The following is an 82634-nucleotide window of genomic DNA, read 5'->3' on the forward strand; positions in this document are numbered from 1 at the left end:
GCGCGACTGCCCCCTGCCCAGGGCAACTCAAAGATCATTTACGGGACAACCCTTAGAGTCCCAGGTCAGGAACTCTGCTCCCCGCACGCGCGGGGATGATCCCGTGACCGGCCTCGGCGATCCGTTCGCCGTCCGCTGCTCCCCGCACCCGTGGGGATGACCCCGGCGTGTGGCTGGAAGACTTCGCCCACGAATTCTGCTGCCCGCGCGCGGGCATGAACCCGTCCCAGGCACCGTCGAGGTCATCAGGGGCCGCCCAGCAGCCGGCGAGCGCCGGACGACAGCAACGCGAGGTGGTCCAAGCCTTTCTGGCCGCGGCCCGCGACGGTCGGTTCGAGCAGCTGCTGCAGGTTCTCCACACCGAAGTGAAGTTCACCGTCCACGCCCCGGACGGCCCGTTCGACGGCACCCCACTCTCCCCCTCCTCGCCTTCACCGTCGCCGACGGCCGCATCACCGAGATCACCGCTGTGATCGATCCGGCCCAACTCGCGCTCATGGACCTGCCGGACCCGGTGTGACTCCCTACCGGCGATGGCCGCTCGTCCTCCCGCCCTGTCGACATGGTCTCTGTACGCGGCCGGGCCGGTGCCATCAGGCGAGTGCTGCCGGCTGCGGAAATCACGTTGTTCCCCGAGGAAGCCACCTGGATCATTCGGTCATGAGGCAACGTCCAAGCACAGAGAGCAGCACGGGAGCGCCGCCCGTGGCGGCGGGCGTTCGCCTGGAGTGGCGGGCCGTCCCCCGCGAGGTGCAGCGACTGGTCGAGGCGCGCCTGGGATCCCCCGTGGAGAGCGCGGTGACCCAGCCCGGGGGCTTCTCGCCCGGGGTTGCTGCCCGCGTACGCCTTGCCGATGGTCGGCGGGTCTTCCTCAAGGCAGTGGGACCCGAACCCAATCCCGACACTCCTGACCTGCACCGGGCCGAGGCGCGCATCACGGCGGCCTTGCCGGCCGGGGCTCCCGTGCCGCCGCTGCTGATGGCCTTGGACGCCCAGGGATGGGTGGTTCTGGCCTTCGAGGACGTGGACGGACGGATGCCGACGCAGCCGTGGCAGCCCGACGAGCTCCTTCGCGTACTCGCGGCGGCGAGCGACCTGTCGGTGTCGCTGAACCCGTCGCCGATAGAGGCACCAACCGTCGGTGACCGCTTCAGCAAGAAATTCCAGGGCTGGCGCCGACTGTCGGCCGCGGCGGAGGAAGGCATCGATGGCCTGACTTGGCTCGATCCCTGGGCGCGACGCAACCTGGGCCGCCTTGCCGAGCGGGAGGACGGCTGGGTAGCGGCCGCAGCCGGTGACGCCTTGATCCATGGGGATCTGCGGGCGGACAACATCCTGCTGACCGAGGACAAAGTCATGGTCGTCGACTGGCCTTGGGCAGCTTTGGGAGTTCCGTGGTTCGACGTGGTCGCCATGGGTCCGAGTGTGATCATGCAGAGCGGCGGCCCCGACACGATGGGCCTTCTTGATGACCACCTTGACGCTCAGGGCGCTCATCCGGAGGACGTGACCACCGTCCTGATAGCCATCGCCGGCTACTTCATCCACCAGTCCGTCCAGGCTGCGCCACCGGGGCTGTCGACTCTGCGCGAGTTTCAGGGGGCCCAGGGCGAAGCCGCACTCCTTTGGCTGCGGCAACGGTCGAACTGGAGCTAGCAATCTGCCTGCCGGCGGGCGGTAATGGATACGTGGCGGGGCGTGTCCCAAGGGCTCCCCGGGGAGGTGTCGCATCGACAACCGAGAAATGCCATGGACCTCACGATCCAGGCACTGAACGGCCTTGGGGCCAGGAAGGTTCCGAAGGCTTCCGTGGCCGCACTCATGCCCCGCTGGGGGCCGGATGCCTTCGCTCCCGCCTGTGGCCAGCCTGGCGAGGGCTGTGCCCCTACAGCGATACAGCGCATTCAGCCAAGGCTCAGCCAAGGCTCAGCCAAGGCTCAGCCAAAGAGGATCCACCCCCGCGATAGGGCTTTCCCGGAGGTCGGGAGCCACCCGGACCACAGGCGGCACGCGCCCCTGAGTCGCTTGGCCCCAGCCTGACGACTCCCAGACCGCTGCCGTACCCGGCGCCCGCGGGACCCACGGCGACTGCTGGAGCGAAGCGCACGACGCAGTCAACGCGTGTACCGGGCCAGCGCGGGATGGGGCACCCTGCAGCCAGCCGGCGGCCGTGACCTGAAGCAAGAGTGGTGTCCTACGCCGAAACTGGGCGAGGGTGTGCGGCACTGGATCGGAGGAGTTTGAACGCGCAGGGCGTATTCGGCAGAAATGTCGGCTTCGGTGAAAGTGCTTCAGAACAGCCCTCTACCCACCTAAAATGGCAGGTCAGCAAGTCTGCTCCCCGCGCCCGCGGCGATGGACCCAAGGTCAGCTTCGCGGAGGTCGGCGACGCCATATGCTCCCCGCCCCGGGGATGAACCCGCTTTCAGCTCGTCGGACGCGTCGGCGTAGGCGTGCTCCCCGCGCTCCGCAGGGATGAACCCGGCAAGATTCAGTCACAGCTCGGCTCGACTCGCTGCGCCCCACCCGCGGGGATGAACCCGTGCCAGCCGTACTCGTGACGGCGCACGTCTACTGCTCCCCGCGCCCGCGGGGGCGCCCCGTGGTGCATGCCGTTCTGCCGGGCGGCCTCAGGAGATGATCGTGTTGAAGAACAGGACTCCCGCCGCGAACGCCCCGCCGCCCGCGAGGAGGCCGGCGGCCAGGGTGCCGCCCGCCAGCACGGTGAGTACGACGGCGGCCGCGGCGGTCAGGACGCCGAGCAGCAGGATCACGGCCGAACGCTGCGGCAACAGGGACGGCGGCGGGGTGTTCTGAGGCAACGTCGGCTCCAGGTGCAGTGAGCGGGGGCATCCACGCCTTCCGTGGATGCTCGGGTGCTGGAGGTTTAGCTCGCGGAAGTCCCGCTTCCCCCGTCGAAGGGGTTGTGAACTGAATCACACGGAGAGGGGCGGGGGGATGTTTGGCACCCGGATCTAAGACGTAGGGCGTGAGGCGATGCAGAGGGACCGTCAAGGGCGCCTGGACGCAAGGGAGCGGATGTGCCGACTGAGCTCGAGGGCGAGGGAATCGCCGTTCGCGACTCGCTCCGTGTGACGCAGTCCGGGTCCGACCGCGAGGGCGGTCTCGGAGACGGCCTCGACGACGGTCTCGACCCGGCCGCGCAAGAGGACGCCGCACAGCGGGCACGGCGTGTACAGAACGACGCGAAGATCGTCGAGATCCTTCGGAAGGACGGGTTCGAAGGCCCCCGCTACAACAAGGTCGTCGAGCGCCTCACCGGCTACGCATGGCCCACCATGGTCAAGTGGTGCGGCACCGGCGAGATCTTCCGTCGGACCGTCATCGTCGGCCGTCCGTTGCCCAGGCACCTGATCGTCTCCGACTGGTCGTCCGACGACCGCTTGGAGATCGCCACGGACAGCGTCATCAACGGGATGGCGGTCTTCCGCGCGTACGGCCTGATCGAAGGCCGGTGGCACGCCGCCGGCGGGGCGAGCCTGACCACCTACTACATGGGCGCCGTGATCCGCGCCTTCATCCCCGTGTACAAGGCCTGGTACGACAGCCGGAGAATCGGGCAGGCCGAACTCCGCCGCTCAGGCACGGACGAGGACGGCGATCCGATGGCCGCGATCCCCGACCAGCGCGCCGTGGACCCCTACCAGGTCGCCGCGACCAACGACGAGATCCGCCGGATCCTGCCGATGGTGAAGGACGACAAGACCCTTGAGAGCCTCGCCTGGTACGCCGTCGGGTGTACGCAGGAACAGGCCGCGCAACGCGTGGGGCTGACCCGCAAGGCCTTGGAACGGCGTACCCATCGATTGAGGAATGCGATCAACGAAAGCGGAGCAGGCCGGCTCGAGCCGGGGGAGGGGGAAGCACGATGAGCCTTCGACGTGAGGGGTCCCGCAATGACCTCGCGAAGACGGACGCCTTCGACGACTGCGACTTCGACTGCGACTTCGACTCTCTGCTTGAGGCCTCCAGCCTGGGGGCGCCCCAGGTGACTGCCGTGCTGCGATCCGGATCCGTACCGGAAGCCGTACGTCGGCGTATCGAAGAGGCGGCCCGCCCGTCCCGCGATACGCGTTCGGCTCCTACGCCTGTGGCTGTGGCCGTGGTGAGGGAGACGCGTGCGACGGGGGGAGTTGAGCGGCCCGAGACGGACGTACGCGACGAGACGGTCCGTCAGGCGCAAGCCTCCCTTGTGACAGCCGCTGACGATCAGGCCATGCTGCTGAGCGGAATGCACCGGGGCATCCTCGTGCTGACCGGACCACCCGGGGTGGGGAGGTCGCCGGCGATGGCCGCCATCGTCCGCGATCTCCTCAGTCGTACAGGGGAGGATGAGGCGAAGCGTGTGCTGCTGATCAGTAGCTCGAAGGGCTGGTCCGGGGACGGCTTGACGGCGGTTCAGTCGTCGCCCGCCGCCCTTACCGGTGAGCGGGATGTCATGGGTGAGTTGCTGCTGCGGCGCGGTGTCGACCGGCCGGCGCTCACCGGCTCGAGTTCCGTTGCTCTTCCGGGTGCCGTAGAGGAGTTTCGGGGACGGGAGGACGACGACTTGTACGGCCTCGTCCAAGGAGTCGTCCAAGGAGTCCTCGCCCGGCTTCGTCCCAGCCTCGAACCCGGTGCGGAAACGCTGGGTAGATTCGGGCTCTGTCTGCGTACGGCGATGCTTGCCGAACGCAGTGACGCGGCGGCGGCGGTGCGCTGGGGGGAGCCCCCGGAGCGGCCGGAAGACCTTGCAGGCGTCTCATGGCTTTGGGCGCGTGCTGTTGCATCGCTTCTGTCCGACCTGCCGGATCGGCGGGTGAGGGAGCTCCGTGCGGGCTTCCGCGTGCATCCGCCACTCCGGCCTTCCGGTACGGGGGAGTCCGGATACCCCTCGGCGCGGCTGTTCACCACCCGGGAGGCGCTGGTGAGGTGGGGCGTACTGGACGCCATCAGGTCGCGACTGGAGGACGTCGAGGCGACGGGGCCGGCCTCGCACTGCTTGGAAAGGGTATGGCGGGCGCGTATCTCCGCGGAATTGTCGGTCCGTTACGAGCTCGACCGTCCGGGGCAAGGGGAAGAACGTCGGTCGGGACGGATCTTCGCCGTGCCGGTGAGGCGGGCCAAGCCCGTCGCCGAGCTCGAGGCTGCCTCCGGACCGAGGGCCGCCGGGCCGGCTCTGCTGAAGAGCCGGCGGGAACGTGACGGAGCCGAGGAAGTGCTACGAGGAGAGATTCTCGTGCACCTGTGCGGAGAGGCGGGGGACGATTCCGAGTGGCAGTTCAGTGCTCGGCTGACGTACAGGCCGTCGGACCCCTATGCGGTGGAAGTGGTGTTCAAAGTCCCCGGGCACGGCGACGGAATCGCCTGGATGCTGGCGCGAGAGCTGCTGTTGGAAGGGCTCCGGGGTATGTCGGGCGCGGGAGACGTACAGGTGTGGAGCGAGGAGGAGGCGGACCCGCCGGACCATGCACAGGGTGGGCAGCGCACGTACGTCCGGCTGATTTCTCCGGAAGCAACGGCCGTTCTCTTCATGCGGTCGGATCATGTGGCGGAGTTTCTGGAGCTGTCCCAGGACATGGTCGCTCTCGGCACCGAACACGAGCACCTCTCCGGCGGCCTGGCGGAGCTCGAGCAGCATCTGCACGAGCTGGCGGCCTCGCCCGGTTCCGCGGACTGATCTCTGCTCCCCGCGCCCGCGGGGAGGAACCCGGGCGGGACTTTGCAAGCCGACGCCAACGAGCCCGCCCAGGGTCCCGCCCCGGTCCCGCGCAGCGACCACCCCGCCGTCACCAAGGCCGCCCGTACGAACGTCAGTTCGTCAGCACGGGGCGGCCCGAGACGCACGTCCGGGTGGTACTTGCCTGCGCGGGCGCATTCTGGCCCTTCGGCCCCGGGTGGGCGGCAAGAGTTGGGTCATGATCATGGATCCCGACGCCAACTCCGGAACCCCTGAAGTTCCCGGAGCCCCCGGCGAGCCCGCACCGGCGCCCTCCCGCGGACCCTCCCGCCAGCCCTCCCGCCGTACCGTCATCGCCGGAGCGGCCGCCGTCGCCGGAGCCGGCGGGCTGGCGGTCGCCGTCACCTCCGCCGAGACCTCGCAGGCCGTCCCCGGCGCCGCGGTCACCGACTGGGGCACCTGCCTGACGATCGCCCGGGCCATCCTCGTACGGGACGACGAGGACCAGCCGCTCGTACCGCGCTACTCCGACATCCTCCTGAAGAACGGCCTGCCCCGCTCGCGCCGCCCCGGCAAGAAGGTGCTGATCGTCGGCGCCGGGCCGGCCGGCCTCACCGCCGCCCACCTGCTGCGCGAGGCCGGCCACCAGGTCACCGTCATCGAGGCCAACGCCAACCGGGTGGGCGGCCGGATCAAGACCTTCCGCACCGGCGGCCACGAAAACGCCCCCCAGCCCTTCGCCGACCCGAAGCAGTACGCCGAGGCCGGCGCGATGCGCATCCCCGACAGCCACCCGCTGGTCACCGGACTGATGGACAGCCTCGGCCTCAAGCGCCGGCGCTTCCACCTCGTCGACGTGGACGGAGCCGGCCGCCCCGCCTACCGGACGTGGATCTACGTCAACGGCATCCGCGTCCGCCGCGCCGACTACGCGCGCGCCCCGCAGGTGCTCAACCGTTCCTTCGGAGTCCCGAAGGCGTACGAGGCCGTCCCCGCCTCGCAGATCGTCCGCGACGCCTTCGCTCCCGTACGCAAGGAGATCGAGGGCAAGAAGGACAAGGACCTCGTCGAGGGCTGGGCGCGCGTCATCCAGCGCTACGGCCACATGTCGATGTATCGCTTCCTGACGGAGGAGGCGAAGCTCGACGAGCGGACCATCGACCTGATCGGAACCGTCGAGAACCTCACCTCCCGCCTGCACCTCGCCTTCGTGCACAGCTTCATCGGCGCCTCGCTGATCAGCCCCGACACCGCCTTCTACGAACTGCCCGACGGCACCGCCACCCTGGCCGACGCCCTGTACGCGCGCGTCAAGGACCTCGTACGGCTCGACCGCCGCGCCACCCGCATCACCCACGGCGAGGGCAAGGTCACCGTCGAAACCGTCTCCGAGGGCCGCGGCGGCAGCCCCGTGCGGCGCGAGACCTTCACCGCAGACACCGCGATCATCACCGTCCCCTTCTCCGGACTGCGCCACATCCCCATCGCCCCCGCGCTCTCCTACGGCAAGCGGCGCGCGGTCACCGAGCTGCACTACGACGCCGCCACCAAGGTGCTGCTCGAATTCAGCCGCCGCTGGTGGGAGTTCGACGAGGCCGACTGGAAGCGCGAGCTCGAGGCCGTGCAGCCCGGCCTGTACCGGAAGTACCAGACCGGGCAGACCCCGTCGGACGGAACCCTGATGGGCGCCCACGACTCCGTACCCGAGGGCCACATCTCCACGGGCCAGCGCTCCCACTACGCCGCCAGCCGCGTGGTCTCCCGCGACCAGCCCGAGGCGGCCGGCGTCATCGGCGGCGGCTCGGCCACCGACAACCCCAACCGCTTCATGTTCCAGCCCTCCTACCCCGTCGAAGGCAGCGCCGGCGGCGTCATCCTCGCCTCCTACAGCTGGTCGGACGACGCCCTGAAGTGGGACTCACTGGACGACGAGGAGCGCTACCCGCGCGCCCTCGCCGGGGTCCAGGAAGTGTTCGGGCAGCGCATCGAGGTGTTCTACACCGGCGTCGGCCGCACCCAGTCCTGGATGCGCGACCCGTACGCCTACGGGGAGGCGTCCGTACTGCTGCCCGGCCAGCACACCGAGCTCTTCCCCCACGTCCGCAAGGCCGAGGGCAACCTGCACTTCGCCGGCTGCCACACCTCCATCAAGCCCGCATGGATCGAGGGAGCCCTGGAATCGGCGGTGCGGACCGCCCTGGAAGTACACACGGCTTGACTTCCGCTCCCCGGGCCAAGCCCGGGGACTCCTACCACGGCCGTCTGACCGTCTCGGCGGGTTTTTGCTTCACCGCGCTGGGCCGGGATGAGTCCCGGTCCAGGACGGTCCCGCACGCCCCGCATTCCCACACGCGGATGTGGAGAGGCTTGGGACCGTCCTTGCATCGTCACACGCCGATGGCCGCCTCCTTGACCGGTTCACAGCCGATGCGCCCACCGCGCTCCGAACGCCAAGCCCGGGGTGAGCCGGGGAAACCGCAGATGGATCTCGTCGGCCCGATCCACTGGCTGTTGCTCACCGTGAAACGCCGGATCGGGCACGGCACGCTGAAATGTGCCGTGCAAGATCCACACGCGCGCCGCGCAGCACGCGACGCCGAAGGTGTAGGGGGTTCCCTCATGCTTCGGCCGGTCCGACACGGAACGCTGATCACGGCAATTGGCTGCCGTGGCGGCGAACCGAACAGAAGGACACCCATGAGACGTCTCTCCGTAATCCGCAACGCAGTGCTCGCGTCGGGAATCGTCGCGGCGCTGCTGGCGGGCAGCGTCGCGCATGCCGCGGATGCCGAACCGAAGCCGGCAGGCACTGCACCGATCAGCAACGCCGCCAGCGGGCCGTCGATCTCCGCCGACGGCCGCTACGTGGCTTTCGCTTCGCTGGCAAGGGATCTGGTGGCCGGCGACACCAACCGAGCGGACGACGTGTTCGTGCGCGACCGGCAGACCGGCGTCATCACCAGGGTCAGCGTCGACTCCGCGGGCAACCAGGCCAACAACGTGAGCCGGAATCCGTCGATCTCCGCCGACGGCCGCTACGTCGCGTTCGAGTCCTTCGCGACGAACCTGGTGGCCGGTGACACCAACCGCTACCGCGACATTTTCGTGCACGACCTGCAGACCGGTGAGACAACCAGGGTCAGCGTCGCAAGCCACGGCGAGCAGAGCGACAGTGAGAGTTTCCATTCGTCGATCTCCGCCGACGGCCGGTTCGTCGCGTTCGACTCTCCCGCGTCGAACCTGGTGTTCGGCGACACCAACGACATCCACGACGTCTTCGTGCGCGACCGGCAGACCGGTGAGACCACCAGGGTCAGCGTCGATTCGAACGGTCGCCAGGGCGACGACATCAGCCAACTGCCGTCGATTTCGGCAGACGGGCGCTACGTCGCCTTCTCCTCCGGGGCGAAGACACTGTCCCTGTTCCCCGACAACAACCACGCGGACGACGTGTTCGTGCACGATCAGCTGACCGGGTACACCGACCGGATCAGCGTCGGTGTCGACGGCAACGAAGGCAATTCCGCCAGTCGCACGGCGACCATCTCGGCCGACGGCCGCTTCGTCGCGTTCGAATCCACGGCGTCGAATCTGGTGGCGGGCGACACCGGCGGTCCGATCGACACCGACATCTTCCTGTACGACCGGGTCACCCGGACGACGACGCAGGTGAACCTTGGCCCCGATGGCCTGAGCGACAGCAAAACCCCCGGCCAGGAGCGGACGACGCTCTCCGCCGACGGCCGCTACATCGCGTTCGTGTCCGGCGAGGACAAGCTGGTGACCGGCGACACCAACTCAAGCTGGGACGTGTACGTACGAGACCGGGTGACCGCCACCACGACCAGGGTCAGCGTCGCCAATGACGGCTCGCAGAGCGATGGGTACAGCTACAGCCCCTCGATTTCGGCCGACGGCCACCACGTCGCTTTCACGACCAGCGCGACGAACCTGGGCGGTGACGGCACCAGCCGGAAGTTCAACCTGTACGTACGCGGTCTCGGCGACTGAGTTGTCGGCTGCCGCGGCGTCCTCAATCACGCGCCGCGGCGGCCCACACGCCGGCCAGAGCAGCACGACCGGAGACGCCGACCTTCGCGTAGGCCCGGCCCAGGTGGACTTCGACGGTCTTGGGACTCAGATGCAGCCGGAGGCCGATGTCCCGGTTGGTCAGGCCGTCCGAGACCAGGTTGACGATCTCGACCTCACGGGCGGTCAAGTCGAACCGCTCGGCGCCGCTTTCGGGCCGGGGGCCGCGCGCGTTCAGGCGCCGCTCCTCGCGCGCGACCTGAGGCAGGAACAGTTGCGCGTCACACCGGGTGAACAACGCGCGGGCGGACACCAGGTGCGCACGGGCCTGGTCGATCGCCCCGCTGCCGCCGAACGCCGTCGCGGCGAGCAAGTGCGCCCGCCCGGCCTCCACGGCCGCCCCGATCCGGCCGAACGTGCCGGCAGCGGCGACAGCGAGCGGTGCGGCTGCCGCCGGATCCGTTGGCAGCGTGGCGATCGCGCGGGCCTGCTGTGCCATGGCGGTGCGCAGCGGAAGCTCGAGCTGCCCGGCGGCGTCCTCCGCTCGGTCGGCCCATGCCGCGGCCGCGGCAACCCGGCCGGCCGCGACCTCCGCCTCCGTGAGCATCAAGTACACCAACGGCCTGGTACGGAGGCCCACCGCCGGCAGCTCGGTCCCACCGCCACTGGTGAGCAGCAGCTCGATGCAAGCGTGCGGATCACCCGAGTGCAACATCGCCTGCGCCAGCATCGCCTCGGCCTGGCCACTGCGCCAGGAACTCGTGGCCGTCGCCAGGTCGTCGACGACGATGGCCTCCTTACCCAGGCGGATCGCCTCGGCCAGGTCGCCGCGCCAGGTGGTGATCCAGCACCCGAAGGTCAACGCCATGACGCGCAGCTCCTCGCTGCCGGTCAGTTCCGCCGACTCCAGGCTGTCGTCGAAGCAGGTCGCCGCCGCCGCCAGCTCGCCGAGGTAGGCATGCACCATGCCGCGGATCGCGGTCAGCAGCGCGATCTTGTGGGACTGCCTGCTTGCGCGAGCCAGTTGCAGGCCACGGCTCATGTGCCGGCTCGCCGCCATGAGCCGGTCGGCGGAGATTTCCGACCAGCTCAGCCAGAACGCCGCATCGATGTCGCGGACCAGGTCGCTGTCGGGCAGCGCGTCCAGGAGTGCGGCCGCCTCGTCCAGCCGGTCCGCCCGCCGGTCGATGAGCGTTGCGGCCGACAACGCCGTCGCCAGCAGCATCGGATCCCCGACTTCCCGCGCGGCGGCGATCGCCTCGGCCACCCGGTCCTGTCCGTGCTCGCGCTCGACACTTTCACCGGCAACGAGCGCGACGAGCAGGACGGCCGCCGAGTGGGCGTCAACACCTTCGACGCGTTTCCACTCGCTGTGCAGCATCGCCCTGGCCTCGGTGTAGCGCCCGAGAATTTGCTCCACCGTCGCACAGGCTCGCGCTGTCTGTGCCCGGATCTGGGTGAGTTCGGCAGGCAGGAGCCGCAGCACCTCGTGCATGGTTTCCCTGGCCTGCCGCAGGTCGCCCGTGGCTCCGAGTGCGTGTGCCAGCCGGCCGAGCAGGATCAGGCGCTGCGGGGTGGCCGACTCCGAGTCGGGGAGCAACCGGATGGCCGCCCGCAGGAAGTGCCCGGCGGTCGCCGGCGTGGTGTGCATCGTCGCCTCGGCCGCCGCGGTGAGCGCCGCGACCGCCTCGAGGTCACCGCGGACGGCGGATCGCTCCACGTGCCGGGCGAACTCGGCCGGCGGCGCACCCCGGCTCCGGAGTGCCGACGCGGCCCGGCCGTGTGCCTGAAGCCGCCAGCCGGGACCGGCATCCTGGTAGGCGACGCTGCGCACCAGCGGATGCCGGTAGCGGAACCGGCCGGTCGCGCCGTCCAGCCGCACCAGGTCACGCTCGGCGAGCCGGTCGAGCGCGGCGAGCACGGACCCGGTGTCCGTTGCCGCCGTTTCGGCGAGCGAGTCAGCCTCGAAGTCGTCACCCACGACCGCGGCGGCGTGCGCGACGACCCGCTCTTGCGGGGTCAGCGCGGCCAACTCGGCGGCGAGCACCGCGTGGACCGCCACCGGGATCGCCCCGTCGGGGTGGAGCGCCGTATCACCGACAGCGATACCCCGCTCGCCGGCCCGCACCAGGGCTTCCAGGTAGAACGGGTTTCCGCCACTGGCCTGGTAAAGCTCTTCCCGCCGGGAACGGCCCAGACCTTCCGGCATGACGTGGCCGGCATCGGCTTGGCTCAGTGGCGCGAGTTCCAGCAGTTCGGCCCCTCCGTCGGTCGCGGCGCGGGACAGCGCGTGCCACAGCCGCAGCGACGTCTGCCGGGGCCTGCCCGCCAATGCCAAGACCAGCCGCGCCTGGGGCGGGTGGCGCAAAAGGTGGTCGAGCAGCTCGACCGAACCCTCGTCCGCCCAGTGCAGATCGTCGAAGACGAGCACCAGCCCGGACGGCTCGGCGACCAGCTCCAGCAACGCCCGAACCGCCCGGTGCAGCCGGTACCGCTCCGCGTCGACCAGGTCGGCGGGGCCGGCGGCGGGAATCGCCGGGAACACGGTCGCGAGAAGTGCGAGCTGCTGTTGCCCGAGGGCGGCGAGACGCTCCGGGCCCAGCTCGGCGAGCTGGTCGTCGAGCGCGTTGACGAACACACCGAACGGGATGTGGGACTCGAACTCCGCCGCGCGTGCGCTGCGGACCGTCCATCCTGCTGTGTCCGCGAGCTTCCCCAGCTCCGTCAGCAGCCGGCTCTTGCCGATCCCCGGTTCGCCGGTGACCGCGACGCACCAGGTGCCACCTTCGCCCGCCAGCACCGCGCGCAGGATCGCGACTTCTCGCGCCCGGCCGGGCAATCCGCCGACGGGCCGCCCTCTCACTTCGTCAGTCATGCTGGCGTCGACTCACTTTCCGTCCGCGACCAGGCGATGGTATCGACGCCCACGCGCCCTCGGCCGGCGGCCTACCCGATCACAGGCCGAGTCGCAGCAGCTCGCCGCCGAAGGGCTGCAAGACCTGTACTTCCGTGACGGCGGCACCCGGACGGACGGGCTCCTGGTGGAGCTGAGCTTGTTGTTTATCGTCCAGCTTCGGTGGATGGGCGGGCAGCGTAGGGCCTTCAGATCCAGTTGCCCCAGCCGAACGTTGCGATATGGGCCCGCCGGGCGGCGTCCCAGCTACGGCCGCTGCCGATGTGAATCACTGCCAGCGCAAGAAGGAACCAAGCCGTGGAAGCGCCAGCAACGATCAAGGTCCATCGAAGGCCGGAGGAACTTGCGACCACGATCAAGGCGGTGACGGTCACACCCAAGCCCTCGCGGGTGTACCGAGAAGCCGAGCCTTCGCCGTTCTCCCGTGATCACGCCCCATCATCGATCGTCCGCCGGGGCTTCGTCCCCTTCTTGTGGTGTGCGGGTCGGGTGTAGGACTCGCCGGTGGCGAGGACCCGCCCGACGTCGTAGCGGGTGGCGGGCCGCCGGGTTTCGAGCCGAGCGGGCGGCCGGGGCCGGGGCGGGTGGGGCCGGGGCGGGTGGGTTTTGTGCACCGGCTGGCGTGCCCGTCTTCGCGTGCAGGTTCCTGAACCCCCGCCCGAGTCCGTCGCAAGTCGGCCCAGTGTGTGGCCTGTCTCGGCCCCGGGGACCAATCGAACCGCGGTTGGCGCTGAGATTGATCATGGTCGTCTAGCAGAGCTCCGGGATGCGGCGTCAGGTTTCTCTGGAAGCCCGATGGGCCCGGATGGCGGGTGGCTACCTTCCGCCGGATGCCAGTGGAATTTCTGACTGATGAGCAGGCCGTTATCTGGACCTTTCTGGCTCGTCAATCCTCTGAACTGTTTGCCCGTCCCCTTCGGAGCATCGCTGTGGGCCAATATGATGATCGTGCCGCGCGCCACCACCGCACGCGCCGCCCGGTGCCGAATCATGCCGAACGAGCCCTCAAGGGCACAGAATCCCTGCGTTCGGTTCGACGAGGAGCCACACCTATGAGTCCTGAAAAAAGGACACCACTGCGGCTCGGCCCGCTTCCACTGCGGGCCGGATGGCTGGCGGGCAGCGCGGTCGCATCGCTGGCGGCCCTGATGATCAGCTTCACCAGCCCCGCACTGGCGGCCGCCGAGCCGCCCACCGCGGCTGGTTCGGCCCCAGCCGCATCGCCGCTGAACCCCGACAAGTGCCGGGGTGGCAAGGAGCACCACGACTACGACTCCGATGACGAATACGACCCCGGCGAGGAGTACGCCTCCGACGACGAGGACGAAGAGCTCGGCGTCCGGGGCGGCGTGAACCGGCGCGACCGCGACAAGTGCAGAGGCGCCAGGGGCCCGGCCGGCCCTCCCGGACCGCCCGGGCCGCCCGGAGCCGCGGGCCCGTGCGTCGACATCTCCACCTCGTGGGACGAGGCAGAGGTCAAGTACAAGGCCGTTCTCGCCCCCAACGGCACCGCCTGGGCGGGAGTGTACGACTTCAACGCGCCCAACCCCATGGTGCCGGCCTTCACCTGGTACGACCTCACCACCGGAGCCACCAACTACCCGGCCAGCCCGTGCGGCATCACCATCGCCGAGACCTCCAACAGGGTCATCGTCGAGGTGGTCACCACCGGCGGGCAGGTGTTCGAGACCACGTGCCCCGTGACCCGCGGCGAGCCGGACCGGCTCGCGTGCCCCAACCCCGTCGTCTGGACCCCCGCGAACCCGCAACCGCCCGGGACGACCCCCACCCTCACTCGCGACAAGGGGCTCTCCAAGGGCGGACGGGTCCACTCCCCTACCCGATGAGGCATATGCGTAGTGGTGCCTGAAATGGATAGGGGTGCCAGCAGCTTCTTATCGCCCACGCGGAAGGCGTGGAGGTGACAGGAATGGGCGCTGGCAAGAAGGTCAAGAACGTCGCTGAGACGACGAAGGGCAAGATGAAGGAAACCACGGGTAAGGCCGTGGGGAACGAGAGTCTCGAGGCCGAGGGACGGGGTGAGCAGGCGCTGGGTGACGCCAAGCAAGCTGCTCAGAAGGCCAAGGACGCGCTCAAGCACTGACTCGGGCGAGATGTCGGTGGGGCGAGGGCCGGCGGGAGACAGTCCGCCGGCCCTCGTTCATGTCCGTCCCACCGCCCACGCCGCGTGGGGCGCGGTCAGCGACATCACCGAGGAGATCCGGCCCAAACGCCGGGACCTCCTTCAGCCGCCTGGCCTTTCCGCGCGTCTCCAGAGCAGCGGCGGTGGACCGGTTTCCCACGGCGTGCGGCGCTTTCCGGCGCGGCCGACCACCTGTTCCTCCGTAGCCTTGATCTTCTCGCTGGTACTCATCGCTCGCGCACCTCGTACCACTTCAAACGGAACATCACCTGGCTCAACGCCGTGAACGACCAGGTAGCGGGCATCGGGCAGACGGTCGTGCCGCGACCTGGCGACCAGAGGTTCTGGCGGGCGGAGCTGCTGGGGGTGGAGACCGGCGGGTACGGCCCGTTGGAGCCGCTGGCCTGCCACAAGGTGAATCTGAACAAGGTGATCACGCACTGGCCAGACATGCTCCGGGTGGTCGGCTCCCTGGTCACCGGGGGCAGGTGCGGGCGTACGACCTGCTGCGGATGTTCGGCAACGAGGGGCGTCCCACCTCGCTGGGCACCGCGTTCGCCGAGTACGGGCGGATCGCCAAGACCCTGCACCTGCTACGGGTGGTCGACCCGGTCGATGACACCTACCGGCGGCAGATGAACCGGCAGCTCACCGTGCAGGAGTCCCGCCACAAGCTCGCCCGGGACATCTGCCACGGCAAGCGCGGGCAGATCATGCAGGCACAAGACGGGCCAAGAGAACCAGGTCCTGGAGCGATTGGACCGGTCGGCCCTCGAACTGGACCGCGCCGACCCCGGTGGCGCCGACCAGGTCCGTACCCGGCTGGAAGCATCCTGACAGGCCCGGTGCGAGGACCTACTGGAGAGTCTGGGCGAGGCGGACCGCGAGGAAGCCGCCGGGCAACTGCGCGAACCGTCAAGATCCTGCTGGAGATGGACCGGCCCAAGAGTCGCCTCATCTGGCTGCGCAACCCCAACGTCGTCCGACTTTTCGAGGGCCTGGCCACGGGCAGTATCCCGCTCTCCCATGACGGGCTGCACCAGGAGGCCCCCTGGCGAACCGTCACTCACCTGCGTGACCTGCTGATGGACAGCGGTGTCCTCCCGCAGGTCGACCGGCAGCTCTTGCTCTACCAGCGCTGGCTGACCGAACGGCTCGCCAACATCGAAGACCCCGGACACCGGCAGCTTCTCCGCCACTTCGCCACCTGGCGCCAGATGCGGCGCCTGCGGACGAAGGCGGAGAAGGGACCGCTGGGACGCTCCCAGACCAACCACACCAAGCAGGAAGTCACCCAGGCCAGCGCCTTCCTCACATGGCTCGCCAGCCGAGGACGTGCAATCGGGCAGTGCCAGCAGGCCGACATCGACGCCTGGCACACCGAGAGCCTGGCCACCCGCCGTCCGTCCCAGTCCTTCCTGCGGTGGTGCATGAAGACCGGCCGGATGCCCCGCCTCATACTGCCGCCGGCGGTCATCACCCAGGATTCGGAACCGCTGCACCAGCACCGCTGGCTCGCGATCCTCCGCCGGGTCCTCAACGACGACGCCTTGCCCCTGCGGGCCCGGGTCGCCGCCGCGCTCGTTCTCCTCTACGCGCAACCCGTCAGCCGTATCGTCCGCCTCACCACCGACGACGTCACCGACGACGAGACCACCGTCACCGTCCGGCTGGGAGACCCGCCGTCCCCGCTGCCGGAGCCCGTCGCCGACCTGATACGGGCCTACATCCAGTCCCGGCAACACCTGCCCTACGCCAGCAGCAGGAGCTCAAAGTGGCTCTTCCCCGGCCGCCAGCCGGGACAGCCCATGAACCCGGTCAGCCTCCAAGTCCACCTGCGTGATATCGGCGTCCCTCCGCAGCGCGGCAGGGCCTCCGCGATTCGTCAACTCGTCCTCCAAGCCCCAGCCCCCGTCATCGCGAAGGCACTCGGCTATCACGACAAGACCGCCACCCCCGCCTGGTCACCGAAGCCGGCGGGACCTGGAGCCGATACGCCCCAGGCGACCACCAGCGGTGAAGTGCGGCTGCTTACGCTGGGGCCGCTGAATCTCGCTTGTCCTCAACGTGGACGACGTGAAGCTCGGTGCCGTCGCGGTGGCGCTTGGAACGTCCGAACAGCCCGACAGTGATCTGCGACTGATCCTGAGGCTCATCGGAGCCGACATAGGTAAGGACGTCGTTGTGATGCCCCGTGACGACCCATCCCTCGACATCCTTGACGTCGATCACCCCGAAGTCTCCCGCCGAAGATCCAGCATGCGCCGGGCCGAACTTCTTCAGGAGGTCGGTTGCCTGTTCAGCAAGCTCCCCGTCCGGAGCGGTCAGCACGACACAAGTGCCATGCTCGAACAGCACCCACGACTTGCGAGGGTCGGCGAGAAGCCGCTGCCAGACGTCGATCAGTATCTCGGTGTCCATGCCGATCATCATGCCGCAGAGCACCGACACAGGGTGACGATCGGCCGACAGCTACGGCGAATACGCGACCCCTGAACATGCGGGCCTACCAGTCCCGGCGCCGTGTCTGGCGCGACGTCGGTGTGTTCGGCGCGCTGATGGAGGGAATGGTCGCCCTCACCCCGGGGCCGCGGTAGCGGCGCCCGGCTGGGAAGCCGGACGCCGCTACCGCTCACGTCAGACCAGCGAGGTGGCTGCCTGGCCGAAGTGCCGGGCGAAGAACCGGACCGCGCTGTCAGCCTCGAATCTGGGCAGCTCGCCCTGCTTGCCCGCGTTGGCGTGCAAGGTCTTCTCCTTCGAGGCGAAGGCGTCGAACAGTGCGAGGCTGGCCTCGCGCGGGTTGTGCTCGTCGTCCCACTGCATGGCGAACTCGATCGGGATGGTGATCTCCTTCGCCGTCTCGACCAGGGCGTCGGACCAGTGCAGACCGAAGACCGCAGCCGTGATCCTGGGCTCGATCGCCACGAGCGGCACTCCGATCGCGGTGCCCATCCTGACGCCGAAGTAGCCGACCGGCCCGCCGGTGCCGATCTCCGGAAGCTCCTGGAGTGCGTCCAGGGTCGCCCGCCACTCGGGCAGGACGAGCTCCGCCACATGCGCGTTGTAGCGCACGACGATCGGGCTTACCGGCTCGCCCGCCGCCCACGCCGCGGACAGCGCGGCCCGCTCTTGCTCGTCGTGCGCGGTGCGCGGTCGGTCGCCGTGACCGGGCGCGTCGATGACGGCGACATGGAAGCCGCCGTTGTTCACGAGAAGGTGGGCGCGGCCCGTCATCGCCGGGTGCTTCTTGTGCTTGGCGCCGTCGTGGCCGATCAGGATCAGGGGCGCGCGATCGGCAGCGGAGGCCGGCGACCAGAGAACTCCGGGGATGTCGCCCACGGTGAAGTCACGTTCGACCATGCCGTTCGACGACGACTCGGCGGTGAACTGCAGAGAGTGAGAGTGCATAGGTGTTGCCTTTCGGGAGTGCCTTGTTGTCGAGGCGCTCCCGGCGACACCTACGTCAATCGCCGGCCGTGACGGCAAGGGGGAGCACCCACATCGATACAGCGTTCATGGGTCTCACCTCCTCGGGCGGCGTCACGGTCAGCTGCAAACTACAAGCCCGAGCATCATCCCGTCCAACCCTTTTCCCACCACTGATCACAACTCCAGACAGGCCCTGGTTCCGGTAGCGGCCGCCCCGGCGGCGCCCGTCAGCTCTCGGCGAGCACGATCAGCCAGTCCCCCTCGGAGAACCGGACCTTCTGCCGCTTGTCAGGGTTGATCCGGAGCCCGTAGTCGGGGCCCGTGGCGCTCCGCGCGCGCAGCCGGTATCCGACCGCGCATTCCCGGCGCCGCCGCGCCGACTCGACGGCGGTGGCGAACGAGACCTCCTGACCGGCCCGGACGTAGTCCGTGGCCGGCTTGAGGTGGAACTCGTGGCCCTCCGCCTTGAACAGCTCCTCGAAGACCTCGGCGAGGTACGGGCTCTCCGAGATCTGGGTCATCAGAAGGCTGATCAGCCTGCCGCTCACGATGAAGTCGGCGCCTTCCCGGGCGGGTGCGAGGAGCCGGTTGCCGTCGTCGGACATCTCGGTGGTGAGGGCGAGTTCCCGCTGCGCGGCGGCCCCGATGGCCCGCAGGTGCAACAAGGCGACCAGAGTCCTGTCGTCAGCCCGCGCCTCCGGATCCGTCACCACCGGAGCGAGGGAGGCGACGGGCGACGCGTTTGAGGCGGAGGCTGAGACCGAGGCTGAGGCCGAGGCCGAGGCTGAGACCCAGGGCTCCGTCTCACCGATCACGATCACACTGTGGTACGAGGTCACGTCGAGCTTGGCCAGGGTGCGCGGGTCGGTGATGTCCCCCTCGCGGAAGGAGACTTCGAGGCGGGACAGCGTTTCCGTGACGGCGCGGGCGCCGGGCGTGGCCGCGTACTCGCCGAGCGCCACGACATCCAGGCTGGTTCCCGGGCTCACGTACTGGTCGAGCTGCTCGATGACGAGCGGGGCGCGGCGGTTCCAGCCGAGCAGGAGGAGGCGTTCGGCCTGGGCGAGACCGGGCCCGGCCGTCACGATCGCGTCCTCGTCGACATGGGCGGCCACGTCCGCCCGTACGGCCGTGTCGTCGTCCTGGGAGATGACGATGATCCGGTCGGCGGGGCCGATCTCCGCCCCCGGGTCCGGATTGAGGGTGACGCTCCCGTCGGCGTGCAGCAGGCCGACCGCCGAGGACGTGGCGAACGCCAGCAGAGCCTCGCCGAACGCATGCCCCACGAGGCCCCCGGCGGCGACCGGGTAGAACTCGTCGCCCTCGAAATCCAGCAACTCCGAGTAGACGAGGGAGAGGCCGGGCTGCCGGGCGGTCTGAACGAGGAGCCGGGCCACGATGTCATCGACGCACAGGACGTGCCCCGTGGGCCCGGCGGCCAGCCTGGCGGTCAAGTGGCTGCGGGAGTCACGGACGGCGGCGACCACCACCGCTTCCCCCTCACCCGCGCCGGGGCCGGCCGCGTCGAGGGCGAGCAGGGTCTTCACCACCTGGACGTCACCGGTGTCCCCGGTGGGAGGCAGCACCAGCACCGCCTTGGCCGTTCGCGGACTCACCCGGCACAGCTCGGAGGGATCGGTGGTGCTCCCGTTGCGGCAGATGATGCGCGTCCGGCCGATGTCGCCGACGCGGGTGGTGATCTCGTCCTCCATCCACACCTTGTCCTGCGGGGCGAGCACGGCGATGGCGGAGCGGCGCTGGTTCGCGTTGGCGGCCACCAGCTCCCCGATGACGGGAAAGACCTGGTCCGACCATCCCAAGACGACGGTGTGCCGCGTCTCCACCACGGTGGAGTGCCCGAGGCGCAGCGACAAGATGCGCTGGTTGATGCCCGTGGTGATCAAACTGACCAGGGTCGACACGAAGAGCAGCGCCACCAGCGCGAGCGAAACGGAGGCCAGCACGTAGAGCGGGGAGCCGACCGCACCCCCGATCTTCAGCGTCTGGCCGGCGCTGACCCACACGGCCGTGAGCCGGCCGGCGAGCGTGGCCGGTGCGGCCCGGTCGGACCAGACGAGGACCATGCTCGCCGGGATGACGACGGCGAGGCAGGCCAGGGCGAGCCAGCCGATGAGCGCGGTCGTTCCCCCCGAGACGAGATGGTCGAACCGGTACCGGAGGCGGAGCCGGAGTGACGTCGTGTGCTGCTGCGCCACACAAGCTCCCGTACATGAGTCGACATGCCGATCGGAGCGACTGCCCGCCACTCCAGGAGACACCCTAGGCAGTTCTCGGCATCCGCCCCCCTCGGACTCCACCGGCCTCACCCAGAGGTATGAACGCACCCACCACGGACCGGACCTGGCCCGGGGGCGACGCGGTCGGCCCCGCGTGGCGCTCGACCGGCGAGGCACGGTCGTACCCGCAGGCTGATGCGGTCGCAAGTGTTGAGGCGGGGGAGTCGACCGCCATCAGCGCCGATTCGGTATCCGCGTGGATGGGCATGAACGGCTGCTTCACGCCTCGTCGTTCGGCGCCGAGGCAGTCGCATACGCCGAGCACCGTGCTCTTCGCTGCCCCGTCGTCGAGGATCTACACCCTCAGACCAGCGGTCGAACCCCCGCTATGAGGGGCGGAGAACGGGATCGATCTCTGCCAGGCTCTCGTGCAGCCGACGGGCCCCCCGGGCAACACGATCGTCGGTGTCGCCCGACATCTCCTCGCAGAGCCGTAGCGCCTCGTCCAGGTCGTCCGAGAAGATGCTGAAGACATCGAAGATTGCGGTGTGGATCCAATCGGCGTGGTTGTCGTTGGCGACTGCCAGTGCGGACGCGACGATCGTCAGTCCGACCCTGTCCTTTCGCCGAAGCAAGCCCTCCGCGGTCCGCCGGGTGACGAAGGTGTCACCACGGTCGAGCACGAGCCCCAGCAGCGGCTCTACGGCCTCCGGCATCTCGGCGAACCCTGCCAGGCCGTGACCGGCATCCGCCCGGTCACGCCAGTCATCGCTTCGCCCGAGTTCGCCGAGCGTCACGACGACCGCACGCCGCAGGTCACTGTCCACTCTTACTCGCCCGCCCCTCCCACGATTCCGGTCAAAATATTATCGAGGCGCCCTACCGGATGATGTCCCCAAGGCCGAAGCAGACCTCACCAGTGATCAGACCGGGTCCTCGTCAGTCAGCGAAGGCATTGCGTGTGGACGCAGGACCATGAGCGAGTCTTCCAAGGTCGCCACCATGGCGAAGGGGAACCGGTCGACCTCAAGACAGAGCGCAACGTCATCAGGATGGGCTCCTTGACGCACCCCCTCCGCCAGTTCGGCGGCGGCGCGCGACTCGGCAGCGCGGCGGAGGAACTCAGCAACATCCACCCCGGCCTCGGTGACGCTCCGAGCGATGTATTGAGCACACGCCAGATCTTCTTCGGCCTGCCCATCGTCGCCAGTGACCACGAACGTGACACTGTCACTCTTGAGCGTCCGCAAGAGCCGAGCCGTTGCCTCCGCCACCACGAAGCTGGCGCACAGCACCAGCGGCGCCTCCTTGACCGCAAGGGCACCGACTGTCCCTGCCGTGGTTTTCTGCACAACGGTCCGTCCGCCAAGGTCAACAGACCGGAGCAGGCCCGGCGAGTTGACCATGTCGAACCCGGGGGCGGGCGGCCCGTCTTTGAGCGCCACCCAATCCGGGTGACGAGCCTTGAGCGCCAGGGCTTGGTCCAGCGACCCGGCAAGAACGATCTTTTCCGCTCCCTGGGCAAAGGCCCAGGCAGCCACGGTGAAAGCACGCATGACGTCGACTACGACCGCCACGGACGGGGGTTCGACCAGATCAGTGATACCAAGGAATCGAGCCATTCCGGTCATGATCGCGCATGGTCCGACCCGAGGCACCCAGAGAGTGATACGCATCACACCGACGGTCCCGGGGGTTGTGGCCGGAAACAACGTCTATGGATCGGCGGCAAGGTAGAGGTTCACGGCCGGCCACCGCTTCCCGGCCTGGCCTCTCCGCAGATGGCCGCGTTACCGATTGGTAGGTTGGCATCCGCAACTAGGCAGTCTGGGGGAACTGGTGGAGAGACGAAGCGGGCGCCGGGGTGCCGGGATGCTGTGGGCACGGGGTGCGGCCGGCCTGGCGGTCCTGGGCGGAGTGAGCTGGCTGCTGGCACGCGGCGTGGCCCCGCCGGAGGGGTCCATGGAGGCGTTGACAGGGCGGGGGCCTGGGAGTCTCGCCGCTTCGGTGCTGGGCGCGGTTGCTGTCGGGGCCTGGATGGCCGCGTCCGGTGCGCTCGGGATTGCGTTGATGATCGGGGCGGTGGATACGGTGCGGGGCTGGTGGTGTGCTGGTCGCCGGTCGGGCATGAGTGCCGCGGCTCTGCTGGCAGTGGGCGTGGCCGGTGCGGCGGTCCTGGCGTGGGTGCACGGGCTGCTGGCGGATACCGTCCCGGAAGGCTCCATCGAGGTGCGGTCACACCCGGGCGCCGTGGGGTTCATGGGAGTTTCCTACGGGCCCAATCTGGTCGCGATCGTGCTGATGGTTGTGGCGGTGGCGGCGGGTCTTGTCCGGGGCCGCCGACATGCTGGTCGTCCGCCGAAGGGCCAAGAGCCAGACGCCCACGCGTAAACCGGCGCACGATGCCGGCCGCGCCGGGGCGCCCTCCCGGACGCGGAGGCAGGCACGAGCATGGCGCTACGCGCTCAGCGATCACCCTGCTGCCGACGCGGGGAGAGTTCGCGGCGACCCATCCGCTGGGATGCCACGGCCGTCGGATCCCGGACCGGGTGATCTTCGAGCACATCGTGCAGGCTCTGGTGCACGGTTCCGGGTACCAATGGATCTCCAGTCCCGGCTGCTCGGACCACACGATTCGGCGCCGCATCAAATCCTGGGCCCAGATAGGGATGTCGTGTCGGAGCAGGTCTTCGCGCTGGCGCTGGAAGCGCACGACCGCACGATCGGCCTCGGACTGGCCGAGATCGCCGTGGACGGCTGCATCACCAAGGCACCCTCGAGTGGCCAGCAGGCCGGCCGCTCACCAGTCGACCGGGGCAAACGGGGCCTGAGCGATCGGTGTCCCCGGATGAGGCCGGGGCGCCGCTGGGCATCGTCTCCGCCGGCGCCAACCGATGAAAGCCCAAGTCGAGCCCCTGCCTACAGAGGTGAACGTGAACCTTGACCGCGGATACGACAGTGACAAGACCCGTTCCCTGCTGGACGAGTTCGGCTTCACTGGCGAGATCGCCCGGAAAGGGCCCCAGCCCCGGCTCCGGCTCCGGGCAGAAGGTCCTCGCGGTGGCCGCCCCGAAGCACGCGCATCAAAGCCCGCCCTACCGCAGGGCTTCACCACGTCGAGAACTGGGTTCCCGAACTCGCCCGCTCCCGACAGCAGGCAGCCATCCGTTTCCAACCAAACCCATTGCTCGGTCATCAATTGCAAATTTGACTAAATTGTCAACCTGTTGCCGACAACCGCAACCAGTCGTACGGTCAAAGGGGAAGGGCGCGCGCGGCCTCGAAACCATAATTCCCTTCCAGCGGCTTCCAATCCCGCCACGAGGCCGCGAAAGTCGAGGCTGTAGCAGAAATCGCGAGCGGGGCCAAGCGCGGGGAATTCATACCGCCACGACGGCCCCAGGTGCCTGTGGTTGCCAGCTGACCCCGGAAGGCTGCGATACTCATGAGCTATCTAGCCAGTTCTCGCACCGAGAAGCGCAACTCTAAACTGGGCCTTAGTCGCCGTACCGTCGGAATCATCACCCCGCTAGCCGTTGGTGCACTGATCATGGGAACGGCCAGCACCTGTTCGGACTCAGGAACGCCCGGATCAGACTCAACCCCACCCAAGATCTACATCCTGAAGTGGAATGGGAGCCCGGCGACGGGGCGAGGATCACAAGCGACAATCAACAGCGGCGGGCAATTCACCATAGATTCCAACTGGCTTGGCGAAAGCAAGGCCGATATCCGTGTGTACGCGGATGATGACCAAGGCTCCAAATGGGCCAAGGTCACCGGGAACGTCGCTGGCGCCAAATGTTCCAGCTTGCCCGACTCGCACAGCGTTACCTACCAGGCGCCTGGCCTTCTGTCAGGAAACTTCAACCCCCAGCCTCCGCAACAGGACGCGCCATCCGGTTCGGTGAGACAATCCTTCTCCTTCCACCTTGACGATCTCATCGAAAAAAAGACCTCTTGCGGAGAGCACAAATACGCAAACATGACGGAGAAGCGCGAATTCTTCGCATCCTCAGGCACGTGGACGATTACCGCAGAGGCAGAGAACTGCTGCGGAGGACGAAGCACCGCTACCTTTACAATCATCGTGCCGAGTCAATGACCATGGCCGGCCGTGCCGAAAGGATGCCCCGCCTAACGGCGGGTATCGGTACCGCCCTTATCGCGGCGTCGCTCCAGGCACTTTAGGGACGGTCGGACGCGCTACTCCAGCAGCGATGTCGCAGCGCGCGTGGTGGCAGCATGCCACGTCAGCGTGGCCACACGACGGGGGACGGTATCGCGCTACAGCACCATGGCATTCATGCACGGCACATCTCCGTGTCACTGCCCCCGCCGATGCAGGTCGTCACACGATCACCCGATCCGGCCGATGCGCTACGACTCATCACGCGATTGTCTCCGGGCCAGCCTGACGATCTCGGCCAGGATCCTCATCCGTGCTCCTGCCCGCGACATCGCTGGGGACGGCGAATGGCTTTGACCGGAGGTGGCTTTCCCGTCCTCGTTCACCAGTCCCGGCCGGCGGTCAGCTCCTCCGCATCCGCGTTCGTGAACCCGTACGCCGACGCGACGAAACAAAACTCGTCACAGATCCACTCACGCGCAGCCGTCTCGATCCCGCTCCCGGCCGCCACGAACTTCCTGTCCAGCAGGTTGAACTCCGCCGTCGCAGCCTGGGTGAGCGCATACAAGGTCGCCGGATCCGACGGCTGCTCGGCCTCAATTCGTTCGCACAGCCGCAGCAGGATCGCCTTCCCCTGGTCGACTACGCGATCAGGGAAGTATGAGTCGTCGTACATCTGCCGCAGGAACGCGTGTCCCGTTACCTGCTGGTTTGTGATCGGCATGGCGCTTTCCTGTCTCCGTGAAGAGCTGACGCGTCGATCATGCACAGCACCACTGACAACGACGCCCCCTATGTACGCCAGACCCCACGCGAGCAGGACTTTCACACCCAGGCTCTATGGGGGAAGGGTCTACCGGACTGCTGGCGGGGTCCTCAAGCGGGCGGTGTGAAGTTGCCGTACAGCGGGACCGCGTCCATCGGGTCGATGGTGTCGGTGTTGTCCGGGCGGTCGTATGTGGTGTCCGCCCGGCGGGAGTCCTTGGCCCAGCCGCCTGCCCGGTTGCGGAGTTTGAGGGGGACGCCCGCCTTGCTCATGTCGGTGTTCGAGCCCGCGCGCCAGGAGTGGGCGGTGACCTTGAGGCCGGCGATGTACGGGAGGCCGGCTGCGGCTGCGCGCTTTTTGGCCATCTCGTTCACGGCTCGGCCGGACAGGTGGTTGCCGCGGTCGGTGGCGAGGGTGCGGTTGGCGAGGTTGCCCTTGACGGTCAGGGCGCGGAAGAGCGGGGAGCGGGGCTGGTCGGCTCCGAGTTCGTGCAGGTCACGGAGCCAGGAGCGGAGTCGGGTAACGAGTTGGAGGTCGGCGCGGTAGCTGATGCGGCGCCAGGAGCCCTTGACCTTCTGGTCGGTCTTCGATTTGACGGTGTAGACCCAGACTTCGGAGTCCGAGATGCGGACGTGCTCGACGAGGAGGTCCGCCGCTTCGATGCGGCGGGAGAGCTTGCCGTACACGAGGGCGAGCATGGCCGCGTCGCGGCGGTCGATGCGGGTGGTCTCGTCGATGGCGTCCAGGACCCTGACCAGGTACGAGATCTGCATGGCGGCCGACTGCTCGGTGCGGCCCTCGGCCGCCGGGGCCCATTCCTCTGCGCGGTAGGTCGCGATCATCTCGCGGGCGAGGGAGTCGTCGGGGCGTTCGCCCTTCGGGTACCAGGTGACGATGCGCGATACGTACTGCAGCAGGTGTCGGGCTTGTAGCGGTCGGTGTCGATGAGGTGGCCGACGTACTCGGTGAGGTTCGCGGTGGTCGTGGTGGGTCGGGCGATCCGGCCGTGGTCCGCGCACCAGCGTTCGTACGCGGTGCGGGAGGAGTCCCGGTTGAGGCGGGTGTTCTTGGCGCCGCGCCGTTCGAACCGGTCCTTGACGGCGGCCGAGACGCTGAGGTCCCTCTCGGTGAAGGCGGGTTGCACGTCGAGAGGTGGCGGCAGCTCGCCCTCGGCGAGGACAGTGTCGCGGGTGAGTGCGTAGCGCGGGGGAGGGGCGGGGGCGCGCGTCGCCGGCAGGGGCGCGGTGTGGTCCGGGTGTTCGTCCTCGACGAGTTCCGCGTCGAACACTTCTTCAGTGTCGGTCGCTTCAGTCGCTTCAGTCGCTTCAGTCGCTGAGGGGGAGGAGGGGGGAATCCGCAGAAGGCCCGCTGACGGCCTCGGGTGGGGGTGGCGATCCCATCACGCCGGGACGTTGGAGTTCGGGCGTTCCAGGGGCCGTTCTGTGGGTCGATTTTCCGGCGGTCCGCGCGAAATTTGCAGATCTAGCTGCCGGGGAGGGGGGCTGCCTGGCGCGCATCCTCCGCGGCGGTACGAGTGACCAGTGCGGGCGGGGTGCTGCAGGGGGCAGCGCCGCGAAGCCGCACCCCTGCAACGGGCGCTCATTTCTGTCGAGTAACCCGCCGCATTTCGTGGCTGAATGGCTTGGCAGCACCCAGGATTTCACTCGGCCTGCACCCCCGAAGGTGTGTCAGCTCAACTGATCTGACGGACTCGTAGGGAATTCTCGCCTCGTAAATTCGACTGCAAGTGCATCCAGGGCGGGCCATTCGATCCGTGGCTTGCATCCTCCCAAAATGACCGCGTGGTCAGTTCTCCAGGGGTGACCTGGGGCCCGCTGGTGGTCACCGAAGCCGGCGTGCGGAAGTTCGGCGCGGACTTCTGGACGGACTTCCTCGCCACCCCCCCCGCTGGAGACACTGCGATGCCGCGCTTGAAGACCGCCCGCATATCCAGGTGGGCCGCCCCAGACCGTCGTCAGAACGGGGGCCGGGCCGCCGGTCGTTGCCCGATGGTCACTCGCCGGGTCAGGGGGTTTGGCCGGGAGCCTGCAGGGAGTCGAGCCAGTGCAGGAGTCGGGCGCCCTGGCGGGACATGATGTCCGGGTCGCGCAGGGCGTTGGCCAGGAGCGACATGCCCTGGTAGCCGGAGATGAGGGTGAGGGCGAGGTCGTCCGGGTCGGGTAGGCCCAGGGCGCGGAACTGGTCGCCGGCCCAGTCGAGCAGGCGCCGGATCAGGGTGCCGGCCTCTGTGTCGAGGGTCCCGTCCGCGCGTTTGCCGAGTTCGACGGCCAGGGTGCCGGTGGGGCAGCCGTAGCGGGCGGTGACCTCGCGCTGGTCGACCCAGGCCTCGATCAGGGTCTTGAGGCGGGCGCGCGGGTCGGGCAACTGGTCCAGACGGCTGATGAGTTCGTCCAGGTGTCCGCTGTGCTCGGAGAGCGCGGCCAGGACCAGCTCGTCCTTGGTCTTGAAGTAGTAGTAGACGTTCCCCACGGGAACGTCGGCCGCGTGCGCGATGTCCGCGAGGGTGGTGCGCTCGACGCCCTGCTCGTGCAGGACCCGGGCCGCCTCGGTCGTGAGTCGTCGGCGCTTGTCGGCTGCCCGCGCCCGGGGTTTCGCTGAGTCAGTCACCCAACTAACTATAGACAATCCCCGGTATGGTCGTGTTAGTGTCGTGTAAGTCAGTCAACTAACTTACGCGGGGGAATCGCAGTGATCGTTGTGACAGGCGCGACCGGCAACATCGGACGGACCTTGGTGCCCCTGCTGGCCGAGGCAGGCGAAGACGTCGTGGCCGTCTCGCGACGTCCGCTGCCCGAAGGGCTCCCGGCCGGGAGCCGGCACGCCCGAGCCGACGTCGGCAACGGTGCGAGCATGCGGCCCGTCCTCGAAGGCGCCGACGCCTTCTTCCTCCTGCTGGGCGGCGAGCTCAACGGCCACGGCGAAAGCCCGGACGCCCTTCTCGACGCAGCCCTGGACGCCGGGGTCAAGCGGATCGTCCTGCTCTCCTCGCAGATCAACTCCACTCGCCCGGAGGCCCTCTCACACACCCGCCTGCGCGACTTCGAGGCCGCCGTGCGCGCGTCCGGAACGGACTTCACGATCCTGCGCCCGAGCGGATTCGCCTCCAACGCCTTCGCCTGGGCCGAGTCGGTCCGCACCAAGCGCACCGTTTTCGCCCCCTTCGGCGATGCGGCCCTGCCCCTCGTCGACCCGGCCGACATCGCTGCGGTCGCTGCAGCCGCACTGCGCGAAGAGGGGCACACGGGCCGTACGTACGAACTGACCGGACCCGAGGTCATCAGCCCGCGCCAACAAGCCGCAGCGATCTCCCGGGCCCTGGGCGAGGAAGTCGCCTTCAACGAGCTGTCCCGGGAGGAGGCCCGCGCCCACATGGCGCAGTTCATGCCCGAGGAGGTCATCGACGGCACCCTGGAGATTCTCGGGGTCCCGCTGCCGGCCGAGCAGATGACCAGCCCTGACGTGGAGAACGTCCTGCGCCGTCCGGCAAGGCCCTTCGGCGAGTGGGTCGCGCGCAATCTGCCGGCCTTCCGGTAGCCCCCGTCCCGGGGCGCGCGGAAGGCGACGTACCGGCCGGGCAGCAAGTCGGCACGACCAGAGCGCGCACCGGCAGCGCGCGCCCCGGCCCTGGCCCTGGCCTTGGTCCTGGTGCCAGGGGTACGGCTTTGCGACACCGGCAATCGTCCGAGTTGCGTCTTGGCCCGTCCGGATGGCGGTGAAAGCCTGGACACCACGTCCGCCCCGACGACTACGGAGCGATCATGCGCAAACGTGCCCGGCGTATGACCCGAGGGGCCGTCCTCGCCCTGGCATCCCTGGCGGCCCCGGTGGTGGCACCACCGGCCCACGCCGACGTGAGGAGCATCAGCAACGGCTTCGAAGCCGCCGACATCGGAACCTGGGACCGCCTCGCGGGCGGCGACGGCCAAGCCGGCTTCGAGATCGGCACCGGCAGCGCTCGTTACGGGCAGGGCAACGGCTGGCTGTCCGCCACCCGCGGTTGGGCCCGGGTGGGCGCCTGGGCATCGTGCGGCCGGGGCTTCCGCTATTGCACCGCGCGGATCTACGTCAAGCCCGTCCAGGACCTCCAGTTCGAACTCAGGGTCTGGACACCCCAGGGCAGGCAGCTCATCAGCACCGCGCCCTGGCTCACCGCCAACGGCACCTACCATCTAGTCCAGGTCGAATGGACGGCCGAGGAGGACAGCAACAACTTCGTCGAGTCCATCATCGGCGCGAACGGGACACCAAGGGCCGTGCGACTCGACGACCTGAGCGTCGTCTGCGCCAACTGACCCTGCCGAAGCGGGACTACGTGCCCCAGAGTCGCCAGGGCGTCCGAGCAGCTCACGGCCTACGAAAGTCGACACCCGCGTCCGTCACGGAGTATCGAACGTGACCTCCGCCCACTCGGCGGTAGGAGACTGACGGATGTGGATCGCGGTCACGCGCACCCCCTCGTGCGCGGCCGACCCTTGCTGACGAGCGGCCGCTATCGCCTCTGCACGGGATCCGCGTTGGCTTTCGTACGTGCGTCCGGGGTGCGACACCTCGGGGTCGGTGATCGTCCAGGTGTAGCGAATGGCCCACCGTGAAGGCTCGTAGTTGCGCTGCCGCGTGTTGTTCCGGGCTGCTGTGCCTTGCCGCGACAAGGGCACTGTTGGGGCCATGCAGGGTGCGGGCACGTTGCGTGCCGACATCGCCCTGCGTGGTGCTGATTGGAGCTCAGGGGGAAGTGGGGAGCCGGGCAGGGGGAGACCGGGCGGAGCCGTGGGTTCCTGCCTGGTGGGGGAAGCGCGCACGGAGGTCGGGACCGGTGTGGGCTGGGTGCGGCCGGCGAGAAGGTCGGTCTGGCGGATGAGGAATTCGTTCATGCCGTGTGCGCCGTGCTCCACCAGACGCAGTAGGGACATGGGCTCTCCGGGCCGTCCCGGGGTTCCGACCTCCCTTGCCAGCAAGGCCCTCCGCAGGTCGCTCGTCGCACGGGTCAGGGGTGAGTTCATCTGCGCCGGCGATTCGGCAAAGGTGATGCCGGGGATCGCGGCGAGACGGAAGAGGGCCCCGGTCACCTCGCCGAGGAGTGCTCTCACCTCGCTGTCGAAGGCGGCCAGGTCCAGGGACCGTCCGGCTTCGAGGTCCTGGATCGCCAGCTCCATGAACAGAGCCCAGGCCCTGATGGCGATGCGGGCCGTGGAGGTGGTTTCCAGGGCGAGTTCACTCGTCCGCCCCGCCTTCTCCGCGTCCGCAGTCGCCGTGGTGCTCTTGTGTGCGTTGCGCTGCAAGCGCGCGGCGCTCCAGGCGCCGATCGTCGCGCCTCCGAGCACGCCCAGCACGCCGTATACAGCTTCCAGTGAGGCCACCGGGGCATTGTGGCCGGGCGCGGCTGTGGTGCACAGAAGTTCAAGTGAGATACGAAATGGTTTGGCTTGAGCCTGAGGTTTGGTGGCGTAAAAGGGCTGCTACTTGGCTCACAGGGCGTCACCGGGCACCATTCGCCCGGACATGGACGAGCTGCGCGACCTGGCGCCGGCCCGATGCGATGCCCCGCAGTGCCGACAGCGATCCTGATGCCCTTCGAGTCCGCCGCCCTATGGTTGGCTGATGCGCGCACACCGTATTGACCGTCCAGTCGATCTTGACGTGGTCCGTGAGTCCTATGACCGGGTGGCTGACAACTACGCCCACATGGTGGTGACGACGGGATTCGGTGACATCCGTAGCCATCCATGGCTCAAGGCGTCCATCGATGCTTTCGCCGACACGGTGAGCGGGCTCGGACCTGTCCTCGACGTCGGCTGCGGGCCCGGTACGGTGACGGCCTACCTCGCCGAACGCGGGCTCGACGTGTCCGGTGTCGATCTCTCACCCCGCATGATCGAAAATGCCCGCCGTCTTCATCCGCAATGCCGCTTCAGTGCCGCCTCTGCCACCGACCTTGACCTTGGAGAAGCGTCCCTTGGCGGCGTGCTCGGCTGGTGGTCGCTGTTCAACCTCCCTCGCGACGTCCTTCCTCAGGTCCTCGCCATGTTCGCGCGCGCCCTGAAGCCGGGCGGCCACTTCATCACCGCAACACACGTGGGCGACGAAGACGCGGTGCGCACCGAGGCGTACGGAGGTGTGCCCGTTCGCTGGACGACGCACAAATGGCGGCCGGAACAGCTCGTGGACCTGATCGAGCAGGCCGGACTGCGCCCGGTCGCCGAGCTTCGGCTCCCCGCCGATGAGCAAAGTGGGCCGGGCGTGGTCGTCATGGCCAAGCGCCCCGCCTGAGGGCCAGATGCCGGAAGCGGTACAGGGCTCCGAACGCATGTGACGGTTCGAGTCGGCAGCCTGAACAAGGCCAGAGCCCGGGGCAAGCCCGGGGCGGCCTTGACAGTCAAATGATTAGGCGCCATATTACTTACATGACGAGGGACGGTATCGACGGCGAAGTGCCCACTCTGGACCAGGCCAGGCAGCAGGTCGAGCACTACGGCCTGGAGGTCGATCCGCAGGCGGTCCTGGTCGCGGTACGGCTGATCTCGGCGGGCGCGAGGGTCGGCCGGGCGGCCGAGGCGCACTTTGCCAGGTTCGGCCTGTCGACGGGGCGCTACCGCCTGCTCGCCGACCTCGAGGACCACGGCGGGGAGAAATCCCCCTCGCGCCTCGCAGGCGACCTCGACGTCTCCAGGGCCACGGTCACCGGCCTGCTGGACGGCCTTGAGCGCGAGGGTCTGATCGCCCGCCGCCCGTCCACGGAGGACGGCCGGGGCACTGTGGCCGTCCTGACCGCGCGCGGGGCGCAGCGCCTGCGCGACATGGCGGCCGAGCATTTCGGGCGGCTGGAGGCGATGGTGGGCGGGCTTTCCGTCGAGGAGCGCGCGGTGTTCCTGGATCTGCTCGCCCGCGTCGTGCGCGGCAGTGCGGCCCTGGCCGCTGACTGACCGGCTCTCAACTGTTTGGCCCCGCCTTCCCGGGCAGGGCCCTTTTTACGAGGCGGTAATTAGCCCGCTAATTACTTACGAGGCGGCCAGGTGCCCCCGCCTGCCGCAACCCTTCGCTTCCCTCACACGAACGAGAAAGAGGTCGGCATGCCCGCAACGAAAGACAGAACCAGCAGAAACCGCACAGCCTCCCGGCCATCCCGGCCGTTCACCCTGTGGCGCGAGGTGCTGACCGCCTACGCCGCCCCCGCGCTGATGGCCGGCAGCGCCGGAGTCGTCACCGGGCAGCGAGACCTGGCCGTGGCCGCCTGCACCTCCATAGCCGGCACCTCCGCCGTGGTGGCGTTCCTGGTCGGCATCTGGCTGCGGCACGGCGGGCAGCCCCGACGGTGGACCACCACCGCGCCGCTCGTCGCCCTGACCGCCGCACTCGTCATCACCGCCGCCGGCGCGGCGGCCCTGCTGGGGTGGTTCGCCGCCCAATGGCTACCCGCCCACACCCCGATCCCCGCCGCCCCATGGCTGGAGCGCCTGCGCATCGACCTGCCCGTCTCCGCAGCCCTCGCCACCACCATCGTCACCCTGCGCTGGCGCAGCACCACCACCGCACCCCTGACATAGCCCGCCCCCGACATAACCCGCCCCGGCAGCACCCGTCGCCGGTAAGTCACCAAGGAATGAGCACACGATGATCGCTGTCATGGGAGCGACCGGAGCAACCGGAAACGCCCTGCTCCACAGCCTCCTCGCACTCGGCGCACCCGTCCGCGCGCTGACCCGTACCCCGCACAGGCCGATCCCCGGCACAACCGGCGCGCACCGACCGCCCGTCGAGGTCCAGTACGCCGACGCCACCGACCCCCACTCCCTGCGCACCGCCTTCAAGGGCGCCGGCCAGCTCTTCCTCGCCATGGCCAACAGCCCCGCCCAGGTCGAACTCGAAACCCGCGTCATCGACATCGCCGCCCACACCGGCATCGGACACATCGTCAAGATCTCCGCGCCCGCCGCCGAACCCGACTCCCCGGTCGCCATCTCCCGCGGACACCACGCCGTCGAGGAACACCTGCGCGCCAGCGGACTCACCCACACCATCCTGCGCCCCTACGCGTTCATGCAGAACCTCCTGCGCCTGGCCCCCACCGTCGCCCAGGGCGTCATCCGCGCCACGACGGGCGACGCGCCCATCAACCACGTCGACTGCCGCGACATCGGCGACGTCGCCGCCGCCGTCCTCACCAGACCCGGCATCGCCGGCGCCACCTACACCCTGACCGGACCCGAAGCCGTCTCCTACCCCGAACTCGCCTCACGACTGACCGCCCTGACCGGCGATCCGATCCGCTACGTCAACCTCACCCCGGACGAACTGCGCGACGACCTCATCCACAACGCCCACATGCCCACCTGGCTCGCCGACCACGTGACGGAGATCCAGCAACTCGCCATCGCCCGACCCGAAACCCCGACCACCACCGTCAGCGACATCCTCGGCCGCCCGCCCCGCACCCTCGACGCCTTCCTGCACGAACACCACGGCCACTTCCGCCGATAGGTCGCCGGCTCAAGCCTGGCCCCGAGACTGCGAACCCTCCCGGCGCACAAGGCAGATGACCAGTCATCGGCTCGGCGGTAGGCGAAGCGGGTGAGTCTCCGCCCGGCAGGGCGTAGGTCCGTCCCGCTCCGCCCCCGTTCCCTCCCCGCGGGGTGGCCAGGGCTGACGCGACACAAATGGTACGAATAGTCACAGTTGGCGACATTATGTGTCCTGCTCCCTAGTCTCTCGTCCGGCACGCACCGAGCGAATGGACTTGCACATGAGACGACCGCTTTCGGCGATCACCGCGGCCTGTGCGGCCGCGTTCCTCGCGCTGAGCTGTGGCACCGCTGCCACCGCGAGCACGAACCCGGACGGCGGCAAGGGAGCCGGGGGCCTGTGCGCCCCGGGCGCACCGATCGGCCCGGAGGGCGAGAAGTTCTACGACCCGCCGTCGCCGCTGCCCGAGGGTGACCACGGCGACCTGATCTGGGCCCGCCGCGTCGACGCCCCCAACGGTGCGCGCGCCTGCCGGATCCTGTACCTCTCGACCCTCCAGAGCGGTACCCCCGTCGCGGTCTCGGGCATCGTGGCCTGGCCCGACGCGCCCGCGCCGCGCAGCGGCCGCAACGTCGTGGCCTGGGCGCACGGGACCGTGGGCGGGCCGCGCATGTGCGCACCCTCCGCGGCGCCGCGGCCGGCCGTCGACCTGGTGGACTACTTCACCTACGACAGCCCCTTCGGCATCGACGTCGGCGTGCCGGCGCTGACGCAGTTCCTCGACTCCGGTGACGTCGTGGTCGGCACCGACTACCAGGGTCTGGGCACTCCGGGCGTGCACCAGTACACGGTCGCCGTCACGGAGACGAACAACGTCCTGGACTCGGTCCGGGCGGCCCGCCAGATCACCGCCACCCACTCGAACCGCAAGACGGCGATCCTGGGCTGGTCGCAGGGCGGCGGCGCGGCGCTGTTCGCCGGCCAGAACTACACCTCGTACACCCCCGAGACCCAGCTCGTCGGCGTCGCGGGGCTGGCGCCCGCGGCCAACCTGGGACCGGACTTCGAGGGCCTGGTGCTGCCCGGCCCGACCGATGCCACCTCCGCCGCCCACAACGCGGCGCTGCGGATCAACGTCTACCGGGGCTTCCTCGCGGCCTACCCCGAGCTGAAGGCCACGGACGTGCTGAAGCCGGCCGGCCTGGAGGCGCTCAGGGGTGACGGGGTGGCGTGCATCGAGCACTTCTCCGACGTGATCCAGAACAACGTGGGGAACAACGGGCAGCTCGACACGCTGTTCAAGCCGCTGTCGGAGGTACCGGAGATCTGGCACCAGCGCTTCCGCGAGAACACCGCGGGCCTGGTCACCTCGCTGGTGCCGGTGCTCGTGATGCAGGGGACGGCGGACACCGTCATCAACCCGAACTCGACCGACGAGTACGTGAAGCGGGCCTGCCGCTTCGACGAGCCGATCGAGTACACGAAGTACGAGGGCGCGACGCACCAGACGATCCCCGACGTCGCGGAGCCGGAGTACCTGGGCTGGATCGCGGACCGCTTCGCGGGCCGTCCCGCCCCCTCCAACTGCGACTGACCCGAGGCGACGTACGTACGAAGGCTCCCGGCCGGTGGACCACACCGGCCGGGAGCCTTCGTCGGGTTGTGCCGGCGTACGCGCGCCCGGGGCTATCGGGGGACGGCGCCGGGGTCGACGCCCGTCAGGTCACGGCTGGCGTCCCACAACCGCGCCGCGACGGAGGTGTCGGCGAGGTGGTTCCACACCGGTTCACGGCGGGGCTCGCCGCGCAGGCCGAAGACGCGCGGTCCCCACAGCTGGCCCCCACGCACGGCCGGGCCGAGCACCGCTCGCACCGCGGGCCATGCGCCGGCGTGCTTGCCCTGGACGAGGAGGGCCGCAGGTGCCGCGCTCAGCCGTGCGCCGGTGGTGCGCACATGGACCGGTGGCCGTGACGGGGTGAGGGAGTCCAGCGCGCCGCCGGGATGGACCACCACGCTCGCCACCGTGCTGCCGGCAGCGCGCAGGCGGCGGTCGAGTTCGACGCCGAAGTACATCTGCGCCAACTTGGAGCGTCCGTAGGTGCGCTCGGGCCGGTAGTCCGCCCGGGACTGCAGGTCGTCCAGGTCGAGCCGCTCGGACTTGGCCGCGAAGCTGCCCATGGTCACGACGCGGGCCGCCGGCGCGGCCGACAGCAGCGGCATCAGCCACCGGGTCAGGGCGAAGTGCCCGAGGTGGTTCGTGCCGAACATCAGCTCGTGACCGTCCCCGGTCTCCTTGCGCGGCGGGTCGTCAAGCGCGACGCCGGCGTTGTGGACCACCGCGTCAAGGCGCTCCACCTCCAGCGATTCCACCGCTGTTTCGAGCGACGGGAGGTCGGCGAGGTCCATCCGTACGGCCCGCACCCGCGCGCCGCGGACACGCGCCCGGATCGAGGCCGTGGCGACCTCGGCCTTGGCGGGATTCCGGCTGCCGAGTACGACGGTGGCTCCGGTCGCCGACAACTGCTCCGCGACGAAGTACCCGATGCCGGCGTTGCCGCCGGTGACCAGGAAGACGCGGCCATCGGCACCGGGCAGCCGTTGGACATTCCAGGGCGGGGTGGGGGCTGTGGACGACATGCGATGGGGGTCCCTTGCTGGTGAAGACAACTGGGGTTGCTCTCTTGGGCAACTCGGCACCCACGGTTCCGGCGGCCACCGACACACCGCCCATGGATCACCGACAGTCCCGCCGGACGGCCGACACCCCGCCGACACGGTGCCGGCCCGTCGCCGCCCCGTGCCGGTACGCGTCACATTGGCCAACCGGAGCACCCCCGCGTCCCCGGTCCGCAGGCATGGCCGGACTTCGCCCTCCCTGATCTGCGCTTTTCACGTTTCCTGCGCCGATTTGCTCTAAGAGACGTACGCGGAGCACCCGCCCCGCCAAGGTGGAGGAGCACGTATGGATCCGGCGAGCGTGGTCGTGGCAGGGGGGACGGTGGGGATGGGTTGCCTGGTGCGCATCGCGTACTGCGCGATCAAGGAGCGATCCGATGTTCGGCGTGCGGAGGTCGCGCAGCAGGGACTCTCCGAGCGGGTCCGGTCCCTTCCCCCCGGAAGCCGCCTGACGGAGAGGACCGCTGACCGCGAGGTCGAGATCGTCGTCGGGGTTCCTGCCGGCGGCGCCGGAGAGAGGTGACGTGACCGAACTTCCGGCGCGTGCCGGGCACGGAGGGCCGCAGCGCGAGCGGCGGCCCGTTGTGCTGCCCCAGGCCGATCCCTTCGCCGACTTCGACGGGCTCTACCGCTCGCAGATGGGCCCGCTCACGGTCTTCCTGATGCGCATGGGCGCCAGCGCGTACGAGGCGGCGGACGCCGCGCACGAGGCCTTCGTCTCGACCCTGCCCGACACATGGCGGTCCTTGGCGTACCCGAAGGCATACCTTCGAACCACGGCCTACCGGTGTTACCTCCGGCAGGCCACCAGCATGGACCGTCCCACGGATCCGGTACCGGACCGTCCCGGGGGGACCTGCCCGTTGCAGCTCTTGGAACTGACGGCCGAGCAGGAAAGGGTGGCGGATGCCCTGCTCCAGCTCCCCTTCGCACAGCGGGAGGCGATGGCCTGGGTCCTGGACGGATTCAGCTACGCCGAGATCGCGCAGCACCTCGGCAAGACTCCCGCGACCGTCCGGCAGAACTACCGCCACGCCCGGATCCGGCTGGTGGAGATCCTGGGCCTGAAGGGCAAGGAGGAGCGATGACCGACTACACCCCCCATAGGGATGACCGCGGGGAAGAGGCACTCGACGCCCTCCTTGCACGCGACCAGGCGAGCCTCCTGGTCGCGGTGCGCGCCGTACTCGACGTCGAGGGTGGACTGGAACGCCTTGGCTCGGCCAAGGGCGGCGTCGCTCGCCCCTACGTGACTGTTCAGAACACCGGGAGCGAGGTCGCGGGGGATCGGAGCGACTGGCAAAGCTTCGAGGTCGAAGCAGTCCTCGACGGGCCCGCTCTCCAGGGAGCCCTGGGGATGATCGACGATTTGGCTGGCGAGATGTGCGACGCTGCGGACGATCTCCGAGAGGAAATGTACGCGGAGCACTTGGACCCCTCCCGGCCAACGCCGTACGACCTTCTCGAATTGACGATGGAAGCGTTGCTTGAGGTGTCGGATCGCCTCTCCGCGCGTGACCTCACCGAGCTCGAGCTCACGAGGGAGTTCGAGCCCATGCAGCGTGTGTTCAAGGACGAGGCTGAGTACTGGAGGCAGCCCGATCGGGACTTCGTGGAGCCTGGGCGGGCGGATGTCTGCTTCTCACGCGCGCTCAGGTTCAGCCGCTTCCACGCGAAGCTGGTCACGCTGCACGCCCAGCTTCGCTGGCTCTTCGAGAAGGCGAAGGACCCCAGCTTGCTGGCGCCGTGACGCGCCGATCCAGATCGGGATCCCGTCGTGCGCAGAGCCGGCCGAATGCCGGTGGTTGCGGTGGCTTCGCCGTACCGAGGCGGTGGAGATTTCGTGAAACGTCGGGTATTGGGTCCATGAGGGGCGGAGCGTACCGAGCACGGCCTGGACGAACGGGAACCGGGTCGACGTGCATCTGACCATCAGGAGATGCGGATGAAGTGGTTGATGAAGCGGTTACGCAAGCCACAGCTGTTGGGCGTCGGCGTCATGACGCTGCTGCTCGGTCTGATTGTTTCCCCCACCGCCCAGGCGGCGCCGGCCGCGGCCCCCGCGGCCGCGCAGTGCACCGGCAGCTGGGACGGCATCACGTACTGGGCCAAGAGTCCGGCGGGGCGCAACGGGGGCGGCTACGCGCGTACCTATTGGAACAGTTCGACCAGGCAGAACTGCGTGAAGTTCTGGTCCAGCCCCTACGACGGCCTCGCCTCGCACATCAACCTGGCGATCTTCGACGAGAGCGGCGACTACTCCGTCGACCCGCCGCAGGAGCATCCGGCCAACTACCACTACTACGCCGGGCCGCTGTACACCTGGTTCGACTCGACGGGGCAATGCATCAGCGTGGGCGGCTCGCTGGTGCGGGGTGGAGTCACCTACCGCCTCAACACCGGACCGATCCGGTGCGGCTGATCCGCCGCCGCCGCCTCCTCCGAACGTAGGGGCTGGCAGCACGTCCGTCCGGGCGCCGGCGCGGTGCGCGCGGCCGGGCCCGGCACGTCGGGCAGCTCGTCGATCAGCCTTGCCGGTCGACGAGACCCGGCCGGCCGCCCCGGCGGATGATGTCAGCGACGAGCCCTCCCCATCACGACACGTCGCTGTGCCACTTCTGTGGCGAGCATGCCGGAGCCGCGTCCGCGGAGACCAGGCATGGGCAGATCTGCCGGATGGCGCGAGCGGACGCCGGCCGGCTCGGGGCCCCTGACGTGGTCCGAGGGGCCGTGCAGGTGTGCGCGAGGACCAGGTCCATGGCGGGGACGGGACCGAAGACGCCGGCGTGGTCCACACTGGTGGTAGGCGATGAGGAGGTGAAGGGACATGAGCATTGCCAGCCTTGCCCAGCACCACGGGCCCTGGACCGTCGAAGCGGTCCTGGCTCTGGCAGAAGACCGTTCGCACCGCTACGAACTTGTTGGTGAGTCGCTCGTGATGTCCCCCGCTCCCGGCCTGCGTCACCAGCGGGCCAGCTTCCGTCTCCACGTCGCGCTCGACGCGGCGGCCCAGGCCGCCGGCGCCGCGGTGGAGGTGCTGGAGGCGATCAACGTGATCCTGCCGTCCGGGCTGGTCGTGCCGGACATCGTCGTCGCCGACGCGGGCGCGACCGCCGAGGACGGCGTCAGCATCGACGCCGAAGCGGTCCAGCTGATCGTCGAGCTGGTCTCGCCCGGCAACAAGACCATGGACCGCAAGTTCAAGCCGATGCTCTACGCCGAGGCCGGCATCGAGCACTACTGGCGCCTCGAATTCGACCCGGCGCCGCGCCTGATCGTCAGCGAGCTCGCCGGCGGCCGGTACACGGAGAAGACCATCGCCCTCCCCGGTGTGACCACCCGGGTCGAGGCGCCGTTCCCCTTCGAGATCGACCCGGCCGGGCTCACCCAGCCCAAGCGGCGAGGCTGAGACGCAGGGCCGCAACGGCGAGGCGGCCGCCAGTCTTCGCCAGCGTCTTCGAGCGGAGCGTCCGCAACCAGTAGGGTTACCCGGATGGACATCTCCTCTCTCCCTCAGTCCTTCCGGCTGCTCGTGACGGGCGGAGGGACCGGCGGTCACACGTACCCGGCCCTGACGGCGATCCGTACCTTGCAGGGCCGACTCGCGGCCGCGGGCAGCACGCTGGACGTCCTGTGGATCGGGACCGCGGACGGCCTTGAGGCGCGTGTCGCTCCCGCAGAGGGAATCGCGTTCAAGACGGTGGCCACGGGGAAGATCCGCCGCTCGGCGAACCCGCTCAAGATGCTCTCGGCAGCGAACGTCAAGGACATGGCCCGGGTCCCCCTCGGCGTCGCCCAGGCGCGGGCGATCGTGTCCGATTTCCAGCCGGACGTCGTCCTCGCGACCGGCGGGTACGTCGCGGTTCCGGCCGGGCTGGCCGCGCGGCTGTGCCGGCGCCCGCTGGTGCTGCACGAGCAGACGGTCCGCCTGGGCCTGGCCAACCGGAAGCTCGCGAGTTCCGCGACGCGGATCGCGGTGTCCTCGGAATCCTCGCTGTCACTGCTGCCCGCCGAGGTACGAGAGCGTGCGGTCGTCACCGGGAACCCGGTGCGGCCGGAGGTGTTGACCGGCCACCCGGACAAAGCCGTCGAGGCTCTGGCCTTGCACGGCTTCGACCGCCGGCTGCCGACGGTCTACGTCACGGGCGGGGCGCAGGGAGCCCAGCAGATCAACGGCGTCGTCCGGGATGTGCTGCCCTGGCTGCTGAGCCACGCGAACGTGATCCACCAGTGCGGTCCGGCCAACGTCGACGAGCTGGGGCGCCACGCCGCGGGCCTGGACCCGGCCCTCGCACGGCGGTATCACCTCACCGGGTTCGTGGGGCCGGAGCTCCCCGACGTCCTGGCACTCGCCGATGTCGTCGTATCCCGGAGCGGGGCGGGCACGCTGGCCGAGCTGACCGCGCTCGGCAAGCCCGCCGTGTTCGTGCCGCTCGCCACCTCGGCCGGGAACGAGCAGGCGCACAACGCCCGGCACCTGGCCGACGCGGGAGCGGCGGTCGCCCTGCTCGGCGACATCACACAGGAGGCCTTGCAGAACGCAGTGGGCCCGCTCCTCACCGACCCCGCCCGACGGACGGCGATGGCGGAACGGGCCCGGTCGTACGGGAGGCCGGACGCCGCGGACAGGCTCGTGGACGTGCTCCTGTCCGCAGCGGCCCGCTGACCCGTCCCCCGCAGGGGCTGTCGGAGGCGTGCGGCGGCTGCGTACAGTCCCCCCTCGACGCACTGGGGCTGCGCCGGGTGATCGGCCGCTGCCACGCGGACAACGCCGCTTCCGTCGGACTCCTCGAACGACTGGGCATGCGCCGGGAGGCCCGTTTCATCGGAACAGAGTTCTTCAAGGGGGCATGGCGCGACGACCTGGTGTACGCCATGCTCCGGGACGAGTGGGCCCGCGGCGACGACGGGTGACCCCGCTTTTACGATGGGCCGATGACGTCGATCAAGAAGTTCCAAGTCACCTTCGACTGCGCCGAACCTGAGCGCGTCGCTCGATTCTGGTGCGAGGTGTTGGGGTACGTCGTACCGCCGCCACCGGAGGGGTTCGCCACCTGGGACGATTTCAATCGCTCGCTGCCGCCTGAGCGCCAGGGTTCAGGGTTCGTCTGTATGGATCCCTCAGGTGTGGGCCCGCGCATGTACTTCCAGCGCGTTCCCGAAGGCAAGGTCGTCAAGAATCGGGTGCATCTCGACGTGAGGGTCGGCACCGGGCTCGTGGGTGAAGAGCGCCTGGCCGCGCTCGAGGCCGAATGCGCACGACTGATCCCGCTCGGCGCGGTGCGCGGGCGACTGCTGCTCGCCGATGACGACAACGAGTCGTGCCTCCTGATGCAGGACATCGAGGGCAACGAGTTCTGCCTCGACTGAGTGGCCGCGAACGGGGCACCCAGGTGCTCGTGCACCGAGGTGAAGCCGATGCTGCTCGGCGCCATGCACCCGGGTGGGCCGCTGGTGGAGCGGGCGGCCCGCGGGGACGCGCCCGGCGTCAGCCGGGCGCGTCGTGCGACTCGGTGGTGCGGGGCCCGTGAGCCCGTCTCAGTTGCCGATGCCGGAGCTGCCGATGCCTGAGTTGCCGATGCCGTGGCTGCCGATGCCCGTGTTGCCGAGGCCCGCGTTGCCGATGCCGCCGTTGAAGGCGCCCGCGTTGCCGACGCCCGAGTTGGCGATGCCCGCGTTGCCGATGCCGTCGTTGAAGGCGCCCGCGTTGCCGACGCCCGAGTTACCGATGCCTGAGTTGCCCACGCCGTCGGCGCTGGCCGCACCGGCGCCGCAAATAGCCAGCACTGCCGCGGCACCCAGCGCGGCCGTCACACGGAGAAGAGTTGTGCGCATCGTCGCGTACCTCCTGTTTCGGGGATCTTTACTCGCTATCCCTAACACGCGGCCATGCCAGATACGGGCATAAATGTCCGAAGCTGCCGTGTCGTCCAGCGGTCTCGTCCGACGGTGTGAGGGTCACAGCCCAGAAGACCCCCGCTCCGGCGAGTCGGCCGTGCCCGGGGCGCCAGCCACTCATCATCAATTTCGCCCAGACCGTCGGCACGACATTCCGGCGGTGGGAGGTGCCTCCCGCCGTCATGGACAACGGCTCGGCGCCAACGGCCAGGGTGGTTGGACCGGGGCAAACCTGCACGACAGCACCGCATCGCCCGCAGGGGCAGCGAGCCCTAAAGGGCACCCTCCTGAACGGGATCCCGGGATTCCGGGTGATCTGAATCATCGGCCGGGGCGGCGGCACGCAGCGCCGCCTCGACCCGGCGGTTGCTCGTCATGGTCGCGGTGATGGCGGTCATGGTGAGCAGGAGGCCGGCGGCGGTGTAGAGCGGGGTGCGTATGTCGTAGGTGGTGGCCAGCCAGCCGCCGAGGAAGGCGCCGAACGGGGCGGCGCACATGGCGAGCATGCGGGAGGTGGAGGCGACCCGGCCCATCAGGTGGGCGGGGACGATCGCCTGTCGGAGGGAGGGGCCGAGCACCATCGTGGCGCCCATCCCCGCTCCGCAGACGGCGAGCGCGAGGCCGGCGATGTACGGGTTCGGGGCGGCGGCAAGGCCCAGGATGGCGAGTCCCTCGACTGCGGCCGTGCAGGTCAGCGCGGTGCCGGTGCCGAGTCGTCGGCCGAGGAAGGAGGCGATGCCCGCGCCGAGCAGACCGCCGGCGGCCTCCGCCGTGAGGAGCAGGCCGAAGCCGAAGGTGCCGATGCCGAGACGGTCGTGCGCGAAGAGGGCGAGTACGGTCTCCACGGCGAGGAAGGCGACGTTCCCGACCGCCGGACGGAGCGCGAGCCCGAGCAGCAACCGATCCCGGAATACGTACGAGGCGCCGGCCCGCGCCTGCCGAAGCAGCGACTCGCGGGCCTGCGGTACGGGCCGGGGCGCGGCGGGAAGCGACCGTACGAGCAGTGCGGAGAGTGCGAACGACACCGCGTCGGCGAGCAGCGGAACCGCCCGCCCGAGCGCGAGCAGGGCACTGCCCGCAGGCGGCCCCGCGAAGCCGGACGCGGCGGTCTGGGCGCTGCGCAGGCGGGAGTTGGCGCGCTCCAGGAGTGCGGGGTCGCGGCCGAGCAGATCCGGCAGATAGGCCGTGGCGGCCGTGTCGAAGAAGAGTCCGCCGAGGCCGAGGAGGAAGGCGACGGCCGCGAGCAGTGCAATGTTCAGCACGTCGAGCGCGGCCGCTGCCGCCGGTATCGCCAGCAGCACCGCACGCACCGCGTCCGCGACCCACATCGTGCGCCGGCGGTCCCAGCGGTCCACCAGTGCACCGCCGAGCACCCCGAAGAGCAGCCACGGCAGCGTTCCGGCGGCCGTGACGACGGCGAGCGCCATCGGATCCCGCGTCAACGTCAGCGCGAGCAGCGGCAGCGCGGCATGCGACACCCCGTCACCGAGCGAGGACACCGTCTGCGCGGTCCACAGCCGTCCGAACCCGGGCGGCAGCTTCCGAACGTCTGAAGTCACTTGGCGTTCCTTTCGGCCTGCTGGCGCGGTGCCGGGTGGAACAGTGCGAAGACGAGTGACGCGTCCGGCAGCGACGGATCGGACAGCTCCCGGTACTCGTCCGCCAGTGCCTGCAGCCGCGCCCCCAGCTCCGCGAACTGCTCCTCGGTGAGCCGCAGATGCGCCATCCGTACGTGCCGCTCGCCATCCGCCGGCGCTGCCTCCAGGTCCGCCACCGCGTGCCGCATCAGCACGTCCGGCCCTCCCTCGCCCGGATCCGGCAGCACGATCGCCCGCGCGGCCATTGCGTAGTACCGCTCGGTGACCCCCCGGACCTTGCGCGTTCGTACCACCTTCACCAGGCCGGCCCGCTCCAGCAGCCGTACGTGGTAGCTGGAACTTCCCTTCGCAAGGCCCACGCGCTCGGCGATCTGCGTGATCGTCGCGGGCTCGAAGCGGAGCACGGCCATGATTCGGTGGCGCGTGAGGTTGGAAACGGCGCGTAGCTGCTCGTCAGTGGTGACGTGGAACGTCTCGGGAAGATCATCGCTAGGCATGCCCCCAATGGTCAACGCTTCTTGACCATTGGGCAAGGGGTTTTGTTTTGTTCCGGCTTCCGGAATCGGCTGTCCAGCACGTGAGGCCGACCAGCGTGCAGAAGCTGGAGCGGCAGCTCGACGCGGGCGACACACTCGTGGTCCCCTCGCTCGACCGCTACGGTCGCAGCCTTCAAGACCTCATCAACACGGTCGCCGAGCTACGCGACCGAGGGGATCAGCTTCACCTCGCTGCACGAGAACCTGGACACCACCACCCCCGGCGGCCGGCTCGTCTTCCACGTCTTCGCCGCGTTCGCCGAGTTCATCCGCGAACTCATCGGCATCGGCATCGGCACCAACGAGGGCCTGGCCGCCGCTCGCGAGCGCGACCGAGTCGGCGGGCGCCCGAGCGTCGCCACCGAGGAAGTCATCCGCGCCGCCAGCGATTCGTTCCCAGGCAGTGATGCGCCGGATCGGCACGACCCGGGACCCGGCCGACGACTTCGAGGATCCGAGCGTGCCCGACGGCCCACGGCGGCGGTGCGTGCTGTACCGGACCCTCGGCAGCCCGCAGGCGGGGAGGTCCAGCGTCAGGCCGGAGCGATGACGCAGAACTCGTTGCCCTCCGGATCGGCGAGGACGATCCACGAGACGTCGCCCTGGCCGACATCGGCGAGCGTCGCGCCGAGGGCCTGCAGCCGGGCCACCTCCGCCGCTTGATCGTCACCGCGGTACGGCAGCAGGTCGAGATGGACGCGGTTCCACACGGTCGTGACGCCGGGCGTGCGGAGGAACTCCAGATACGGGCCGACGCCCTTGGCAGAGCGCAGCACCGCCTGATCGTCGGTCACCTCGTGCAGGGTCCAGTCCATCGCCTCGCCCCAGAACCGGGCCATGGCCCGCGGATCGGCGCAGTCGACCACGATCGCGGCGATCGGCCCGGTGTCCCGGTAGATCTCCCGAGGCTCCAGTACGCAGAACACGTTGCCCTCCGGGTCGGCCAGAACCGTCCACGGGACGTCGCCCTGGCCCACGTCGGCGGGCGTGGCTCCGAGCTCCTTCAGGCGCGCGACCAAATCCGTCTGATGGGCCGCAGAGGTGGTGGCGAGATCGATGTGCACGCGGTACTTCACCGTTTCGGGGTCCGGGACGGTGACGACATCGACGCAGACGGCGGCGGGGTCCGGCCACACGAAGCCCACAGGCTCGACGTTGGTCACGCCAGGTCCCTCGCTGGAGACACCCCAGCCGAGCGCCTCCGCCCAGAACCGGCCCAGCGCCGGGTCATCCCGAGCTTTGAAATTCACCTGGACGAGTCTCAGTGCCATGCCGCCGATCCTATGCCGAGGGGGATCTGCACCGGGTGCGGTGTGAGGTGGGCGGTCCAGGTTTCCGCGCCTGTGGCACAGGGCTGGTCGGGGTGGGTGTCGGGCGGGCCGTGGAAGGTGGCTTCGATGCCCGCCACAGCCGTCCGATCTTCTTGGGGTCGGCGGGGGCCGGGAGCCGCGAAGAGCCCGAGGAAACGCCCGGCGATGACGCGACGCCGGGGAAGCCCTTGCAGAAGGAAACTCCGCCAACTCCCGTGAACCCCTGTGAACTTGACGAACCCGTCAGTAGCATCCGACCGGCCAGTAACACGCCCGCCCAAACAGCCGTCCCCGAAAGGGTCTCCTGCATGCGCTTGACCTTCCGCGTCGCCCCCGCCGCCCTCGCCGTGGCCGCCCTCCTGCTCGGCGCCCTCCCCGCGCAGGCCCAGGCCCACACCGACCGCGCCCCCGACCGGGTCACGGTCGGTGACCGCACCTTCATCGCCGACGGCCAAGGCCGCGCGCTCCAGTGGCGCGGCTTCAACCTCGCCGACAAGAACAGCCGAGGCACCAACGCGTTCGCCGACATCCACGAGAGCGACCTCAAAGACATGGCCGCCCGGGGCTTCAACCTCGCGCGCCTCGCGTTCTTCTGGGACGACCTCGAACCCACCCCCGGGCACTACGACCGCGGCTACCTCACCAAGATGCGCCGCATCCTCGACTGGGCCGACCGCTACCACATCAAGGTCATCCTCGACGCCCACCAGGACGTATACGGCCCCCACTTCGGCTCCCGCGGCATCCCCGACTGGGCCACCCGCGACGAGGGGTTACCGTTCTGGCAGATACCCGACGACTGGTTCTCCGAGTACTTCGAGCCGTCCGTCCAGACCGCCTTTGACCACCTGTACAAGGACGCCGACTTCCGCGCCGCGCACGCTCGCATGTGGATGACGGTCGCCTCCGCCCTGGGCAGGCACCCGGCGCTGCTCGGCTACGACCTGATGAATGAGCCGTTCGCGAAGTTCCTCGAAGGCGAAGACCTCCCGGCCGCCGCGGCCCGCTTCGAGGCCACCGAGCTCACCGAGCTGTGGAACCGCCTTGCCCGGGCGATCCGCCTGGTCGACCACAGGTCGTGGGTATTCGTCGAACCCACCGTCATCGTCGGTGTCGGCGTCCCGACCCAGATGGGCCACATCGACGACCCGCATGCCGGCTACGCGCCGCACTTCTACGAGAGCGCGATGGAAACCGGCGCCGACTACGACCCCAACGGCACCTTCATCCCCGCCTACGAGGCCGCGATCAGCGACTACCCGACCCGTAACCGCATGCCGGTGATCGTGGGGGAGTGGGGCGGCAACCCCTACGTTCCGCACGCAAGCCAGTTCGTCACCGACATGACGGCCTCGCTGGACCGCTTCTCCAGTGGCTGGACGTGGTGGCAGTGGTGCCGGGGCGGCGGCTACTGCTTCCTCGACCAGGCGGGCGCCGCGAAGCCCAACGCCCAGCTGCTCGTCCAGCCGTACGCGCAGGCCGTCGCGGGCGACCCGCTCACGTTCGCGTACGACCCGGCTACACGCACCTACACGCTCACCTTCCGCACCCGCGACAACGCGGAGGGGCCGACCCGGATCACCGTGCCCAGGGACACCTACCCAGGCGGCTACCGCGTCGACATCCAAGGCGGCAAGGCCAGCTGGGACGACCACGGCCAGACCGTCACCGTGAGCACCCACGGCAGGTCCGGAGCCACCTACAGGGTCACCATCAGCCCGAGGTAGCCCACCCGACGCGCTCGGGGGCGGACCAGCTGCCGATTGAGCCCGGCGCCGGCCGCCCGCTGACGGTCGTGGCCGCGCCGTTCCGTTCCTGGAGCGCAGACTCGCCCTGCGCCGCCCACGGGCCGGGACAAGGCCGCGCGGGCCGAGAGGGACGTCACGATCCACTCAACCTGCGCGGCCGTCGTCATGTCACGGCCGGTCCCCGCGCTACCGCGTATCGAGTCGTTAGGCTCGGACACATGACTATTCAGCGGATGGACAACGTCGCCATCGTCGTCGACGATCTGGACGCGGCTGTCGCCTTCTTCACCGAGCTCGGCATGGAGCTGGAGGGCAAGGCGCAGATCGAGGGCCTTTATGCGGACCGCACCGTGGGACTGGACGGCGTCCGGAGCGAGATCGCGATGATGCGGACCCCGGACGGCCACAGCAAGCTGGAGCTGACCAAATACCACACCCCCGCGGTATCCGACGCCGAGCCGCGGAACCCTCCGCCCAACACGCTGGGCCTGCATCGCGTCATGTTCGCCGTCGACGACATCGACGACACCATCGCCCGCCTGCACGCCCACGGCGCCGAACTCCTCGGCGAGGTGGCCCAGTACGAGAACATCTTCCGGCTCTGCAACCTCCGCGGCCCCGCAGGCATCATCGTCGCCCTGGCCGAACAGATTGGCTGACGCGGGCCTGCCGCTCGGAGCCTGTCGACGGTCAGCACCGCTATGACGCATCCGCGATAGGTGGCGGTGCAGGCCGCCGTAGCGGCTACGCGGCAAACGGATCGGCGTGGTCGGTTGGTCGGTTGAGCGGGGCTGCCGCCCTGCGCGGGTGCGCCGGCAGGGCGGCGCGGTCGCGAACATCGATGATGAGGCGGATTTCGCCGCGCTCATTTATGTGCTGGTCAGCGGCATCTGGTCGCACGCCGGAGTCTGGGGCCGGCTGCACCAGAAGGTTCAGCAGCTACGAACTCGATTCCGATGCGGACTGCCTCCCAGTAGTGGCGTCTTCACCGACGCTCCGCGGCACCCTGAGATTCGTCACGATGAGCTGAGTGCCGTGGCGTCACAGGCTGTGGGCGATGGGGTGCAGGGGTTCGTACAGCGGGAGTTCGGCGCCACTGGGGAGCCGGATCGCAGTCAGTTTGCCCCAGCGCTGTTCGCTGACCGGGCGGGTGATCTCAACGCCCTGCGCGCGGAGCTCGGCGAGCTGAGCGTCAAGGTCGTCGCACATCAGGAAGAACTCGTGCTGGGGCGGGCCGTCGGTCGGGTGCACGGCCATCTCGGCCGGGGGCAGCTTGAAGATGAGCCAGCCGCCGCCCGCGTCGACGCCGGGAAAGCCGAGGACGTCACGGAGGAAGGCGCGGTCCGCCTCCGCGTTCTGGCTGTAGAGGATGACATGTGCACCGCTGATCATGGCCGGCTCCTGCCCCGTCGACGTGCTGGCGGTCGTGTCCCGGCATCCTGGCACGCGCAGTGCCTGTTTCCACGTACAGAGAACGTGCCGTCGGCCAGGCGCGTCCTCGGGGCCGGACCCGCCAAATGGTTGGGCGATCATTTGACTGCATGGAGTATCCCGTACCCGTCAGCAGTTTCGAACTGAGGTTCGTCGTACCGCAGCGCCCCCACGCGATCGAGCAGTGGGCGGAGGTGCGTCCGTTGGTCGACGGCCGGGGTGAGCCAGGCGGGAGCCGTTGTTGCCGAAGGGCAAGAAGCCTGGCCGGCCGCCGATATGGCCGACGTGGCAGTTGATCGCCGGCATACGGTGGCGAACCCGGACCCCGACCGGGACGCCGTGGCGGGATGTGCCCGAGCGGTACGGGCCGTGGGATCGGGTCTACGACCTGTTCCGGCGCCGCCAGCGCGACGGCACGTGGAAGCGAGTCTTCACCGAACCGCAGGCCCAGGCGGACGCGAAGGATCTTCAGAAGGAGCCGCCCGGCGGCGTTGAGGTCGAGCCGGACGACCACGGTCTCGGGCGCTCGCGGTGCCACAGCAGGGTCTGGGGCGCCCACGCAAGCGGCTCTCGCGGGGGTCGGCCGCCGACGTTCGACAAAGCCGACTACCGCGAGAGGCACGTGGTCGAATGCGGGATCAATCGCCTCAATCGCCACCGGGCCGTAGCCACGAGGTACGACAAACTCGCCGTCCGCTACGAAGCAACCGTGCTGGTCGCGGCCATCAATGAGTGGTTGTGACACCACGGCCGCACCAGCCTTCAGTTAACCCTTTGCCGAGGAGCCGATGGGCCAGCTATGTTCTCCCAGCCGTTGTTGATCCGGACCGGCGCTGTCGACGAGGAGGTGTGGAGCACATGCGCAGGAGTGCCCAGCAGTTGAGCCCGCGTACTGACCTTTGCCACCTCCTCACGACGGAGACACCTTGTCGCTCCGCATCACCCCACTGACCGACCCCGCTCACGGGGCACACAGCCGACGCCTTGCATGGCTGGCGTCCGACGCCGACTCCATCCCCGTCGGGACGGCCTTTCTGCGCCTGTTCGACGGCGGACAAGAGCACCTGGCCGAACTGACCCTCCACGTCCACCCCGTGGAGCGCCGCACGGGCGTCGGCTCCCGGCTCCTCGACACGGCCGTGGCCGCCGCCCGGGACAACGCCCGACGCTGCGTCATGGCGCAGGCCCAGGCCGGATCGCCCGGCGACCACTTCCTGCCGGCCCGCGGCTTCCGCAAGGTGCTCACCCTGAGGTTCGCCCGCTTGCCACTGGCCGACGTGGACGCCATCGCCCTCGCCGAGGTCATCGAGCGTCCGCATCCCGGCTACCGGCTGGCGTCCTGGCAGGGAACCGTCCCCGACGACCTCGCCCAGACCTTTGCCGCCTCACGCCGGGCCATGGACGACATGCCCATGGACGACACCGACCACGGCACCGTGGCCTGGGACGTGGACCGGGTCCGGGCTGCGGCGAAGGCCGTCGAAGAGCGCGGCGATCAGTTGCACACGGTCGTCGCCATCGACACCTGCGACGACTCGATCGCCGGATTCACCGAACTCGTCGTCCCCGGCAATGGCACGGGTGATGGCCAGCACTACGGCACCGGCGTCCTGCCCGAGCACCGCGGACACGGCCTCGGCCGATGGATGAAGGCCGAGTCGATCCGACGAGCCCGCGGGCGCTATCCAGACCTCGGCGGCCTCCTGACCGACACCGCCGACAGCAACACGCACATGAGACACATCAGCGACAGCCTCGGTTACGTGCCCACGCACACGACACTGCAGTACCAGCTCGACCTGTAGAGGCGAGCGGACGGGCCGGACCTGGGTATCACCTCGTCCGGCCCGTCGGCAATTTCACAACAGGCTCCAGCTGTCAGTAAACCCTGTCATCGGCCGTCATCGAATCTGATGGGATCGGCGCCGCCGCCGGGCCCCGGAAAGCCCGGGTTCATTGGACGCCGGCCCCGCCCGACGGCGGCGTGGTGCTGCGGCCCTGAGATGGAGCCGTCGGCACGGGTCGGGCAGTGGTGGGCGGTCGAGGGCTTAACCCATTCTGTGCTCGTCTCCTCGGTCGCCTCGCCGGAACTTCCCCCTTTTCCCGAGGGCGGCAAAACACCGTCGGCATGCAAGGGGGCTCGCCATAAGGCAGGCGGGCATCGGGAGCGCAATTAGCGATATACGGAACGGCGGAATACACGACACGCCATACGGTCAGCCGTCATGGATTCAGTCGTAAGGCCATGGCTTACCAAGTAAGTCAAGGCTTATCTTTAGGGAACTTTGACCGTATGGTGTGGCTCGAATCGAAGGAGCCCCCTGTTGTCGAAAATGAACGATCCCGCTTTGCGTGCGGTTGCATCGGAGCGGGATTATGTGTCCTCCTTGTATGAGTTGCTCACCGAGCGACTTTCCGAGGCGCGAGCACACCGAGCGAGTGTGCTGAAGACCCCGGCGGAAAGCGCCGGTGAGGCGTACGAGAGAGAAATCGCCGCCGAGCGTCTGGTCAAGGAAATCGGCCGGCTGGAGGGCGCCGAAAAGGGGCTGGTCTTCGGGCGCATCGACTGGACGGATGGCACGGCCCTGCGCATCGGGCGGATCGGACTGCACACGGAGGAGGATGACCTGCCTCTGCTCGTGGACTGGCGCGCGAACGCGGCGCGGCCCTTCTACGAGGCGACACCGGTCCACCCGATGGACCTGCGGCGGCGCCGGCACCTGCGCCTCGAGGAGCGCACGGTCATCTCGGTGAGCGACGAACTGCTGGACGGGACCGCCCCGACCGACGAGGACGTCGTGGGGGACGGCCCGTTGACCGAGGCTCTGTCGGCACGGCGTACGGGCAGGATGCACGCGGCCGTCGCGACGCTGCAGGCCGAGCAGGATGAGATCGTCCGCTCCGCCCACCGCGGGGTGACCGTGGTGCAGGGCGGCCCCGGCACCGGCAAGACGGTGGTCGCCCTGCACCGGGCGGCCTATGTCCTGTACGCGTTCCCGCGCGCCGCGGAGGAGGGTGTCCTGGTGGTGGGCCCGAACGCCCGGTTCCTCGACTACATCTCCCAGGTCCTTCCCTCGCTCGGAGAGAACGACGTCGTTCTGGCGACCTGCCGGGAACTGGCCGGACTGTCCACGGACACGGTGGACCCGTGCGATACGGCGCGTCTCAAGGGCAGCTCCGACCTCGCCGACGCCTTGGCCGGCCTGCTGCGCGTCCACCAAGCCCCCGCCGGTGACTTCACCGTGCGGGTCGGACAGGAACTGGTTCACCTGTCCGGCGAGGAAGTCACCACGGCCCGCGACGCCGCCGTGGCAGCCGCACCGGGACACAACCCCGCGCGCCAGGTGTTCAGGGAGCTCTTGGTCGACGCCGTCACCGACGCGATGCTACGAGACATGGGCGACGTCCTGGAGCAGATCGACGCCGATGCCGCCAGGATGACGGGCATGGACCTCGACCGGTTCACGGGAGCCGCCCAGCGCCGTGCCGAAGGTGCGGCCGACTCGGGTCCGGTCCACGAGCTGGACCTGGACGCCATCCGAGCCGATCTCCTCGACGACGCCGGCGTCGACCGAGCGGTCGAGGTGTTGTGGCCGCGGCTGGTACCCGGTGACCTCGTGAAGGCGCTCCTGACGAACGCCGGCGCTCTCGCCGAGCGCCTGCCCCGCCTGACCGCGCAGGAGCGGTCCCTTCTGCTGCGCGGTCCGGACGACCCGTGGACCGATGCCGATGTGCCGTTGCTGGACGAGGCGGCGAGCCTGGTCGACGGCCCCCCCGAGCGGACGTACGGGCACGTCGTCGTCGACGAGGCGCAGGAACTGACCGCCATGCAGTGGCGGATGATCGTCCGCCGCTGCCCGGCAAAGGCGATGACGCTGGTGGGTGACTTCGCCCAGGCAGGCCCGGTCGCGACAGCACGCGACTGGAAGGAAGCACTGAGCCCCCACGTCGGACCGCGGTTCAAACTGCACAACCTGACCGTCAGCTACCGCACCACGCAGGAGATCCTGGAGAGCGTCCGGGACCTGCTCACGCGGATCGCTCCGGACCAGAAGCCCACACGGTCACTGCGAAGCGGTGAGAGCCCTCGCACCGTGACCACACCTCCGGACGGGTTGGTCACCGCCGTCGTTCAGGAACTCCGCGCCCAGAGCACCGCGCACCCGGGCGAGCTTCTGGGAGTGATCTGCGCGGACACCAGGGTGAGCGAGCTGACGGCCCAGGGCATCGCTCACCACGCACGCATCGTGCCGGCGTCCGAAACACGCGGCCTGGAATTCGACGGGGTCGTCGTCATGAACCCCGAGGAAATCATCACGGCCCGCCCCGGTGGGGAAAGGGACTTGTACGTAGCCCTGACCCGGGCCACCAAGCGCCTCTGCACCATCACCGTCCAGCCCGCCTGACGACTCGGCGCCCTCGTCGCCGCCGCGGGCGCACCGGCGCGGTACAGACACCGGCCCGCGCGCACGGGGCTGCTCGCCGCCTCACCGCTCGTGGCCGCAACCGGCACCACACGGCCTGGTCCAAGCCGACGACGTTGGGCCAGAGAACGATGTCACCAGCCGCAAACGGCAGTGGCCTTGTGCCGGTGCCACCCGTGTGGGTGAGTCCTGGGCCGTACGGCTGCGGTGAGTGAGGCCCTGCGAGGACGCCGGGGAGCCGGGGAGGCCGAGCGGGCCGGTCGGGCCGGCTTTTACAGCAGGCCGTGGCGCATGGCCGTGGTCACCGCCGCCGTGCGGTCCGTGACCTTCAGCTTGCCGAAGATCCGCAGCAGGTGCGTTTTGACCGTGGACTCGGCCACGAACAGCCTGCGGCCGATCTCCGCGTTCGTCGCGCCCTCCGCCACCAGGCGCAGGACCGACACCTCACGCTCCGACAGGCGGGGCCGTTGCGGGCGGGTGCGCAGCCGGTCGACGAGGCGGCCTGCCACCGTCGGGGCGAGGACCGTCTCGCCGCGGACGGCCGCGCGGACGGCTCTGGCCAGTTCGGCTCGGGTCATGTCCTTGAGTAGGTAGCCGGCCGCGCCCGCCTCTACCGCGCGCAGGATGTCCCGGTCGTCCTCGTAGGTGGTCAGGACCACCACCGGCACCGGTAGTCCGGCTGCGCTGATGCGGGCGATCGAGTCGACGCCGTCGCCGCCAGGCATCCGCAGGTCCATCAGGATCAGGTCCAGGCCGGCGGCGCCCAGGTTCGCGGCGAGCGCCTCCGCCTGGGGGCCGTTGGACGCCTCCGCCACCACGTCCAGGTCCGGTTCGGCGCTGAGCATGCCGCGCAGGCCTTCGCGTACCACCGGGTGGTCGTCGGCGAGCAGGATGCGGATCATGTCTTACGGCTCCTCAGTCGAGCGGGAGGGTGACGGTGACCGTGGTGCCGGCGGCCGGCGCGCTGTCGACGGCCGCGGAGCCGCCCACCTCCCGGGCCCGGGCCCGCAGGCCCCGCAGGCCGTAGCCCAGCGGTACGGACCCCGGGTCGAAGCCGCGGCCCGTGTCCCGTACCGACACGGTGAGGGCCGAGGCCGTGTAGGCCAGGTCCAGGGTGGTGGGGGCGCCGGGGCCAGCGTGCCGGGCCGCGTTCGAGAGGGATTCCTGGCAGGTGCGCAGGGCCACGACTTCCAGGGCCGGGGCCAGCGGGCGGACGTCTCCCGTCACCGAGACGGCCGCCGGCGGGTCGTGCCGGGCCGCGAGGCGGCGTACGGCGTCCGGCAGCGAGCCGGCGTCGAGGTCGGCAGGTGCGCCGCCATTGACCAGGGCGCGGGCCTCCGCCAGGTTCTGCCGGGCGGTGACGGCCATCAGGTCCAGGTGGCGGCGAGCCTGCGCCGGGTCGGTGTCCAGCTCCGACTGCACGGCCTGGACCAGCATCAGGAGACTGGTGAAGCCCTGCGCGAGCGTGTCGTGGATCTCCCGGGACATGCGTTCCCTCTCAGTGTGGGCGCCGTGTTCGGCGGAGAGCCTGGCCACCTCCTCCCGGCTGGCGTCGAGTTCGGCGATCAGGGAAGCCCGGTTGTGGCTCTGCTCGATGATGCGGATGATCCAGGCACCGAAGAAGGCGGAGAAGGCGAAGGTGACGACGGAGTCGAGGACGCCCGCGAACACATCGTTCCCGGGCGGCCGCCACAGCAGTGCCCAGCCGGCCACGGGCAGCAGGGCCACCAACCCCACAGCGGCCACCGCCCGGCGCAGTGGCAGCAGCATGAAGCAGGGCGGGGCGAGCGCAAAGGTGATCACGCGGGCCTCGCCAGCCAGGGCGGCGGCCGGCACGAACAGTGCCAGGTTCCCCGCCAGGTAGCGCACCGACTGTCCGTACCGGGGGCCGAGTTCCAGCAGGAGCAGCGGGCGCCCGGCCCACACGTACCACGGGACGAGCAGCGCGAGCAGGGTCACGGCGGCCAGCCGGTAGGCGAGCGGCGGAAAGCCGACGCCCAGGACGAAGACCGCGGTGACGGCCCACACCAGCCCGAAGTAGAAGTCCCACGGCCCGAAGGCGCGGTCCCAGACGTGGGACTCGCGCGCTCCGGGGTACCGGGCGGGACCGTTCAGCCATCGCGGCGGTTCTTCCACTTGAAAGACACCAGACACAGGAGCAGACCCCCCACAACCCAGGCGCCCAGGACCAGGGCGACCTTTCCATACTCCCAGCCGCCGGACTGTTCGAGAACGGCTGCCGACTCCGGCAGGAACACCCCGCGCAGCCCCTGGCACATCCACTTGAGCGGGAACAGCGCGCCGATGTTCAACAGCCAGTCCGGGATCTGGTGGACCGGGATGAAGACCCCGGAGATGAACTGAAGGATCAGGAACGGCAGGACCACGACCGAGCTGGCGCTCTTGCCGGACTTGGGCAGGCTGCTGATGGCGATGCCGAGCAAGGCGCAGCCGGCCAGCCCGAGGGTGAAGATCCAGGTGAAAGTCAGCCACTTCGCGGCGGACGCCGGCAGATCGAGGTCGAACAGGGTGGAGCCGACCAGCAGCAGGATCGCAGTCTCGGCGAGTCCGGTGACCAGCACCAGCCAGACCTTGCCGAGGAAGTACGCGGTCGGCGGCATCGGTGTGCCGCGCAGCCGGCGCAGCACCTTCTCGTCGCGCTCGACGGCGATCGAGATGCCGAGGGACTGGAAGCTGGTGGACATGACGCCGGCCGCGATCATGCCGGCCGCGTACATCTGCGAAGGGGTGGCCCCGGCGTTCTCCGTGCCGTCGCGGAAGATCGAGGCGAAGAGCGCGAGGAGGACGATGGGGAAGGCAAAGGTGAAGATCACCGCGTCGCGCTGGCGGGAGAACTGTCTGATCTCCAGCGTGCCCCGCCTCAGGCCCAGCGACCAGGCGCCGGGCAGGGATGTGGGGCGGCCGCCGCGCCCGCTCGTACCGGTCACCGTGCTCATCGGGATCCCTCCTGCCGTGTCGGGTTGGGGTCGAGCTGGCCCGTGAGGCGCAGGTACACGTCCTCCAGGGTGGGGCGGGTGATCCTCAGATCCGTGATCTCGCCGTCGAAGCGGGCCGCCAGTTCGGCGACCGTACGGGTGGGAGTGTCGGTGCGGATGCTGCGCGGGCCGCCGTCGCGGTCGGTCCAGGAGACGGTGGCCCGGTCCCCAGACGGGCACGCAGGTCGGCCGGTTCGCCCTCAGCGACGACCTTGCCGCGGGCGACGACCGCGAGCCGGTCGACGAGCGCCTCGGCCTCCTCCAGGTAGTGGGTGGTGAGCACAATGGTGGTACCGGCGTCGGACAGCAGCCGGATCAGGTCCCAGAACTGGCGCCGGGCCGCCGGATCGAAGCCGGTGGTCGGCTCGTCCAGGAGCAGCAGCTCCGGGTCGCCGATGACGCCGAGCGCGACGTCGAGGCGGCGCCGCTGGCCGCCGGAGAGACTCTTCACCCGATGGCCTTGCTCGGCCTCCAGGCCGACGAGGGCGATGACGTCGGCCGGATCGCGGGGCGACGGGTAGTAGTGGGCGAAGTGCTCGACCGTCTCCCGCACGGTCAGTTCGGCTGGCGCCGACTCGTCCTGCCAGACGATGCCGACGCGCGAGCGCCAGGCCCGGCCGCCGGTGGCGGGGTCCGCGCCGAGGACGGACACCTCGCCGCCGTCCCGCTCCCGGTGCCCCTGCAGTATTTCCACGGTCGTGCTCTTGCCGGCGCCGTTGGGCCCGAGGAGGCCGAAGACCTCGCCCGGCCGGATCGTCAGGTCCAGTCCGTCCACCGCGGCGACATCGCCGTACTGCTTGCGAAGCCCACGCACTTCCACCGCGTTTCGCGTCATGGCCAAATCGTCTGTCTGAAGCAAGTCCACCGGTCCCCCCATGCGTACCTCCTCCTGTCCATCGAACGATGGACAGCCGACCGCCGCGTACGACACAAGGGCTGGCGCTTGGGCGTGCAGACTTGATCTCCACCAGCCGTGCCTACTGCCGATTTTGACGGCCCATCGAAAGAGCTGTCGCCCGGATCAAAACCTGGCGAATCGTCCGCAAGGCCCGGACCAGCCCCAACAACCTCACGTCAATCGCCAGAGCCATCCTGCCTCTGGAGACTCACCGCTGAAAACGCGGTGGCGGAGCAGGGTGAAGCCTGCTCGTCCGTGCATCTGGCGGGCGAGCCGCTTGGTCTTGGTGTTGATTCCCTCGGTGGGGCCGTTGCTGCAGGGGAGTGTGACCGCGGCGATCACAGCGTCGCGGTCTCGCTCGAGGCCGCGGGTGAAGGCGTGCAGGTGTGGCAGGTCGGCTGCGCGGACCTGGGTGATCCAGCGATCGAGTGCGTCGGCGTTCTCGGGCTGAGGCTTCAGAAGCTGCGTGAAGGTCCGGACCGCGGGGGCGTGGATGCGCGTCTCCAGCAGCGAGCTGCCGACGAGGGGAACAGGCTCGACCCCGGCCCGGTCGCCTTCGGGGCGGTCTAGAAATCGGCCGGCCCCTGCAACTGTGCCATCAAGGCGGTGAGCCGTTCGGCGATCTCGGGTTCGTCGCGGTGCTCGCAGGGGCCTTCGTTCCTCGCTTCATTCACCTGAGTCCCCTTCCCCCTGTCGTTGCTGTTTCCGCTTCCTTCCCCGGACCACGGCGCCTCGCAGCGAGCCGCCCCCCGACCGGCCGTGAGGCCGGGCAGAGGGCGGCGAAAAGCCAGACGGTGGCTCCCGGTAGGGCGGGGTCGGCCGTCAGTCCCTGGCGATGGCCATGCCGAGGAAGATCCCCACCAGCAGCGAGACGCTGCCGGTGACCATCACGGACCACGTGCCCGCGTGCGTCGCAGTGAACGTCGAGGTCATTCCCGCCTGCGTCGCCGCCTGCGTGGCCTGCGCCCCGGCCGTGGTCGCCTCCTGGACGGCCAGAGCCGTCTCCAGCTCCTGAACCTTGCTCTCCAGCTCAGACTGCTCCATCGTGCGGTTCCTCTCTCACGGTGTGCCGAGATGCTCCCGGCATATCACCGCCCATGGCTTCCCCGTCACTCGGCCAAGGCCGCGCCGACTGCCTGCGGTGCACTCGTTTGCCGACGACGGGCACCCTGCCGGGGGCCGGCGATCGCGCGGTGGGCTGGGGCTGGGGTGTCGTCGTCGGCGCTTCACCACAAATGCCCCGTGTCGAGCGCACTGATCGCAGGGCGGGGGTGGTGGTTTTGACTTGTTGTCGGCCAGAGGTCGACGGTAACTGGCCTGTGGGGCCTATGTACGGGCATCTGAGCCGTCCATGACAGGTAGTGGTTTTCGGGTCTCGGGGTCTGCCTCGAGGCGAGGTGTCGGGCCAGTGCTCTTGGAGGCTTTCGGGTTGAATTGCCCCCGGCTGTCGCCGTGGATTCCCCGAGCAAGGATGGGCGCATGCGATACGCAGGAACGACGATCATGGTGGACGACGTCAACGCGGCGGTGAAGTTCTATAAGGAGGCGTTCGGGCTCAGCGAAGCCTTCGCGGATCCCGATGGCACGTTCACTGTGCTGGGTAACGGCTCTGAGGGCTCCCTGGAGACGGGTGTGCTGCTGGCGGTCGAGCACTGGAGCAAGATCGAAGACTTCACTTCTCCGGCCCCGGCAGGCGGCTTCCGTATCGGCTTGGAGGTCGATGACGCGGAAGCGGCATACCGCAAGGCTGTCAAGGCGGGCGCGACCAGCGCGAAGGAGCCGCTCGTCAGGCCCTGGGGCCAGAAGGTGGCCATCGTGTTCGATCCGAATGGCGTCATCTTCGAACTGGCGGAGCCGACCGAGTACAAGTAGGCGACCGACGCCGGTGGGCGAGGGCTCTCGTCGTTCAGGCGGCCTGCATGAGGGCTGGCGGGGCGAGAGCCGGCCGGGTGCGGGCCTTCTTTTTCTCCCAGCGGAGCCTGACGACGAATCCGGTGGAAGTTCTGTGCGAGCGACTCCGTCCGGATGTGGAGCTCACTGTGGAGAGCCGGTCAGCGACGCGGCCGCGCACCGTCTCCTCGTGGCCGATCGGAGCGGCCGCCCAGTCCAAAACGTCCAGTGAGGAACAACTTCGGCTGGTTTCCCTTTACCCGGAGCACGAACTCGACTCCACGGCAATGCAGTTCAACCGCAGGCTTGCGCCGTGTGTACAGAGCGTCGGTCAGGGCGAGCATCGGCATGCAGGCCGGTAGGCCGAGGGCGAACTGACCAGAGGCACTTTGCGTTCTCCTGACCATCCGTCTGGCAGCCCGCTTCACGAAAGCGAGAGGTGAGGCGGTACACGGTGTGAAGTGCGTCACGATGAAGGGAATTGTGTACGGGTTGTGTCCGTCTTGGTCTGATCTCAGGTTCAAACCGTGCAGGTCACGCACTAGTTTTGCTGACCTCGCATCAAGATCGCTTGATGCTCATGGAAAGACCGAGGAAGTATGGCTACTCGTTTGGCCACGGCATTCCGCCGGGGAAGACGGACCTCGCATTGGATAGCGGGAGGGACGGCACTCGTCTTCGCCGCCACTCTGCTGCAGGGTACTGACAAAGCAGTTGCGACATCCGCCCCGAGCTCCGCGAACACGTCAGGCGGAGTGACCGAAGAGGTCAATATCGCGCGCGCCCGCGTGGCCGCACGGACCGCCGGGCACCGCGTCGAGGCCGTCTCTGAGCGGTCCGAGACCGCCACCACCTGGGTGAACCCGAACGGCACGCTCACCACCGAAGTTGCCGCCGGACCGATCCGCTTCTACGACCAGCAGGCGCACAGCTGGCGCAGCGTCGATGTGACCCTGGGCCGAGGCGCGGACGGTTCCGTGGCGTCCAAGGCTCATCCGCACGGTCTGAAACTCGGCGGGGGCACCGCCGCGCGTACGGCGAGGTCCGGGCCGGCGGCCGCTCCTGCGGCGGGTGGTTCCGATACCACTGATCTGGTCACCCTGGGCGAGGGCGAGCAGCAGATCACGCTCAAGTGGAAGGGCATCCTTCCGGCTCCAAAACTCGACGGAGCCCGTGCCGAGTACACGAACGCTGTGCCTGGTGGCGATGTCGTGATCGAGGCGACTCGTGGCGGATTCGAGCAGTTCGTCGAGCTGAAGCAGCGTCCGGCGAGCGAGGGCTACGCGTACACGCTGCCGCTGACGGCCAAGGCTCTGAAGGTGGAGCAGCAGGTTGACGGCAGCGTGCAGTTCACCGACCGCAAGAGCCGCAAGACCGCGGTCATGCCGGCGCCGGTGATGTGGGACGCCACGGTCGACCCGGTCTCCGGTGAGCACACTCGCAGGGTGCCGGTCGCCATGAAGGTGGTCCAGGGGAAGGGCACGGTCGACCTGGTCGTCACCCCCGACGCGAAGTTCCTCGCGGACCCGGCCACGAAGTACCCCGTGACCATCGACCCCTCCACCTCGGCCCTGGCGAGCGTCTTCGACACGTACGTCCAGCAGGGCGAGACCGTCGACTGGTCGAACGACACCGAACTCGACTTCGGCAACCCTGGCACCAAGAACGCGGACGGCACGTTCCGCACCGCGCGTTCCTTCATTACGTGGAACACGGCCCCCATCGCGGATGCGCTGGTCTCCAGTGCGAGCCTGAGCCTGTGGGACTTCCACTCCGGCAACGTCGACTGCACGGCGCAGCCGTGGGAGGTCTGGGGCGCCGACACCCCGACCACCGCGTCGCGCTGGACGAACCAGCCGGCCATGGGCACCAAGTACGCCACCTCCACCGAGACCCGTGGCAATCCCGGCTGCAGCGCGGCGCCGGATGGCTGGATCAACACCGACGTGACCACCCTCGTGCAGACGTGGGCGTCCCAGAAGTCGGCCCTGTCCAGTATGGGTCTGAGGGCTTCCTCGGAGTCGGTCGTCGGGCAGTGGAAGCGCGTGAACTCGGCTAACGCCACTGCCAATCCGCCCAAGCTGACCGTGAACTACAACTACCGTCCGCAGACCGGCACCAAGCAGGAGGCCGGCCCTCCGTTCATCCAGGACAAGACCCCTGCCTGGCGCGTCGACACCACGACGCCGACGTTGCGCGACACTTTCGCCGACCAGGACGGTGACCGCGTCGACGGCACCTTCCAGATCTTCGATGCGGCCACGAACGCTCAGGTCGGGAACACTCTGGTGTCGCCGTTCGTGCCTGCCGGCACCCCTGCCTCGGTCGTCGTACCGGCGGGCGTGCTCCAGCACGGGCACACCTATCGGTTCCGCACCTCTCCCTACGACGGGACGAACTACAGCACCGGCTGGTCCGCCTGGTCCAACTGGTCCACCTTCACTGTCAGCCCGCTGCCCGACGCCCCGACCGACATACAGGCCGGTGGCCAGCAGACCCTGACGCCCATCCTGTCCGCGATCGTCACGACCCCGGCACAGGGTCGGGTGAGCGCCGAGTTCTCGCTGAAGGACGCGGCCGGAAATGCGATCCCCAACCTGCCCCTGCCTCCCGTCTGGGTGGAGAGCGGCAGCCGGGCTGCCCTGCAGATCTCGGAGGGCAAACTGACGGACGGCGCCGTCTACCGCTGGTCCGTTCGCGCCTGTGACGGCGTCGGATGCTCTCCGTGGTCGGCCGAACAGAACCTGACGGTTCGCCTCCAGCCGCTGCCCCCCATGCCCACCACCCAGTCCTTGGTGATCACCGGCGCTGCACTCACGGGTGTGTCGGCCGCCACCGACTGTGATGTGCCCAACTGCGTGACAGCGGCGAACGGCCTGCTCCAGATCGGTACGGCCGACGGCCACATGTGGGCCACCCACCTGAAGGCAGACCTCGCCGCCCTGCCGAAGGGCGCGCGCGTCACCTCCGCCAAGCTGTCGCTGAACAGGTCCGACTGCACCACGCAATGCGTGGCGCAGAAGCCGGACGTGTACGAGTTGTCCACCCCGTGGACCTCGGCGCAGAGCGGGAAGGACCTCCTCACGGCCGCGGGCAACGAGAAGTACACCTCTGACACCGCGCTGGCCGATATCGATTTCGGCGCGCTGGTGCAGTCCTGGACTGATCGCGGCGGTAACGAGGGCGTGGTTCTCACCGTCCCCGCCGCGGCGGCCGGAGCGGCGTACCTCTCGGGTGCGGCGGCGGACGTCGCCCAGCGTCCCAAGCTGACCATCGAGTACCTGCCGCCGACCGCCCCGGGCGCGGTCGGCGACCTCGTCCCCACCGCGGGCGACACCGGCCTGCTGGCCGCGTGGAACGCCCCACTCGACGTCGGTGTGATCGGTGACATCACGTACGAGGCGAAGGCGGAGAAGAGCGACGGCACGGTGGTCGGCACCTGGAAGGGCGCAGCGCAGCGTGCCGTCTTCTCCGGGCTGGACAACGCCCTCTCGTACCGGGTCGCGGTGACGGCGATGAATGGCGTCGGCAGTGGCCCCGTGACACGGTCCGCCCTGGTTCAAGGCACCTCTCTGGCGGGGGGAGCCACGCGCTACCAGGACTACGTCCAGGCCTACCTGAGCGCCCGCAACAAGGTCGTCACGGGGGTCAGTCCCACCACCGCCGACGCGGCGGCCGAGTCCCCGTACGGAGCGGTCTTCGGCGGGGTCCTCGATGTGCAGGAGGCTGCTCTCGTAGGGGGCCGTGAGGCCCTGGGAACCCAGGGCCAGTCGTATGTCGGCGCCTCTTCGGCTCTGACGGACGCGACCGTTGCCAATGACGCGACCGGGCATGTGCTCGTACGGACCACGGTCATCCAGACGGTAACCCTACGAATCGATGGCATAGACCAGGTGTCGGAGGACCGAAGGTCCAAGCGGTTCGTGTTCAACGTCGCCGGCGGCACCGCGAAGCTGGAGAGCGAGTCCGACGACAGCGAAGCGGGGCAGACCCTTTCCTCCACGGTCGCGGCGGGAACTCAGGTCGCCGCCGTAGTGGCCGACAACGCGAGCGTTCCGGGCGGTGCCTCGAACACCCTCGCGCTCGGCGAGGACGGCTTCCCCGTGGCGGCGGCCCCCGTGGCCGGCGCTGTCACCGCCTCGTCCGTCAACGGGTCGGGCACCGGGAGCTGGGCCTACAACAACACCGACGTCCCGAGGGAGTACGGCTCCAACGACTGCACCAATTTCGTGTCGAAGGCCCTCTACTACGGTGGGGGCATGAAGATGCGTACCGGTCTCTGGTGGTCCTCCAGCGTCTGGTGGAGGAACACCGCGTGGTACTCGTACAAGAAGAACAGCAACACGTGGTCCGGAGCCAACAATCTGTTCACGCATCTGTTCAACTACCGCCAGCCGGGCTACGTGAACCGGACCTACAACCTCCGTCCTGGAGACATCCTGTTCTTCAAGTGGAAGCAGGACAGTGTGTACAACCATGCGGCGGTCGTGACGGGCGTCAATCAAGGCGTCGTCCGCATCGCCCAGCACGGGTATGCAGCTCACAGCACGCTGTCCGAGGTCATGGCCAGGAACAGGACGGGTAACAATCCCATCGTGGAAGTCGCCGCCCTTCGGCCGGTCTCCCGGTGAAGCCGAGACCGGCGCTCGTGGCCGCCCTCGTCTGCGCCCTGGCTCTCGGCGCGCTGACCGCGTGCTCGGCGGGCGACACCTACGATGTCGGTGACGCTCGCTACGCCACGGACTACGGAAACCACGAACCGCTTGCCGTCGTGGGGTATCCGTCCGTTGGATCGTTGGGGATCACCCAGCAGGTGGTGTGGCGGATCGCCGACGGGAAGGCCGATGAGTTGGCATCTCTGGCAGCCGAGAAAGGGGACAAGGATGTTTCCGAAAAGACTGCCGGGAACTGGATCACCGCGTTCGGTTTGGGAGCCCGGGGGAAAGTCACCGCAGAGTTCTACGACGAAGGCTCCGTCCGGCAGGAAGTCGTGCTCTACTTCCACGACACCGGCCAGATCAAGCAGATCCAGGTCCGGGGTACAGGCAGCGACGGCAAGGACAGCTGGCGCGTGACCCTGGCCGAGCCGGACCCGAAGGAAGCCACCACCGTCCTCCCATGGGTACCGAAGACGCCGGGCCAGCTCGGTTCGAAGACACCACACTGACCTGACCCGGTCGCGACATGTCAAAGGGCGTTACCCACATGGGAAACCATGTGGGTAACGCCTTCGCGTCGCACGGACCAAAGCCCCCGCCCACCGCCCATCACCCACTACCGAGGACAGGACGGTCGGACGGGAGCTGCCGCTTTCCATCGTGGGCCGTTTCAAGATCGGCCCGGCAGTCCGAGGATGCTGAACGGCTGGCCAGCGGGTGGCTTCGGTGATGCCGGTGCGGTCGGCAAGGCGGTGTGCGCCGATGGCGCCGTAGAGAGGCCATGACGCGCGGGCCGGAGCCGGTGCGCACCCGGGAGTCATCCTCGCGGTAGAACGTGTCCCGGACGAAGTACCGGGGCCTCGATGCCCCATTGACCCGAGCACAGCCGTGCGAGCCCACCGGCGTCGGCCCGCTCGGCGGACACGCGCTGGTCACACCCAGAACCGCGACGGCGCTCACCGGCGTGCCCCACAGGTCCCTGGCTGGGGACTTCGGCGGTTCTGACCGCACTTCCGTGAAGGCCGGCCGGCGCCAGCCTTCAGCGCCCTCGGCGACAGATTCCCGCGCTGCTCAGTCGGTTGCGTGCTCGTACGGAAGTTTCCACACCGGCGACTCCTACATCGTCCTGAACACCTACAGGCCAAAGCCTGATTCAGACGCCCTGGTAAACGATGTTCATTTCTTGCTTGGGTCGTTTCCCGCCCAGGCCGGGGCGGGCACTGCGGCCTACAAGATGGTGAAACTGGATGACTACCTGGCAGGGCGTCCGTGGATCAGGTCTTCGGTTCAGCGGTGGTCGACTTCGACAAGAGCGACAGCGCCCCCGAGGAGAGAAGGCCCGCTGAGCCATCACGGGACCAGAGTGCCCCACCAGGGACCTCTCAGAGCCCGTGCCGAGTCGCCGTTGACGAGCGGCGAGCCAGGTGACAAGTAACCGGCAGACCTGGACCGGCCGCTGGTGCCTGGTAACGGCGAAGGGTTCCCAGCCGCGCTGGTGATCAGCTCGACCATGTCGCGGCCGAGCCGGTCGAGCATGGTGACGGTGAGGGTGTCGGCCGGGCGCAGGTCGCCGAGGGCGGCGTTGTAGCGGGCCGGAACTTCTCCCGGGTGCCGATCTGCTCGACGTAGATGCGGGCGCACTCGGCTTCCTTGAGGGCGCGGACCTGGCCGGCGAGGTCCCGGCCCTTGCTGCAGACGCGGGCGTAGCTGATCCGGTCGGATGACTCCGCGCCCGGACGGCTCCGAGCGCCCTTGGGCTGGCGGACAGGACGGCCCGTCCGAAGGCGCTGGGTCAACGCGCGATCGATGGCCGCTCGGCGTCGCGGGTCGTACAGCGCCAGGTAGATCGCCTCGTGGGAGACCTGCATGGCCATATCGCCCGGGAATTGACGCCGCAGCCCTCCGGATACCTGTTCAGGCGGAGCTTCTCCTCGACGATGGCTCTCAGCGCCGGCAGCTGGGCAAGCTTGGTCGCCTTCGGACGCCGCGCTCGCTGGTATGCCTCAACTTCCGCGGGAGCCGCGCGGTAACTTTCCGGCCGCCGTTGCGGGCGATCTCCCGGGAGACCGTCGACGCCGCCCGGCCGAGGCGCGTCGCCATCTGACGAGCGGAGTCACCGACGGCGAGACCGCGGGACATCTCCTTTCGGTCGGCAGGCGTCAGGTGACCCGGACCGCCTCTGCGGAGCAGGCGGGAACTCCGCCTGTCTGGGCGAGGAAAGCACGGATCCGGTGCATCGGGACACTCAGGGCCCGGCCCATCGAGTTGAACGACTCGCCGTCCCTCCAACGTCGCCAGATCTCGTCCTGCTGGACCGCTGAGAACCCGTAATCACGCACCTGTGCCTCCACGACGACATGATCATCCATGCGGTGGTGCATCGATCCATTGAGGTCGCCACCGATTCCGGGACGCACCGCCGGCCGCCGCCCGGTCCCGCTCCACCACTAGCCCGGCCGCCGCCCCGGGCTCGGCGGGCGCGGCCCCGGCCGAGCCGGCCGTGCCCGCGGACCGTCAGCCGGCGGCGCCTGCGCGGAAGTCGGGCCGCGGCAGGTAGCTGTTCCGGCCACCTGGCGTCGGGTGCCCGCTCGCGGGCCGCGACGATCAACGGGGGAGGAGGGCGCGTACGGTCTTGCCGCCCTCGGGCAGGGGCGTGATGACGGTGGCGCGGGCGAGGTCGTTGACCATGTGCCAGCCGAATCCGCCGGTCCCGTCGACGAGGTCGGGGGTCCGCATCCGCGGCAGGTCGGAGCTGGGGTCCTCGACGGCGACCTCGATGACGCCCGGGTGGGCGGCCAGGCGGAGCGTGTAGGAGCCGCCGCCGTGACGCAGGGCGTTGGTGACCAGCTCGGAGACGACCAGGATCACGCTGTCCGCGTGCTCCGGGTCGATCGCCGTCGGCCCGAGGGATTCAAGGAAGGACCGGGCGCTCTGGCGTGCCCCGGCTACGGCGGTCAGGGTGCGGAGGGCTGTGCGCTCGCTGCTCATCGTGGTCATCGCGCGCTCCGGGTCCGTTGCTGGTGTCGGGCCTTGCCTGCCCAGTCGTTGTCCCCGCGCCCGTAGCGGTTGAACCCGATCGCACCCGATTACCTCAGAGTCGGGCACCTGAAAATCTGTGATGGCTGGAGTAGACATTGGGCGGTGGTGTGGTTATGGTTTCTCTCGTAGCCCAGAGAGACCGCAGGGCTTGGCAGAGACGAACTGCCGGGCAGCAGTGCATGCAGTACTTGTAGTTGCAGTGCGTAGGACGGGGCGGTGGTGGAGTGTCGAAGCCAGAGTGGTTGCAGGACGGCGACGGGGCTGACGACCGGACCGGGTGGCCCGCAGTGATCAGGGGCCGCCGTGAGCAGTACCGCAGTTAACGCAGTGGCAGTACCCGTAGTTCGCAGTACCCAGCAGTGAAGTCAGTAAGTGGTACCTCGGTGAACGCGTCGAAGTGTGGGCGCGTACACCGGGAAGTTCGGCAGTGGGGTTCTAAGCCAGAGCAGACGCAGGATGGGCGACGGGGCTGGCTGCCGGAAGCGTGACGCTGGGTCAGGTCACGCAGCAGTTCGCATCACCAGCAGTACACGCAGTTGAGCAGTACCAGCAGTACGCAGTCCCCCGCAGGTAAGTAGTTGCTCACCAGAGGGAAGAACGGAGGAGCTCAGCGCCATCAGGATCGCCCGGACGCCACGCGAGTCCGGGTACCGCAGGACATCGTTAGTGAGGTGGTCTCCGGTCAAGCAACCGCGATCCCCGCGCCTTTGGCAGCGGTCAGGCCAGGCACGCGGAAACAGAAGGCCGGCGCAGTACCAGGGCCGGCAGATGGTGTAGCAGTTCCTTCGGGGCCCTGGTGCCATAGGCACCAGGGCCCCTCCGTACGTTCCAGAAAGAGGTGCGATGACCGCAGACGACTCCTTCGGCCGTCTCGACGATGACGATTACCCGGCCTACACGATGGGCCGGGCCGCCGAGATGCTCGGCACCACCCACGGTTTCCTCCGCGCCATCGGCGAGGCGCACCTGATCACCCCGCTCCGCTCGGCGGGTGGTCACCGGCGCTACTCCCGCTACCAGCTGCGGATCGCCGCCCGCGCCCGTGAACTCGTCGACCAGGGCACCCCGATCGAGGCCGCCTGCCGCATCGTCATCCTCGAGGACCAGCTGCAGGAAGCCCAGCGCATCAACGCCGGATACCGCCATGCCGCTGCTTCGGCGCATTGGACCAGACCGTCCGGGGGGCGAGTGGCCTAGAGTCGCGCCTGTGAACATACCCGTGGCGGTCCGTGGGGCTCTGCTCGTCTGCGCCAGCGTGAACCTCTTCTTCGCGATGAAGGCGCTGTACCGCATGCGCCGAGCTGGTCCGGGCCACCGAACCGGCCCCGGTCTCGATGCCCTCGACCATGCGCTCGGTACGGTGCTGATCGGCACTCTCGCCGCAGGCGGCGACCACCCGGCCATCGTCTTCGCCGCTCTGACCCTGCTCGGCCCGGTGATTCTCTGGAAGGCTGTCCGCGACGCCCGTGCCCGCCGCGAGGCGAAGGGCCGCACCCCCGCCGAGGCCGGCTGAACCCGGCTAGCCATGCATCAACGGCAGCGCAGCCAGCCGGGGACAAAAGCGCTGGCTACGGAGCCAGGTGACCCGTGGTGCGGCTCAGCCGTTGGCACCGCGCTGCCTGACGCTCGCGTACGGGCGGCTGGCCGGCGATCGGGAGCCCGCACTCGAGCTGCTGCTTCCGCAACTGGGCGAGCCCTACGGCCAGGACAACCCCGCAACCCTGCCGGGGTAGCTGGGTCCAGCGGGCGCCCCGTACGTTGCGCGGCTGCGCGAACTCCTCCCCGTGCACAAGGAGGGCTGGCTTCCGCTCCGTGTCGGTGAGGCACTTTGGCGGATCACCGGACAAGCCGACGAGGTCGTCCCTGTCCTTGTACGGGCGATCGCGCCGTTCGCCGAGCGGGGCGGTGCCTACCGGGCGGTCATTGAGACGGTGAAGCTGCTGGCCGAGATCGGCGCGGACGCCGCCCCGGCGGAGCGCGCCCTGAGAGCGTTTCTGGACACCGACGAGAGGCCCGTCAGGCACGGGACCTGGGGTTCTGTCCCGGAGGACGACGAACTCTGCGATGCCGCGCGCGCCGCACTACTTGCCGTCTCCGCACCCGGCAGCGCTACTGGAGGCCGAGCCGCGGTTGTTGCGACAACTGTCGTCGGTCAGTGAAACTGAACAGTCGTCACCTTATCGCTGGGCATTGAACCTGCGTAGTAGTCACGTTCCTGACCTGGGGGTTGTGCAGGTTGGTTGAGCACTGCGCAGTTTCAGTGATCCTCGGCATGACAGGTCGTTGTGCGTTCCCAGTGAACTCAGTCCTCGTCTCACCCGATCCAGTCGCCCAGTTGCGAAAGACAAGCCGCAGGTGCGCGATGAAACATGTCATGGGCCTGATGAACTGCACTGGTTCGGCGGTGGGCAGCCCGGTAGTGTGGCCGCAGTGGATGTTCCTACGGAACAGGACTCGCCCGGGGTCGGTACGCGCGGCCACGATGGTGTTCTGTAGGGTCGGCTGCCTTACTGATCACGGGGGTAGTCGATGTTCCTTTCCACAGTGCGCGGTGCGGCGGTACTGCTCGGCATAGCGGCATTCGCCGTCTCCTGCGACGCGAACCCGGCCTCCGCGCCGGCCGCCGACGTGTCCGCCTCGTCTGCGGCGTCGCCGTCGTCTCAGGGAGCCACGAGCAAGACGCCCACTGCTCCCGGTAACGGGCCCGCCCCCAGCGCGCTGCCCACGGAGAAGGTCCGAGACGCCTTCGCCGGGCTCCAGGCCACGCTGAACGACTCGTGCACGCCGGGCAACTGTGCCTACTTTCTCGGGCGGGTCTACGACGAGCTCCATCGCATGGACCGCGCGATGAAGGCGGACCCGAAGGGGCCCGGACACTTCCCCGAGCCGATCTCTCTCATCGCGAAGCTCGACACGGAACTCGATGGCGACCACGCCTTCGACAACCTGAAGAAGCACCAGCCCCTGTTGATCGACACCCGGGATAAGATCAACCTCTGGATGCAGGGCCACCCTGACGACTACCGCTGACCGGGCGTGAATAGGGCCGCTCCTACTCTGGCCAGGACCCCAAGCTGAGGTGCCGCCGGTCTTCGCCCACCAGCGCCGGCCCACCCCAGCCTTCCGGTACCCCCAGTCCGCTCGCCCGCACGGCTGGGTTCACTGAGACGGAAGGTCAACCGACTGGGTTCACTGAGTAGACGCCTCCATTTGATGAGAGCGGTCATCACCGGTCTCACTGAAGATTGACGACCGGCCTGTTCGTCTCATCGAAGTTTCACCAGGCGGCCTCAGCGAGCCGGGCTTGGCCGATGACGGCAACGTGCGACCAACGGGTCCGGGTGGCCCGGGGCAGCTCCGGTGCACGTGGTCGCCAGGCTCGCGCCATGCCTAACGATCTCGGTTTCACTTGCTCATGCTGCGGGGACCACCACGCAGAGCTACCCATGAGCTACTCGACCATGGGCCCCGATGTCTGGGATCCAGCTTCGAGAGCGATCCGGTCAGCATGCTGTCGTCCGACCAGTGCGTGATCAAGGGCCAGCACTTCTTCGTCAGGGGGCTGATCGAGATACCTGTGAGCGGCAGCGAGGACGTCTTCTCGTGGGGCGTTTGGGTCTCTCTGAGTAGGGACAACTTCTCCCGCGCCCTTGAGATGTGGAACACGGAGAGCCGCGAGGCGGAGGAGCCGTACTTCGGCTGGCTCAGCACCGAGCTCGCGCTCTACTCCGAGAGCACCATCAATCTGAAGACCCACGCCCACACGCGGCCGGTCGGCAAGAGGCCTTCATCGAGCTGGAGCCCACCGACCACCCGCTCGCCGTCGAACAGCGCACCGGGATCACGCAGGACCGCGTGCGTGAGTTCGCCATGGCTGTGCTGCATCCGGCCTGAGTCACCGCAGGTCAAGGCCTGGCGAGGGCGCGCGGCGGCGGAGGCATTCTGACGGTCTCCTCCGGGACGAAGACGTCGTAGAGCTTGTAGCCGTAGACGTCCATGAACTTGTCGTGCAGCAGGTGGGCCTCGACCCATTTGACGATCGGGTCGGCCTCCTTGGGCCAGTAGCCCACCAATATGTCGCGGCGCGTGACCTCTTTGGCCAGCCAACCAACATGTCCGGACCGTATGGCTCTCCGGACCCACTCCGCGTTGGCCAGAAGCCCGGTAAGGGTGACGATCTAGGGGTGAAAGCGGATGCCGAGGGTCGTGGATGGCGGGGCTGGCTGGCCACGAACGTCACGTGGATGGAGCTGTGCCTCGGCGATCCGCAGCGGCCTGCCGTATGCACGGCTCCCTGGATCTCCTGGGCCTTCACATGCGTTCAACCAGACCTTCAAGCGGTTTCCGTTCCTGCTCACCCCGACCGAACCGAACGCCTGCGCCACATCCTGTGAAGCGTCCCCCTGCCCGTCAACGCAGCATGACTAAGCCTTGATTGGTACGGCCGACCTGGCGGCCTGTTCGATCTTCGCGCAGTAGGCTGCACGGGCTTCCTCGTCGATCTGCTTCTCGTGTTCGGGGCGCACCCCGGTCCGGCCGTCGAGGCCCTCGCGCAGGATATCGGCGTGCCCGGCATGCCGGTTGGACTCGCCCAGGACATGGACCATGATGGCGAACAGGTTCGTGTTGGGATAAGGCTCCGGCCACCACGGCACGTGGCCGGGGGCGTCGAGGGGAAGCTCGTTGATCGTCGCGTCCGAGTGTTCCCACGTGCGCCGGTAGAACCCGAGGATCTGATCGCGGGTCTCGTCCTCCGTCGCCCACAGATCGCTGCCGTTGGAGTCCTGCCACCGGGGCAGCGCTTCCGGGGAAGGGCGGTCGAAGACCTCGCCGAAGTACCTGGCCTCGACGCTGGCCACGTGTTTGACCAGGCCGAGGAGGTTGGTCCCGGTCGCTGTCAAAGGTCGGCGGGCGTCGTATTCGGACAAGCCGTCGAGTTTCCAGAGCAGCGCCTTGCGGTCCCGCCGCAGTCTCCCGTGCAGGTTGTCTTTCGCGAATTCATCGATCATGCGGCATGAGCCTGCCATGGGCTGCTCGTGGCCTCAAGATCCCGTACGTGGTGCGCAACGACCGGCAGAGCCGAGGCCTGGCCATGGCCGCCGCCCTGACCTGCGACAAGAAGCTCGCGAAACTAGCCACGTGAGACAACCTCTAAAAGGGACATGGAGGTGAGACAGAACGACCGTGTTCCGCAACTGAGACGCCCGCAAAAGGCCAGCTCAGCACGTCGGAACGGGACATTCCGAATGCGGGCCTACAGGGGGAGGAACTGGTGTCAGGACCGGATGCCGGCGCACATCGTGGCGGCCGGCACCCTGTACTCCCCCTACTTCATGGAGGAGGTCTCGGCCCGGCTCGGGTGGGCGTGGGAGCCGCGCGAGGTGACCGAGGGCAAGAGGCCGGTCATGGAGATCGCCGGGATCGACCGGCGGCTGATCGGCCGGCAGTCGACCCGGCGTCAGCAGATCGCGGATGCGCTGCCCGCCCTCGTCGCCGACTACGAAGAGAGGCAAGGGCACCCGCCGGGGGAGCGGGCCGCGTACACGCTCAACCGGCAGGCCGCCGACCGGACCCGCCCGCCGAAGCGCAAGGACCCGCGATCCCTGACCGAGCTGCGCGACCTCTGGCGGAAGTCGGCGATCCAGGCGTACGACGCCGACGTCATCGACCGGCTGGCCGAGCGGGCCGGGGCCGCGGCCGCAGCCGTGTGGGCGCGCTTCGCTGCACCAGACCATCGCTGGCGTGCAGAACTCGCCGGACCGCTGCTTCGCGTTCGGCTCTTGCTGCCGTGAGTGAAGTTCTTGACCCTCACGTGGCGTCAGGCTGCATAGTCGGTGCGTGGAAGATCACTGGACCGTGGGACGCGTGGCCGAGCTGGCCGGCGTGAGCGTCCGCACGCTGCATCACTATGACGAGATCGGGCTCGTGCGTCCGTCGGCGAGGACCGCGGCCGGGTACCGGGCCTACTCGGCGGGCGACGTGGAGCGGCTCAGGGAGGTGCTGGCCTACCGGCGGCTGGGCTTTGGGCTGCGGGAGGTCGCGGACCTGGTCGGCGACTCGTCCACCGACGCGGTCGCGCACCTGCGCCGACTGCGCGGCCTGCTACTGGAGCGGCGTGATCGCGCTGACGCCATGGTGGCGGCCATCAATAGGGAACTTGAGGCACGGGCGAAGGGACTGAAGGTGACACCGGAGGAGCAACTGGAGATGCTCGGTGCACGGCTGTACGACGCGATCGGCGGCGCTTACACCGCGACGCGGCGTACCGAGCCGCGGATCGCCGCCCAGATCTTGGACGCGCTCGGGGACGCGCAGACGGTGCTGAACGTCGGGGCCGGCACCGGCTCCTACGAGCCTGCTGATCGCGACGTGACCGCGGTGGAGCCATCGGGGGTGATGCGGGGGCAGCGGCCTGCCGGCTCGGCGCCGTGCGTGGCCGCCGCCGCGGAGAGCCTTCCGTTCGAGGACCACTCCTTCGACGTCGCGATGGCCGTTTCCACCGTTCACCACTGGGGTGACCCGATAGCGGGGCTGCGCGAGATGCGGCGCGTGGCCCGCCGCGTGGTGGTGCTCACGTTCGACACCGACGAGCCCGGATGGCAGAACCGGTTCTGGCTTACCCGCGACTACTTGCCCGAGTTCGCCGCCGTCCTCGCAGAGTTTCCCTCGCTTGCTGGGATGGCCGACGCGATCGGCGCGCGCACTGAGCCGGTGCCCGTCCCGTGGGACTGCGCTGACGGCCTGTTCGAGGCGTACTGGCGCCGACCGGAGGCCTATCTGGAGGATCACGTACGCCGTGCGATGTCGGTATGGACGAAGGTCGGGCCGGAGGCCGAGCAGCGGGCGGTACGAAGCCTCAGCGACGACCTCGAGTCCGGCCGGTGGGTCGAGCGCAACAGCGACCTCGCCGACCTCGACGCGGCAGACCTCGGCCTCCGCCTGCTCATCGCTTGAACCGCGTCGCAGCGTCAGCGCGATGGCGGCACGTCACGGTAGAGCCCCCGCAAGACAGACCTCCTGCCACTCGATTCGCTCGCCTAACAAGTCGAAGAACGTGCAGTTAACACGCCAGCCGTGTGCGCGGACCCGTCTGGGAAGGAGCCCAGGTCACAGGCGTAGGCCGCGGCGGGGCGGCGGGTGTGTCCATGGGGATCCGTCCTGGTGGGAGGCCTGCCCTCCGATAGAATAGAACATACGTCCGAGCTTCCTCCTGACCTGCCGCGCCTGCGCACCGTGGTCACCTACCTGCGCGCCGAGCTCGACCGGGCCGAGCGGGCCTTGAGCAGCGCGGAGGAGCGTGAGGCCCTCGCCGCGCGCCGAGCGCTGGCCGAGCAAGTACCCGCCTGCCCGCACTGCCGGCCCGACGTGGCCCTCGGAGTGCTGGAGTGAGCGGGTACCGGCAGGGTGGAGTGATGAGCCCAGGCCTGCGCGTGATCGTCTACCCACCCGACGCCCAGGGCGGCCGCCGTGTCCGCTGCGACGGCGAAATCCTCGGCCGCGCCCTGGGCCCCGGGGATCTTCTGGAGTTCCTGCGGCGGGCCGGCCTAGACCAGGATGACGTCCGCTTGGACGACGTGGGCCTGATCGAGTGGCGCGGCGGCGGACCGGCCGTCTGGATCCCGGCCACCGGCGAGGAGTGAGAGCAGCAGCGGGACAAAGCCCTCGGCGTACCTGAGGCTCCAGCAGCATTGCCAGGGCCTCAGCCCTCTCTGTCAGTCACTGCAATCTTTGCGGTGCCATCGGGCCCACAGTCGGGTGACGAGCCAGATGATGGCGGCGACGATGACGCCAGCAACGATGGGCCCGGGGTGCATCCCTTATCTGGGGGCAGTAGGTTCGGCCGTACGGGGTGCGGCCTTGGCCATTCAGGGCCGCGACGGAGGCCGCGCCCCGACACACGGCCCCACGGAATGTGAGAGAACCGGCAATCGGCGCCCCGGCGCCCACGCCGCAGGCAGCGCCGACCTGGTCAGACCGCTTGCGTCGCGCGTGTCGGCGATCTGCCCGGCATCGAGGTCCCGTGCGGCAACGAGCCGCCCTGCCAGCGCCTGCGCCGCGCCGGCTCTGGAGTAGCAGCCGCCCCCAGGGCGGCGGGGCGTAGCAGGCCAGGGTGAACATTTCGTTGAGCTTCCGGCCGCCTGTCTCATTGTCAGTTCCGTCGATGAGCCTGGCCGAGAACCTGTTTCCCGGGGCGGCAGCGACGCCCCCAGCCCCGACCAGTGCGTCCCCGGCTGCGGCAACACCGTCCGCACCGACCAGCACGCCACCTGGCTCCGCTGGCGCGCCGACGACCTCGACCGCAAAGCCGCCCACGTCCCCGGCCCCCTGGCCGAACGCCGACATGCCACCGCCACCGCCACCGCCACCGCCACACGCCTGCGCGAGCTGGCCGACGAACACGACCGCACCCGCTTCACCCTCCAGGAGAACCTCGCGTGAGCCCCGCCCCCAACGAACGCGACCGTGTCCGCGCAGCCATGGACCGCATCCTCGCCGGCACCCCCGAACGCTCCAACGGAGCGCTGACCATCGTCGCTCACGAGTTCTACGGACACGCCAAAGCCCGCTCGCGGACGCGGTCGTGGACGGTCGAAGTACGCGTCAGCTGACCCGAAGACCGACCGCCAGCGTCAGTTCAAGGACCCGGTTTGGCGATGCGAGATCCGGAAACAGCTCCCGTAGCTGCGACATCCGGTACCGGACCGTCTGGGGATGGACGAACAACGCCGCCGCCACCTCGTCCCGCCTGCCCTGGTGCAGCAGCCACGCTCGCAACGTCTCCTCCAGCCGCCGTGCCGTCGCGACAGGCAAGGTCCGCAACGGTGCGAGGGCTCGGGCACGCAGGTCTGCGAACGCGTCCACGTCGGCGCTCAGCACCAGCTCGGGCAGGTGGTCCTCGGTGTCGCGAATATCAGAGGAGAGGGAGCGCGCGCGTACGGCTCGTGCGTACGAGGCGGACGCACGAGTCCATGGCCGGGCCGGGCCGACCACGGCGGTGCGGTCGGTCAGCTGCCGCAAGAGATGTGATCGGTCGGCATCGGGGACGAGCAGCACACCGGTGGCGTCCGGCAGATCGTCGAGGACGAGGGTGCTCGGGTCGAGCGCGCGGTAGGCGGGCCGGGCCTGGGCGGCGGGCAGCAGGACCGCGGTCAGCGAAACCGGAGGCTGCCACCCGGCCCGTTGAACAGAGGCCAGCAGCACGTCCGGGCTCGCGCCGGCGAGGAGGTCGCGGGCCAGGTGTTCCAGGTGGCGCTCGTGGGCCCTGCCCCGGGCGGCCAGTTCGTCGGCGTGGCCCGCGGCGCTCGCGGCAGAGAGCTCGTCGATGTAGGCGAAGGTCAGCTCGGCGAACTTGGCGACCTCGGCGGCGGGCAGACCTACGGGTACGGCACCCGCTGCCAGGCATCGCCAGGCCACGCGGGCGCCGACGCGGTAGGCGCTGAGTAGGGCGTCCATCGAACGGCCGTCGCGCACCTCGCCGCGGCCCAGCTCGTAGGCTGCGTCACCGGCGTCGCCGCCTGTGGCCTTCCCGCTCGCGAGGTCCAGGTAGTGCCCCAGGGCGGTACGGACGGCTCGGCGGATGGTGGCGCCCATGCGGCCCGAAAGGGCGTTGGCGTAGGGAGGGACCTCGTCGATGATCGCCTGGACGACCTCGTCGGCGGTGGTCTTCAGCGCGGCCCGAAGTGCGATGACCGTCGTCTCGTCCAGGGCCAGTTCGCTGGCCCTCCGGATTGCATGGCTCACGTTTTTGTTCCCTACGAACAATTCAGCCGACCAGATTTACGTCCTGCGGTCAGGACTTTACGCCTTGAGGCGCAGCAAGCTGGAGCCATGACGAGTACAGCCCTCCGCAGCAGGGCGTGGAAACTGCTGGAGATGGTCACGACGCCGCTGCTGCCGTCGGACTACCTCGATCTGGTCAGTCCGCTGCGTGCGGGCGCTGACCTGCGTGGGCGCATCGAGGCCGTGCACCCCGAGACGGGTGACGCCGCGACCATCGTGATCAGGCCGGGACGGGGCTGGCGCGGCCACACAGCCGGTCAGTACGTGCGGATCGGGCTCGACGTCGACGGGGTGCGCCTGTGGCGTGCCTACTCCATCACCTCGCCCACAAACCGCCAGGACGGCCGCGTCACGATCACCGTGAAGGCGATCCCGGACGGCAAGGTCAGCAACCACCTGGTCCGCAGGGCGAAACCGGGCACGCTGGTCCAGCTCGACCAGCCGACCGGTGACTTCGTGCTGCCGCAGGCCAAGCCCGCCAAGGTGCTCTACCTGACGGCCGGCAGCGGCATCACGCCCGTGATGGGCATGCTGCGCGACATCGAGTTCGACGACGTCGTCATGGTCCACTGCGCGCCACAGCCGCAAGACGTCATCTTCCGCAACGAACTGCACGACCTGGTCGCGGACAAGAAGCTGCGGCTCACCGAGGTGCACACCGACACAGACGGCATGCTCGACATCGCCCGTCTCGACGAACTCGTGCCCGACTGGGCCGAGCGCGAGACCTGGGCTTGCGGGCCCGCGGGCCTGCTCGACGCCGCCGAAGAGCACTGGACCGAGCACGGCGTACAAGAGCGCCTGCATACCGAACGCTTCCGCCCCAGCATCGTCGTCGCCGGCGACGGCGGCGAGGTCACGTTCAGCGCCACCGGCAAGACCGTCGACGCGGACGGCGCCACGCCGTTGCTGGACATCGGCGAGGAGGCCGGCGTGCTCATGCCCTCCGGGTGCCGCATGGGCATCTGCTTCGGCTGCATCACGCCGCTCAAGGCGGGCGCCGTCCGCGACCTGCGCACCGGCGAGATCACCGAGGCCGAGCCGGGCGTCCTCATCCAGACCTGCGTGTCCGCCGCGGCGGGCCCCTGCGACATCGAACGGTAGGAGCACCTTGACCGCCATCGACCCCACCGCCCACCTGACCGCGGAGCAGATCGAGGAGCTTGGCCGCGAGCTGGACGCGATCCGCGACGAGGTGATCGCCAGCCGCGGCGAGAAAGACGCCGCCTACATCCGTAAGGTCATCTCGGCGCAGCGCAAGCTCGAGCTGGTCAGCAGGGGCGTGCTGCTGTTCTCGATCTTCCCGCCCGCGTGGCTGCTCGGCACCGCCGGTCTGTCCGTGGCGAAGATCATGGACAACATGGAGATCGGCCACAACGTCCTGCACGGCCAGTGGGACTGGATGCGAGACCCGAAGATTCACTCCACCACCTGGGAGTGGGATCACGTCTCGCCGTCCGAGCAGTGGAAGCACTCGCACAACGAGCTGCACCACACGTACACCAACGTGATCGGCAAGGACAACGACCTCGGCTACGGCATCATGCGCGTCGACGAGGACCAGAAGTGGCACCCGTTCCACCTCGGCCAGCCGCTGTGGAACTTCATCAACGCCTGTTTCTTCGAGTACGGCATCGCAGCCTACGACCTGGAGCTCGCCAAGAACCTGCACAAGCGCCGCCGCAAGAACCCGGAGTTCCGCGCGCGGGCCAAGGCCGTGGGCCGCAAGATCCGCAAGCAGGTGCTCAAGGACTACGTGATCCACCCGCTGCTGTCGGGCCCGTCGTTCCTCACCACGCTCGCCGCCACGTTCACCGCGAACCTGGTCCGCAACATCTGGTCCCATTCGGTGATCATGTGCGGGCACTTCCCCGAGGGCGTACAGGTCTTCGAGCGCCGGTCGATCAAGGGCGAGACGCGCGGCCAGTGGTACCTGCGCCAGATGATGGGCTCGGCGAACATCAGCGGCAGCAGGGCCATGCACTTCATGACCGGCAACCTGTCGCACCAGATCGAGCACCACCTGTTCCCGGACCTGCCGAGCAACCGGTACGCCGAGGTCGCGGTGAAGGTGCGCGCGCTGTTCGAGAAGTATGAGCTGGAGTACGTCACCGGGCCGCTGCCCAAGCAGGTGTTCTCCGCGTGGCACAAGGTCTTCCGGCTCTCGCTGCCGAACAAGAAGCCCAAGGTCAAAACGCCGGACCGCGAGCAGGAGCTCGTCGCGGCCTGATTCCCGGTACTGGTTCAGATCTTTCGGCCGTACCGGCGGCACCGCCGGTTTCGGTGAGATCCGTTGCGGACGGTGGGCGGCCGCGCCATCAGACCGTACGGCACGGGATCCGGGCAACCCGGTGTCCGGCTGCGCCGCCTGGACGTGCGCCAGGAGCTCAGCGCACAGCCCCGGCGGTTTGCCGGACGGGCGGGCGGGCTGGGTGGAAGGCATGGGCTGTGACGCGGACTCTGCCGGAACCGATGCTCGCCGCCCCTGTGTCCGACCCTGCGCTGCTGCCGGGGCGGGCGGGTAAGCCGAAGTGGGACGGGTTTAGGGCTCTCGTCTCCGTCGCCGCGGGCCGGGTGGTGCTGCGCTCCAGGCGCGGCACCGAGATGGCGGCGGCGTTTGCCGAGATCGTGGCTGGGGCCGCTCCGCGGTCGGCGGCGGGTTCGCCGCGGCCGGCCCTGGAGCGCGGTCGCGGTGAGCGGGGCCGCGGCGCGCCTGGACCAGTGGCGGGCTGTGCGGGCCTGGCTCCAGTGGCAGCAGCGGCAGGTCGAGGAAAAAATCCTCGGCCTGGAGGCGGAGCTCGCCGCCGAGCAGTCCCGCCGGCCGCCCCCGCTCCGCCGGACTGGAAGGTCGAGTCGATCCGGACGGCGGCCGGGCCCAGTCCGCTGAGGGTCCACGTCGGCGACTGCATCATGGGCAACGGCAAGCAAGCCAGTCGATCGCGACCAGGCCCGCCGCATGCCCGCCGACAACGTCGAGGCCTGCCCCTACTGCAGCCCCGACAACGCTTTCGGCCTCCTGGACTGACCGGACGCCGCCCCCTGGCCGATCCGCCGGGCAAAGGGAGGCACGGCCGAATTTACACCGGCGTGCTTGCGGAGCACCTGGTCCTGTCCGGCTCGCGGTCTAGCGGGTGAGCGCCTGGGGCGCGCAGGGGTCGTGCTTGTCCTGGAGTGGTGATGCGGTCGGTGTCGGTGAGGGGCTGGGCGTGGGGGTGGGGCTCGGGGTCGGCCCGGCGCTCGGTGTGGGCGAGGCTTGTGGCGAGGAGCTGGCGGCGGGCCCGCTCGGGAAGCCGAAGACCGGCCGCACGGAGTTGGGCGGCCAGGGGATGATGGCCTCGGGCTTGACGGCGAAGGCGGCCTGCTGGACGGCACCGAGGCCTTGGAGGCCTGCTCGGGGGATGAGCTGCTCGACGCCTTTGGCCCGGCAGTCGCCGGGTGTGCCGAGGATGGAGTCCCCCGTCAGGACAACGGTCGTCGCCAGCGTGGCCACCGCGACCGCTGCGGCCAGCGGACGTAACGCTGGCCGCAGCGCAAGGCCTTCGCCCTGCCGCCGCCACGATCTGCTCGAGCCGGCTTGTGAGCCCTTCCCCGCGGGTGCCCTGCGGACCTGTTGGGCCCTCTCCCGGGCTCGGCGCAGGAGTTCATCGGCATCCTTCTGGGCCTGGGCGCGCATCCGCACCGCGTCGGCCTCCGCGCTCGCGCGGATCCGTCCTGCTTCCGCCCGGGCGTCCTCGCGGACGGCTTCGGCTTCCTGCACGGCATCGTCCAGGATCTGCCGCACCGTGGCACGTAGGCGCTTGCTGGCCGGCTGGGCTTGGCGCTGGAGCAGTTTGACGTCGCGCCAGCGGCTGCGCCATTCGTCCGCGACGGCGACGTCGGCCTGGGACCCGGCAGCAGACTCCTGATCTGAACGCCGAAGAGTGGTGAGGACCCGAACGAACTCGAGCAGCGCCTCCAGGGAGGCGAACCGCCTGCCGGACAACATCTCGTTGAGGCCGGCCTTGGTCAGCCTCGGCCTCACCGAGGCACTCGCCATGATCGCGTAGGACGGCGCACCGTGCTCGATGTGGAGCCGGTTCAGCTCCTGCGTGAACTCCCGCAGAGCATCCTCGAACGCAGTGATGACGCTGCCGTCTTGCGGCTCGATCCCGGGATCTGTCTGAGTCACCGGATCACCCCCCTTGTCCGGAAACCAACGCTAGAGGGGCCCGGCGCCGTACGTACACGGAATCTTGCGAACGTTGTTGCACGACGGACGGCGTTCGAGGTCAGGACGGTTTCACCTGCACCGCGACCGGTGCTGTCCGGGTCCATGCGGGCCCGTACAGATCACTAGGAACCCGCCCCGGCAACCGCTCTCCTGGAGACATGACCCACACCGACGCGACACCCCAGAGCCGCCCCGCACAGCCTGCCGCCCGCTCGGAACCGGCCGCGCCGCCGGAGGCGGACCGGTACAGCCACCGCGACAGCATCGTGCTGATCGCCCTCCTCGCCACCTGCGCCGGCGTCTACCTCACCGTCGGGGACACCGGCTTCGCCGGCATCATCAGCGCCGTCACCGGCCTCTACGGCGCCTGGCGCACGCGCCGCTGACCGACCGCGAGACCAGGCCTGGTCCCGCCCCGGCAGCTGCTGGCCGGCAGCAGAGAAGGCCTGCTAGTGCCGGATCAGGCAACGTTTGCCCTGTTGTGATGTGACGCGCCGTCCGGGTGCTGTGCCGGGCGGCGCGTGACGGTCACCCTGTCGGGGTGGCAGAACGAGTACGCGTGCACGAGATCGATGACGACGAGGGAAGGCGGCTGCTGCGGATCATCCGCAGGGGCACCGGGTCGGTGGTGACCTGGCGGCGGGCCCAGATGGTGTTGCTGTCCGCGCAGGGCATGCCGGTGGCGAAGATCGCCGAGGTGTCGTTCACCAGTGATGACCGGGTCCGGGATGTGATCCACAACTTCAATACGGACGGCTTCGACTCGCTGTATCCGAAGTACTCCGGCGGCCGGCCCAAGACGTTCACACTGCCTGAACGCCGCGAGATCAAGAAGATCGCGAAGTCCAAGCCGACCGAGCACGACCTGCCGTTCTCGACCTGGAGCCTGACCAAGCTGGCGGACTTCCTGGTCGCCGAGGGGGTGGTCGACGACATCAGCCACGAGGGCCTGCGCATCCTGCTCCGCGAGGAAGGCGTCTCCTTTCAACGCCTGAAGACCTGGAAGACCTCCCGCGACCCCGACTACGCGGCCTAGAAGGCCCGCGTCGAGCACCTGTATGCGATCGCCGACGGCGAGGTCATACCCGAGGACGGCGAGCCCGAAGTCATCTTCTGCATGGACGAGTTCGGCCCGCTCAACCTGATGCCCCACCCCGGACGGCAATGGGCCGAGCGCGGCGGCAAGCACAAGGACCCCGACCGCGAACCGCGACGACGGCGGCGGGCCACCTACAACCGCTACGGCGGAGTGCGACATCTGTTCGCCGCACTCGACCTGGCCAAAGACAAGCTCTACGGCCACATCAAACCGATCAAGCGACGCACCCAGTTCCTGGAGTTCTGCCGCTACCTGCGCAGCCTCTACTCGCCCGAGGTCCGGATCGCGATCGTGAGTGACAACTTCTCCCCGCACCTGACCACGAAGAGGTGCCAGCGCGTCGGCACCTGGGCTGCGGCGAACAACGTCGAGATGGCCTACACCCCGACCAACAGCTCCTGGCTTAACCGCATCGAGGCCCAGTTCACGGCCCTGCGCTACTTCACCCTCGACGGCACGGACCACGCCGATCACAAAGAGCAGGGCAGCATGATCCGCCGCTACATCATCTGGCGAAACCGCCACGCCGATGACCGGCGCCTACGCGCCGTCGTCGACAGGGCAAACGTTGCCTGATCCGGCACTAGTGTCCTGCGCCAGTAGTTGATCGTTAGTTGCTGTGTGACTTCTGCTGCTGG

79 protein-coding genes and 10 pseudogenes are annotated in these 82634 nt (G+C 69.0%); 55 read left to right on the forward strand and 34 right to left on the reverse strand.

All coding sequences use genetic code 11. The features are described 5' to 3' along the window. Positions 1-245: 245 nt before the first annotated feature. Positions 246-383 carry a hypothetical protein gene (locus ACFWBF_RS17855; RefSeq protein WP_385602214.1) on the reverse strand — a complete coding sequence of 46 codons (138 nt, stop codon included), beginning with the start codon at positions 381-383 and terminating at the stop codon, positions 246-248. 322 nt (positions 384-705) lie between these two features. On the opposite strand from ACFWBF_RS17855, the gene ACFWBF_RS17860 reads away from it, so the two are divergent. Beyond that, the gene (locus ACFWBF_RS17860; RefSeq protein ID WP_385602216.1) at positions 706-1656 is read left to right on the forward strand and encodes a phosphotransferase family protein; all 951 of its coding nucleotides are present in this window, start codon (positions 706-708) and stop codon (positions 1654-1656) included. 974 nt (positions 1657-2630) lie between these two features. On the opposite strand, the gene ACFWBF_RS17865 is transcribed toward ACFWBF_RS17860, so the two are convergent. Then, complete coding sequence (locus ACFWBF_RS17865; RefSeq protein ID WP_385602218.1) at positions 2631-2822, reverse strand: hypothetical protein; 192 nt, start codon at positions 2820-2822, stop codon at positions 2631-2633. Positions 2823-3041: 219 nt separating this feature from the next. Here ACFWBF_RS17865 and ACFWBF_RS17870 point away from each other — a divergent pair, with 219 nt between their 5' ends. From ACFWBF_RS17870 to ACFWBF_RS17885, 4 genes are all read left to right on the forward strand, one after another. Continuing rightward, positions 3042-3893: a hypothetical protein gene (locus ACFWBF_RS17870; RefSeq protein WP_385602221.1), complete on the forward strand. Its 852-nt coding sequence runs from the start codon at positions 3042-3044 to the stop codon at positions 3891-3893. Further along, complete coding sequence (locus ACFWBF_RS17875) at positions 3890-5680, forward strand: SsgA family sporulation/cell division regulator (RefSeq protein WP_385602223.1); 1791 nt, start codon at positions 3890-3892, stop codon at positions 5678-5680. The genes ACFWBF_RS17870 and ACFWBF_RS17875 overlap by 4 nt, the downstream gene beginning before the upstream one ends. 244 nt (positions 5681-5924) lie before the next feature. Next, positions 5925-7898, forward strand: a complete 1974-nt coding sequence (locus ACFWBF_RS17880) for a flavin monoamine oxidase family protein (RefSeq protein WP_385602430.1) — start codon at positions 5925-5927, stop codon at positions 7896-7898. 263 nt (positions 7899-8161) lie between these two features. Next, positions 8162-9691, forward strand: coding sequence for a TolB family protein (locus ACFWBF_RS17885; protein ID WP_385602225.1), 1530 nt, complete (start codon positions 8162-8164; stop codon positions 9689-9691). Positions 9692-9713: 22 nt separating this feature from the next. Here the strand turns inward: ACFWBF_RS17885 and ACFWBF_RS17890 are convergent, their stop codons facing one another. Together ACFWBF_RS17890 and ACFWBF_RS17895 are read right to left on the reverse strand one after the other, a co-directional pair. Further along, positions 9714-12584: an AAA family ATPase gene (locus tag ACFWBF_RS17890; protein WP_385602228.1), complete on the reverse strand. Its 2871-nt coding sequence runs from the start codon at positions 12582-12584 to the stop codon at positions 9714-9716. A gap of 227 nt (positions 12585-12811) precedes the next feature. Then, positions 12812-12997 (reverse strand): hypothetical protein, encoded by a 186-nt coding sequence (locus tag ACFWBF_RS17895; RefSeq protein WP_385602230.1) that lies wholly within the window; start codon positions 12995-12997, stop codon positions 12812-12814. Positions 12998-13675: 678 nt separating this feature from the next. Here ACFWBF_RS17895 and ACFWBF_RS17900 point away from each other — a divergent pair. The 4 genes and pseudogenes from ACFWBF_RS17900 (at position 13676) to ACFWBF_RS17915 (ending at position 16898) form a co-directional block, all read left to right on the forward strand. Then, a complete protein-coding gene (locus ACFWBF_RS17900; protein ID WP_385602232.1) occupies positions 13676-14470 on the forward strand; it encodes a hypothetical protein in 795 nt (264 codons plus the stop codon). Between the two features lie 83 nt (positions 14471-14553). Further along, positions 14554-14727, forward strand: a complete 174-nt coding sequence (locus ACFWBF_RS17905; RefSeq protein ID WP_385602235.1) for a CsbD family protein — start codon at positions 14554-14556, stop codon at positions 14725-14727. A gap of 297 nt (positions 14728-15024) precedes the next feature. After that, positions 15025-15533 (forward strand): annotated as a pseudogene (locus tag ACFWBF_RS17910) (Tn3 family transposase); the annotation flags it as partial. A 165-nt stretch (positions 15534-15698) separates the two neighbouring features. After that, positions 15699-16898, forward strand: a complete 1200-nt coding sequence (locus tag ACFWBF_RS17915) for a hypothetical protein (protein WP_385602439.1) — start codon at positions 15699-15701, stop codon at positions 16896-16898. Here ACFWBF_RS17915 and ACFWBF_RS17920 read toward each other — a convergent pair. From ACFWBF_RS17920 to ACFWBF_RS17940, 5 genes are all read right to left on the reverse strand, one after another. Continuing rightward, positions 16798-17187 (reverse strand): hypothetical protein, encoded by a 390-nt coding sequence (locus ACFWBF_RS17920; RefSeq protein WP_385602238.1) that lies wholly within the window; start codon positions 17185-17187, stop codon positions 16798-16800. The genes ACFWBF_RS17915 and ACFWBF_RS17920 overlap by 101 nt on opposite strands. A gap of 216 nt (positions 17188-17403) precedes the next feature. Then, complete coding sequence (locus ACFWBF_RS17925; protein WP_385602240.1) at positions 17404-18174, reverse strand: alpha/beta hydrolase; 771 nt, start codon at positions 18172-18174, stop codon at positions 17404-17406. A 248-nt stretch (positions 18175-18422) separates the two neighbouring features. Further along, the gene (locus ACFWBF_RS17930; RefSeq protein ID WP_385602243.1) at positions 18423-20411 is read right to left on the reverse strand and encodes an NAD-binding lipoprotein; all 1989 of its coding nucleotides are present in this window, start codon (positions 20409-20411) and stop codon (positions 18423-18425) included. A 407-nt stretch (positions 20412-20818) separates the two neighbouring features. Further along, a complete protein-coding gene (locus ACFWBF_RS17935) occupies positions 20819-21259 on the reverse strand; it encodes a hypothetical protein (protein ID WP_385602245.1) in 441 nt (146 codons plus the stop codon). Positions 21260-21355: 96 nt separating this feature from the next. Next, positions 21356-22063 carry a 2-phosphosulfolactate phosphatase gene (locus tag ACFWBF_RS17940; RefSeq protein ID WP_385602248.1) on the reverse strand — a complete coding sequence of 236 codons (708 nt, stop codon included), beginning with the start codon at positions 22061-22063 and terminating at the stop codon, positions 21356-21358. A 331-nt stretch (positions 22064-22394) separates the two neighbouring features. On the opposite strand from ACFWBF_RS17940, the gene ACFWBF_RS17945 reads away from it, so the two are divergent. The 3 genes and pseudogenes from ACFWBF_RS17945 (at position 22395) to ACFWBF_RS17955 (ending at position 24537) form a co-directional block, all read left to right on the forward strand. After that, on the forward strand, positions 22395-22823 hold the full coding sequence (locus tag ACFWBF_RS17945) for a hypothetical protein (protein WP_385602250.1): 429 nt from the start codon (positions 22395-22397) through the stop codon (positions 22821-22823). Between the two features lie 80 nt (positions 22824-22903). Beyond that, positions 22904-23461 (forward strand): annotated as a pseudogene (locus ACFWBF_RS17950) (IS5/IS1182 family transposase); the annotation flags it as partial. 416 nt (positions 23462-23877) lie between these two features. Then, the gene (locus ACFWBF_RS17955) at positions 23878-24537 is read left to right on the forward strand and encodes a hypothetical protein (RefSeq protein ID WP_385602253.1); all 660 of its coding nucleotides are present in this window, start codon (positions 23878-23880) and stop codon (positions 24535-24537) included. A gap of 406 nt (positions 24538-24943) precedes the next feature. Here ACFWBF_RS17955 and ACFWBF_RS17960 read toward each other — a convergent pair whose 3' ends face one another. The 4 genes from ACFWBF_RS17960 to ACFWBF_RS17975 form a co-directional block, all read right to left on the reverse strand. Beyond that, a complete protein-coding gene (locus tag ACFWBF_RS17960; RefSeq protein WP_385602256.1) occupies positions 24944-25285 on the reverse strand; it encodes a DUF5713 family protein in 342 nt (113 codons plus the stop codon). Positions 25286-25437: 152 nt separating this feature from the next. After that, positions 25438-26169 carry a tyrosine-type recombinase/integrase gene (locus tag ACFWBF_RS17965; RefSeq protein WP_385602259.1) on the reverse strand — a complete coding sequence of 244 codons (732 nt, stop codon included), beginning with the start codon at positions 26167-26169 and terminating at the stop codon, positions 25438-25440. Then, on the reverse strand, positions 26166-26615 hold the full coding sequence (locus tag ACFWBF_RS17970) for a hypothetical protein (RefSeq protein WP_385602262.1): 450 nt from the start codon (positions 26613-26615) through the stop codon (positions 26166-26168). Before ACFWBF_RS17970 ends, ACFWBF_RS17965 begins: the two co-directional genes overlap by 4 nt. 737 nt (positions 26616-27352) lie before the next feature. Further along, positions 27353-27955: a TetR/AcrR family transcriptional regulator gene (locus tag ACFWBF_RS17975; protein ID WP_385602265.1), complete on the reverse strand. Its 603-nt coding sequence runs from the start codon at positions 27953-27955 to the stop codon at positions 27353-27355. A gap of 81 nt (positions 27956-28036) precedes the next feature. Between ACFWBF_RS17975 and ACFWBF_RS17980 the strand changes: the two genes are divergently transcribed. Beyond that, positions 28037-28882, forward strand: coding sequence for an SDR family oxidoreductase (locus ACFWBF_RS17980; protein WP_385602267.1), 846 nt, complete (start codon positions 28037-28039; stop codon positions 28880-28882). Positions 28883-29106: 224 nt separating this feature from the next. Then, positions 29107-29640: a hypothetical protein gene (locus tag ACFWBF_RS17985; protein WP_385602269.1), complete on the forward strand. Its 534-nt coding sequence runs from the start codon at positions 29107-29109 to the stop codon at positions 29638-29640. A gap of 84 nt (positions 29641-29724) precedes the next feature. Here ACFWBF_RS17985 and ACFWBF_RS17990 read toward each other — a convergent pair whose 3' ends face one another. Then, positions 29725-30705: a hypothetical protein gene (locus tag ACFWBF_RS17990; RefSeq protein ID WP_385602272.1), complete on the reverse strand. Its 981-nt coding sequence runs from the start codon at positions 30703-30705 to the stop codon at positions 29725-29727. A gap of 241 nt (positions 30706-30946) precedes the next feature. On the opposite strand from ACFWBF_RS17990, the gene ACFWBF_RS17995 reads away from it, so the two are divergent. From ACFWBF_RS17995 to ACFWBF_RS18015, 5 genes are all read left to right on the forward strand, one after another. Further along, complete coding sequence (locus ACFWBF_RS17995; protein ID WP_385602275.1) at positions 30947-31615, forward strand: class I SAM-dependent methyltransferase; 669 nt, start codon at positions 30947-30949, stop codon at positions 31613-31615. Positions 31616-31749: 134 nt separating this feature from the next. Continuing rightward, complete coding sequence (locus ACFWBF_RS18000; RefSeq protein WP_385602278.1) at positions 31750-32268, forward strand: MarR family winged helix-turn-helix transcriptional regulator; 519 nt, start codon at positions 31750-31752, stop codon at positions 32266-32268. Positions 32269-32415: 147 nt separating this feature from the next. Continuing rightward, on the forward strand, positions 32416-32889 hold the full coding sequence (locus ACFWBF_RS18005; protein ID WP_385602281.1) for a hypothetical protein: 474 nt from the start codon (positions 32416-32418) through the stop codon (positions 32887-32889). Between the two features lie 67 nt (positions 32890-32956). After that, entirely contained in the window at positions 32957-33823 is an 867-nt protein-coding gene (locus tag ACFWBF_RS18010) for an SDR family oxidoreductase (protein WP_385602284.1), read from the forward strand. Positions 33824-34085: 262 nt separating this feature from the next. After that, positions 34086-35399 carry a lipase family protein gene (locus tag ACFWBF_RS18015; RefSeq protein ID WP_385602287.1) on the forward strand — a complete coding sequence of 438 codons (1314 nt, stop codon included), beginning with the start codon at positions 34086-34088 and terminating at the stop codon, positions 35397-35399. A 92-nt stretch (positions 35400-35491) separates the two neighbouring features. Here ACFWBF_RS18015 and ACFWBF_RS18020 read toward each other — a convergent pair whose 3' ends face one another. Beyond that, positions 35492-36442 (reverse strand): SDR family NAD(P)-dependent oxidoreductase, encoded by a 951-nt coding sequence (locus tag ACFWBF_RS18020; RefSeq protein WP_385602290.1) that lies wholly within the window; start codon positions 36440-36442, stop codon positions 35492-35494. Positions 36443-36767: 325 nt separating this feature from the next. Here ACFWBF_RS18020 and ACFWBF_RS18025 point away from each other — a divergent pair, with 325 nt between their 5' ends. From ACFWBF_RS18025 to ACFWBF_RS18060, 8 genes are all read left to right on the forward strand, one after another. Next, a complete protein-coding gene (locus ACFWBF_RS18025) occupies positions 36768-37004 on the forward strand; it encodes a hypothetical protein (RefSeq protein WP_385602293.1) in 237 nt (78 codons plus the stop codon). A 1-nt stretch (position 37005) separates the two neighbouring features. Further along, positions 37006-37569 carry a sigma-70 family RNA polymerase sigma factor gene (locus tag ACFWBF_RS18030; protein ID WP_385602296.1) on the forward strand — a complete coding sequence of 188 codons (564 nt, stop codon included), beginning with the start codon at positions 37006-37008 and terminating at the stop codon, positions 37567-37569. Further along, positions 37566-38231 carry a hypothetical protein gene (locus tag ACFWBF_RS18035; RefSeq protein ID WP_385602299.1) on the forward strand — a complete coding sequence of 222 codons (666 nt, stop codon included), beginning with the start codon at positions 37566-37568 and terminating at the stop codon, positions 38229-38231. Before ACFWBF_RS18030 ends, ACFWBF_RS18035 begins: the two co-directional genes overlap by 4 nt. A gap of 195 nt (positions 38232-38426) precedes the next feature. Continuing rightward, the gene (locus tag ACFWBF_RS18040; protein ID WP_385602302.1) at positions 38427-38903 is read left to right on the forward strand and encodes a hypothetical protein; all 477 of its coding nucleotides are present in this window, start codon (positions 38427-38429) and stop codon (positions 38901-38903) included. A gap of 405 nt (positions 38904-39308) precedes the next feature. Beyond that, a complete protein-coding gene (locus tag ACFWBF_RS18045) occupies positions 39309-39890 on the forward strand; it encodes a Uma2 family endonuclease (protein ID WP_385602305.1) in 582 nt (193 codons plus the stop codon). An 84-nt stretch (positions 39891-39974) separates the two neighbouring features. Then, the gene (locus ACFWBF_RS18050; RefSeq protein WP_385602308.1) at positions 39975-41147 is read left to right on the forward strand and encodes a glycosyltransferase; all 1173 of its coding nucleotides are present in this window, start codon (positions 39975-39977) and stop codon (positions 41145-41147) included. Between the two features lie 77 nt (positions 41148-41224). Further along, positions 41225-41395 carry a GNAT family N-acetyltransferase gene (locus ACFWBF_RS18055; RefSeq protein WP_385602312.1) on the forward strand — a complete coding sequence of 57 codons (171 nt, stop codon included), beginning with the start codon at positions 41225-41227 and terminating at the stop codon, positions 41393-41395. Positions 41396-41416: 21 nt separating this feature from the next. Continuing rightward, a complete protein-coding gene (locus ACFWBF_RS18060) occupies positions 41417-41851 on the forward strand; it encodes a VOC family protein (RefSeq protein ID WP_385602316.1) in 435 nt (144 codons plus the stop codon). Between the two features lie 168 nt (positions 41852-42019). Here ACFWBF_RS18060 and ACFWBF_RS18065 read toward each other — a convergent pair whose 3' ends face one another. The 3 genes from ACFWBF_RS18065 to ACFWBF_RS18075 all read right to left on the reverse strand — a co-directional run bounded on the left by ACFWBF_RS18065 (position 42020) and on the right by ACFWBF_RS18075 (position 44474). After that, positions 42020-42316, reverse strand: a complete 297-nt coding sequence (locus ACFWBF_RS18065; RefSeq protein WP_385602319.1) for a hypothetical protein — start codon at positions 42314-42316, stop codon at positions 42020-42022. Positions 42317-42651: 335 nt separating this feature from the next. Continuing rightward, positions 42652-43938 carry an MFS transporter gene (locus ACFWBF_RS18070; RefSeq protein ID WP_385602322.1) on the reverse strand — a complete coding sequence of 429 codons (1287 nt, stop codon included), beginning with the start codon at positions 43936-43938 and terminating at the stop codon, positions 42652-42654. Beyond that, positions 43935-44474: an ArsR/SmtB family transcription factor gene (locus tag ACFWBF_RS18075; RefSeq protein ID WP_385602325.1), complete on the reverse strand. Its 540-nt coding sequence runs from the start codon at positions 44472-44474 to the stop codon at positions 43935-43937. Before ACFWBF_RS18075 ends, ACFWBF_RS18070 begins: the two co-directional genes overlap by 4 nt. Positions 44475-44521: 47 nt before the next feature. Between ACFWBF_RS18075 and ACFWBF_RS18080 the strand changes: the two are divergent. Both ACFWBF_RS18080 and ACFWBF_RS18085 read left to right on the forward strand, forming a co-directional pair. Next, positions 44522-44921, forward strand: a pseudogene (locus ACFWBF_RS18080) (recombinase family protein); the annotation flags it as partial. Then, positions 44902-45063, forward strand: a pseudogene (locus ACFWBF_RS18085) (GNAT family N-acetyltransferase); the annotation flags it as partial. The pseudogenes ACFWBF_RS18080 and ACFWBF_RS18085, both read left to right, overlap by 20 nt. Here the strand turns inward: ACFWBF_RS18085 and ACFWBF_RS18090 are convergent. After that, a complete protein-coding gene (locus ACFWBF_RS18090; RefSeq protein WP_385602328.1) occupies positions 45047-45784 on the reverse strand; it encodes a VOC family protein in 738 nt (245 codons plus the stop codon). The pseudogene ACFWBF_RS18085 and the gene ACFWBF_RS18090 overlap by 17 nt on opposite strands. Next, positions 45775-45921 carry a hypothetical protein gene (locus ACFWBF_RS18095; protein WP_385602331.1) on the reverse strand — a complete coding sequence of 49 codons (147 nt, stop codon included), beginning with the start codon at positions 45919-45921 and terminating at the stop codon, positions 45775-45777. The genes ACFWBF_RS18090 and ACFWBF_RS18095 overlap by 10 nt, the downstream gene beginning before the upstream one ends. A gap of 210 nt (positions 45922-46131) precedes the next feature. On the opposite strand from ACFWBF_RS18095, the gene ACFWBF_RS18100 reads away from it, so the two are divergent. Together ACFWBF_RS18100 and ACFWBF_RS18105 are read left to right on the forward strand one after the other, a co-directional pair. Further along, entirely contained in the window at positions 46132-47550 is a 1419-nt protein-coding gene (locus tag ACFWBF_RS18100) for a cellulase family glycosylhydrolase (RefSeq protein WP_385602334.1), read from the forward strand. 239 nt (positions 47551-47789) lie between these two features. Further along, positions 47790-48230, forward strand: coding sequence for a VOC family protein (locus ACFWBF_RS18105; protein ID WP_385602337.1), 441 nt, complete (start codon positions 47790-47792; stop codon positions 48228-48230). A gap of 382 nt (positions 48231-48612) precedes the next feature. Here the strand turns inward: ACFWBF_RS18105 and ACFWBF_RS18110 are convergent, their stop codons facing one another. Then, positions 48613-48963, reverse strand: a complete 351-nt coding sequence (locus ACFWBF_RS18110; RefSeq protein ID WP_385602340.1) for a VOC family protein — start codon at positions 48961-48963, stop codon at positions 48613-48615. Between the two features lie 277 nt (positions 48964-49240). Here ACFWBF_RS18110 and ACFWBF_RS18115 point away from each other — a divergent pair, with 277 nt between their 5' ends. The 3 genes from ACFWBF_RS18115 (at position 49241) to ACFWBF_RS18125 (ending at position 53408) form a co-directional block, all read left to right on the forward strand. Next, entirely contained in the window at positions 49241-49744 is a 504-nt protein-coding gene (locus tag ACFWBF_RS18115) for a transposase (RefSeq protein WP_385602342.1), read from the forward strand. A 184-nt stretch (positions 49745-49928) separates the two neighbouring features. After that, positions 49929-50807: a GNAT family N-acetyltransferase gene (locus tag ACFWBF_RS18120; RefSeq protein ID WP_385602345.1), complete on the forward strand. Its 879-nt coding sequence runs from the start codon at positions 49929-49931 to the stop codon at positions 50805-50807. A 636-nt stretch (positions 50808-51443) separates the two neighbouring features. Beyond that, positions 51444-53408 carry a HelD family protein gene (locus tag ACFWBF_RS18125; RefSeq protein WP_385602347.1) on the forward strand — a complete coding sequence of 655 codons (1965 nt, stop codon included), beginning with the start codon at positions 51444-51446 and terminating at the stop codon, positions 53406-53408. A 290-nt stretch (positions 53409-53698) separates the two neighbouring features. Here ACFWBF_RS18125 and ACFWBF_RS18130 read toward each other — a convergent pair whose 3' ends face one another. From ACFWBF_RS18130 to ACFWBF_RS18155, 6 genes and pseudogenes are all read right to left on the reverse strand, one after another. Beyond that, positions 53699-54328: a response regulator gene (locus ACFWBF_RS18130; RefSeq protein WP_385602350.1), complete on the reverse strand. Its 630-nt coding sequence runs from the start codon at positions 54326-54328 to the stop codon at positions 53699-53701. 13 nt (positions 54329-54341) lie between these two features. Continuing rightward, positions 54342-55562 carry a sensor histidine kinase gene (locus tag ACFWBF_RS18135; RefSeq protein ID WP_385602353.1) on the reverse strand — a complete coding sequence of 407 codons (1221 nt, stop codon included), beginning with the start codon at positions 55560-55562 and terminating at the stop codon, positions 54342-54344. Further along, complete coding sequence (locus ACFWBF_RS18140) at positions 55538-56383, reverse strand: ABC transporter permease (RefSeq protein ID WP_385602356.1); 846 nt, start codon at positions 56381-56383, stop codon at positions 55538-55540. The genes ACFWBF_RS18135 and ACFWBF_RS18140 overlap by 25 nt, the downstream gene beginning before the upstream one ends. Continuing rightward, positions 56380-57257, reverse strand: a pseudogene (locus ACFWBF_RS18145) (ABC transporter ATP-binding protein). Before ACFWBF_RS18145 ends, ACFWBF_RS18140 begins: the two are co-directional and overlap by 4 nt. Before the next feature lie 234 nt (positions 57258-57491). Then, positions 57492-57809, reverse strand: a pseudogene (locus ACFWBF_RS18150) (transposase); the annotation flags it as partial. 333 nt (positions 57810-58142) lie between these two features. Further along, complete coding sequence (locus ACFWBF_RS18155) at positions 58143-58364, reverse strand: hypothetical protein (RefSeq protein ID WP_385602359.1); 222 nt, start codon at positions 58362-58364, stop codon at positions 58143-58145. Between the two features lie 459 nt (positions 58365-58823). Between ACFWBF_RS18155 and ACFWBF_RS18160 the strand changes: the two genes are divergently transcribed. The 4 genes and pseudogenes from ACFWBF_RS18160 to ACFWBF_RS18175 all read left to right on the forward strand — a co-directional run bounded on the left by ACFWBF_RS18160 (position 58824) and on the right by ACFWBF_RS18175 (position 64377). Next, positions 58824-59192: a VOC family protein gene (locus tag ACFWBF_RS18160; RefSeq protein WP_385602362.1), complete on the forward strand. Its 369-nt coding sequence runs from the start codon at positions 58824-58826 to the stop codon at positions 59190-59192. 617 nt (positions 59193-59809) lie between these two features. Beyond that, positions 59810-61687 (forward strand): annotated as a pseudogene (locus ACFWBF_RS18165) (DNRLRE domain-containing protein); the annotation flags it as partial. Positions 61688-61984: 297 nt separating this feature from the next. Then, positions 61985-63841, forward strand: coding sequence for an amidase domain-containing protein (locus ACFWBF_RS18170; RefSeq protein WP_385602433.1), 1857 nt, complete (start codon positions 61985-61987; stop codon positions 63839-63841). Positions 63842-63858: 17 nt separating this feature from the next. Continuing rightward, on the forward strand, positions 63859-64377 hold the full coding sequence (locus tag ACFWBF_RS18175) for a hypothetical protein (RefSeq protein ID WP_385602365.1): 519 nt from the start codon (positions 63859-63861) through the stop codon (positions 64375-64377). A 990-nt stretch (positions 64378-65367) separates the two neighbouring features. Here the strand turns inward: ACFWBF_RS18175 and ACFWBF_RS18180 are convergent. From ACFWBF_RS18180 to ACFWBF_RS18190, 3 genes are all read right to left on the reverse strand, one after another. Next, on the reverse strand, positions 65368-65736 hold the full coding sequence (locus tag ACFWBF_RS18180; RefSeq protein ID WP_385602368.1) for a hypothetical protein: 369 nt from the start codon (positions 65734-65736) through the stop codon (positions 65368-65370). 76 nt (positions 65737-65812) lie between these two features. Beyond that, on the reverse strand, positions 65813-66007 hold the full coding sequence (locus ACFWBF_RS18185) for a helix-turn-helix domain-containing protein (protein WP_385602371.1): 195 nt from the start codon (positions 66005-66007) through the stop codon (positions 65813-65815). 465 nt (positions 66008-66472) lie between these two features. After that, a complete protein-coding gene (locus tag ACFWBF_RS18190) occupies positions 66473-66865 on the reverse strand; it encodes an ATP-binding protein (RefSeq protein WP_385602374.1) in 393 nt (130 codons plus the stop codon). An 885-nt stretch (positions 66866-67750) separates the two neighbouring features. On the opposite strand from ACFWBF_RS18190, the gene ACFWBF_RS18195 reads away from it, so the two are divergent. From ACFWBF_RS18195 to ACFWBF_RS18220, 6 genes are all read left to right on the forward strand, one after another. Further along, on the forward strand, positions 67751-68104 hold the full coding sequence (locus ACFWBF_RS18195) for a MerR family transcriptional regulator (protein ID WP_385602377.1): 354 nt from the start codon (positions 67751-67753) through the stop codon (positions 68102-68104). A 10-nt stretch (positions 68105-68114) separates the two neighbouring features. Beyond that, a complete protein-coding gene (locus tag ACFWBF_RS18200; protein WP_385602380.1) occupies positions 68115-68420 on the forward strand; it encodes a hypothetical protein in 306 nt (101 codons plus the stop codon). A gap of 67 nt (positions 68421-68487) precedes the next feature. Then, positions 68488-68640, forward strand: a complete 153-nt coding sequence (locus tag ACFWBF_RS18205) for a hypothetical protein (protein ID WP_385602387.1) — start codon at positions 68488-68490, stop codon at positions 68638-68640. A 51-nt stretch (positions 68641-68691) separates the two neighbouring features. Beyond that, on the forward strand, positions 68692-69066 hold the full coding sequence (locus ACFWBF_RS18210; protein WP_385602390.1) for a hypothetical protein: 375 nt from the start codon (positions 68692-68694) through the stop codon (positions 69064-69066). A gap of 370 nt (positions 69067-69436) precedes the next feature. Further along, complete coding sequence (locus ACFWBF_RS18215) at positions 69437-69937, forward strand: hypothetical protein (protein WP_385602393.1); 501 nt, start codon at positions 69437-69439, stop codon at positions 69935-69937. Positions 69938-70415: 478 nt separating this feature from the next. After that, positions 70416-70853, forward strand: coding sequence for a DUF2199 domain-containing protein (locus ACFWBF_RS18220; protein WP_385602395.1), 438 nt, complete (start codon positions 70416-70418; stop codon positions 70851-70853). Here ACFWBF_RS18220 and ACFWBF_RS18225 read toward each other — a convergent pair. Then, positions 70813-70977 (reverse strand): hypothetical protein, encoded by a 165-nt coding sequence (locus ACFWBF_RS18225; RefSeq protein WP_385602398.1) that lies wholly within the window; start codon positions 70975-70977, stop codon positions 70813-70815. The two genes, ACFWBF_RS18220 and ACFWBF_RS18225, sit on opposite strands and share 41 nt — an antisense overlap. A gap of 354 nt (positions 70978-71331) precedes the next feature. Further along, positions 71332-71916 (reverse strand): DinB family protein, encoded by a 585-nt coding sequence (locus tag ACFWBF_RS18230; protein WP_385602401.1) that lies wholly within the window; start codon positions 71914-71916, stop codon positions 71332-71334. Between the two features lie 5 nt (positions 71917-71921). Between ACFWBF_RS18230 and ACFWBF_RS18235 the strand changes: the two genes are divergently transcribed. The 6 genes and pseudogenes from ACFWBF_RS18235 (at position 71922) to ACFWBF_RS18260 (ending at position 75516) form a co-directional block, all read left to right on the forward strand. Then, the gene (locus ACFWBF_RS18235; RefSeq protein WP_385602404.1) at positions 71922-72050 is read left to right on the forward strand and encodes a hypothetical protein; all 129 of its coding nucleotides are present in this window, start codon (positions 71922-71924) and stop codon (positions 72048-72050) included. A 145-nt stretch (positions 72051-72195) separates the two neighbouring features. Continuing rightward, positions 72196-72624, forward strand: a pseudogene (locus ACFWBF_RS18240) (relaxase domain-containing protein); the annotation flags it as partial. Between the two features lie 139 nt (positions 72625-72763). Next, positions 72764-73861: a MerR family DNA-binding transcriptional regulator gene (locus ACFWBF_RS18245; RefSeq protein WP_385602436.1), complete on the forward strand. Its 1098-nt coding sequence runs from the start codon at positions 72764-72766 to the stop codon at positions 73859-73861. Between the two features lie 279 nt (positions 73862-74140). Beyond that, a complete protein-coding gene (locus ACFWBF_RS18250) occupies positions 74141-74296 on the forward strand; it encodes a DUF6233 domain-containing protein (protein WP_385602407.1) in 156 nt (51 codons plus the stop codon). Between the two features lie 23 nt (positions 74297-74319). After that, complete coding sequence (locus ACFWBF_RS18255) at positions 74320-74547, forward strand: hypothetical protein (RefSeq protein WP_385602410.1); 228 nt, start codon at positions 74320-74322, stop codon at positions 74545-74547. A gap of 795 nt (positions 74548-75342) precedes the next feature. Continuing rightward, a complete protein-coding gene (locus ACFWBF_RS18260) occupies positions 75343-75516 on the forward strand; it encodes a hypothetical protein (RefSeq protein WP_385602413.1) in 174 nt (57 codons plus the stop codon). Here the strand turns inward: ACFWBF_RS18260 and ACFWBF_RS18265 are convergent. After that, positions 75509-76648: a PucR family transcriptional regulator gene (locus ACFWBF_RS18265; RefSeq protein WP_385602416.1), complete on the reverse strand. Its 1140-nt coding sequence runs from the start codon at positions 76646-76648 to the stop codon at positions 75509-75511. The two genes, ACFWBF_RS18260 and ACFWBF_RS18265, sit on opposite strands and share 8 nt — an antisense overlap. A gap of 87 nt (positions 76649-76735) precedes the next feature. On the opposite strand from ACFWBF_RS18265, the gene ACFWBF_RS18270 reads away from it, so the two are divergent. The 3 genes and pseudogenes from ACFWBF_RS18270 to ACFWBF_RS18280 all read left to right on the forward strand — a co-directional run. Then, positions 76736-77791, forward strand: a complete 1056-nt coding sequence (locus ACFWBF_RS18270; RefSeq protein WP_385602419.1) for a ferredoxin reductase — start codon at positions 76736-76738, stop codon at positions 77789-77791. A 7-nt stretch (positions 77792-77798) separates the two neighbouring features. Further along, the gene (locus tag ACFWBF_RS18275) at positions 77799-78917 is read left to right on the forward strand and encodes a fatty acid desaturase family protein (RefSeq protein ID WP_385602422.1); all 1119 of its coding nucleotides are present in this window, start codon (positions 77799-77801) and stop codon (positions 78915-78917) included. A 699-nt stretch (positions 78918-79616) separates the two neighbouring features. Next, positions 79617-79712, forward strand: a pseudogene (locus ACFWBF_RS18280) (DUF6233 domain-containing protein); the annotation flags it as partial. A gap of 99 nt (positions 79713-79811) precedes the next feature. Here ACFWBF_RS18280 and ACFWBF_RS18285 read toward each other — a convergent pair. After that, a complete protein-coding gene (locus ACFWBF_RS18285) occupies positions 79812-80855 on the reverse strand; it encodes a hypothetical protein (RefSeq protein WP_385602424.1) in 1044 nt (347 codons plus the stop codon). A gap of 200 nt (positions 80856-81055) precedes the next feature. On the opposite strand from ACFWBF_RS18285, the gene ACFWBF_RS18290 reads away from it, so the two are divergent. Together ACFWBF_RS18290 and ACFWBF_RS18295 are read left to right on the forward strand one after the other, a co-directional pair. After that, positions 81056-81283 (forward strand): hypothetical protein, encoded by a 228-nt coding sequence (locus ACFWBF_RS18290; RefSeq protein WP_385602427.1) that lies wholly within the window; start codon positions 81056-81058, stop codon positions 81281-81283. A gap of 155 nt (positions 81284-81438) precedes the next feature. After that, positions 81439-82572 (forward strand): annotated as a pseudogene (locus ACFWBF_RS18295) (IS630 family transposase). Positions 82573-82634: the final 62 nt, after the last annotated feature.

Origin of the sequence: Streptomyces sp. NPDC060028, from assembly GCF_042736725.1 — a bacterium.
In the GTDB taxonomy this organism is placed as follows: domain Bacteria; phylum Actinomycetota; class Actinomycetes; order Streptomycetales; family Streptomycetaceae; genus Streptomyces.

Excerpts from the sequence above, each read along its gene's own strand:
- ACFWBF_RS18230 (WP_385602401.1), bottom strand. The coding sequence starts at position 71,916 with ATGATCGATGAATTCGCGAAAGACAACCTGCACGGGAGACTGCGGCGG.
- ACFWBF_RS18090 (WP_385602328.1), bottom strand. The coding sequence starts at position 45,784 with ATGGCACTGAGACTCGTCCAGGTGAATTTCAAAGCTCGGGATGACCCG.
- ACFWBF_RS18220 (WP_385602395.1), top strand. The coding sequence starts at position 70,416 with ATGCTGTCGTCCGACCAGTGCGTGATCAAGGGCCAGCACTTCTTCGTC.
- ACFWBF_RS18160 (WP_385602362.1), top strand. The coding sequence starts at position 58,824 with ATGGTGGACGACGTCAACGCGGCGGTGAAGTTCTATAAGGAGGCGTTC.
- ACFWBF_RS18235 (WP_385602404.1), top strand. The coding sequence starts at position 71,922 with ATGAGCCTGCCATGGGCTGCTCGTGGCCTCAAGATCCCGTACGTGGTG.
- ACFWBF_RS18020 (WP_385602290.1), bottom strand. The coding sequence starts at position 36,442 with ATGTCGTCCACAGCCCCCACCCCGCCCTGGAATGTCCAACGGCTGCCC.
- ACFWBF_RS18185 (WP_385602371.1), bottom strand. The coding sequence starts at position 66,007 with ATGTCCCGCGGTCTCGCCGTCGGTGACTCCGCTCGTCAGATGGCGACG.
- ACFWBF_RS18000 (WP_385602278.1), top strand. The coding sequence starts at position 31,750 with ATGACGAGGGACGGTATCGACGGCGAAGTGCCCACTCTGGACCAGGCC.
- ACFWBF_RS17905 (WP_385602235.1), top strand. The coding sequence starts at position 14,554 with ATGGGCGCTGGCAAGAAGGTCAAGAACGTCGCTGAGACGACGAAGGGC.
- ACFWBF_RS18005 (WP_385602281.1), top strand. The coding sequence starts at position 32,416 with ATGCCCGCAACGAAAGACAGAACCAGCAGAAACCGCACAGCCTCCCGG.
- ACFWBF_RS18045 (WP_385602305.1), top strand. The coding sequence starts at position 39,309 with ATGAGCATTGCCAGCCTTGCCCAGCACCACGGGCCCTGGACCGTCGAA.
- ACFWBF_RS18255 (WP_385602410.1), top strand. The coding sequence starts at position 74,320 with ATGAGCCCAGGCCTGCGCGTGATCGTCTACCCACCCGACGCCCAGGGC.
- ACFWBF_RS18060 (WP_385602316.1), top strand. The coding sequence starts at position 41,417 with ATGACGTCGATCAAGAAGTTCCAAGTCACCTTCGACTGCGCCGAACCT.
- ACFWBF_RS18075 (WP_385602325.1), bottom strand. The coding sequence starts at position 44,474 with ATGCCTAGCGATGATCTTCCCGAGACGTTCCACGTCACCACTGACGAG.
- ACFWBF_RS17880 (WP_385602430.1), top strand. The coding sequence starts at position 5,925 with ATGGATCCCGACGCCAACTCCGGAACCCCTGAAGTTCCCGGAGCCCCC.
- ACFWBF_RS18195 (WP_385602377.1), top strand. The coding sequence starts at position 67,751 with ATGACCGCAGACGACTCCTTCGGCCGTCTCGACGATGACGATTACCCG.
- ACFWBF_RS18130 (WP_385602350.1), bottom strand. The coding sequence starts at position 54,328 with ATGATCCGCATCCTGCTCGCCGACGACCACCCGGTGGTACGCGAAGGC.
- ACFWBF_RS18180 (WP_385602368.1), bottom strand. The coding sequence starts at position 65,736 with ATGCAGGTCTCCCACGAGGCGATCTACCTGGCGCTGTACGACCCGCGA.
- ACFWBF_RS17940 (WP_385602248.1), bottom strand. The coding sequence starts at position 22,063 with ATGACCGGAATGGCTCGATTCCTTGGTATCACTGATCTGGTCGAACCC.
- ACFWBF_RS17920 (WP_385602238.1), bottom strand. The coding sequence starts at position 17,187 with ATGGACACCGAGATACTGATCGACGTCTGGCAGCGGCTTCTCGCCGAC.
- ACFWBF_RS18105 (WP_385602337.1), top strand. The coding sequence starts at position 47,790 with ATGACTATTCAGCGGATGGACAACGTCGCCATCGTCGTCGACGATCTG.
- ACFWBF_RS18155 (WP_385602359.1), bottom strand. The coding sequence starts at position 58,364 with ATGGAGCAGTCTGAGCTGGAGAGCAAGGTTCAGGAGCTGGAGACGGCT.
- ACFWBF_RS17955 (WP_385602253.1), top strand. The coding sequence starts at position 23,878 with ATGAGCTATCTAGCCAGTTCTCGCACCGAGAAGCGCAACTCTAAACTG.
- ACFWBF_RS18025 (WP_385602293.1), top strand. The coding sequence starts at position 36,768 with ATGGATCCGGCGAGCGTGGTCGTGGCAGGGGGGACGGTGGGGATGGGT.
- ACFWBF_RS18040 (WP_385602302.1), top strand. The coding sequence starts at position 38,427 with ATGAAGTGGTTGATGAAGCGGTTACGCAAGCCACAGCTGTTGGGCGTC.
- ACFWBF_RS17885 (WP_385602225.1), top strand. The coding sequence starts at position 8,162 with ATGGATCTCGTCGGCCCGATCCACTGGCTGTTGCTCACCGTGAAACGC.
- ACFWBF_RS18065 (WP_385602319.1), bottom strand. The coding sequence starts at position 42,316 with ATGCGCACAACTCTTCTCCGTGTGACGGCCGCGCTGGGTGCCGCGGCA.
- ACFWBF_RS17960 (WP_385602256.1), bottom strand. The coding sequence starts at position 25,285 with ATGCCGATCACAAACCAGCAGGTAACGGGACACGCGTTCCTGCGGCAG.
- ACFWBF_RS18290 (WP_385602427.1), top strand. The coding sequence starts at position 81,056 with ATGACCCACACCGACGCGACACCCCAGAGCCGCCCCGCACAGCCTGCC.
- ACFWBF_RS18050 (WP_385602308.1), top strand. The coding sequence starts at position 39,975 with ATGGACATCTCCTCTCTCCCTCAGTCCTTCCGGCTGCTCGTGACGGGC.
- ACFWBF_RS18015 (WP_385602287.1), top strand. The coding sequence starts at position 34,086 with ATGAGACGACCGCTTTCGGCGATCACCGCGGCCTGTGCGGCCGCGTTC.
- ACFWBF_RS18100 (WP_385602334.1), top strand. The coding sequence starts at position 46,132 with ATGCGCTTGACCTTCCGCGTCGCCCCCGCCGCCCTCGCCGTGGCCGCC.
- ACFWBF_RS18170 (WP_385602433.1), top strand. The coding sequence starts at position 61,985 with ATGCCCACCACCCAGTCCTTGGTGATCACCGGCGCTGCACTCACGGGT.
- ACFWBF_RS18140 (WP_385602356.1), bottom strand. The coding sequence starts at position 56,383 with ATGAGCACGGTGACCGGTACGAGCGGGCGCGGCGGCCGCCCCACATCC.
- ACFWBF_RS18190 (WP_385602374.1), bottom strand. The coding sequence starts at position 66,865 with ATGACCACGATGAGCAGCGAGCGCACAGCCCTCCGCACCCTGACCGCC.
- ACFWBF_RS18035 (WP_385602299.1), top strand. The coding sequence starts at position 37,566 with ATGACCGACTACACCCCCCATAGGGATGACCGCGGGGAAGAGGCACTC.
- ACFWBF_RS17965 (WP_385602259.1), bottom strand. The coding sequence starts at position 26,169 with ATGATCGCGACCTACCGCGCAGAGGAATGGGCCCCGGCGGCCGAGGGC.
- ACFWBF_RS17900 (WP_385602232.1), top strand. The coding sequence starts at position 13,676 with ATGAGTCCTGAAAAAAGGACACCACTGCGGCTCGGCCCGCTTCCACTG.
- ACFWBF_RS18010 (WP_385602284.1), top strand. The coding sequence starts at position 32,957 with ATGATCGCTGTCATGGGAGCGACCGGAGCAACCGGAAACGCCCTGCTC.
- ACFWBF_RS17995 (WP_385602275.1), top strand. The coding sequence starts at position 30,947 with ATGCGCGCACACCGTATTGACCGTCCAGTCGATCTTGACGTGGTCCGT.
- ACFWBF_RS17945 (WP_385602250.1), top strand. The coding sequence starts at position 22,395 with ATGGAGGCGTTGACAGGGCGGGGGCCTGGGAGTCTCGCCGCTTCGGTG.
- ACFWBF_RS17875 (WP_385602223.1), top strand. The coding sequence starts at position 3,890 with ATGAGCCTTCGACGTGAGGGGTCCCGCAATGACCTCGCGAAGACGGAC.
- ACFWBF_RS17985 (WP_385602269.1), top strand. The coding sequence starts at position 29,107 with ATGCGCAAACGTGCCCGGCGTATGACCCGAGGGGCCGTCCTCGCCCTG.
- ACFWBF_RS17915 (WP_385602439.1), top strand. The coding sequence starts at position 15,699 with ATGGACCGGCCCAAGAGTCGCCTCATCTGGCTGCGCAACCCCAACGTC.
- ACFWBF_RS18270 (WP_385602419.1), top strand. The coding sequence starts at position 76,736 with ATGACGAGTACAGCCCTCCGCAGCAGGGCGTGGAAACTGCTGGAGATG.
- ACFWBF_RS18215 (WP_385602393.1), top strand. The coding sequence starts at position 69,437 with ATGTTCCTTTCCACAGTGCGCGGTGCGGCGGTACTGCTCGGCATAGCG.
- ACFWBF_RS18110 (WP_385602340.1), bottom strand. The coding sequence starts at position 48,963 with ATGATCAGCGGTGCACATGTCATCCTCTACAGCCAGAACGCGGAGGCG.
- ACFWBF_RS17890 (WP_385602228.1), bottom strand. The coding sequence starts at position 12,584 with ATGACTGACGAAGTGAGAGGGCGGCCCGTCGGCGGATTGCCCGGCCGG.
- ACFWBF_RS17925 (WP_385602240.1), bottom strand. The coding sequence starts at position 18,174 with ATGCACTCTCACTCTCTGCAGTTCACCGCCGAGTCGTCGTCGAACGGC.